General features: G+C 68.0%; 100 protein-coding genes (1 of these 100 only partly in view). 63 read left to right on the forward strand and 37 right to left on the reverse strand.

Annotated features, from left to right (window positions below):
- Positions 1-9: 9 nt before the first annotated feature.
- A complete protein-coding gene (locus ABL838_RS15340) occupies positions 10-1,194 on the reverse strand; it encodes a glycoside hydrolase 100 family protein (RefSeq protein ID WP_418125868.1) in 1,185 nt (394 codons plus the stop codon).
- 255 nt (positions 1,195-1,449) lie between these two features.
- Here ABL838_RS15340 and glgB point away from each other — a divergent pair, with 255 nt between their 5' ends.
- The 7 genes from glgB to ABL838_RS15375 are packed head-to-tail and all read left to right on the forward strand — an operon-like array spanning position 1,450 to position 18,752.
- Positions 1,450-3,345, forward strand: coding sequence for a 1,4-alpha-glucan branching protein GlgB (gene glgB / locus ABL838_RS15345; RefSeq protein ID WP_184637933.1), 1,896 nt, complete (start codon positions 1,450-1,452; stop codon positions 3,343-3,345).
- Positions 3,342-5,399, forward strand: a complete 2,058-nt coding sequence (locus ABL838_RS15350; RefSeq protein WP_418120422.1) for an alpha-1,4-glucan--maltose-1-phosphate maltosyltransferase — start codon at positions 3,342-3,344, stop codon at positions 5,397-5,399. The genes glgB and ABL838_RS15350 overlap by 4 nt, the downstream gene beginning before the upstream one ends.
- 12 nt (positions 5,400-5,411) lie before the next feature.
- Entirely contained in the window at positions 5,412-8,714 is a 3,303-nt protein-coding gene (treS, locus tag ABL838_RS15355; protein ID WP_418121055.1) for a maltose alpha-D-glucosyltransferase, read from the forward strand.
- A 37-nt stretch (positions 8,715-8,751) separates the two neighbouring features.
- Positions 8,752-9,534: a mechanosensitive ion channel family protein gene (locus ABL838_RS15360; protein WP_418120424.1), complete on the forward strand. Its 783-nt coding sequence runs from the start codon at positions 8,752-8,754 to the stop codon at positions 9,532-9,534.
- A gap of 33 nt (positions 9,535-9,567) precedes the next feature.
- The gene (glgX, locus tag ABL838_RS15365) at positions 9,568-11,736 is read left to right on the forward strand and encodes a glycogen debranching protein GlgX (protein WP_418121057.1); all 2,169 of its coding nucleotides are present in this window, start codon (positions 9,568-9,570) and stop codon (positions 11,734-11,736) included.
- A 37-nt stretch (positions 11,737-11,773) separates the two neighbouring features.
- Positions 11,774-13,624, forward strand: a complete 1,851-nt coding sequence (gene treZ, locus ABL838_RS15370) for a malto-oligosyltrehalose trehalohydrolase (RefSeq protein WP_418121059.1) — start codon at positions 11,774-11,776, stop codon at positions 13,622-13,624.
- The gene (locus ABL838_RS15375; RefSeq protein WP_418121060.1) at positions 13,614-18,752 is read left to right on the forward strand and encodes a malto-oligosyltrehalose synthase; all 5,139 of its coding nucleotides are present in this window, start codon (positions 13,614-13,616) and stop codon (positions 18,750-18,752) included. The genes treZ and ABL838_RS15375 overlap by 11 nt, the downstream gene beginning before the upstream one ends.
- Positions 18,753-18,769: 17 nt before the next feature.
- Here the strand turns inward: ABL838_RS15375 and ABL838_RS15380 are convergent, their stop codons facing one another.
- The gene (locus tag ABL838_RS15380; protein WP_418121061.1) at positions 18,770-19,714 is read right to left on the reverse strand and encodes a LysR family transcriptional regulator; all 945 of its coding nucleotides are present in this window, start codon (positions 19,712-19,714) and stop codon (positions 18,770-18,772) included.
- A gap of 103 nt (positions 19,715-19,817) precedes the next feature.
- On the opposite strand from ABL838_RS15380, the gene ABL838_RS15385 reads away from it, so the two are divergent.
- The 8 genes from ABL838_RS15385 (at position 19,818) to ABL838_RS15420 (ending at position 28,299) form a co-directional block, all read left to right on the forward strand.
- Positions 19,818-20,747: a ketopantoate reductase family protein gene (locus tag ABL838_RS15385; RefSeq protein ID WP_418121062.1), complete on the forward strand. Its 930-nt coding sequence runs from the start codon at positions 19,818-19,820 to the stop codon at positions 20,745-20,747.
- Positions 20,744-21,136 carry a VOC family protein gene (locus tag ABL838_RS15390; RefSeq protein ID WP_418121063.1) on the forward strand — a complete coding sequence of 131 codons (393 nt, stop codon included), beginning with the start codon at positions 20,744-20,746 and terminating at the stop codon, positions 21,134-21,136. The genes ABL838_RS15385 and ABL838_RS15390 overlap by 4 nt, the downstream gene beginning before the upstream one ends.
- Positions 21,137-21,162: 26 nt before the next feature.
- On the forward strand, positions 21,163-21,624 hold the full coding sequence (locus ABL838_RS15395) for a MaoC family dehydratase (protein WP_019657422.1): 462 nt from the start codon (positions 21,163-21,165) through the stop codon (positions 21,622-21,624).
- Positions 21,621-22,850 carry a CaiB/BaiF CoA transferase family protein gene (locus ABL838_RS15400; protein WP_418121064.1) on the forward strand — a complete coding sequence of 410 codons (1,230 nt, stop codon included), beginning with the start codon at positions 21,621-21,623 and terminating at the stop codon, positions 22,848-22,850. The genes ABL838_RS15395 and ABL838_RS15400 overlap by 4 nt, the downstream gene beginning before the upstream one ends.
- A gap of 13 nt (positions 22,851-22,863) precedes the next feature.
- Complete coding sequence (gene aroE / locus ABL838_RS15405; RefSeq protein ID WP_418121065.1) at positions 22,864-23,685, forward strand: shikimate dehydrogenase; 822 nt, start codon at positions 22,864-22,866, stop codon at positions 23,683-23,685.
- A 26-nt stretch (positions 23,686-23,711) separates the two neighbouring features.
- Positions 23,712-24,155 carry a type II 3-dehydroquinate dehydratase gene (gene aroQ / locus ABL838_RS15410; protein WP_184637911.1) on the forward strand — a complete coding sequence of 148 codons (444 nt, stop codon included), beginning with the start codon at positions 23,712-23,714 and terminating at the stop codon, positions 24,153-24,155.
- Positions 24,156-24,682: 527 nt separating this feature from the next.
- Positions 24,683-26,908: a LamG-like jellyroll fold domain-containing protein gene (locus ABL838_RS15415; RefSeq protein ID WP_418121066.1), complete on the forward strand. Its 2,226-nt coding sequence runs from the start codon at positions 24,683-24,685 to the stop codon at positions 26,906-26,908.
- 104 nt (positions 26,909-27,012) lie between these two features.
- On the forward strand, positions 27,013-28,299 hold the full coding sequence (locus ABL838_RS15420; protein WP_418121067.1) for a hypothetical protein: 1,287 nt from the start codon (positions 27,013-27,015) through the stop codon (positions 28,297-28,299).
- A gap of 18 nt (positions 28,300-28,317) precedes the next feature.
- Here ABL838_RS15420 and ABL838_RS15425 read toward each other — a convergent pair whose 3' ends face one another.
- Positions 28,318-28,761, reverse strand: coding sequence for a universal stress protein (locus ABL838_RS15425; protein ID WP_369662327.1), 444 nt, complete (start codon positions 28,759-28,761; stop codon positions 28,318-28,320).
- A gap of 101 nt (positions 28,762-28,862) precedes the next feature.
- Here ABL838_RS15425 and ABL838_RS15430 point away from each other — a divergent pair, with 101 nt between their 5' ends.
- The 11 genes from ABL838_RS15430 to ABL838_RS15480 all read left to right on the forward strand — a co-directional run bounded on the left by ABL838_RS15430 (position 28,863) and on the right by ABL838_RS15480 (position 38,708).
- On the forward strand, positions 28,863-31,184 hold the full coding sequence (locus tag ABL838_RS15430) for a heavy metal translocating P-type ATPase (protein WP_418121068.1): 2,322 nt from the start codon (positions 28,863-28,865) through the stop codon (positions 31,182-31,184).
- Positions 31,184-31,321: a cbb3-type cytochrome oxidase assembly protein CcoS gene (gene ccoS, locus ABL838_RS15435; RefSeq protein ID WP_093196545.1), complete on the forward strand. Its 138-nt coding sequence runs from the start codon at positions 31,184-31,186 to the stop codon at positions 31,319-31,321. The genes ABL838_RS15430 and ccoS overlap by 1 nt, the downstream gene beginning before the upstream one ends.
- Positions 31,322-31,386: 65 nt before the next feature.
- Positions 31,387-32,826, forward strand: coding sequence for a cytochrome-c oxidase, cbb3-type subunit I (gene ccoN, locus ABL838_RS15440; RefSeq protein ID WP_184637903.1), 1,440 nt, complete (start codon positions 31,387-31,389; stop codon positions 32,824-32,826).
- A gap of 9 nt (positions 32,827-32,835) precedes the next feature.
- A complete protein-coding gene (ccoO, locus tag ABL838_RS15445; RefSeq protein WP_418121070.1) occupies positions 32,836-33,477 on the forward strand; it encodes a cytochrome-c oxidase, cbb3-type subunit II in 642 nt (213 codons plus the stop codon).
- 24 nt (positions 33,478-33,501) lie between these two features.
- Positions 33,502-33,642 (forward strand): cbb3-type cytochrome oxidase subunit 3, encoded by a 141-nt coding sequence (locus ABL838_RS15450; RefSeq protein WP_184637899.1) that lies wholly within the window; start codon positions 33,502-33,504, stop codon positions 33,640-33,642.
- A 13-nt stretch (positions 33,643-33,655) separates the two neighbouring features.
- A complete protein-coding gene (ccoP, locus tag ABL838_RS15455) occupies positions 33,656-34,573 on the forward strand; it encodes a cytochrome-c oxidase, cbb3-type subunit III (protein WP_418121071.1) in 918 nt (305 codons plus the stop codon).
- Between the two features lie 15 nt (positions 34,574-34,588).
- The gene (gene ccoG, locus ABL838_RS15460) at positions 34,589-36,022 is read left to right on the forward strand and encodes a cytochrome c oxidase accessory protein CcoG (RefSeq protein ID WP_418121072.1); all 1,434 of its coding nucleotides are present in this window, start codon (positions 34,589-34,591) and stop codon (positions 36,020-36,022) included.
- Between the two features lie 10 nt (positions 36,023-36,032).
- On the forward strand, positions 36,033-36,338 hold the full coding sequence (locus ABL838_RS15465; protein ID WP_240650491.1) for a FixH family protein: 306 nt from the start codon (positions 36,033-36,035) through the stop codon (positions 36,336-36,338).
- On the forward strand, positions 36,335-36,601 hold the full coding sequence (locus tag ABL838_RS15470) for a hypothetical protein (protein ID WP_126019816.1): 267 nt from the start codon (positions 36,335-36,337) through the stop codon (positions 36,599-36,601). The genes ABL838_RS15465 and ABL838_RS15470 overlap by 4 nt, the downstream gene beginning before the upstream one ends.
- A complete protein-coding gene (hemN, locus tag ABL838_RS15475) occupies positions 36,598-38,004 on the forward strand; it encodes an oxygen-independent coproporphyrinogen III oxidase (protein WP_418121075.1) in 1,407 nt (468 codons plus the stop codon). The genes ABL838_RS15470 and hemN overlap by 4 nt, the downstream gene beginning before the upstream one ends.
- 2 nt (positions 38,005-38,006) lie before the next feature.
- Positions 38,007-38,708 carry a sulfite exporter TauE/SafE family protein gene (locus ABL838_RS15480; protein WP_418121076.1) on the forward strand — a complete coding sequence of 234 codons (702 nt, stop codon included), beginning with the start codon at positions 38,007-38,009 and terminating at the stop codon, positions 38,706-38,708.
- 21 nt (positions 38,709-38,729) lie between these two features.
- Here ABL838_RS15480 and ABL838_RS15485 read toward each other — a convergent pair whose 3' ends face one another.
- Positions 38,730-39,233 carry an ornithine carbamoyltransferase gene (locus tag ABL838_RS15485; protein ID WP_184637888.1) on the reverse strand — a complete coding sequence of 168 codons (504 nt, stop codon included), beginning with the start codon at positions 39,231-39,233 and terminating at the stop codon, positions 38,730-38,732.
- 234 nt (positions 39,234-39,467) lie between these two features.
- Between ABL838_RS15485 and ABL838_RS15490 the strand changes: the two genes are divergently transcribed.
- Positions 39,468-40,232: a Crp/Fnr family transcriptional regulator gene (locus ABL838_RS15490; protein ID WP_184637887.1), complete on the forward strand. Its 765-nt coding sequence runs from the start codon at positions 39,468-39,470 to the stop codon at positions 40,230-40,232.
- Positions 40,233-40,253: 21 nt separating this feature from the next.
- Here ABL838_RS15490 and ABL838_RS15495 read toward each other — a convergent pair whose 3' ends face one another.
- Entirely contained in the window at positions 40,254-42,395 is a 2,142-nt protein-coding gene (locus tag ABL838_RS15495; RefSeq protein ID WP_418121079.1) for a PAS domain S-box protein, read from the reverse strand.
- Positions 42,388-43,116 (reverse strand): response regulator, encoded by a 729-nt coding sequence (locus ABL838_RS15500; protein ID WP_184637883.1) that lies wholly within the window; start codon positions 43,114-43,116, stop codon positions 42,388-42,390. Before ABL838_RS15500 ends, ABL838_RS15495 begins: the two co-directional genes overlap by 8 nt.
- A 201-nt stretch (positions 43,117-43,317) precedes the next feature.
- Between ABL838_RS15500 and ABL838_RS15505 the strand changes: the two genes are divergently transcribed.
- From ABL838_RS15505 to ABL838_RS15515, 3 genes are all read left to right on the forward strand, one after another.
- Positions 43,318-44,502, forward strand: a complete 1,185-nt coding sequence (locus ABL838_RS15505; protein ID WP_418121080.1) for a fatty acid desaturase — start codon at positions 43,318-43,320, stop codon at positions 44,500-44,502.
- Positions 44,503-44,607: 105 nt separating this feature from the next.
- Positions 44,608-44,841, forward strand: coding sequence for a hypothetical protein (locus tag ABL838_RS15510; protein ID WP_184637879.1), 234 nt, complete (start codon positions 44,608-44,610; stop codon positions 44,839-44,841).
- A gap of 73 nt (positions 44,842-44,914) precedes the next feature.
- Positions 44,915-45,760: a universal stress protein gene (locus tag ABL838_RS15515; protein ID WP_184637877.1), complete on the forward strand. Its 846-nt coding sequence runs from the start codon at positions 44,915-44,917 to the stop codon at positions 45,758-45,760.
- Between the two features lie 27 nt (positions 45,761-45,787).
- Here ABL838_RS15515 and ABL838_RS15520 read toward each other — a convergent pair whose 3' ends face one another.
- Entirely contained in the window at positions 45,788-46,294 is a 507-nt protein-coding gene (locus ABL838_RS15520) for a universal stress protein (protein ID WP_184637875.1), read from the reverse strand.
- Positions 46,295-46,460: 166 nt separating this feature from the next.
- Here ABL838_RS15520 and ABL838_RS15525 point away from each other — a divergent pair, with 166 nt between their 5' ends.
- On the forward strand, positions 46,461-47,045 hold the full coding sequence (locus tag ABL838_RS15525; RefSeq protein WP_418121082.1) for a hemerythrin domain-containing protein: 585 nt from the start codon (positions 46,461-46,463) through the stop codon (positions 47,043-47,045).
- Between the two features lie 36 nt (positions 47,046-47,081).
- On the opposite strand, the gene ABL838_RS15530 is transcribed toward ABL838_RS15525, so the two are convergent.
- Positions 47,082-47,609, reverse strand: coding sequence for a flavodoxin family protein (locus tag ABL838_RS15530; RefSeq protein ID WP_418121083.1), 528 nt, complete (start codon positions 47,607-47,609; stop codon positions 47,082-47,084).
- A gap of 137 nt (positions 47,610-47,746) precedes the next feature.
- On the opposite strand from ABL838_RS15530, the gene ABL838_RS15535 reads away from it, so the two are divergent.
- The 5 genes from ABL838_RS15535 to ABL838_RS15555 are packed head-to-tail and all read left to right on the forward strand — an operon-like array spanning position 47,747 to position 50,652.
- Positions 47,747-48,169 (forward strand): universal stress protein, encoded by a 423-nt coding sequence (locus ABL838_RS15535; protein WP_126019946.1) that lies wholly within the window; start codon positions 47,747-47,749, stop codon positions 48,167-48,169.
- Complete coding sequence (locus ABL838_RS15540; protein ID WP_418121084.1) at positions 48,169-49,611, forward strand: trypsin-like peptidase domain-containing protein; 1,443 nt, start codon at positions 48,169-48,171, stop codon at positions 49,609-49,611. Before ABL838_RS15535 ends, ABL838_RS15540 begins: the two co-directional genes overlap by 1 nt.
- A gap of 10 nt (positions 49,612-49,621) precedes the next feature.
- A complete protein-coding gene (locus ABL838_RS15545; protein WP_418121085.1) occupies positions 49,622-50,155 on the forward strand; it encodes an NUDIX domain-containing protein in 534 nt (177 codons plus the stop codon).
- 39 nt (positions 50,156-50,194) lie between these two features.
- Positions 50,195-50,350, forward strand: a complete 156-nt coding sequence (locus tag ABL838_RS15550; RefSeq protein WP_418121086.1) for a hypothetical protein — start codon at positions 50,195-50,197, stop codon at positions 50,348-50,350.
- A complete protein-coding gene (locus tag ABL838_RS15555) occupies positions 50,347-50,652 on the forward strand; it encodes a high-potential iron-sulfur protein (protein WP_184637863.1) in 306 nt (101 codons plus the stop codon). Before ABL838_RS15550 ends, ABL838_RS15555 begins: the two co-directional genes overlap by 4 nt.
- A gap of 65 nt (positions 50,653-50,717) precedes the next feature.
- Here the strand turns inward: ABL838_RS15555 and ABL838_RS15560 are convergent, their stop codons facing one another.
- Positions 50,718-52,175 carry an efflux transporter outer membrane subunit gene (locus tag ABL838_RS15560; protein ID WP_418121087.1) on the reverse strand — a complete coding sequence of 486 codons (1,458 nt, stop codon included), beginning with the start codon at positions 52,173-52,175 and terminating at the stop codon, positions 50,718-50,720.
- A 103-nt stretch (positions 52,176-52,278) separates the two neighbouring features.
- Here ABL838_RS15560 and ABL838_RS15565 point away from each other — a divergent pair, with 103 nt between their 5' ends.
- The 5 genes from ABL838_RS15565 to ABL838_RS15585 all read left to right on the forward strand — a co-directional run bounded on the left by ABL838_RS15565 (position 52,279) and on the right by ABL838_RS15585 (position 58,979).
- A complete protein-coding gene (locus tag ABL838_RS15565; RefSeq protein WP_418121088.1) occupies positions 52,279-52,896 on the forward strand; it encodes a TetR/AcrR family transcriptional regulator in 618 nt (205 codons plus the stop codon).
- An 82-nt stretch (positions 52,897-52,978) separates the two neighbouring features.
- The gene (locus ABL838_RS15570; protein ID WP_418121089.1) at positions 52,979-54,094 is read left to right on the forward strand and encodes an efflux RND transporter periplasmic adaptor subunit; all 1,116 of its coding nucleotides are present in this window, start codon (positions 52,979-52,981) and stop codon (positions 54,092-54,094) included.
- A complete protein-coding gene (locus ABL838_RS15575) occupies positions 54,091-57,168 on the forward strand; it encodes an efflux RND transporter permease subunit (RefSeq protein WP_418121090.1) in 3,078 nt (1,025 codons plus the stop codon). Before ABL838_RS15570 ends, ABL838_RS15575 begins: the two co-directional genes overlap by 4 nt.
- A gap of 40 nt (positions 57,169-57,208) precedes the next feature.
- The gene (locus tag ABL838_RS15580; protein ID WP_418121092.1) at positions 57,209-58,015 is read left to right on the forward strand and encodes an oxidoreductase; all 807 of its coding nucleotides are present in this window, start codon (positions 57,209-57,211) and stop codon (positions 58,013-58,015) included.
- 64 nt (positions 58,016-58,079) lie between these two features.
- The gene (locus tag ABL838_RS15585) at positions 58,080-58,979 is read left to right on the forward strand and encodes a LysR substrate-binding domain-containing protein (protein WP_418121093.1); all 900 of its coding nucleotides are present in this window, start codon (positions 58,080-58,082) and stop codon (positions 58,977-58,979) included.
- A gap of 80 nt (positions 58,980-59,059) precedes the next feature.
- Here the strand turns inward: ABL838_RS15585 and ABL838_RS15590 are convergent, their stop codons facing one another.
- Positions 59,060-59,953 (reverse strand): NAD(P)/FAD-dependent oxidoreductase, encoded by an 894-nt coding sequence (locus ABL838_RS15590; RefSeq protein ID WP_418121095.1) that lies wholly within the window; start codon positions 59,951-59,953, stop codon positions 59,060-59,062.
- 95 nt (positions 59,954-60,048) lie between these two features.
- On the opposite strand from ABL838_RS15590, the gene ABL838_RS15595 reads away from it, so the two are divergent.
- Complete coding sequence (locus ABL838_RS15595; protein WP_418121096.1) at positions 60,049-60,687, forward strand: TetR/AcrR family transcriptional regulator; 639 nt, start codon at positions 60,049-60,051, stop codon at positions 60,685-60,687.
- Between the two features lie 160 nt (positions 60,688-60,847).
- On the opposite strand, the gene ABL838_RS15600 is transcribed toward ABL838_RS15595, so the two are convergent.
- The 6 genes from ABL838_RS15600 to mltG all read right to left on the reverse strand — a co-directional run bounded on the left by ABL838_RS15600 (position 60,848) and on the right by mltG (position 65,515).
- Complete coding sequence (locus ABL838_RS15600) at positions 60,848-61,528, reverse strand: ankyrin repeat domain-containing protein (protein WP_418121097.1); 681 nt, start codon at positions 61,526-61,528, stop codon at positions 60,848-60,850.
- Positions 61,525-62,331 carry a TatD family hydrolase gene (locus ABL838_RS15605; RefSeq protein ID WP_184637845.1) on the reverse strand — a complete coding sequence of 269 codons (807 nt, stop codon included), beginning with the start codon at positions 62,329-62,331 and terminating at the stop codon, positions 61,525-61,527. The genes ABL838_RS15600 and ABL838_RS15605 overlap by 4 nt, the downstream gene beginning before the upstream one ends.
- 112 nt (positions 62,332-62,443) lie before the next feature.
- A complete protein-coding gene (locus ABL838_RS15610) occupies positions 62,444-62,830 on the reverse strand; it encodes a PilZ domain-containing protein (RefSeq protein ID WP_126019960.1) in 387 nt (128 codons plus the stop codon).
- Positions 62,827-63,843 (reverse strand): DNA polymerase III subunit delta', encoded by a 1,017-nt coding sequence (locus tag ABL838_RS15615; protein ID WP_126019963.1) that lies wholly within the window; start codon positions 63,841-63,843, stop codon positions 62,827-62,829. The genes ABL838_RS15610 and ABL838_RS15615 overlap by 4 nt, the downstream gene beginning before the upstream one ends.
- Positions 63,840-64,496 (reverse strand): dTMP kinase, encoded by a 657-nt coding sequence (tmk, locus tag ABL838_RS15620; protein WP_418121098.1) that lies wholly within the window; start codon positions 64,494-64,496, stop codon positions 63,840-63,842. Before tmk ends, ABL838_RS15615 begins: the two co-directional genes overlap by 4 nt.
- The gene (gene mltG / locus ABL838_RS15625; protein ID WP_184637839.1) at positions 64,493-65,515 is read right to left on the reverse strand and encodes an endolytic transglycosylase MltG; all 1,023 of its coding nucleotides are present in this window, start codon (positions 65,513-65,515) and stop codon (positions 64,493-64,495) included. Before mltG ends, tmk begins: the two co-directional genes overlap by 4 nt.
- A 122-nt stretch (positions 65,516-65,637) precedes the next feature.
- Here mltG and ABL838_RS15630 point away from each other — a divergent pair, with 122 nt between their 5' ends.
- Together ABL838_RS15630 and ABL838_RS15635 are read left to right on the forward strand one after the other, a co-directional pair.
- Positions 65,638-66,564, forward strand: a complete 927-nt coding sequence (locus ABL838_RS15630) for a YgfZ/GcvT domain-containing protein (RefSeq protein ID WP_418121099.1) — start codon at positions 65,638-65,640, stop codon at positions 66,562-66,564.
- Positions 66,565-66,719: 155 nt separating this feature from the next.
- Positions 66,720-67,652: a hypothetical protein gene (locus tag ABL838_RS15635; RefSeq protein WP_418121100.1), complete on the forward strand. Its 933-nt coding sequence runs from the start codon at positions 66,720-66,722 to the stop codon at positions 67,650-67,652.
- Here ABL838_RS15635 and ABL838_RS15640 read toward each other — a convergent pair.
- The gene (locus ABL838_RS15640; RefSeq protein WP_418121101.1) at positions 67,646-68,545 is read right to left on the reverse strand and encodes a YbgC/FadM family acyl-CoA thioesterase; all 900 of its coding nucleotides are present in this window, start codon (positions 68,543-68,545) and stop codon (positions 67,646-67,648) included. The genes ABL838_RS15635 and ABL838_RS15640 overlap by 7 nt on opposite strands.
- Positions 68,542-69,459, reverse strand: coding sequence for an alpha/beta hydrolase (locus tag ABL838_RS15645; protein ID WP_260319304.1), 918 nt, complete (start codon positions 69,457-69,459; stop codon positions 68,542-68,544). The genes ABL838_RS15640 and ABL838_RS15645 overlap by 4 nt, the downstream gene beginning before the upstream one ends.
- 143 nt (positions 69,460-69,602) lie before the next feature.
- On the opposite strand from ABL838_RS15645, the gene ABL838_RS15650 reads away from it, so the two are divergent.
- The 7 genes from ABL838_RS15650 (at position 69,603) to ABL838_RS15680 (ending at position 78,615) form a co-directional block, all read left to right on the forward strand.
- Positions 69,603-70,739 carry an iron-containing alcohol dehydrogenase gene (locus ABL838_RS15650; protein WP_418121102.1) on the forward strand — a complete coding sequence of 379 codons (1,137 nt, stop codon included), beginning with the start codon at positions 69,603-69,605 and terminating at the stop codon, positions 70,737-70,739.
- Positions 70,740-70,922: 183 nt separating this feature from the next.
- Positions 70,923-73,265, forward strand: coding sequence for a type VI secretion system Vgr family protein (locus ABL838_RS15655; RefSeq protein ID WP_418121103.1), 2,343 nt, complete (start codon positions 70,923-70,925; stop codon positions 73,263-73,265).
- A gap of 12 nt (positions 73,266-73,277) precedes the next feature.
- Positions 73,278-73,712 carry a hypothetical protein gene (locus tag ABL838_RS15660; RefSeq protein WP_418121104.1) on the forward strand — a complete coding sequence of 145 codons (435 nt, stop codon included), beginning with the start codon at positions 73,278-73,280 and terminating at the stop codon, positions 73,710-73,712.
- A gap of 7 nt (positions 73,713-73,719) precedes the next feature.
- Positions 73,720-76,365 carry a DUF2169 family type VI secretion system accessory protein gene (locus ABL838_RS15665; protein ID WP_418121105.1) on the forward strand — a complete coding sequence of 882 codons (2,646 nt, stop codon included), beginning with the start codon at positions 73,720-73,722 and terminating at the stop codon, positions 76,363-76,365.
- Positions 76,362-77,474 carry a pentapeptide repeat-containing protein gene (locus tag ABL838_RS15670; protein ID WP_418121106.1) on the forward strand — a complete coding sequence of 371 codons (1,113 nt, stop codon included), beginning with the start codon at positions 76,362-76,364 and terminating at the stop codon, positions 77,472-77,474. Before ABL838_RS15665 ends, ABL838_RS15670 begins: the two co-directional genes overlap by 4 nt.
- A complete protein-coding gene (locus ABL838_RS15675) occupies positions 77,471-78,205 on the forward strand; it encodes a DUF3540 domain-containing protein (RefSeq protein WP_418121107.1) in 735 nt (244 codons plus the stop codon). Before ABL838_RS15670 ends, ABL838_RS15675 begins: the two co-directional genes overlap by 4 nt.
- A gap of 23 nt (positions 78,206-78,228) precedes the next feature.
- Positions 78,229-78,615 (forward strand): DUF4150 domain-containing protein, encoded by a 387-nt coding sequence (locus tag ABL838_RS15680; protein WP_126019990.1) that lies wholly within the window; start codon positions 78,229-78,231, stop codon positions 78,613-78,615.
- Positions 78,616-78,643: 28 nt separating this feature from the next.
- On the opposite strand, the gene ABL838_RS15685 is transcribed toward ABL838_RS15680, so the two are convergent.
- The 4 genes from ABL838_RS15685 to ABL838_RS15700 all read right to left on the reverse strand — a co-directional run bounded on the left by ABL838_RS15685 (position 78,644) and on the right by ABL838_RS15700 (position 83,535).
- Positions 78,644-80,134 carry a tannase/feruloyl esterase family alpha/beta hydrolase gene (locus tag ABL838_RS15685; protein ID WP_418121108.1) on the reverse strand — a complete coding sequence of 497 codons (1,491 nt, stop codon included), beginning with the start codon at positions 80,132-80,134 and terminating at the stop codon, positions 78,644-78,646.
- 220 nt (positions 80,135-80,354) lie between these two features.
- Positions 80,355-81,335: a tripartite tricarboxylate transporter substrate binding protein gene (locus ABL838_RS15690; protein WP_369662288.1), complete on the reverse strand. Its 981-nt coding sequence runs from the start codon at positions 81,333-81,335 to the stop codon at positions 80,355-80,357.
- Positions 81,336-81,410: 75 nt separating this feature from the next.
- On the reverse strand, positions 81,411-82,832 hold the full coding sequence (locus ABL838_RS15695; RefSeq protein ID WP_418121109.1) for a sensor histidine kinase: 1,422 nt from the start codon (positions 82,830-82,832) through the stop codon (positions 81,411-81,413).
- Positions 82,825-83,535 (reverse strand): response regulator transcription factor, encoded by a 711-nt coding sequence (locus tag ABL838_RS15700; RefSeq protein WP_418121110.1) that lies wholly within the window; start codon positions 83,533-83,535, stop codon positions 82,825-82,827. The genes ABL838_RS15695 and ABL838_RS15700 overlap by 8 nt, the downstream gene beginning before the upstream one ends.
- Positions 83,536-83,722: 187 nt before the next feature.
- On the opposite strand from ABL838_RS15700, the gene ABL838_RS15705 reads away from it, so the two are divergent.
- Genes ABL838_RS15705 through ABL838_RS15725 form a run of 5 tightly spaced genes read left to right on the forward strand, consistent with a single transcriptional unit; the run spans position 83,723 to position 90,232 of the window.
- Complete coding sequence (locus ABL838_RS15705) at positions 83,723-84,889, forward strand: efflux RND transporter periplasmic adaptor subunit (protein WP_418121111.1); 1,167 nt, start codon at positions 83,723-83,725, stop codon at positions 84,887-84,889.
- Positions 84,882-87,977, forward strand: a complete 3,096-nt coding sequence (locus tag ABL838_RS15710) for an efflux RND transporter permease subunit (RefSeq protein WP_418121112.1) — start codon at positions 84,882-84,884, stop codon at positions 87,975-87,977. The genes ABL838_RS15705 and ABL838_RS15710 overlap by 8 nt, the downstream gene beginning before the upstream one ends.
- 16 nt (positions 87,978-87,993) lie before the next feature.
- On the forward strand, positions 87,994-89,499 hold the full coding sequence (locus ABL838_RS15715; RefSeq protein WP_418121113.1) for an efflux transporter outer membrane subunit: 1,506 nt from the start codon (positions 87,994-87,996) through the stop codon (positions 89,497-89,499).
- A complete protein-coding gene (locus ABL838_RS15720) occupies positions 89,496-89,876 on the forward strand; it encodes a RidA family protein (protein WP_369662282.1) in 381 nt (126 codons plus the stop codon). Before ABL838_RS15715 ends, ABL838_RS15720 begins: the two co-directional genes overlap by 4 nt.
- Positions 89,876-90,232, forward strand: a complete 357-nt coding sequence (locus tag ABL838_RS15725) for a hypothetical protein (RefSeq protein ID WP_418116448.1) — start codon at positions 89,876-89,878, stop codon at positions 90,230-90,232. The genes ABL838_RS15720 and ABL838_RS15725 overlap by 1 nt, the downstream gene beginning before the upstream one ends.
- Here the strand turns inward: ABL838_RS15725 and ABL838_RS15730 are convergent.
- From ABL838_RS15730 to ABL838_RS15745, 4 genes are all read right to left on the reverse strand, one after another.
- Positions 90,196-91,269 carry a phospholipase gene (locus tag ABL838_RS15730; protein ID WP_418125869.1) on the reverse strand — a complete coding sequence of 358 codons (1,074 nt, stop codon included), beginning with the start codon at positions 91,267-91,269 and terminating at the stop codon, positions 90,196-90,198. The two genes, ABL838_RS15725 and ABL838_RS15730, sit on opposite strands and share 37 nt — an antisense overlap.
- Positions 91,270-91,316: 47 nt before the next feature.
- On the reverse strand, positions 91,317-93,692 hold the full coding sequence (locus tag ABL838_RS15735) for a Tex family protein (RefSeq protein WP_418116450.1): 2,376 nt from the start codon (positions 93,690-93,692) through the stop codon (positions 91,317-91,319).
- Positions 93,693-93,773: 81 nt separating this feature from the next.
- Entirely contained in the window at positions 93,774-94,754 is a 981-nt protein-coding gene (locus ABL838_RS15740) for a sensor histidine kinase (protein WP_418121114.1), read from the reverse strand.
- Between the two features lie 8 nt (positions 94,755-94,762).
- Positions 94,763-95,557: a LuxR C-terminal-related transcriptional regulator gene (locus ABL838_RS15745; protein WP_126020026.1), complete on the reverse strand. Its 795-nt coding sequence runs from the start codon at positions 95,555-95,557 to the stop codon at positions 94,763-94,765.
- Between the two features lie 370 nt (positions 95,558-95,927).
- Between ABL838_RS15745 and ABL838_RS15750 the strand changes: the two genes are divergently transcribed.
- The 4 genes from ABL838_RS15750 to ABL838_RS15765 all read left to right on the forward strand — a co-directional run bounded on the left by ABL838_RS15750 (position 95,928) and on the right by ABL838_RS15765 (position 98,981).
- Positions 95,928-96,443 (forward strand): hypothetical protein, encoded by a 516-nt coding sequence (locus ABL838_RS15750; RefSeq protein WP_369662275.1) that lies wholly within the window; start codon positions 95,928-95,930, stop codon positions 96,441-96,443.
- 58 nt (positions 96,444-96,501) lie between these two features.
- Entirely contained in the window at positions 96,502-96,864 is a 363-nt protein-coding gene (locus ABL838_RS15755; RefSeq protein WP_418116453.1) for a GIY-YIG nuclease family protein, read from the forward strand.
- Between the two features lie 108 nt (positions 96,865-96,972).
- Positions 96,973-97,545: a DUF2239 family protein gene (locus ABL838_RS15760; protein WP_184637798.1), complete on the forward strand. Its 573-nt coding sequence runs from the start codon at positions 96,973-96,975 to the stop codon at positions 97,543-97,545.
- On the forward strand, positions 97,542-98,981 hold the full coding sequence (locus tag ABL838_RS15765) for an MATE family efflux transporter (RefSeq protein WP_418121115.1): 1,440 nt from the start codon (positions 97,542-97,544) through the stop codon (positions 98,979-98,981). The genes ABL838_RS15760 and ABL838_RS15765 overlap by 4 nt, the downstream gene beginning before the upstream one ends.
- A gap of 12 nt (positions 98,982-98,993) precedes the next feature.
- On the opposite strand, the gene ABL838_RS15770 is transcribed toward ABL838_RS15765, so the two are convergent.
- Together ABL838_RS15770 and ABL838_RS15775 are read right to left on the reverse strand one after the other, a co-directional pair.
- Entirely contained in the window at positions 98,994-99,470 is a 477-nt protein-coding gene (locus ABL838_RS15770) for a VOC family protein (protein WP_126020037.1), read from the reverse strand.
- Between the two features lie 82 nt (positions 99,471-99,552).
- Positions 99,553-100,584, reverse strand: a complete 1,032-nt coding sequence (locus tag ABL838_RS15775) for a hydroxyacid dehydrogenase (RefSeq protein ID WP_418121116.1) — start codon at positions 100,582-100,584, stop codon at positions 99,553-99,555.
- A gap of 112 nt (positions 100,585-100,696) precedes the next feature.
- On the opposite strand from ABL838_RS15775, the gene ABL838_RS15780 reads away from it, so the two are divergent.
- Entirely contained in the window at positions 100,697-101,227 is a 531-nt protein-coding gene (locus ABL838_RS15780) for an HD domain-containing protein (protein WP_418121117.1), read from the forward strand.
- 287 nt (positions 101,228-101,514) lie between these two features.
- Positions 101,515-101,961, forward strand: a complete 447-nt coding sequence (locus ABL838_RS15785; RefSeq protein ID WP_126020044.1) for a hypothetical protein — start codon at positions 101,515-101,517, stop codon at positions 101,959-101,961.
- A gap of 105 nt (positions 101,962-102,066) precedes the next feature.
- Here the strand turns inward: ABL838_RS15785 and ABL838_RS15790 are convergent, their stop codons facing one another.
- From ABL838_RS15790 to ABL838_RS15830, 9 genes are all read right to left on the reverse strand, one after another.
- The gene (locus tag ABL838_RS15790) at positions 102,067-103,548 is read right to left on the reverse strand and encodes a flavin-containing monooxygenase (protein WP_418121118.1); all 1,482 of its coding nucleotides are present in this window, start codon (positions 103,546-103,548) and stop codon (positions 102,067-102,069) included.
- Positions 103,549-103,561: 13 nt separating this feature from the next.
- Positions 103,562-105,187 (reverse strand): MFS transporter, encoded by a 1,626-nt coding sequence (locus ABL838_RS15795; protein WP_418121119.1) that lies wholly within the window; start codon positions 105,185-105,187, stop codon positions 103,562-103,564.
- Between the two features lie 61 nt (positions 105,188-105,248).
- Entirely contained in the window at positions 105,249-105,887 is a 639-nt protein-coding gene (locus ABL838_RS15800; RefSeq protein WP_418121121.1) for a PqiC family protein, read from the reverse strand.
- Positions 105,884-107,536 (reverse strand): intermembrane transport protein PqiB, encoded by a 1,653-nt coding sequence (locus tag ABL838_RS15805; RefSeq protein WP_418121123.1) that lies wholly within the window; start codon positions 107,534-107,536, stop codon positions 105,884-105,886. Before ABL838_RS15805 ends, ABL838_RS15800 begins: the two co-directional genes overlap by 4 nt.
- On the reverse strand, positions 107,533-108,315 hold the full coding sequence (locus tag ABL838_RS15810) for a paraquat-inducible protein A (RefSeq protein WP_126020054.1): 783 nt from the start codon (positions 108,313-108,315) through the stop codon (positions 107,533-107,535). Before ABL838_RS15810 ends, ABL838_RS15805 begins: the two co-directional genes overlap by 4 nt.
- A complete protein-coding gene (locus ABL838_RS15815) occupies positions 108,312-108,962 on the reverse strand; it encodes a paraquat-inducible protein A (protein ID WP_184637782.1) in 651 nt (216 codons plus the stop codon). The genes ABL838_RS15810 and ABL838_RS15815 overlap by 4 nt, the downstream gene beginning before the upstream one ends.
- 20 nt (positions 108,963-108,982) lie before the next feature.
- Positions 108,983-110,452, reverse strand: a complete 1,470-nt coding sequence (locus tag ABL838_RS15820) for an MFS transporter (RefSeq protein WP_418116458.1) — start codon at positions 110,450-110,452, stop codon at positions 108,983-108,985.
- A complete protein-coding gene (locus tag ABL838_RS15825; protein ID WP_418121124.1) occupies positions 110,452-111,684 on the reverse strand; it encodes a multidrug effflux MFS transporter in 1,233 nt (410 codons plus the stop codon). Before ABL838_RS15825 ends, ABL838_RS15820 begins: the two co-directional genes overlap by 1 nt.
- 144 nt (positions 111,685-111,828) lie before the next feature.
- Complete coding sequence (locus tag ABL838_RS15830; RefSeq protein ID WP_418121125.1) at positions 111,829-112,704, reverse strand: CmcJ/NvfI family oxidoreductase; 876 nt, start codon at positions 112,702-112,704, stop codon at positions 111,829-111,831.
- A gap of 229 nt (positions 112,705-112,933) precedes the next feature.
- Between ABL838_RS15830 and ABL838_RS15835 the strand changes: the two genes are divergently transcribed.
- Positions 112,934-113,019: the beginning of a M48 family metallopeptidase gene (locus ABL838_RS15835; RefSeq protein WP_418121126.1), read on the forward strand. 1,774 nt of this gene lie beyond the right edge of the window; only the first 86 of its 1,860 coding nucleotides appear in the window; its start codon is at positions 112,934-112,936; the stop codon falls past the right edge of the window.

Below are 113,019 nucleotides of genomic sequence, written 5' to 3' on the forward strand. Positions count from 1 at the left end.
CGGGCCTGTTCACCAGACCGCTTCGCCGTTCAGCAACGCCCGCCGCGCAAGCAGGAAGGTCGCCGCGTTCCAGCTCTGCCCGGCCATGCCCATGGGCGCCAGCGTGCGGCCGTGAAACCACTCGGTGAAGCGCCAGTCGTCCAGCGCATTGGCCCGCGCCAGCTTCGCGAGTTCGGCCCAGGCCATGCCGTGCTCTCCCAGCTTCGCGAGCGCCATCACCCAGAAGCCGCCGACGAAGGGCCAGATGCCGCCGTTGTGGTACTGGTGCACGATGTTCTGCCGGTGGCGGCCCATGTAGGCCCTCCACAGCGGGTGCTGCCGCGGCAGCGGGTGCAACACCACGCGCACCGGCCAGGGCTCGCCGGCATGCGCCCGGTCGATGGTGTCGACGATGCGGCGCGCCATGGCTGAATCGGCCAGTCCGCACTGCATGGCGAGCACGTTGCCGAACACGTCGCCCTCGTCGCCGACCACCGCCAGGTTGACGAAGCTCAGGTACAGCCCCGGGTCGCGCCGGCCGCGGCGCGCGTAGTGCTGCAGCAGCCGCGCCCGGTGGTATTCGGGCAGATCGCGCTGGAACGGATTGAACAGGTGGTTGAAGTGGTAGTGCGTCGCCTCCGCATGGTCCAGCACGAAGCGGCGCTTGACCTCGTACCACAGCGCGTTGGTGTAGAGCACATAGCCCGAGCGCGGCATGATGTCCGCCCAGTCGCTGGCCTCGTTCTGCTGCAGCAGTCGGAAGTGCTGGTGCTCCTGCGCCAGCAGCCAGCCGAGCGCGCGGGCAACTTCCTCCGTCCAACGAGAAGGGCCGACCTGCCCGTGGCGGCGCACGTGGTCCACGGCAATCAGCCACCACAGCGTGGCGTCGATGCAGCCCAGGTACCAGAAATCGGCATCGCGGCCCTCCGGGTCCACGTACTTGGGGATCTGCCCGTTGGCCGCCTGCTGCGCCGCGAGCGCCTCGAGGCTCGCCACCGCGCCCTGTTCCAGCGCGGGCACGCCGCTGCCGCACATCGCCATCACGCAGATTGCGGCGTCGCGCCCGAAGATGCGCGTGTAGCGCCGCGCAACGGCGGCCTCGGTGCGGGCGGCCGCCAGGATGCCGTGAGAAGTGAGATTGCGTTCCAGAAGTGCCAGCGAGGCTTGCGAGCAGTTGTCGATCAGCGCGAGCGCGGAGGCATCGAGGTCGGTCATGGCTTCCATGGTGGCTTGGGGCACTCCTTTTTAACAACCGTCGTCTTTCGCGGATGTAGGCCTGGTCCTGCCTGCCCGACTTTGGTTCCGGCTTCCGCCGATACGGGCAGCTCTCCGACAAGGCGAGTCGGCGCAGGCCGTAACCACGATCCTGCCGGCGCTCGCAAATTGAGCCGGGTCAGGCGTGAACGGGCAACAACAACCGAGGTCGGTCCTCGATGCACCGTTCCGCTGGTCTTCAACGAAGGAGCGCCGGTGCCGTCGAACGAACAACGCCAGAGCGGGCAAGACGCCTACCTTTTCCGCGAGGGAACCCATTCCCGGCTGTACGACCTGCTGGGGTGCCACCCCGACGAGAAGGGCGGCGGCGCAAGGTTCGCGGTCTGGGCGCCGAACGCGGAGGCCGTGTCGGTGGTCGGCGACTGGAACTACTGGTCCGGCGACGCCGATCTTTTGCGGCCCGACCCGGACGGCACGGGCATCTGGAGCGGGCACGTCCCGAATGCCGCGATCGGCCAGACCTACAAGTACCGCATCCGCTCGCGCCACGGCGGCTACACGGTCGACAAGGCCGACCCGGTCGCCTTCGCCGCCGAACTGCCGCCCGCCACGGCCTCGCGCATCTGCGAGCTTTCGTACCAGTGGGGCGATGCCGGGTGGATGGCCGACCGCGGCCGGCGCAACGCGCTCGATGCGCCGATGTCGGTCTACGAGGTGCACCTGGGCTCCTGGCGCCGCGAAGACGGCCACTTTCTCGGCTACCGCGAGATCGCGCACCGGCTCGCGGCCTATGCGCTCGAGATGGGCTTCACGCACGTCGAGCTGATGCCGGTGACCGAGCATCCGTTCTACGGCTCCTGGGGCTACCAGACCACCGGCTATTTCGCGCCCACCGCGCGCTTCGGCTCGCCGCAGGACTTCATGTACCTCGTGGACCACCTGCACCAGCAGGGCATCGGCGTGCTGCTCGACTGGGTGCCTTCGCATTTCCCCACCGACGAGCACGGGCTCGCGTATTTCGACGGCACGCACCTGTACGAGCATGCCGATCCGCGCCAGGGCTTCCACCCGGAGTGGAACTCGAGCATCTTCAACTACGGCCGGCCGGAGGTACGCAGCTTTCTCGTGTCGTCCGGCCTTTTCTGGCTCGATCTGTATCACATCGACGGCCTGCGGGTGGATGCGGTGGCGTCGATGCTCTACCTCGACTACGCGCGCGGCCACGGCGGCTGGGTGCCCAACCGCCACGGCGGGCGCGAGAACCTGGAGGCCATCGATTTCCTGCAGACATTGAACCGCGCCGTCTACCGCGAGCACCCCGACACGCTCACCGTGGCCGAGGAGTCGACCGCCTGGCCGCGCGTTTCGCGTCCCACCGACATGGACGGCCTGGGCTTCGGCGAGAAATGGAACATGGGCTGGATGCACGACACGCTCGCCTACATGAAGGAAGAGCCGGTGCACCGCAAGTACCACCACCACAAGCTGACCTTCTCGCTGGTGTATGCCTTCCACGAGAACTTCGTGCTGCCGTTCTCGCACGACGAGGTGGTGCACGGCAAGGGCTCGCTGCTGGGCAAGATGCCCGGCGACAACTGGCAGCAGTTCGCCAACCTGCGCGCGCTGTACGGCTTCATGTGGGCGCACCCGGGCAAGAAGCTGCTGTTCATGGGCGGCGAATTCGGCCAGCGCCGCGAATGGACGCACGACGGCGAGCTCGAATGGTGGGTGAGCGGGCTCGAGGGCCACGCGGGCCTGCAGCGCCTCGTGTCGCAGCTCAACCGCGTCTACCGCGCCTCGCCTGCGCTGCACCGGCTCGATTTCTCGTCCGCCGGCTTCGAATGGCTGGCCGCCGACGAGGCCGACCTGAGCATCTTCGCCTTCCTGCGCAAGGCCGGCGACGGCAGCCCGCCGCTGCTCGCGGTGAGCAACATGACCCCGGTGCCGCGCACCAACTACATGCTCGGCGTGCCACTGGGCGGGCGCTGGTGCGAGGTGATCAACACCGACGCCACCGAGTTCGGCGGCTCGGGCTGGGGCAATTTCGGGGGCGTCGAGGCGGCGCCCGTGGGTTCCCACGGACGCAGGCAGTCGGTGTGCCTCACCTTGCCGCCACTGTCCACGCTGATCCTGGAGCACCGGCCCTCATGAAGAACATTTTCTCGACCAGGCATGCCGCGGCGGGCAACGCCCCCGAGGCGGACGCGGCACACGGCGACATCCGCGCGGTCATCGACGCGGTGCTTCCCTCCATCGACAACGGCCGCTTCGCCACCAAGTGCGTGGCCGGGGAGCGCGTGACGGTGCGCGCCCATTGCTTCACCGACGGCCACGACGTGCTGCGCGTGCAGCTGTGCTGGCGCGCGCAGGAGCAGGCCGAATTCCGCGAGGTGCCGATGAAGCCGCTGGGCAACGACGTGTGGGAGGCCAGCTTCTCGCCGCCGTCGGCGGGCCGCTATGTCTACACCGCCGTGGCCTGGGTCGATCCCTTCGATTCGTGGCGCCACGAGATGACGCGACGCGTGGACCTGGCCGACGTGCGCGTTGCAGCGCAGGTCGGCGCGCTGGAAATCGCCGCGGCCGCCGCCCGGGCCCATGGAGAGGATCGCACCGCGCTGCAGCGCTGGGCCACGGAACTCGACGCGACGGCAGCCAACCCCGGCGCGGACATCGCCGCCTTGAAGGCGCTGGCGCTCGACGAGGAATACGCCGTGCTGGCGCGGCGCCACCCCGATCGCCGCCACGCGGTGCGCCACGCGGCGGAACTGCCGCTGGTGGCGGAGCGGGAGCGGGCGCGCTTCAGCACCTGGTACGAGCTCTTTCCGCGCTCGGCCGGCACCGAGCCCGGCGTGCATGGCACTTTCAGGGACGTGGAGGCGCGCCTGCCGGCCATCGCCGAGATGGGCTTCGACGTGCTGTACTTCCCTCCGATCCATCCCATCGGCCGCATCCAGCGCAAGGGGCCCAACAACTCCCTGGAAGCCGGTCCCGGCGACGTGGGCAGCCCATGGGCCATCGGCGCGGAGGAGGGCGGGCACAAGTCGATCCTGCCGGCGCTCGGCACCGAGGAAGACTTCCGGCGCCTGCTGGCGCGCGCGGCGGAGCACGGGCTGGAGATCGCACTCGACATCGCCTTCCAGTGCGCGCCCGACCACCCCTACGTCAAGGCGCACCCCGACTGGTTCCGCTGGCGGCCCGACGGCACGGTGCAGTACGCCGAGAACCCGCCGAAGAAGTACCAGGACATCTATCCCTTCAACTTCGAGTGCGAGGGCTGGCGCGCGCTGTGGGCCGAGCTCAAGAGCGTGATCGATCACTGGACGGGGCAGGGCGTGCGCATCTTCCGCGTGGACAACCCGCACACCAAGGCCTTCCCGTTCTGGGAATGGGCCATCGGCGAGGTCAAGCGCGAGCACCCCGATGCGATCTTCCTGGCCGAGGCCTTCACGCGGCCGAAGGTGATGCACAGGCTCGCGAAGCTGGGCTTCTCGCAGTCGTACACCTACTTCACCTGGCGCACCACGAAGCAGGAGCTGCAGGAGTACTTCACGGAGCTCTCGACCGAGCCGGGCATCGACTACTTCCGGCCCAACGTGTGGCCCAACACGCCCGACATCCTGCACGAGCAGCTGCAGACCGGCGAGCCGGCCGTGTTCATGTCGCGGCTGGTGCTGGCCGCCACGCTGGCGGCCAACTACGGCATCTACGGGCCGGCCTACGAGCTTCGCGAGCACCTGCCGCGCAGCCCGGGCAGCGAGGAATACCTGGATTCCGAGAAGTACCAGCTGCGCCACTGGAATCACGACGACCCCGCGAGCCTGGCGCCCTTCATCGCGCGGGTGAACCGCATCCGCCGAGAGAACCCGGCGCTGCAGTGGGACCGCACGCTGCGCTTCCTGCATATCGACAACCCGCAGCTGATGGCCTATGCCAAGAGCTCGGCCGACGGCGCCAACGTGGTGGTGACCGTGGTCAACCTCGATCCGCACAACGTGCAGGAAGGCTGGGTGGGCCTGGAGCCAGCCAGCGTGGGCGTGAACCCGCCCTCGCGCGCCTTCCAGATGCACGACCTGCTCAGCGGGCAGCGATTTCTCTGGCAGGGCGACTGGCACTACGTGCGGCTCGATCCGCGCAGCGTGCCCGCCCACATCTTCGTGGTCCGCAGGCGCCATGGCGACGAGCGCGACTTCGACTACTTCCTGTGAGGCCGCCCGCACATGAACGCACCCGTCTCCCACATCGCGCTCGAGACCGTCGAGATCGACAACAGCGACGACCCGCTGTGGTACCGCGACGCGGTGATCTACCAACTCAACGTCAAGGCCTTCTTCGACTCCAACAACGACGGCATGGGCGACTTCAAGGGCGTCACCGCCAAGCTCGACTACGTGAAGGAGCTGGGCGTCAACACCATCTGGCTGATGCCCTTCTATCCCTCGCCGCTGCGCGACGACGGCTACGACATCTCCGAGTACGAGGACGTGCACCCGCAGTACGGCACGCTGGACGACTTCCGCGAGATGCTGGCCGAGGCCCACAAGCGCGGCCTGCGGGTGATCACGGAGCTGGTCATCAACCACACCTCCAGCGACCACCCGTGGTTCAAGGCCGCGCGGCTCGCGCCGCCCGGCTCGCCCGAGCGCAATTTCTACGTGTGGAGCGACACCGACCAGATCTACCAGGGCACGCGGATCATCTTCACCGACACCGAGACCTCCAACTGGACCTGGGATCCGGTCGCCAAGCAGTACTACTGGCACCGCTTCTTCAGCCACCAGCCCGACCTGAACTTCGACAACCCGGCGGTGATGGAGGCCATCTTCAGGACCATGCGCTTCTGGCTCGACATGGGCGTGGACGGCTTCCGGCTCGACGCGATTCCCTACCTAGTAGAGCGCGACGGCACCAGCAACGAGAACCTGCCCGAGACGCACGCGGTGATCAAGCGGCTGCGCGCGGCCATCGACGCGCAGTACAAGAACCGCTTCCTGCTGGCCGAGGCCAACATGTGGCCCGAGGACGTGCGCGAGTACTTCGGTGACGGCGACGAGTGCCACATGGCCTACCACTTCCCGCTGATGCCGCGCATGTACATGGCCATCGCGCAGGAAGACCGCCACCCGATCGTCGAGATCATGGCGCAGACGCCCGATATTCCCGAGGGCTGCCAGTGGGCCATCTTCCTGCGCAACCACGACGAGCTCACGCTGGAGATGGTCACCAGCAAGGAGCGCGACTACATGTACACCATGTACGCGGCCGACATGCGCGCGCGCATCAACCTGGGCATCCGCCGGCGCCTCGCGCCGCTGATGGAGAACGACCTGGACCGCGTGAAGCTCATGAACGGCATGCTGCTGTCGATGCCGGGCTCGCCCATCATCTACTACGGCGACGAGATCGGCATGGGCGACAACGTGTTCGTGGGCGACCGCAACGGCGTGCGCACGCCGATGCAGTGGAACCCCGACCGCAACGCCGGCTTCTCGCGCGCCGACCCGCAGCGCCTGTACCTGCAGCCGATCATGGACCCGCTGTACGGCTACGAGGCGCTGAACGTGGAAACGCAGGCGCGCGACAGCAGTTCGCTCCTGAACTGGACCAAGCGCATGCTGGCCGTGCGAAAGACCAGCCACGCCTTCGGCCGCGGCAAGCGGCGCTTCCTCAAGCCGGGCAACCGCAAGATCCTGGCCTACCTGAGCGAGTACGACGGCGACGTGATCCTGTCGGTGTTCAATCTTTCGCGTGCCGCGCAGCCGGTGGAGCTGGACCTGTCGGAGTTCAAGGGCTTCGTGCCCATCGAGATGCTCGGGCGCGCGCCGTTCCCGCCCATCGGCGAGCTGCCGTACCTGCTCACGCTGGCCTCGTACGGCTTCTACTGGTTCAAGCTCACGGCCGAGGCCGATGCGCCGAGCTGGCACCAGGAGGGCGTGGCGCTGCAGGAATGGCCCACCCTGGTGCTGTTCGACGGCTGGACCAGCTTCTTCCGCGACCGCGTGATGCCGTGGCGCATCGGCATGTCGGAGCGCATGCGCAACCAGTTGGAGCTGGAGACGCTGCCGCGCCACATCGAGATCCAGCGCTGGTACGCCTCCAAGGGCACGACCATCCAGCGCGCGCGGCTGGCCGACCATGCGGTGTGGGAGGCGAACGGCCTGAGCTGGCTGCTGCCGCTGCTCGAGCTCGACGGCCCGCCCGGCGGCGCCACCTATTTCATGCCGCTGGCGCTCGCCTGGGAGGAGCGCGACGAAGAGCGCATGGCCGGCGTGGCGCAGGCCGCGCTCGCCAAGGTGCGGCAGCAGGCGCAGGTCGGGCTGATGGGCGACGCCTTCTATGACGAGGCCTTCTGCCGCGAACTGGTGCGCATCATCCGCAGCGGCGGCGAACTGCCGACCGCGAACGGCCGGCTGGTCTTCAAGCCCACGGCCGCCTTCGCCGAAACCGCGGCGGACATCGATGCGCTGCCCTTCGGCAGGCCCAGCGGCGTGAGCAGCAACACGGTGGTGACGCTGGGCGAGACGCTCTTCCTCAAGGGCTACCGCCACGTGCGCGAGGGCATCAATCCCGAGCTGGAGATGGGCCGCTTCCTCACCGAGGTGGCGCGCTACCCCAACTGCGTGCCGGTGCTGGGCGCACTCGAATACATGGCCGCCGACGGTCGCACGATGACGCTCGCGATGGTGCAGCGCTACGTGGCGAACCAGGGCGACGGCTGGGACTACACGCTCGGCTACCTGGAGCGCTTCCTGCGCGACGTGGCCACGTCGGACGGCGACGCGCCCGAGGTGGCAGCGGTGCACGGCGGCTTCCTCGCGCTGATGGCCACCCTGGGCCGGCGCACCGCCGAGCTGCACGAGGCGCTGGCCGCCCGCACCGGCGCGGCGGCCTTCGACCCCGAGCCGCTCACGGCCGCCGATGCCACCGGCTTCAAGACACGGGCCACGGCCGACGCGGCCGCCACGCTGGACCTGCTGCGCGAGCGCTTCGAACTGCTGCCACCGGCCGCGCAGGCCGATGCGCGCACGCTGCTGGACGCCGGCGCGGCGCTGCGCGCCAGCATCGAGGCGAAGCGCCCCGCGGAAGGCGGCGGCATCAGCAGCCGCTACCACGGCGACTACCACCTCGGCCAGGTGCTGGTGAAGGACAACGACTTCGTCATCATCGACTTCGAGGGCGAGCCCGCGCGCAGCTTCGACGAGCGCCGCATGAAGGGTTCGCCGCTGCGCGACGTGGCGGGCATGCTGCGTTCCTTCAACTACGCGCGCTGGTCGGCGCTGCGCCGCGTGGCCCAGAGCCCGCAGGAGGCCGAGCGCCTCGCCGGCCCGGCCATCGCCTGGGAGCAGGCCACGCGCGACGCCTTCCTTGCCGGCTACGGCCTCGCGCTCGATGGCGAGCTTCTTGCTCTCTTCGAGCTGGAGAAGGCGCTCTACGAGCTGCGCTACGAACTCGGCAACCGCATCGACTGGGTACAGGTACCGCTGCACGGCGTGCTCGCGCTGGTGCGGCCGGGGCGCGGCTGAATCCGGGCCAACCTGGCGAAATCAAGGGAACTCCACCATGGAAAACTTCGGCATTCACCTGGAGCCGCTGCGCGCCATTCTTTACCAGGTCGGCGCCTTCATTCCCCGGCTGCTGGTCGCGCTGGTGGTCGTGCTCGTCGGCTGGCTCGTGGCCAAGGCGGTGCGCTTCGCGGTGACGAAGGCGCTGCGCGCCATCAACTTCAACGTGCTGACCGAGCGCGCCGGCCTCGACAACTTCCTGCGCCAGGGCGGCCTGGCGGGCGACACGAGCAGCCTGTTCGGCGTGCTCGCGTACTGGCTGGTGATCCTCGCCTCGCTGCTCATCGCCTTCAACGGCATGGGGCTGAGCTACATCGCGGACCTGCTGGGGCGCATCGTCTGGTTCGTGCCGAACGTGTTCGTGGCGCTGCTGGTGCTGGCCTTCGGCTCGTACTTCGCGCGCTTCGTGGGCGACGCGGTGGCCAGCTACTTCCGCGGCGTGAAGATGCAGGACGCCGCGCTCTTCGCCAAGGCCGCGCAGTACGCGGTGATGGCTTTCGTGATCCTGATCGCGCTCGACCAGGTCAAGGTGGGCGGCGACATCGTGCGCGAGAGCTTCCTGGTGATCCTCGCGGGCGCGGTCTTCGCGCTGGCCCTGGCCTTCGGGCTCGCGGGCAAGGACTGGGCGAAATCCTGCATCGAGCGCTGGTGGCCGAGGGAAGCCAGGGACGGCAGGGTGCCGCCGGCCATGCCCGCGCCACCGCCGCCTCCGCCACCTCCGACCGTCGTCGGCGGCACAGGTCTGTACCCGCGCCACGACAACGACCGCCCGCCGCGCTGAACGCGGCACAGCCCTTCAACCTACTGCCATCGGATGACATCCAGGAACGCCGCTACCCCCTCCATCACCGCCGTCTGGCCCGGGCGGCCTTACCCGCGCGGCGCCACCTGGGACGGGGAGGGCGTCAACTTCGCTCTCTTCTCGCAGCACGCCGAGAAGGTCGAGCTGTGCCTTTTCGACGATCGCGGCCGCCAGGAGCTGCAGCGCATTCCGCTGCGCGACCGCACCGATGGCGTGTGGCACTGCTACCTGCCCGAGGCGCGCCCCGGCCAGGCCTACGGCTACCGGGTGCACGGCCCCTACAAGCCGGAGGAGGGCCACCGCTTCAACGCCCACAAGCTGGTGCTCGACCCCTATGCGAAGGACCTGGTGGGCGAGCTGCGCTGGGGCGACGCGCTCTACGGCTACACGGTAGGCAGCAAGCGCGAAGACCTGTCGTTCGACCGCCGCGACAGCGCGCCGCTCATGCCCAAGGGCCGCGTGCTCGAAACGGCCTTCACCTGGGGTGACGACCGCCGCCCCATGATCCCGTGGCAGGACATGGTGATCTGCGAGATGCACGTGCGCGGCTTCACCATGACCCACCCCGACGTGCCGCCCGCGCTGCGCGGCACCTACGCGGCACTGGGCTGCGCGCCGGTGGTCGACTACCTCAAGCGGCTGGGGGTGACCACCGTCGAGCTGCTGCCGGTGCACGGCTTCCTCAACGACCGCCACCTGTCCGAGCGCGGCCTGCGCAACTACTGGGGCTACAACACGCTGGCCTTCTTCGCGCCCGAGATGCGCTACAGCGCCTCGGGCAAGGTGAAGGAGTTCAAGACCATGGTGAAGACGCTGCACTCGGCGGGCATCGAGGTGATCCTCGACGTGGTCTACAACCACACCTGCGAAGGCAACCAGCTCGGGCCCACGCTCTCGATGCGCGGCGTGGACAACGCCTCGTACTACATCGTCAACGGCGACAACCGCCGTTACTACGACGACTTCACCGGCTGCGGCAACACCGTCAACCTGGAGCATCCGCACGCGCTGCAGCTGGTGATGGATTCGCTGCGCTACTGGGCGGAGGAAATGCACGTCGACGGCTTCCGCTTCGACCTGGCCTCGGCGCTGGCGCGCGAGTCGGGCAAGGTGGAGAACCTCGGGGGCTTCTTCGATGCCATCGGGCAAGACCCGACGCTCAACCGCGTGAAGCTCATCGCCGAGCCTTGGGACCTGGGGCACGGCGGCTACCAGGTGGGCAACTTCCCGCCCGGCTGGGCCGAATGGAACGATCGCTACCGCGACGGCCTGCGCGGCTTCTGGAAAGGCGATGGCGGCCTGCTCGGCGAGCTGGCCCGGCGCATCACCGGCTCGGAAGATCTCTATGGCTGGTCGGGCAAGCAGCCCACCGCCAGCATCAACTTCGTGACCGCGCACGACGGCTTCACGCTGCACGACCTGGTCTCGTACAACGACAAGCACAACGAGGCCAACGGCGAGGACAACCGCGACGGCAGCAGCAACAACGTCTCGTGGAACTGCGGCGCCGAGGGGCCGACCGACGATGCGGAAGTGCTGACCCTGCGCGAGCGCCAGAAGCGCAACCTGCTGGCCACGCTGCTGCTGTCGCAGGGTGTGCCGATGCTGCTGGCGGGCGACGAACGCGGCCACACGCAGCAGGGCAACAACAACGTCTATTGCCAGGACAACGAACTCGGTTGGCTCGACTGGACGCCCACGCCCGAGCGGCTCGCGCTCGTAACCTTCGTCGAACGGATGGTCGCGCTGCGCCGCGCGCACCCCTCGTTCCGGCGCCGCACCTTCTTCGCGGGCCGGCCGGCGGAGGTGGAGACAGTGACAGACGTGCACTGGCTCAGGCCCGACGGCGCCGAGATGCGCCCCGAGGACTGGAACGACGCCAACGCGCGCTGCATCGCGATGTACATCCCCGGCGGCGGCATCGTCGACCGGGGCCCGCGCGGCGAGGCGCAGCTCGACGACGACTTCATCGTGCTGTTCAACGCCCACCACGACGAGATCGCCTTCACGCTGCCGGCGGCGCCGCATGGCGCATGGCGTTTGCTGGTCGACACCGCGAACACCGCGCCGCCGCTGACCACCGAGGACGCGGCCGCGCACGCGCCGGCGTGGAGCGAGCCCGCCTATCCGCTGCAATGCCGCTCGCTCGTGGTGCTGAGCCGGCCCGACGTGCGGCCATGACCACGAAACAGCACCGCACCAGGGCAAAGAGGATCCGATGAGCACCCACGCACACACCATGCCCTTCGGCGCCACCGCGCAGGCGCAGGGCGTGGATTTCGCCCTCTGGGCACCCTCGGCGCAGGCCGTGGTGCTGGAGCACCGCGCCGCGGCAAGCGGTTGCGCCGCCGTCACGCTGCCCATGGAACGCGACGCCCACGGCTGGCACCGGCTGACGGTGCCCAAGGCAGGCCAGGGCGACAGCTACGGCTTCCGCCTGCCCGACGGCACCCGCGTGCCCGACCCGGCCTCGCGCTTCAACCCCGAGGACGTGCACGGCCCGAGCGTGGTGATCGATCCGCGCCGCTTCGAGTGGACCGACGATGCGTGGCGCGGCCGCCCGTGGGAGGAAGCGGTTGTCTACGAGCTGCACGTGGGCACCTTCACCGACGAAGGCACGTTCCGGGCCGCGCGGCAGCGGCTGGAGGAGCTCGCCGAGCTCGGCATCACCGCCATCGAGCTGATGCCGCTCGCCGACTTTCCGGGGCGCCGCAACTGGGGCTACGACGGCGTGCTGCCGTTCGCGCCCGATGCCTCGTACGGCACGCCCGACGATCTCAAGGCACTGATCGACGCGGCGCACTCGATGGGCCTGATGGTGCTGCTCGATGTGGTCTACAACCACTTCGGACCGGAAGGCAACTACCTGCACGCGTGCTGCCCCGAGTTCTTCAACCAGGGGCACCAGACGCCCTGGGGCCCGGCCATCAACTTCGACGGGCCGGCATCGCGCACGGTGCGCGACTTCTTCATCCACAACGCCTGCTACTGGATCGAGGAATTCCGCTTCGACGGCCTGCGCATGGATGCGATCCACGCCATCCACGACGAGACGCGGCCGCACATCGTGCAGGAGATCCGCCAGGCGCTCGACGACGGGCCGGCCCGGGGCCGCCACGTGCACCTGGTGCTGGAGAACGACGCCAACCAGGCCTCGATGCTGATGCGCGACGGCCGGGGCATTCCGGTGGCGGGCACCGCGCAGTGGAACGACGACCTCCACCATGCCGCGCACGTGCTGGCCACCGGCGAACGCGACGGCTACTACGCCGACTATGCAGGCGACCCGGTCTCCAGCTTCGCCTGCGCGCTGGCGGAAGGCTTCGTCTACCAGGGGCAGCCCTCGGCCTTCCGGCACGGCGAGCGCCGGGGCGAACCGAGCACGCGGCTGCCGCCGCAGGCCTTCGTCTCGTTCCTGCAGACGCACGACCAGGTCGGCAACCGCGCCTTTGGCGAGCGCATCCACGCGCTCGGCGATCCGGTGCTGGTGCGCGCCGCGATGGCCTGCCTGCTGCTGTCGCCGCATGTGCCGATGTTCTTCATGGGCGACGAATTCGCGGCTTCGACGCCGTTCCTGTACTTCTGCGACTTCGGTCCGGAGCTTGCGAGCGCCGTTGCCGAGGGGCGGCGCTCCGAGTTCGGCGGCTTCGCGGCATTCGCCGACGAAGCGGCGCGAGCGCGCATTCCCGATCCGAACGCCGAATCCACTTTTCTCGCCTCGAAGCTGCGCTGGCGGGAGCGCGGCACGCGCGCGCACTTCGAGCGGCTGTGCGAGGTGCGGCAACTGCTGGAGATTCGGCATCGGCTGATCGTGCCCCGGCTTGCGGGCATGAGCGCCGCAGGCGTCTACCGCTGCGAGAACGGTACGCTGCAGGTGGCGTGGGATCTCGGAGCGCCCGGCACTCGGCTGCACCTGCTGGCGCACTTCGGCGATGGGTCCGTGGCGGGCTTGGCTGCGCCGCCCGGCAAGGCGATCCACAGCGAAGGCGCTGCCGTCCAAGAGAACGCGATGCGCCTGGAGCGCGGCGCCGTGCACGTGACGCTGGAGGATCCGCCGGGTGTCGTATGAAGCAAGCCCGCCGCCGATCGCCGTCACCGATGAACTCGCGCGCCTGTGCGGGCACCACGGCATCGCCACCGGCTATTTCGACGCATTCGGACGGCGCCGAGAAGTTGGCGCGCGCAGCCTGATCGCGCTGCTGGCCGAGTTCGGCGTGCGGCTCGGCGATGTGGCGGAAGCCGGCCCCGCGCTCGAAGCAGCACGGCAAGCGGATCGGGCCGGGTCGCTGCCGCCGGTTGTGGTCGTACAGGTACCGGCGACCGGATGGCCCGTGCGGCTGCGGATTGCGCCTTCGATGAGGCGCGTGCGCTGGCAGATCAGCGACGGGTGCGGGACCGTGCTGGAAGGCGAAGGCGACGTGGGTGCCGAAGAAGCGACGCCTGGCGAGCGCATCCTGCAGATGCCTGTCGCGCTCGAAGCCGGCTACTACCGGCTGCGCGTCGAAGGCCTGCCCGGCGAGACGCTGGTGCTGGCCACGCCGGGCCATTGCTACCGCCCGCCGGCCGTGCAGGACGCAGGCCGCGTGTGGGGCGTGGCCGTGCAGCTCTACGGCCTGCGCTCGCCGCGCAACTGGGGCATCGGCGATTTCGGCGATCTGGAGGACCTGGCCGTGCGGGTGGCGGGGCAGGGCGCCGATCTCATCGGACTCAGTCCGCTGCATGCGCTGTTCGCGGGCACGCCGGAACATGCCAGCCCGTACAGCCCGTCGTCGCGGCAGCAACTCAACGTGCTCTGCATCGACGTCGAGGCGGTCGATGGCTTCCCGGACTGCGCGGCCGCGCGGGAAAAGGTCGGCTCGCCGGATTTCCAGCAGCGCCTGGCCATGCTGCGCGCCGCGCCGCTGGTCGACTACGCCGGCGTGGCCGCGGTGAAGTTCGAGGTGCTGGAGCTTCTGTTCGCGCATTTCTGCGAGCGCCACCTGCCGCCGGAAGGCGAGCCCGATGAAGCGGGCAGGGCCTTCCTTGACTTCGTCGCCCGGCGCGGCGAGGCCTTGCGGCGGCATGCCGTGTTCGAGACCTTGCGCGCTCACTTCCTTTCCACCGACAACGGTTCGGGAGACTGGCATTCATGGCCGGCCGCATGGCGCGACCCGGAATCCGCCGAAGTCGCTGCGTTCGCACGGGTGCATGCGGGGCGGGTGCGCTTTCACCAGTACCTGCAATGGGTGGCCGACCGGCAGCTCTCGCACGTCGCGGCGCGCTGCCGCGTGCTCGGCATGGGCGTGGGCCTCTACACGGACCTGGCGGTATCCGTCGATCGCGCGGGCTCCGATGCCTGGTCCTTCCAGCACGGCTTTGCCGAGAACGCCAGCATCGGCGCGCCACCGGACGAGTTCAACCCGGCCGGCCAGCGCTGGGGGCTGCCGCCGCTGAGGCCCGGCGGCCTGCGCGCCGACGGCTATCGCTTCTTCATCGAGACGCTGCGCGCCAGCATGCGCGGCGCGGGCGCCCTGCGCATCGACCATGCGATGGGACTGATGCGGCTGTTCTGGATTCCACCGGGGTGCGGCGCGGCCGAGGGCGCGTACGTCTACTACCCGCTGGAGGAGATGCTCGCCATCGTTGCGATCGAAAGCCACCGGCAGCGCTGCATGGTGGTGGGCGAGGATCTCGGCACCGTCGAGGACGCGGTGCGCGAAGGACTCTCGCGCGCGGATGTGCTCTCGTACCGGCTGCTCTATTTCGAACGGCGGCAGGGCGGCGGCTTCAAGGCCCCTGCCGATTACCCGCCGGCCGCGCTGGTCGCGATCAGCACGCACGACCTGGCAACCTTCGCGGGCTGGTGGACGGCCGCCGATCTGCGCGAGCGGCTGGCGCTGAGCCTGTTTCCCGATCCGGCGATCTTCGACAAGCAGTTGGCGGACCGCATGCGCGAGCGCGTCGAGCTGATGCAGTCGCTGCAGCATGCGGGCCTGCTGTCGCGCGAGGAAATGGCGGAGGCGGCCGGCCTTGCGATGCCTTCGGAGCGCCTGGTGGAGGCGGCGCATGCCTTCCTGGCCCGCACGCCGTCGGCGCTGATGATGGTGCAGCTGGAAGACGTGGCCGGCACTGTCGAGCAGGCCAACATGCCGGGCACCGTCGACGAACACCCCAACTGGCGCCGCAAGCTGGCGCAGCCGGTCGCGGCGCTGGCGCAGAGCGATCGGATGCACGGCCTGGCGCGCCTGCTGCGCGAGGAACGGCCACGACAGCCTCGGAATGAAGCGCCAGCCGGCCTGCGGGCGCGCATTCCACGCGCCACCTACAGATTGCAGTTCCACAAGGACTTCGGCTTCGACGACGCGATCCGCGTGCTGCCGTACCTCGCGAAGCTGGGCGTGAGCCATGTCTATTGCTCGCCGATACAGCGCGCCCGCCCGGGCAGCACGCACGGCTACGACGTGGTCGCGCATGCGGAGATCAACCCCGAACTGGGCGGCGCCGAAGGCTTCGCGCGCTTCGTCGACGCGCTGAAGGCCAACGGCCTCGGGCAGCTTCTGGACATGGTGCCCAACCACATGGGCGTGTTCGGCGCCGACAACGCATGGTGGATGGACGTGCTGGAAAACGGCCCGGCCTCGCTTTTCGCCCAGCACTTCGACATCGACTGGCAGCCGCTGAACCCCGAGCTGGCCGGCAAGGTGCTGCTGCCGGTGCTGGGCGGGCACTACGGCGAGACGCTGGACGGTGGCGAGCTGGTCTTGCGCTTCGAGGAAGCGGCGGGCGGCTTCGCCGTCCGCTATTTCGAGCATCGCTTCCCGCTGGCGCCCGAGACTTATCCGGTGGTGCTGGAACGCGCGCTCGAGCGGCTGGGCGATGCGGATGCGGCGCACCGGCTGGCGAGCCTTTCCACGGCCTTCGGTCGCCTTCCCGGGCGCGACCTGGCATCGCCGCACGAGCAGGCCGAGCGAGTTCGCGACAAGGAGCTCTTCAAGGCGCGACTCGCGGAGCTGGCGCGCAGCGAGCCCACGGTGGCCCATGCGCTCGCTGCAGCAGTGGCGGGTTTCAATCTGGCCTCGGCGCAAGCCCGCGATGCGCTGCACCGGCTGATCGAGGCGCAGGCGTATCGGCTCGCGCACTGGCGGGTGGCGGCCGACGAGATCAACTACCGGCGCTTCTTCGACATCAACGATCTTGCCGGCGTGCGCATGGAACGCGACGAGGTGTTCGAGGCCACGCAGTCGTTCGCGCTGGATCTCGCGGCTTCGGGCGTGGTGGACGGGCTGCGCATCGACCATCCGGACGGGCTCTACGACCCCGCGGACTACTTCCGCAAGCTCCAGGAAGGCTATGCGCGCCGCGCCGGACTGGCGCTGCCGACGTACGACACGCAGGGCCGGCCCGCGCGGCCGCTCTACGTGGTTGCCGAGAAGATTGCCGCGGCCCACGAGGACGTTCCCCACAGCTGGCATGTGCATGGCACCACCGGCTACCGGTTCGCGAACGTGGCCAACGGCGTGCTGGTCGACACGGCCGGCAGGGATCGCATGCTGCACGCCTGGCAGCGCTTCACAGGCGTGGCGGAAGACTTCGCCTCGATCTGCCGCGAAGGCCGGCGCGAGGTGATGCGCAATGCGTTGTCGTCGGAGCTCAATGTGCTGTCCGGCGAACTGCTTCGCATCGCCCGGGCGGACCGAGGCACGCGCGACTACACGCTCAATGCGCTGCGCCGGGCCTTGTCTGGCGTGTGCGCCTGCATGACCGTCTATCGCACCTACATCGTCGGCGAGCCGTCCGGGCAGGACGGACGCTTCATCGACGAGGCCGTGGCCGAAGCCGCTCGGCGCAGCGGCGAGGCCGATCTGTCGGTGTTCGAGTTCGTGCGTGGAGCACTGAGTGGGGCGCTGAGTGGGGCGCTGCGTGGCGAGCCATCCACTGCAGCCCACCCCGCGCTCGCCGAACGGGTGCGCCGCTTCGCGATGCGTTTCCAGCAGTTCAGTGCGCCGGTGGCGGCCAAGGGCGTGGAAGACACGGCGTTCTATCGCTACTTTCCGCTGAGCTCGCTCAACGAGGTGGGCGGCGAGCCGGATCTTTTCGGTATCGAGGTCGGGCAGTTCCACGCGCTTTCCGCCGATCGCGCACTTCACTGGCCGCACACCATGCTCGCGACATCGACGCACGACAACAAGCGCGCGGAGGACGTCCGCAACCGGATCGACGTGCTCTCGGAAATTCCCGACGAGTGGATGCGCGCGCTGGCACGCTGGCACGGCAAGTGCCGCGGCACGCGCGCGAATCTGCCGGGCGGCGAGTCGCCGTCGCGTGCCGATGAATACCTGCTCTACCAGACGCTGCTGGGCACGCTGCCACCGGGCGGGCTCGACGCGGATGCACTGCCGGACTACACCCAGCGCATCTGCCAGTACATGCGAAAGGCCGCGCGCGAAGCCAAGCTGCGCACGCGCTGGACGCAGCCCGACGAGGACTACGAATCGGCGCTGGAACATTTCGTGCACGAGATATTGGCGCCGGCCGGCAACGGGGAGGAGGGCGAGTGCCTGCGGGACATCCGGCAGCTGTCGGACCGGCTGGCGACGATCGGTGCGTGGAACAGTCTCACGCTGATGCTGCTGAAGTACGCCTCGCCGGGCGTGCCCGATCTCTATCAGGGCGGCGAGCTGATTGCGCTGAGCCTCGTGGATCCGGACAACCGGCGGCCGGTGGACTATGCGCTGCGCCAGCGGCTGCTCGACGAACTGGACGGAATGGCTGGCGAGGACGGCCTTGCCCGCCGGGTCCGCGCGATGGCCGCGTCGCCGCACGATGGACGGGCGAAGCTCTGGTTCATCTGGCGGCTTCTGACCCTGCGACGGGCGCAGCCGCTGCTGTTTGGAGAAGGCAGCTACGAGCCGCTGACTGTCGAGGGGCCGCTGGCGCGGCATGTAGTCGCATTCGCGCGGCGGCATGGCGAGCAGGCGGTGCTGGTCCTGGCTGGCCGGCTGTTCGCGTCATTTTCAGGCGATGCCGCAAGACCGACGCTGCCGGAATCGGCGAAATGGAACGGCACGACGATCCGCCTGCCGGACGGCCTCGACGCGGGGCCCATGCGAAACCTGCTGACAGGAGAGGTCGTTTCCGCCACGGACCGGCTGCAACTGACCGAGACATTCAGCGCAATGCCCTGGGCGGCACTGGTTCCCGAGGGCGCATTCCGTTGACTCGGGACCTCCAGGAACTAGGGCCTCAAGGGCTTGTGCGAGAACAGCTCCTCGCACAACGCGCGCAGCCAGCGGCTGGCAGGATCCTGGTGGTAGCGGACGTGCCAGTGCTGTTTGACAGTGAACGGCGGCACTCGCACCGGACAACCGTGGACCTTCAAGGCGCTCCCACTTGAACTGGCGAGCGTCTCGCCGATATGACGCGGCACGGTTGCGATCAGGTCGGTCGTGGACACGACAGCCGCAAGGCCAAGGAACCCCGGCAACTCCAGCAGGACGCGCCGCCCGATCTTTTGTCGCTGCAGTGCAGCCTCCAGCAGCAAGGCGCCGGTGCCCCCAACGATGCCGATATGGGCCTCGGCCTTGTATTCGCGCAGGCCCAATCCCTTGAGGCCGATGCGAGGGTGACGCGCGTTCACGAGGCACACCCAGTCCTGAGGGTAGAGAACCTGCTGGTAGAACCCCGACTCGAGCTGGGGCACCAGGCCGATCGCGAGGTCCGCCTCGCCGGATTGCAGCGCCTGTCCGGTTTGCTCGTCGATTCGCGCGGCCTCCAGGCGAACGCCGGGCGCGACCGCGCGCACATGCGCGAGCAGGCGCGGCAGCAGGGTGATGTGGCTGGCATCCGTCATGCAGATGCGAAAGCGCCGTGTCGCAACCGACGGATCGAAGGCTTCGGCGGGCGCGGCCACTCGACGCAGTGCGGCCAAGGCTTCCCGCACCGGCACGATCAGCTCCTGCGCGCGCGGGGTCGGCTGCATGCCGGTGGTGGTGCGAACGAAAAGCTCGTCGCCCAGCTGCCGGCGCAGTCGTCCGAGCCAGTTGCTCACGGTCGGCTGGCTCTGGCCCATCGCCTCGCCGGCCCGCGTCACGCTGTTCGTGCTGTAGAGCAGCTCGAACAGGCGCAGCAGCTTGATGCTGGGAAGGGATGCATCGCCTTCGATGTCGTCGTCAGTATCCAAACCGGATCTCCATTTCAAATTGGAATGTAGATCATTGCAGCCATGCCATGGGCAACATGATCCTTGGAACCTATCTTCGGGGTCATTCCGAACGAAGGCTCACATGAAGATCTACTTTCTCGGTGCCGGCGCATTGGGTTGCGCCATCGGCGGGACCCTCGCCGCAGCGGGGTCCGATGTCACACTGATCGACCCCTTCCAGGCCCACGTCGACGCGATCAATCGCGACGGGCTGCGCATGAAGGTCGGCGATTCGGAGCGCACCGTCCGGGTCCGCGCGGCGCTCGACAGCACGAGGCTCGAGGCCCCGGACCTCATCGTCGTGCTGGTCAAGTCCTTCCACACGCGTGCGGCCATCGAAGGGGCACGAAACATCGTGGGGCCCGACACGGCCGTGATGTCGCTGCAGAACGGCATGGGGCATGAGGAAATCCTCTCGGAAGTGGTGGGCGCCGGGCATGTGCTTGCCGGCAAGACCTACGTCGGCGGCGTGATGCTCGCTCCCGGTCATGTCATTGCCGGCACGCAGGGCAAGCGCACGGTGATCGGCGAGATCGACGGCCGCGTCAGCGAACGCGCCAAGGCGATCGCCGCGGAGTTCGAGCGCGCCGAGCTGCCTTGCGAGGTCAGCGGCAACATCCTCGGCGCGATGTGGGACAAGCTCCTGATCAACGTCGCGACCGGTGCACTGAGCGGCATCACCGGCCAGGTCTACGGAAGCCTCTACGCGGTGCCGGAGATCGAAGCCACGGCCATCGCCGCGGTGGCCGAAGCGATGGCGGTTGCCGAGGCCAGCGGCGTGAAGCTGTCGATCAAGGCGCCGCGCGACGCCTGGCTGATGGCTGCCGAGGGCCTGCCCTACGAATTCAAGACCTCGATGCTGCAGAGCCTGGAGAAGGGCTCGGTCACCGAGATCGACTTCATCAACGGCGCCGTGGTGCGCGTGGGACGCAAATGCGGCATGCCGACGCCCGTCAACCAGACGCTGGTCGCAGCGATCAAGGGCATCGAACGCCGCATGGAGGCGAAATGAACACCCGGGCCATACCGAAAGCCTACGTCGAGCACGTCGCCATCTGGGTGCGCGACATCCATTGGCACATCAAGTTCTTCCACGATGTCTGCGGCATGACGATGCGGGAAGTGCAGGGCACCATCGAGGAGCCCATCCAGTACTGGACGCTCGGAGGCATGCAGTTCATGGCCAGGTCCGATTACGACGGCCCCGAAGGTCGGCTGGGCCACCTGGGCGTGATGTGCGAAGACCTCGAGGCCGCACTGGCCGCCGCAAAGGCCTTCGGCGTCACCGAGATGCCCCAGGGCCGCAACTGGCTGCGCCTGCCCGATGGCCTGGCCGTCGAATTCATCCAGGCCAGCCCCGGCGCCGTGGCCAAGGCGCTGGCGATCGATCCCCGCGCCTGAACCCTGTCCGTACCCGAGACCCCGACATGAACACACTCACCATCGAAGACAAGTACTGGGACGACGCCGTCGTCGGCGAGGAATGCATCAGCCCGCCGTACGAAGTGACGGAAGCCCGCGTGATGGCCTACGCCGACCTCACGGGCGACCACACGCCCGTGCACACCGACGAGGCCTACGCCCGCACCACGCCTTTCGGCACCCGTGTGGCCCACGGCCTGTTCGGCCTCTCGATCGCAGACGGCCTGAAGACGAAGAGCGACATGCGCTTCATGCCCGGCATGTCGCTGGGCTGGGAATGGAGCTTCGTCGCGCCCATCAAGCTCGGCGACACGGTGCGGGTGAGGTTCCGCGTCGAGTCCAAGCGCGAATCGAAGAGCAAGCCTGGCTGGGGCATCCTGGTGCTGCCGTCCGAACTGATCAACCAGCGCGACGAGGTCGTGCAGAAGGGCGAGCATCGTGTGATGGTGCCCAGGAGGCCGGCATGAACGCGGCGGCACGGCAGGCATTGCCCCTGGCGGGAATCCGCGTCATCGACTACAGCCATTTTCTTGCCGGTCCCTATGTGGGCCGCTGCCTGGCCGCGCTGGGCGCCGAAGTCATCAAGGTGGAGCGCCCCGGCTCCGGCGATGCCGGCCGGCAGCACGCCTGGTTCGTCGGCGACCACAGCGGCTACTTCCTGCAGCAGAACATGGGCAAGAAGGGCCTGTCGGTCAACACTAAGGACCCGCGCGGCCGCGCGCTGATGAAGAAGCTGGTCGACAGCGCCGACGTGTTCGTCGAGAACTACCGCCCCGGTGCACTCGAAAAGCTGGGCCTGGGCTACGCGGAACTGGCCGAGACCAATCCGGGCCTCGTCTACTGCTCGATCTCCGCATACGGCCATACCGGACCGGACTCGCACCGCGCCGGCTTCGGCCTGATTGCTGAAGCCAAGAGCGGCATCATGCAGATGGTGGGCAATCCCGGCGAGGCGCCGCCTCTGCTGCGTATATCGCTCGGCGACATGTACACCGGCATCCACGCCGTGGCGGCGATCAACGCCGCGCTGCTGGGCCGCGTGAAGTCGGGCCGCGGACAGCACATCGACATGGCGCTGTACGACACGCTGGTGTCGATGCACGAATACGCGGTGCAGTGCTACACGCTCTCGGGCGGCAAGGAGGTACCGGTGCAGACCGGCCACGACATGCCCAATTCGACCCTGTACGGCGTGTTCCGCGCACAGGACGGCGATCTGGTCATCGCCGCGCAGGTCGACGACGCATGGAAGCGCTTCGCCGCGCTCGTCGAGCAGAACGGCGGACCCGCGGGCTTCGGAGGCGACACGCGCCTGCACGGCGCGGCCGGGCGCAACGCAAACCGCCTGGAAATTCTCGAGGTGGTCCGCCCTTGGGTGGCACAGCGACCCGTGGCCGGGATACTGAAGATGCTGGACGGCATCGACGTGCCCTGTGCCAAGGTGCAGCGCATCGACGAAGTGCTGGCCGACCCGCAGATCCAGGCGCGCGGCATGGTGGTGGAGCAGGAGCACCCGGTGCTGGGCAACATCCGCTTGCCCAATCTGCCCTTCCGCATGTCGGGCTGCGACACCTCGATCACGCAGGTGGCGCCGGAGCTCGGCGAGCACAACGCCGAGATCGCCGCGAGCCTGGGTTACGACGCCGCCCAGATCGCCGAGATGCAGGCCGACGGCGTGCTCTACAGCGCATGAAGAGGAGGGCAGCATGACCGACCGCTACGCCGTCATCGGCAATCCCATCGGCCACACCAAGTCGCCGCTGATCCACGGCAGCTTTGCCCGCGCGACCGGCCAGGACATCGAATACGGCGCCATCGAAGGCTCGCTCGAGCGCTTCGCGGACGACGTGCACGCGTTTCGCAAGGCGGGCGGGCTCGGCTTGAACGTGACGGCGCCATTCAAGCTGCAGGCGCTGGCCCTGGCGACCGAACGCCTGGAGCGTGCCGAGCTGGCCGGTGCCACCAACGCGCTCAAGTTCGAAGGCGACCGCATCCTTGCCGACAATTTCGACGGCGTGGGTTTGACCAGGGACATCCGGAGCAACCTGGGTTTCTCCCTCAAGGGCGCGCGCATGCTGGTGCTCGGTTCGGGCGGCGCGGTGCGCGGAGCCCTGTTGCCCTTCCTCGCGCAAGAGCCGGCCGAACTGGTGGTCGCGAACAGGACCTTGCCGAAGGCGGTCGACCTCGCCGAGCAGTTCGCGGTGCATGGCCCCGTGCGCGCCTGCGCCTATGCAGACCTGGCCGGGGAGCGCTTCGACATCGTCGTCAACGGCACCTCGGCCAGTCTCAAGGCCGAGCTGCCACCTGTGCCGGCACAGACCTTCCAGAACGCCAGGCTTGCCTACGAACTGGCCTACGGCAAGGGCCTGACGCCCTTCCTGCGGCTGGCCCGGAACGCGGGCGTGCCCCAGCTCGCCGACGGCGTGGGCATGCTGGTCGAGCAGGCGGCCGAAGCCTTCCTGTGGTGGCGCGGCGTGCGGCCCGACACCCGTGCGGTCATCGAGCGCATGACCATCCCGCTGGTCTGAGACCGCGACAACAAGGAGAGACCCCGATGAAGATCCTCATGCTCCACGGCATCAACCACAACATGTTCGGCAAGCGCGATCCGAAGCAATACGGCAACACGACGCTCGCCGAGATCGACGCGAAGCTGCAGGCGCTGGGCAAGGAGCTGGGCGCGGAGGTCGAGAGCTTCCAGACCAACAGCGAAAGCGCCATGTGCGAGCGCATCCACCAGGGCTTCGTCGATGGCGTCGATGCGGTCCTGATCAACGCCGGCGCATGGACGCATTACAGCTACGGCATCAGGGACGCGCTGGCAATCCTCACGGTGCCGGTGGTCGAACTGCACATGTCGAACATCCATGCGCGCGAGGAGTTCCGGCATCACTCGGTGTTCGCGGACATCGTGAAGGGCCAGATCTGCGGCTTCGGCCTGGACAGCTACCTGCTCGCCTTGCGTGCTGCAGTGTCGGCGGTGCGAGGCGCCGGCTAGCGAGAAGCAAGCTGCGCGAGCCCGCCCCGGGGATGCCCGGCGACGACGAGGCGGGGTCGCAGCGAGATAGCCGTGCCGCCTGCGAAACATGAGGCGGTCGGCGGCGGAAAACCGGGCTCGACAGCGACCCGGACGAAGACCATTTCGCATCCAGCGAAAGCATCGGCATCACTGCGTCTTCGAGATGGAATGAACGCAAGCAAGTTGCGGCGCTTCCGGTCATTCCGAAAATGAAATTCAGTCGCTCATTTTCAGAGGCAATTCAACGCTCGTTGCCGCCTCTGTACAGGTCACACTGATCGGGCTTGCCGTGTCGCGCAGTCGATGCGGTGCGGGCATGGCCGGAGGCAGTGACATTCAATGTCGTTTCGCCGGCGTCTCATGTGACAACGAATGTCACTTCTTGCCGCTGCGCGTCCCTCGCAACGCGCTCAATGCATCCATCGGTTTTACCGATTTCATTTCGTCTACCCATCGAAGCGAATGGCATGCACTTTGCAGAAGCATTTATTTACACATTCCGATAAATGACCCATCCCACGAACGACGACAAAGACGCCGGCCTGCTGGATCGCCGCACCTTCTTCATCGGCACCGCGAGTGCAATCGCCCTGGGCACGACGGCTTGCGGTGGGGGCAGCAGCGGTAGTTTTTCGCCCATAGGGGGAGCGGCCGCGCAGCAGCCATCACAGCAATCAGCGGATGCGAGCCCCGGCGCTGTCACAGGTGTCGATACCCCCGCCACTCCCGCGCCCGAGCCAGCCGCCCCTGAGCCCGCAGTACGCAAGATCGTGCACCCCGGCCTGCTGGTCACGGAAGACGCTCTGCAGCGCATCCGCGACAAGCTGGCCGCCAAGGCGGAGCCATGGGTGGGCGGCTTGAACATGATGCTCAGGGCGAACACCACCGGCCTCGATGCGAAGCCGCGCCCCCTGGCGCTGGTGACGCGCGGCGTCGATGGCGAGAACTATGGGCAGATGGTCGGCGACATGGTGCGCGCCCTTCATTACGCACTGCGCTGGAAGATTTCGAACGACGAGAGCTACGCGAAGAAGGCGGTGGAGTTCCTCAATGCATGGTCGTCGACCTTGACCGAGCTGGGCGGCAATTCGAACGTCTACCTGGCCTCGGGCCTTTACGGCAACCAGTGGGCCAACGCCGCGGAACTGATGCGGACCTACTCCGGCTGGGCGAAGGAAGACGTTGCCCGCTTCCAGACCATGCTGATGAACGTGTTCTACCCGAAGGCCCATGACTTTCTTGTCAACCACAACGGCACGGAGACTAGAAAGGTCACCCACTACTGGGCCAACTGGGACCTGGCCAACATCTGCGCCGTCTACGCGATCGGCGTGTTCTGCGACCGGCCCGACCTGAGGGCCGAGGCAAGCAACTACTACAAGGCCGGCCGCGGCAACGGCACGAGCGCCGGCAGCGTCTACTACGTGCACCCCGGTTACCTCGGGCAATGGCAGGAAAGCCATCGCGACCAGGGCCACTCCACCCTCGGCATCTCGCTGGCCGGGATGCTGTGCGAAATGGCCTGGAACCAGGGCGAGGACCTCTACGGCTACTGGAACAACCGGCTGCTGGCCGGTGCGGAGTACGTGGCCAGGACGAACCTGACCGATGCCAATGGCAATGCCCTGTTCACGATGCCGTTCGCGCCTTACAACGGCGTCTTCGGACCCGCTACCGCCGTGGCGGGCACCGGCAGCGGCCGGCCCTGCTGGGAACTGATCTACAACCACTACGTGAACCGCAAGGGTCTCTCCGCCCCCTGGACCAAGGCGATGGTCGACAGATTTCGTCCGGAGCGCGTCGACGGCGGCGACCAGCCGGGCATCGGCACGCTGCTTTATGCGCGCGATCCGGTCGCTGCCGCAAACCCCAGCGGCCTTAGCGCATTCCTGAACAACGCAAAGGTGCAGCTGTCCTGGTGGGGCACGGCGGGCGCTTCCCAATACCTCGTGCAGAGGGCGGCTTCACCGAACGGTCCGTTCACGACCCTTGCGCCCGTCACCGATCCACGCACCTACACCGACGATGCCGACCAGGGCACCTGGTACTACCGCATCGATGCGGTGACCGACGCCGGCGAGATCACCGGTGCGGATACCTTGCGCGTGGCGGTTCCCGGCGAGCTGTGGCTGCACCTGCCGCTCAACGGCGATGCCGACGACGCCAGCGGCCGCGGCCTGAACGCGCAGTTGAAGGGCGGTACGAGCTGGGGCGAAGGGCGCAACGGCGGAAGCGCCGTGCAACTCGACGGTCGCAGCGGCCACGTCCAGTTGCCCGACGGGGCCGTGTCGGCCCTGGGCGACTTCACGGCGGCGGTGTGGGTCTACTGGGATGCCTCCGTGGTCAATACGCGCATCTTCGACTTCGGCTCCAACGACGTGGCCTACATCTCGCTGATTCCTCGCGACGGCAACGGCAAGCTGCGGTTTTCGGGCTCGCGCAACCAGTTCTGGAACGAGGAGTCCGTGACGACCGACGTGCTGCCCACGCAGCGCTGGGTGCATGTGGCGGTCACGCTTTCAGGCACCGTGGGCACGCTCTACGTGGACGGCACGCAGGTCGCCACCGCGGACGGCATCTGGATCAATCCCTTCCAGCTGGGCCGCACGACGCAAACCTGGCTGGGCCGCTCCCAATACGGCGGCGACCCGTACTTCAAGGGCCGCATGCAGGACTTCCGCATCTACAGCGGCGCGCAGGACGCGGCCTTCATCGCGAACCTCGCCCGCTGAGCGCCATCGGGCAGCCGCGCTGCCCGGACAACCCTGAACCCGAACCGGTGTGTGCCTGCACGGGCGCGCCGGTATTTGTTTCCTCTCACCTTTCGGACTTTTCCATGGGCATTCTTTCTCGACGATCCGTTTCCGCGCTGCTGGCCTCGCTGCTGCTCTTCGGCTGTGGCGGAGGAGGTGGCAGCGGTAGCGGTGGCGGGGCCGGCATTCCGTTGTTCGGCAGCCCGACGGGCCAGGCCGGCACCGGCGGGCAGAACAACGGTGGACAGGTGGCCGGCAACACCTCCGGCGGCGGCACCCAGGGCGGCACTGGCGGCACGAGCGGTGGCACCGCGCCAGTGCCGGCCACCGTCGCCCTGGCCAACAAGCTGGGCAAACCCTCGCGAGTGCTGGTTGGGCTGGGAGCGACCTCCATCGACGACATGAAGAGCCAGGACATCCACCCCGACATCGTGGAGCGCTACCTGGTGGGAGTCGGCTCGGGCGCCTGGCCGACGTGGAACAGCCCCGACGGGGCCTACGTCACCTTCACTGCGCAGGCTGCCGATGCCTATGGTGCGGTGCCCATGTTCACGCTCTACCAGATGACGGCGAACGGCGAAGGCAATCTCAGCGGCATCAGCGACGCGACCTTCATGAACAAGTACTGGGGCCAGGTCCGCCTGATGTACCAGCGCATCGCGGAATGGGGCAAGCCTGCCCTCGTCAACGTGGAGCCGGACTTCTGGGGCTTCGCCGCGTCGCAGGCGCTCGGCCGCGACCTGACGAAGATGGCCGCTTCCGTAAAGGGGCAGCCCGAATGCAGCACGCTGCCCGATACCGTGGCTGGCCTGGGCCAGTGCTTCGTGCAAATGGGCCGCAAGGTCGCACCCAAGGCACTGATCGGGTTCCCGCCCGCCTTCTGGAATGGCACGCCCGCCGAGATCGCCGCGATGATGCGGACCGTCGGTGCGAACCAGGCGGACTTCATCGTCGCCCAGACCAGCGATCGCGACGCGGGCTGCCGCGAAGCTGCATCGCCGCCTCCGGAATGCCAGAACGGAAGCGCTCCGTTCTACTGGGACGCAAGCAACAAGACCAGCCCCAGCTTCCATGATTCGCAGAAGCAGTATTCGGATTACCGCGCGGCCCTGGGCAACGATCTGCCCATCCTGTGGTGGCAGACGCCAATGGGCGTGCCTTCCGACACGCCCGGCGGCACCGACCAGCACTATCGCGACAACCACGTCGACTACATGCTGACCAACACCCAGGAGTACGGCGACATGCACACCGTCGGGATCGTCTTCAGCGCGGGTGCGGGCAGCCAGACCTCGATCGGTACGGACGGCGGCCAGTTCGCGCGCTTTTCGGCGCAATACCTTGCGCGAGGCGGCGCGGTGCTGAAGTAGCGGGTTCGGTCGAGCCCACTACCGCAGCACCAGAACCGGCAGCGACGATCGAACCAGGACCTGCTGCGTCTCGCTTCCCAGCAAGAGGCGCTTGAGGCCCTTGCGTCCGTGCGAGGCCATCACGATCAGGTCGCTCCTGTGCTTCTTCGCCGCGGCGATGATCGATTCGGCGACCAGGTCCGAGCTGGCCTGCGCCGTCCTGATCCGCACGCCGCGCTCCCGCGCGCGGTCGCGCACCTTGTCGAGCATGGCCTGCGCCTTCTCCGCCCACTGCTTCTCGATGCGGCCGACGTCTTCTGCCGAGAAGGTCATCGAGCCTTCGAAATAGCTCTTCGGGTAACGGGGGACGACGGTCAGGGCGACCAGGTCCGAGTCGTTCTGCACCGCCAACGCGATGGCGCTGTCGACGGCCTTCTTCGAAAGGGCGGTGCCGTCGGTGGCGACGAGGATGCGTTTGAACATGAAGGGCTCCGCGTGATTTGCGGCAGAGCTTAGGCGCGCCCGCAACCTACGGCTTGATCCATATCAAACGGCTCGCGCGGCCCGCCTCTTAGGCTCGCCCGATGAATGCCACGCTCGCCCCCGATCGCGCCGCGATCCCCGTCTTTCCCGCCGCGGACGGCGACCAGGCCTGGCAGCTGTTGGACGATCCGGCCGAATGGCCCGCCTTCGGCCGCGAGCTGGGTGCTGCCGGCGCCGGCTGCTGGGAGTCGCAGGTCGTGGTCGAGGGCATGCACTGCGCGGCCTGCGCCTTCACGGTCGAGGCCGCGCTGCGCCAGGTGCCGGGCGTGATGGAGGTGCAGGTCAACGCGGCCAGCCGGCGTGCGCGCGTGGTCTGGTCGCCCGCGCAGGCCCGGCCTTCGCACTGGTTCGAGGCCAGCGCGAAAGCCGGCTACCGGCTGCTGCCGGGCAGCGACCGCTCCGTCAGGGAATTGCGCCGGCGCGAATCGCGGCTGGCCCTGTGGCGCTGGCTCGTGTCGGGCTTCTGCATGATGCAGGTGATGATGTACGCCTACCCGGCCTACGTCGCGCGGCCCGGCGACATGAACGCCGATTCCGCGCAGCTGCTGCGCTGGGCTTCCTGGGTGCTGACGCTGCCCGTCGTGCTCTTCTCCTGCGGGCCCTTCTTCCGCAGCGCCTGGCGCGACCTGCGCATGGGGCGCATCGGCATGGATCTTCCCGTGGCCTTCGGCGTGCTCGCGACCTTCGCGGTCAGCACCGCGGCCACCTTCGATGCCACGGGACCGCTCGGCCACGAGGTGTACTTCGACTCGCTGACGATGTTCGTCTTCTTCCTGCTCACGGGCCGCTGGCTCGAGGCGCGCCTGCGCGAACGCACCGCCGGCTCGCTCGACGCGCTGATGAACCGGCTGCCCGACGGTGTCGACCGGCTCGCCGCTGATGGCAGCTGGAAGCGGGTGGCCGTGCGCCGGCTCGCCGTGGGAGACGTGGTGCGGGTGCGGCCGGGCGAGGCCTTTGCGGCCGACGGCGTGGTGATCGAAGGCGACACCAGTGCCGACGAGGCCTTGCTGACCGGCGAATCCCGACCCGTGCCTCGCCCCTGCGGCGACCGCGTGCTCGCCGGCAGCCACAACCTGTCGGCGCCGGTGCGGGTGCGCATCGAATCGGTGGGCGAGGGCACGCGCTTCGCGCAGATCGTCCGGCTGATGGAAAGCGCCGCCTCACGCAAGCCGCGCCTGGCACTGCTGGCGGACCGCGTGGCGCGCCCCTTCCTCGCCGCGGTGCTGGTGTCGGCGGCCGTGGCCGCAGCGCTCTGGTGGCCCACGGACCCGGGCAGGGCGCTGATGGTGGCGGTCGCGGTGCTCATCGTGACCTGCCCGTGCGCGCTCTCGCTCGCGACGCCGGCCGCCATGCTCGCCAGTGCCGGCGCGCTGGCACGCGGCGGGGTGATGACATCCAACCTCCAGGCCCTGGAAGCGCTCGCGTCGGTCGATACCGTCGTGTTCGACAAGACCGGAACCCTGACCGGCGACATACCGCGCCTGGAGCGCATCTACTGCCGTCAGGGCATGCGGCCCGGCGATGCGCTGGAGATGGCCGCCGCGCTCGGCGCGCAGTCGCTGCATCCCGTGTCGCAGGCGCTGGTGAATGCGTGGAATGCGCAATTCCGTTGTGCGCCCGGCTGGGCAGCGGACAAGGTGGCTGAGACTGCGGGCCAGGGCATCGAGGGCCGGATGCGGCGCGTGCGCGCGGCCGCCGGAACGAGCCGTCGCGTGCGCCTCGGCTCACCAGCCTTCTGCAGCGTGGCGCCGCTGGAAGTCGATGCGGCGCAGGTCCATCTCGCGGACGAGCAGGGGTGGCTCGCCAGCTTCGTGCTGGTCGAGGAATTGCGCGCCGATGCCGCGGCTGCCGTGGCGTCGCTGCGCGAGCAGGGCCTCACGGTGCGGCTGCTGTCGGGCGACAGGGATTCGGCCGCGAGGGAGATCGGCGCGCGTTGCGGCATCGACTTCTCGCAGGGCGGCTGTACGCCCGAGGACAAGCTCGAGGTGCTTTGGCGGCTGCAGGCCGAGGGCCGGCAGATCGCGATGGTGGGCGACGGCCTCAACGACGGCCCGTCGCTGGCGCGCGCGAACGCCTCGTTCGCCTTCGGCCGCAGCGTGCCGCTGTCGCGCGCGCATGCCGACTTCGTCGTGCTGGGCAACAGGCTCGCAACCATCCCCCGGGCCATCGCGCAGGCGCGCAAGACGCTGCGCGTGGTGCGCCAGAACCTCCTGTGGGCGGCGGGCTACAACGCGCTGTGCGTGCCGCTGGCCATCGCCGGCTGGCTGCCTGCATGGCTTGCCGGCCTCGGCATGGCCGCGAGTTCGCTCGTGGTGGTTCTGAATGCGACGCGGCTCGCGTCCGGCGCGAAAGAGGTGCGCTGATGGACATCCTCTTCCTTCTCGTTCCGTTGTCCGTGGCGCTGGTCCTCGCGATCCTCGGCGGCCTGTGGTGGGCCATCGAGCGCGGCCAGTTCGACGACGTCGACGCCGAGGGCGAGCGCATCCTGCACGGCGATTGATCTGCATCAACCCGCAGGGCAGCGTGCCCACGGAAACTGCCCGCAACTCAATCAAGGGCACCACGATGCAACCACCGAATCCACCCGCCGCGGAATACGACGACACGGTCGTGCGGCAATTCGCGCTCATGTCCGTGGTCTGGGGCGTGGTCGGCATGCTGGTCGGCGTGGTCATCGCCTCCCAGCTGACGTGGCCCGAACTCAACCTCGGCATTCCGTGGCTCAGCTATGGGCGCCTGCGGCCGCTGCACACCAACGCGGTCATCTTCGCGTTCGGCGGCTGCGCGCTGATGGCGACCAGCTTCCACGTGGTCCAGCGCACCTGCCAGGTGCGCCTGTTCGCACCCAGGCTCGCGTCTTTCGTGTTCTGGGGCTGGCAGGCGGTGATCGTGGCGGCTGCCATCAGCCTGCCGATGGGCTACACCAGCGGCAAGGAATACGCCGAGCTGGAGTGGCCCATCGACCTGCTGATCGCCGTGGTCTGGGTGGCCTACGCCGTCGTGTTCTTCGGCACCATCGGGATGCGCAAGGTGCGCCACATCTACGTGGCGAACTGGTTCTTCGGCGCCTTCATCATCGCGGTGGCGCTGCTGCACATCGTCAACAGCGCCGAGATCCCGGCGGGCTGGATGAAGAGCTACTCGGCCTACGCCGGCGTGCAGGACGCGATGGTGCAGTGGTGGTACGGCCACAACGCCGTCGGCTTCTTCCTCACGGCCGGCTTCCTCGGGATGATGTACTACTACATCCCCAAGCAGGCGGGCCGGCCGGTGTACTCGTACCGGCTGTCGATCGTGCACTTCTGGGCGCTGATCTTCACCTACATGTGGGCGGGCCCGCACCACCTGCACTACACCGCGCTGCCCGACTGGACGCAGTCGCTGGGCATGGTGTTCTCGCTGATCCTGCTGGCGCCGAGCTGGGGCGGCATGATCAACGGCGTGATGACGCTCTCGGGCGCCTGGCACAAGCTGCGCACCGACCCGATCCTGCGCTTCCTGATCGTGGCGCTGTCGTTCTACGGCATGTCGACCTTCGAGGGGCCGATGATGTCCATCAAGACCGTCAACGCCCTGAGCCACTACACCGACTGGACCGTGGGCCACGTGCATTCCGGCGCGCTCGGCTGGGTGGGCTTCATCACCATGGGCTCGCTCTACTACCTGATCCCGCGCATGTACGGCCGCACCGCCATGTACAGCACCAAGGCCATCGAGGCGCACTTCTGGATCGCCACCATCGGCATCGTGCTTTACATCGCGGCCATGTGGATCGCCGGCGTGATGCAGGGCCTGATGTGGCGCGCCATCAACTCCGACGGCACGCTCACCTACACCTTCGTGGAGAGCGTGAAGGCCACCTTCCCGTTCTACCTGGTGCGCGTGATCGGCGGCGTGCTCTACCTCAGCGGGATGCTGCTGATGGCATGGAACGTCTGGATGACCGTCATCTCCGGGCGCGCGGTGCGCGCCGAGATCCCGCCCCCTGCCATGGCCCATGCCTGAGGACGCACGATGAACCAGAACAACTCCAGCCCGGCTTCCAGCTCCGGCGGCTTCACGCACGAGAAGATCGAGACCAACAACCTGCTGATGATCGTGCTGATCCTCGTGGTGGTGGCCGTCGGCGGCCTCGTCGAGATCGTGCCGCTGTTCTTCCAGAAGTCGACCACCGAGGCGGTGCAGGGCGTCAAGCCGCTCACGCCGCTGCAGCTGGCCGGGCGCGACGTCTACCTGCGCGAGGGTTGCTACAACTGCCACTCGCAGATGATCCGGCCCTTCCGTTCGGAGACGCTGCGCTACGGCCACTACTCGGTGGCGGGCGAGTTCGTCTACGACCACCCCTTCCAGTGGGGCAGCAAGCGCACCGGCCCCGACCTGCACCGCGTTGGCGGCAAGTACAGCGACGAGTGGCACCGCATCCACCTCAACAACCCGCGCGACGTCGTGCCCGAGTCGAACATGCCGGCCTACACCTGGCTGGAGAAGACGCCGGTCGACGCCGAGGCGCTGCCGGCCCACATGCGCGCGCTGCGCCGCGTGGGCGTGCCCTACACGGACGCCGAGATCGCCGGTGCCACGGACGAAGTCCGCGGCAAGACCGAGATGGAGGCCACGGTGGCCTACCTGCAGTCGCTGGGCCTGGCGCTGAAGTAGGCACGGCGGCAAAGGACACAAAACATGATCGACCTCACCACCTTGCGCATCGGCGCCACCGTCGTGTGCTTCGCGCTCTTCATCGGCATCGTGATCTGGGCGTATTCGCGCCGCAACGCGCCCGGTTTCCAGGAAGCCGCACGCCTGCCCTTCGAGCAGGACTGAAGGGAGAAGCACGATGAGCGATTTCATCCACCGTTTCTGGTCCGACTACGTTGCAGTCGTCTCGCTGCTGAGCATCCTCGGCTGCGTGATCCTGCTGTGGCTCACCGCCCGCAAGCGCGTCGCGTCCAGTGCCGACAACACCACCGGCCACGTCTGGGACGAGGACCTGCGCGAGGCCAACAATCCGCTGCCCATGTGGTGGGTGGGTCTCTTCGTGCTGACCATCGTCTTCGGGCTGGGCTACCTGGCGGTCTTTCCGGGGCTGGGGAGCTTTCGCGGCCAATACGACTGGACCTCGCGCGGCGAGTACGACGCGGAAGTCGCCAGGGCCACGCAGGAGCTCGCGCCCGTCTACGCGAAGTACGCCGCCATGCCGGTCGAGGACGTCTCCAGGGACCCGCAAGCCCGAGCCATCGGCGAGCGGCTCTTCATGGGCAACTGCGCGCAGTGCCACGGTTCCGACGCGCGCGGCAGCAAGGGCTTTCCCAACCTCACGGACAAGGACTGGCTGCATGGCGGCACGCCCGAGAAGATCATCGAGACCATCACCAAGGGCCGCGTGGGCGTGATGCCGCCCATGGCCGCCGCCGTCGGCACGCCCGACGACGTGAAGAACGTCGCCAACTACGTGCTGAGCCTGTCGGGAGAGCCGCACGACTCGGTGCGCGCCGGCCTCGGGAAGTCGAAGTTCACGGCCTGCGCCGCCTGCCACGGCATCGGCGGCGTCGGCAACCAGGCGCTGGGCGCGCCCAATCTCAGCGACAGGATCTGGCTGCACGGCTACGGCGAGGAAGCCATCGTCCAGATGATCAATTCGGGCAAGCACAACGAGATGCCCGCGCAGGAAGGCCGCCTCACCGAGGCGCAGATCCGGATGGTGGCGTCGTATGTCTGGGGCCTCTCCAACAGCACGGCCGCGGCCACGCCCTGACGTCGGCAGCCCGCCATGACCCGGAAGATCATTCCCATAGCGAACGCGAGCAGCAGCGCAAACCTGGGCAGCGGCGAGGAGGTCGGCCTCTACGAGGCCACGAAGAAAATCTACCCCCGCACCGTGCGCGGCATGTTCGCGCGCTGGCGCTGGGCCATGGTCTTTCTCACCCAGCTGGTGTTCTATGGCATGCCATGGGTGGAGTGGGGCGGGCGGCAGATGGTGCTGTTCGACCTCGCGGCGCGGCGCTTCTACATCTTCGGGCTGGTGCTGTACCCGCAGGACCTGATCTACCTCTCTGGCCTGCTGGTCATCAGCGCGCTCTCGCTCTTCCTCTTCACCGCGGTGGCGGGTCGGCTGTGGTGCGGCTATGCCTGTCCGCAGACGGTCTACACCGAGATCTTCATGTGGGTGGAGCAGAAGATCGAAGGCAACCGCGTCGCGCGCATGCGGCTGGACGCCGAACCGATGTCGCTCGAGAAGCTGGTGAAGAAGTGGTTCAAGCACATCGTGTGGATCGGCATCGCGATGTGGACCGGCTTCACCTTCGTGGGCTACTTCACGCCCATCCGCGAGCTCGGCCTGGCCTTCCTGCAGACGCAGATGGGCTCCTGGGAAGTCTTCTGGGTGTTCTTCTACGGCTTCGCGACCTATGGCAACGCCGGCTTCATGCGCGAGCAGGTCTGCAAGTACATGTGCCCCTACGCGCGCTTCCAGAGCGCGATGTTCGACCGCGACACCCTGATCGTCACCTACGACCCCGGGCGCGGCGAGCCGCGCGCGCCGCGCCGCAAGGGGCCGGACCCGCGCACGATGGCGCTGGGCGACTGCATCGACTGCGGCCTGTGCGTGCAGGTGTGCCCCACCGGCATCGACATCCGCAAGGGCCTGCAGTACGAGTGCATCGGCTGCGGCCTTTGCGTGGATGCCTGCGACACGGTCATGCAGAAGATGGCCTACGCGCCGGGGCTGATCCGCTACGACACGCAAAACGGCATGGAGGCCGGCTGGTCTCGCCGGCAGCTGCTGCGGCGGGTGCTGCGTCCGCGCGTGCTGGTCTACACGGCGATCCTGGCGCTGCTGGTGGCCGGCCTGCTGGCCAGCCTGGTGGTGCGCACGCCGCTGAAGGTCGACGTGGTGCGCGACCGCGCTTCGCTGGCGCGCATCGCCGAGGGCGGAAAGCTCGAGAACGTCTACCGGCTGCAGATCATGAACGCCACCGAGCAGCCGCGGCACTACCTCATCTCGGCCAGCGGGCTGGAGGGCCTGAGCGTGTCGCCCGAGCAGCCGGTGAGCGTCGAGGCCGCCCAGTCGCGCTGGGTCGCCGTGCGGCTGCAGGTGCCCTACGGCTCCGCGACGCCCGGCTCGCATACGGTGCACTTCAGCATCCGCGAGGAGGGCGGTGGGGCGCAGGTTTCCGAGAAAGCGGCCTTCCTGGTGCCGCGCTGAAAGGTCTGGAATGAACGCAGCAACCGATTCGACGATGAACGCGCTCGCCGCCGGGGCGGACAAGCCCTGGTGGCGCCATCCGTTGCTCTGGATGGTGATCGGTGGCCCGGTGGCCGTGATGATCGCGAGCTTCGTGACCTTCTGGCTGGCCTGGCGAAGCCCCGATGCGCTGGTGTCGCCGGACTACTACCGCGAAGGCGTCGAGATCAACAAGGCCCTGGCCGCGAAGAAGCACCTTCCCGCGCTGACCGGCCGCAACCACGCGATGACGCCCGCGGAAGACGTGCCCTCCGTGGGCCGGAAGGCCGCGCCATGAACGCGATGCGGCTGGTCGCCGGCATCCTGTGGCCGTCCTTCCTCGTGGCCTGCGGCATGGAGGTGCTGGTGTTCGCGCTGGTCGATCCCATCAACACCTTCTGCGGCGCCGACGCGCTGCGCATGTCGCGCCAGGGCATCTATACCGGTGCTTTCTTCGTCTTCTGGCTGATGGCGGCGGCGTCCAGCGCCTGCACGGTGCTGCTCGCCGGACCGGCCATGCCTGGACAACCCGATGCGCCTGCAGGCACTACCTCCCCATGACTTCCATCGCTCTCGCCCCCGAGCCCGTGCACGCACCACTGCCCCTCGACCTGCTGCGGCAGTTCGACGTGCCCGGGCCGCGCTACACCTCGTACCCCACTGCAGATCGCTTCGTCGAGGCCTTCGGTGCCGACGACTACGTGCAGGCGCTGCGGCATCGCCGCGAGGCCGGCTCCGGGGCGTCGCCGCTGTCGCTGTACGTCCACATCCCGTTCTGCGAGTCGCTGTGCTACTACTGCGCCTGCAACAAGATCGTCACCCGGCACCACGAATGGGGCCGGCAGTATCTGTCGTACCTGGCGCGCGAAGTCGAGTTGCAGGTCGCGCAGCTCGGCCGCAATGCCACCGTGGCCCAGCTGCACCTGGGCGGCGGTTCCCCGACATTCCTAGATGACGCGGAGCTCGGCGAGCTCGTGGAACTGCTGCACCGGTCCTCCGCCTTCGTGCCCGGTGGCGAGCGCTCCATCGAGATCGATCCGCGCACGGTCGACAGGCAAAGGCTCGCCAACCTCGCGACGCTGAGCTTCAACCGCCTGAGCTTCGGCGTGCAGGACTTCGACCCGGCCGTGCAGCAGGCGGTGCACCGCATCCAGCCCGCATCGCAGGTCTTCGCGCTGATGGACGACGCGCGCTCGCTGGGCTTCGAATCGATCAACGTGGATCTGATCTACGGCCTGCCGCGCCAGAACGACGCCTCCTTCGGGCGCACGCTCGCGCAGGTCTGCGATTTGCGGCCCGACCGCATCGCGCTATACGCCTATGCGCATCTGCCGGAGCGCTTCAAGCCGCAGCGGCGCATTTGCGCCGACGAGTTGCCGGACGCCTCGGCGCGCGTGCGCATGCTGGCGGACGCCATCACGAAGCTCACCGATGCGGGCTATGTCTACATCGGCATGGACCACTTCGCGCTGCCCGACGATCCGCTCGCCGTCGCGAAGCGGGAAGGGCGGCTGCATCGCGACTTCCAGGGCTACGGCACCCGGCCCGAGGGCGACCTGGTCGCCCTCGGCGTATCGGGCATCGGGCGCGTGGGCGCCACCTACAGCCAGAACGCCAAGAGCCTGGACGAGTACCGCGACCTGCTCGACCAGGGACGCCTGCCGGTGGTGCGCGGCCTTGCGCTGTCACGCGACGATCAACTGCGCCGCGAGGTGATCATGGCGCTGATGTGCCGGGGGCGGGTCGATTTCGATGCCATGGGCGAAGCCTTCGCGGTCGACTTCCGCCGCTACTTCGCCACCGAGTTCGCCGCGCTCGGGACACTGGTCGCCAGCGGCCTGGTGCGCCTGAGCGACCACGACCTCGTGGTGACCGAGCAGGGCTGGTTCCTCGTGCGCGCGGTCGCGATGGTGTTCGACCGGTACTGTCGTTCCAACCGCACGTGTTTCTCCCGCGTGGTCTGAACATGCAACTCGCGCTCGCCGGTGCCGCACTGCTCATGGGCCTTGCCGGCGGGCCGCACTGCGTGGCGATGTGCGGCGCCGCCTCTTCGGCGGTGATACGGATCGTGCCGCTCCCGGCCGCAGGGCAGGGCACCATGCCGGCGCTCGCCGCGCCCGGTGCCTTCCATCTGGGCCGCATCGCGAGCTACGCGGCGGCTGGTGCCGTCGCTGCCGCCAGCGTCGACAGCCTGGCGCTGGCCAGCGCGCAGGTCGCCGCACTGCGGCCGCTGTGGGTGTTGCTGCACGTTTTCGTGTTCGCCTGGGGCGCGATGCTGGCCGTCACTGGGCGGCAGCCGCTGTGGGCGCGGCGCATCGGTCGTTCGCTGGAATCGCGCCTTCGTCCGCATGCGGGCGGCACGGGGCTGGGCGTGCTTGCCGCCGGGCTGCTCTGGGTGGCGCTGCCCTGCGGGTTGCTCTATTCGGCGCTGATGCTGGCCGGGCTCGGCAGCAGCCCATTGCAAGGCGCAGCGCTCATGATGCTGTTCGCGCTCGGCGGCGGACTTTCGCTGTTGCTCGCGCCGTGGCTCTGGCAGCGGTTGCGATGGACTGGCGGGGAGGCGCGCCAAGCCTGGGGTGCGCGGCTGGCCGGCGTCCTGCTGGCGGCGGTGGCGGTGCACGCGCTCTGGTCGGACCTTCTTCAGCAGATCGACGTCTGGTGCCGCTGAGGCGGTGGCTGCGGAGTCGGCTCAGCCGATGCTTTCCAGCAGCAGGGCCTGGAGGATGAAGCGCCGGTTGTCGGCCCGCGAGGTCGCTTCGCCGAGTAGTTCCGAAAGCTGGTCGGCCGCGTGGGCTTTCATTGCCGCGCCGTCGAAAACCGGAACGCCGGCGTGCTCGGCGATGCGTTGCACCAGCCCCGGGTCCAGCCCTTGGCATTCCACGGCTTCGTAGAGTTTGCCGAGCATGCGGGCAGTGTGCTGCACCTCCTGCAAGGGGCTGGAGGCAGACAGGCTCGAGCGCATCACGGCCACGTGCGCGCCCAGTTCCTCCGCGGCAAGACGGAACAGCGCCTGCGCCTCGTCGGGCTGCGCCTCGCAGAGCAATCCCAGGTTCTTGCCGCGCAGCAGGGGGCGCGTGGTTCCGCCGAGCGCCGCGCGTTGCAGGATGCGCGCCCGTGAGAGCAGGCTGGCCGCTCCCAACGGGGAAAGTTGGCGCTCGGCCTCGGGGCTGCGGACGGTGTTGGAAGGATGCATGGCAACGGTCAATGTATGACTTGCCAAGGTTAGGGATGCCGGCGGGCGGGTCTTTGATGCAGGTCAAGGCGCGGGGGCGATTGCGGCGCCGTGCGCGGGGCGCCCGCGGTTGATACAAACCGGACACACTGCATTGACCCAGTGTCACATTGGGATTCAAGCCATTGGTATTGCATTTTCGATGGCTCCCTAGCATCGATTCATCGAAACGCGACAGACCACCAAGGAGTCTCGATGCTCAACACCAATCCCACGAACACCGCGCAGTTTTCCCCGAGCCTGACCCTGCCCGCCGGCAGCCGGGAATGCGCGGGCCGCAACACCATGGACACGCTGAAACTGCTGGGCGAGCAGCTCAAGCCGCAGCGGCGCGTGGTGCACACGGGCGACACGATCTACCAGGCGGGCGAGCGCTTCGGCAATCTCTACATCCTGAATTCGGGCTTCTTCAAGATCGTGAACCTCTCGGCCGACGGGCGCGAGCAGGTGGTGGGCCTGAAGTTCCGCGGCGACTGGCTGGGCTTCGACGGCATCGCCGGCGGACGCTATGCCTGTGACGCGGTGGCCATGGACACCGGCGAGATCTGGGTCGTTTCCTACGAGGCGCTGCTTGCGACCTGCGCCGTGCAGCCCGAGCTCCTCCAATTGCTGCACGCCGCGATGAGCCGCGAGATCGCCCATGACCGCGATTCGCTGATGTCCGTGTGCACGCTGCCGGCCGATGCCCGCGTGGCCGATTTCCTGCGCTACTGGGCGCAGACCCTGGCCGAGCGCGGAATGCGCGGCGACGAGATCACGCTGCGCATGACGCGCGCCGAGATAGGAAACTACCTGGGCATGACGCTCGAGAGCGTGAGCCGCGCGCTGTCGCGGCTGGCGAGGGACAACGTGATCGGCTTCGCGACGAAGGGGCGCCGCGACGTGCAGATCCCCGACGTGGGCGCACTCAGCGCTTTCGTGCAGCGCTGCCTCGCGCCCGCGCCGACCATGCTGCAGTAGGAAGAGCGCCGCGACCGGGCGTCAGATGTGCCCGGCCAGCACCTTCGCCATGGCGCGCGCCAGTTCGGCGCGCGAATAGGGCTTGCGCAGCAGCTCCCAGCTTTGCGGAACCTCGCGATCGGCGTCCAGCAGCTCCGAGGAGAACCCCGACATCAGCAGCACCGCCATCTGTGGAAAGCGCTGCTGCACTTCCGCCGCCAGCCGCGTGCCGCGCATGCCCGCGCCCAGCGCGATGTCGCTCAGCAACAGGTCGAAGGGGCCCGCTCCCGCATCGAGGGCGGACAGGGCCTGGTCGGCGGTGGTGGCCGAGACCACTTCGCAGCCCAGCGCGGCCAGGAAGGCTTCGACCACCTTGCGGACTTCAGCGTCGTCCTCGACCAGCATCACCCGCAGTCCGGCGGGGAGCGCTTCGCTGCCCGGAAGCTCTTCCATGGCGACGGGTGCGTCCGACTCTTCTTCCTCCGGCTCCTGCTGCCGCGGCAGGTAGAGCATGACCGTGGTGCCCAGGCCCACCTTGCTGTCGATCGACACGGCGCCGCGCGACTGGTTGACGAAGCCGTACACCGTGCTCAGGCCCAGGCCCGTGCCGCGCCCGGCTTCCTTCGTGGTGAAGAAAGGCTCGAAGGCGCGCTCCTTCACGTCGTCGGGCATGCCTGTGCCGCTGTCGGTGATGGAGATCGCGACGAAATGCGTGGTGCCGTCGCTGCCGGGATTGTTTTGCTCGTTGCGCAGGTCCGTCGGCAGCGCGTCGCAGATGCCGGTGCGAAAGCGCAGCGTGCCGCCCTCGGGCATGGCGTCGCGCGCATTGATCGCGATGTTGAGCAGCGCCGACTCCAGCTGGCCCGGATCGGCCATGACCAGCGGATGGCCGGGTGCCGTGTCGATCTCGATGCGGATGCGCTGGTCCAGCGTCCGGCGCAGCATGTCGGCCAGCGAGTGCAGAAGCGCATGCGTGTCCACGGCGGCGGGCTGCAGCACCTGCCGCCGCGAGAAAGCCAGCAGCTTGCCGGTGAGTTCCGCACCGCGCCGCGATGCCCGGGCGGCGGCAGCCAGCAGCCGCTGTCCGTGGCTGCTGTGCGCCAGCTCCGGCAGTTCCTCGAGGACCTGCAGGTTGCCCTGGATGACGGTCAGCAGGTTGTTGAAGTCGTGCGCGATGCCGCCCGTGAGCTGGCCGACGCTCTCGAGCCGCTGCGCATGGTTGAGCGCCTCTTCCGTCTGCACCCGCTGCAGGCTGGTGGCGAGCAGGCTGGACAGCGACTCGAGAAAGCGCACCTCCTCGTCGCCGAAGCGCCTGGATTCCCTGGAGCGTACCGACAGCATGCCGATCACGCGCCCCCGGTCCGACAGCGGCACGGCGAGCGCGCTGACCAGGCCGGCGTCGATGTAGGCCGCGGGCACGCGAAAGCGCGCTTCGTCGGCATAGTCGGGCACCACGACGGGCCGGCCCTGCGAGAAGACGAAGCCCGGCGGAGTGTCGGGGCGGTTGGCGACGTGCGCGCCGATCTCCTCGCCCGGTACCAGCCCGACACCGCTGGCCACGCGGAACTCGAGGCGGTTGCTGTCGAGCAGCCAGACCATCGCCACCTCGACCTCCAGTGCCCGGGTGATGATCTCCGGCACGTGCTGCAGCACCGCCTGCAGGTCTCGCGTATCGACCGCCAGCCGCCCGAGCTGGGCCAGATGCTCGCTGTAGCGGGCGCGCTGCAGCGCCTGCTTCACGCGCGGATAGGCGCCGATGTCGCGGATGGCGGCAACGACGAAGGGCAGGCCATGGCTCTGCAGGGGACTGAGGGCGATCTCCACCATCACTTCGCTGCCGTCCTTGCGCTTGGCCGCCAGTTCCATGTGCGTGCCCATGGGGCGAGGGCGCGGAGCACGACCGTAGGCCTCGCGGTACGAGGCATGGCGCGGGCGGATGCTGTCCGGTACCAGTTCCTCGACGTTCAGCCCGAGCAGTTCGCCCTCCGGGTAGCCCAGCAGCGCGGCCGCCGAGGGGTTGGCGAGCATGATGCTGCCGGACTGATCCACGAGCAGCAGCGAATCGGGATAGGCCACGAAGAGCGAACGGAAGACGCTGCTTTCGTCGATGCCCGAGGGCAGGCGCCGGATGGGCGCGCCGGCCGCCTCGGGCAGCGCAGGGGGGCTGTCCGAAGGGTCAGCCATGGGACACCGGCGGCACCAGCATGTAGCCCGCGCCTCGCACCGACCTGATGAGCTGCGGATCGTCCGCGTCCGACTCGATCTTCTTGCGCAGCCGGCCGACCTGCACGTCGATCGTGCGGTCGAAGGGCGTGGCTTCGCGTCCGCGTGTCTGCTCCAGCAGGAAGTCGCGCGAAAGCACGCGACCTGGATGCAGGGTGAAGACGTGCAGCAGGTCGAACTCGCCGCCGGTCAGCACGACGCTCTCGCCTTGCGGGTTGCGAAGGCTGCGCGAGCCTGTGTCCAGTTGCCAGCCTGCAAAGCGCAGCTTGCCGGCAGACGCCGGCTGATTCGCTACAGGTGCCGGCGTGGCAGGCGCCAGCCGCCTGAGCACGGCCTTCACGCGGGCCACCAGCTCGCGCAGGTCGAAAGGCTTGGTGACGTAGTCGTCCGCTCCCACCTCCAGGCCCACCACCTTGTCGACCGCGTCGCCGCGCCCGGTGACGATGATGAGGCCGCAGCGCCAGCTCTCGCGCATGCGGCGGGCGATGGTGAATCCGTCTTCGCCGGGCAGTCCGAGGTCGAGCAGCACGAGGTCGGCGGGGTCGGTTTCCATCAGCGCCGTGAGAGCCCGCCCCTCATGCACCTGGCTGACGCGGAAGCCATGCCCCTGCAGGTAGCCGGCCAGCAGCTCGGTGATGTCGGGTTCGTCGTCGAGAACCGCGATGTGGGGTGTGTTTTTCATGCGCTGGCGAGGAAATACAGCACGAATTTCCTGGGTGTTCCGGTCTCGCTTGAGCGTAGCACGCACCGTGCGCCGAAGCACCTGCAACAAGCCATCCGCCGCCCGCCATGCTGCCCGGCAACGGCGAGACCGCATTGACCTGCATCAAAGTCCGCGACCCGTGCCGTCCGCAGAATCGCCGGCACTGTTCAAGAGGTATGAATGCAATCCCTGCTTTACTCCGGCGTCCTGGATCTTCCGTGGTGGGGCGTGCTGCTGGCCGCTCTCGCGCTCACGCACGTCACCATCGCGTCCGTCACCATCTTCCTGCACCGCCACCAGGCGCACCGCGCGCTCGAGTTGCACCCCGCGGCGAGCCACTTCTTCCGCTTCTGGCTCTGGCTGACCACCGGCATGGTGACCCGGGAGTGGGCCGCGGTGCACCGCAAGCATCACGCGAAGTGCGAGACCCCCGAAGACCCGCACAGCCCACAGGTGCACGGGCTCAACCGCGTGCTGTGGGGCGGGGTGTTCTATTACATGCGCGAGGCGCGGCGCGCCGAGACCCTGGAACGCTACGGCCACGGCACGCCCGACGACTGGCTGGAGCGGCATCTCTACTCGAAGCACAAGATCCTGGGCATCGTGCTCATGGGCCTCGTGGACATGGCGCTCTTCGGCGCCGTGCCGGGCGCGCTGGTGCTGCTCGTGCAGATCGCGTGGATCCCGTTCTGGGCGGCCGGCGTGGTCAACGGCATCGGCCACTACTGGGGCTACCGCAACTGGCCGGCCCGCGACGCCAGCACGAACATCTTTCCGGTCGGCATCCTGATCGGCGGGGAGGAACTGCACAACAACCACCATGCCTTTCCGGCCTCGGCGAAGCTGTCGAGCAAGTGGTTCGAGTTCGACATCGGCTGGCTCTACATCCGCACGCTGCAGGCGCTGGGCCTGGCGCGCGTGAAGCACGTGGCGCCCACGCCGCGCCTGGTCGCGCCCAAGGCGAACGTCGACCTGGCCACGGTGCAGGCGATCATCCGCAGCCACTACGACGTGCTGTCGAACTACACGCGCTCGCTGAAGAAAGCCTGCGTGGCCGAACTCGGCCGACTGCGCGCCATTTCGCCGGAGGCCGCGCGCGCCCTGAAGGCCGTCAAACCCTGGCTCGGCAAAGACCAGGGCCTGCTCGGGCCCTCGCGGCAGCGGCAGGTGATGCAGGCGCTGAAGGCCTCGCAGCCGCTGGCTACGATGTATTCGATGCGCGGCGAGCTGACCGCACTGTGGAGCCGTTCCACCGCCACGGGCGAGCAACTCGCCAGGCAGTTGCAGGACTGGTGCCAGCGCGCGGAGGCGAGCGGCATCGCGCCGCTGGCGGATTTTTCGCGCCGGCTGCGCTCCTATGCCTGACTGGCCCTTGGGGAAGGCGACACGCGCATTCCTTGTGCCATATCAAGGGAGGTGCGCCCCACGGCGCATAAGGTATTCATGTCACCCTTTTCCGAGGTAGCCCATATGTCCAAGGACAGCTTCTCTACAACCACATCCACGGCCCCGGTCTGCGTCGCTGGCGGCAGCCTCCAGGCCCTGCTGGACTGGGAGGTTGCCGTCGCCAGGAGCATGCTCCTGGTGCAGCGCCAGCAGCTGGAAATGATGTTCGCCTGGCAGCGCTCGGCCACCGCCGTACTGTGCGAATTCCGGGACCAGTGGGTCTGCCGCTTCGGCGGCGGCGTGCCGCTGGACGGCTAGGCGCCGAGGCAATCCGCCCGCAATTCCTTTCCGGCGCCGGGACGCGGCGCGCCAGTTCGCGAGGAGTCCATTCATGAACTACAGAACCATCCTTGTGCACCTGGACCATTCGGACCGCAGCCCCGTGCGCGGCGCGGTGGCGGCCCGGTGGGCGCGGGCGCAAGAGGCCCATCTGGTCGGCCTTGTTCCCACGGGCCTGCATGACGGCGTGATTCCCGCCGATGCCATCGCCACCGGCATGAGCGACTACATCGCCGAGTCGGCCGACTACCTGCGCCGTCGCGCCGAGGCCATCGCGCGCGAGTTCCGGGCGAGCATCGCGGCGTCGGGCCCCCTGTCGTACGAGGTGCGGCTGGCCGACGGCGCCACGGTGGATGCGGTCGCAAGGCACGGCCGCGCGAGCGATCTCGTCGTGCTCGGGCAGGACGACGATTCGACCCGGAAGGACACCACGGTTCGCGCGCTCGCCGAGCAGGTGCTGATGGAAGCAGGGCGCCCGGTGCTGGTCGTGCCCTCGGCCGGCGATGCGTTCGAGCGGGTGCCGAAGGACGCCATCGTGGCCTGGGACGGTTCGCGCGAGGCGGCCGTGGCCCTGCGGGCTGCGCTGCCGGCGCTGCGCAACGGCGTGCGCGTGACGCTCGTGTCGCTGCGCCATCCCCGCGACGAAGACGACGCGCGGCGGCTGCTGGTGCCGGACATGATCCAGTACCTGCTGCGGCATGGCGTGAATGCGCGCGCCGAGTCCGGCGTGACCGAGGCCAGCTTCGCGGACGCGCTGTTGTCACGGGTGTCGGAACTGGGCGCGGATCTTCTGGTGATGGGCGGCTACGGCCATTCGCGATTGCGCGAGCGGATCATGGGCGGCGTCACCCGGCAGATCTTCTCGCAGATGACGGTGCCGGTCCTGATGGCGCATTGACGCGCGGCCGGCTCCCGTCAAAGGGCCTCACTGGCTCGCAAGCTCCCCGCTGGGCAGCGCGAAGCGCTCGTGCTCGGTCTTCGCGCTCTCGGGCGCGCGCACCAAGAGCACCGGCACGGGTGACATGCGCAGGATGTGTTCGGCGCTGCTGCCCATCACCCAGCGGCCGATTCCACGGCGGCCGTGCGTGCCGATCACGATCAGGTCGGCCTTCCAGGACTGCGCCTCGGCGATGACCTGGTCGTGGACGGTGCCCCTGAAGCTGTCGAGCAGCACGACGTCGGTTTCGACGCCCTCCTGGGCCGCCATGGCACGGCCGTCCTCGAGCAGCTTGCGCGCATTGCCGCGCAGTTCTTCCAGCCAGCTGCCGGCATAGCCAGCGTAGGCGTCCATCGACAGCGCGAACGACAGTTCGTCGATGACGTGCGCCAGCCGCAGGCGTGCGCCCGTGAGCTTCGCGAGATGAGTGGCTTCCACCAGGCCGCGGCTGGCAGTGGAACTGCCGTCGACGGGAACAAGAATTCGCTGGTACATGGCAAGACTCCGGAGGGTTGAAAGAGTCGGTCCAGTATCCGGACGGGCGCCTCGCACGGCTTGATATCGATCAAACGCGCAGCTCCCCGGCAGGAGCGGCCTTGATCTGGAACAAGCCCGCGAGCGAAGAAAGCGCGACCCTAGGGGCATGCACAGGAAGACTCTCATGCCCCACGCCTCTGTCCGCATCATCCGCCAGGAGCACGCCGCGCTCGCCGCCATGCTCCGGTCCATCGTCATGCTGCTCGAGCAGCACCGCAAGAAGGGCACGCTGCCCGACTTCGCGACGCTCAGGGCCATGCTCTTCTACGTGGACGAGTTTCCCGAGAAGCGCCACCACCGCAAGGAGACGGAGCTGCTGTTTCCCAAGCTGCGCGCCCGCACGCCAATCTCGCGCGAGCTGCTGGACAGGCTCGACAGCGACCATGCCAAGGGCGAACGCCGGATCCGCAACGTGGAGCACGCGCTGCTGGCCTTCGAGATGCTCGGCGAGCCACGGCGCGAGGAGTTCGAAAGAACCGTCGGCGAGTACGTCGATTTCTATCTCGACCACATGGCGCTGGAGGAGCGAGAGATCCTGCCCCTGGCCGAGCGGGTGCTGACCGAGGACGACTGGCGCGACCTGGACGACGCCTTCTCGCAGAACCGCGACCCGATGACAGGGCACGTGCCCGATCTCGAATACAACGCGCTCTTCACACGCATCGTCAACATCGTTCCAGCTCCCATCGGGCTGGGGCCGGCGCTCTGAGTTGCCGGCAGCGTGCGCCGCCCGGCCAAGAGGGCTTCAGCTCGATTGCGGCGACAGCGTCACGGGGCGCACCACGGCCTGTGGGCCCTCCGCTTCGCGCACGGCGTTGCCGAAGGCCTGCAGCCGCGCCGCGCAGCTGCCGTCGTCCACCTCGCGCATCGTGACCGAGGAACTCAGGATCGGCGCGCGGCCGACAATCCTTGCGACCTCGGCGGCCGCGTTCGGCGCTCCCTGTCCACCCATCACCGAGAGAACGGCGACATCGGGAAGCCGGGCGCGCTGGCGTGCCACGAAGCTGCGCATGGGGCCGGCGAGCTGCAGCATCCAGATCGGCGACACCAGCACCACTGCGTCGAAGTCGCCCGGCGGCGGCCCGTCGTAGCGGATGGCGGGCTCGCGGCGCAGCAGGGAGTCGATCACGCAGCGCAGGCTGCCCAGGCCGCCCGCGCGAGGCCGCGTCTCGGTGATGCGCGCGAGCTGCCAGTTCTGCTGGCTGCACAGCAACTCCGCGACGCGGCGGGAAGTGCCCGTGTAGGAATAGACGATCACCAGGACGTTGTTCATGCTTGCCTCTGCTGCGTTCATGGAAACCCAATGTAGGCAGCGGGCGGGCCCGATGCCTTGCGCTGCATCAAGGGCCGGTGCGGTGCGCGCGGCGACCATCCTTGCATCGGGGGAGCTCCCCGGCTGAAGGAACCATCATGAAAATCCTGCTTGCCGTCGACGGCAGCGACTACACGGACCGCATGCTGTCCTACCTGGCCGCGCACAAGGAATGGTCGGGCGCGGGCCACGACTTCACCGTCTTCCACGTGGTACTGCCCGTGCCGCATCGCGCCGCGGCTTTCGCGGGGCCGGAGATCGTGCACGGCTACTACGAGGACGATGCGCGGATGGTGCTCGAACCTGTGCGCGGCCTGCTTGCCAGGAACGGCATCGAGGCGCGCTTCGAACACCGCATCGGACATCCTGCCGAGGAGATCGCCGCGTTTGCGCAGAAGGGGAAGTTCGACCTGGTGATCATGGGCTCGAGGGGCCACGGTGCCCTGACGAACCTGGTGCTGGGCTCGGTGGCCAACAAGGTCCTGGCCGCGTGCACGGTGCCGGTACTGCTGGTGCGCTGATGAAAACCACCGCCTTCGCGCAAGGCGTGGCCGCACTGGCCCTCGGCGCATTCGCGCTCGCGGGCGGAACGAACGCCTGGCCGCAGGCGCGCTCCTGCATGGAACGTAGTCAGCCGGCATCGCAGGCCGTCGACTTCGCGGCCGCCGCCGCGCGGCAGTCGCCCGCGGTGGTGAGCATCATGGTCACGGAAGGCAGCGGCGACCGGCCCGCCATCGGCGACGTGCGGCCCTCCATGCCATGGGATCGGGCGTGGGCGCGCGGCTTCGCCTCGGGTTTCATCATCGGCAGCGACGGATACATCCTGACCAGCGCCCATGCGGTGACCGGCGCCCGGGCGATCTCCATCGTCACCGCCGACCAGCGCCGCTTCGATGCCGAGGTGGCAGGAGTGGACCGCCTCAGCGATGTCGCGCTGCTGAAGGTCGCGGCTTCAGGCCTGCCGGTCATCGTTCCGCGCCGCGACAGCGAGCTGTGCCCCGGCGAGCGCGTTGCCGCCATGGGCGCGCCGTTCGGCTTCGAGCGCAGCGTGACCGCCGGCGTGGTGAGCGCCAATCCGCGCTACATGCCTGGAGGAAGCGGCGTGCCGCTGATCCAGAGCGACGTGGCGCTCAACCCGGGCAACTCGGGCGGGCCGCTGTTCGACGAACGGGGCGAGGTGGTGGGAATGAACTCGATGATCTATTCGCCCGGCGGCGGATATTTCGGCATGTCGTTCAGCCTGCCCATCGATACCGCGATGCGTGTCGCGGATGAACTCCGCGCGACCGGGCACGTGAGGCGAGGGCACATCGGCGCCCGCACCCAGCCCCTGACGGCCGAGCTGGCGCCGGCCTTCGGCCTTGCCTCCACTCAGGGAGCGCTGATCGTGCGGGTCGACCCGGACAGCCCGGCCGCAGAGGCGGGACTTCGCAGCGGCGACGTGGTGCTGGCCGCCGGAGGCGACACCGCGATGAGCTACGCCGACATACAGAATCGCGTGGCCGCTGCCCGCGCGGGCGGCCGGATCGCGCTGAAGATCTGGCGCCACAAGACGCCGTTGACGGTGCAGGTGGGCGTGGTCGAGAACCCGCCCGATGCCTCGCCCCGTACGGCCACGCGCGCCGCCGCGCAGCAGGAAACGCGCTTCGGGCTCGAACTCATCGAGCGCAAGGGCGTGCTGGGCATCAGCCTGCCGTCCCCGGGGCTGTATGTGCAATCGGTCTCCGGTTCGGCCCAGATGGCGGGGCTGCGATACGGCGACATGCTGATCGCGGTCAACGACGTGGAGGTGGCCAGCCTGGCGGACTTCGACACGGTGATCCGCTCCATCGCGGAGAGCGACACGGTTGCGCTGCTCGTCGTGCGTGGCTCGGCTCGAAGCTACGTGCCGATCCTCCCGCGCAGTGCCGCGCGCGCTCCGGTGGCGCGGCACGCAGGCGAGGCGGTCGCGCCTGTGCCCTGAGGCTTTCGCGATGGAAAAGACGAGCAGCTGCGGCGTTCTGGTGTTTGACATGGCAGGGCAGTTGCTGCTGTGCCACGCGAGCGACAGCCGCTACTGGGACATTCCCAAGGGCGCCGCCGAAGGGCAGGAGGAGGGCGCGCAAGCGGCTGCGCGCGAGGCGGCCGAGGAGTGCGGTCTCCGCCTGTCACCGGGGCAACTGCGGGAACTGGGGCTCTTCCCCTATCGCAAGGGCAAGGATCTCCGGCTCTTCGCGGCGCTGGCGCGGCCCTTCGAGGCGAAGAGCTGCGTGTGTTCCAGCTTCTACACCGACCGCCATGGACGGCGGCGTCCCGAGATGGACGCGTTCCGCTGGGCCACCTTCGAGCAGTTGCCACGGCTCTGTGCGCCCAGCCTTGCCGCGGTGCTGACGCAGGCGTTGTCACTGGCAGCCATCCACGGGCAATTGCTCTACGAAGTGGGGCCGGCCGATGTTGCACCCGGGCCGCACGGCTTTCGCGCAGTTGATCCTGCGCAAAGCCGCGCGCAGCCGGCCGCTCAAGAATGACCGCAGGCCGTTCCCGAAAAACCATCACGAGGTCGCTCCATGAACATCACCTTGAACGCAGCCCTGCAAATCCTGGGGTTCTGCATCGCAACGCTGCTGGCAACTGGTGTCCTCGTGCTGGCGGGTTTGAATGAACGGAATTCTTCGCCGAACGGCCTGGAAACCATCTCGCACACAACGAAAGGCTCACGATGAAGTCCAACCGCAGAACTTTCATGCTCACGCTTGCCGCAACGGGGGCGGCCGTTACCGCCACCGGCTCTTTCGCACAGGCTCGGCTCGATGAAAAAGACCCGCAGGCCGTGGCCTTGAGCTATGTAGCCGACTCGGCGAAGGCCGACGTGAAGAAGTTCCCGAAGCATGACAACGCGCAGCTGTGCAACGGCTGTGCGCTTTGGCAATCCAAGCCGACGGATGCGCAAGGCAACTGCGCACTGTTTGCCGGCAAGCAAGTCAACGCCAAAGGCTGGTGTAGCGCTTGGGCCAGGAAGGTCTAGCGGACCGATTTCGCCAGCTTCAAGCGCATGGCGCGTGCGAATGAGACGAGGCCGGCCAAGTGCGGCTATCGACTTGCGACCGCGCGGCTCTCACTGGGCTCCCAGCCGCCACCCAGTGCCTTGAAGGCCGTGACCGCGGCGCGTGCCGCTTCGGTCTGCGCCTGGGCTTTCGCATCGGAGGCGCGCAGCAGGCTGTCGTCGGCCTGCAGTACTTCGATCAGGCTCACCACACCGTGCTGGTAGGCCGCAAAGGAAGCGCTGCGCGCGCGGCCCAGGGAGTCCACGCCTTGGGCCAGCGTGCTGGCTTGCTCCTCGCGCTTGGCGAGGGCCGAGAGTGCGTTCTCGACATCCTCCGTGGCGCGCAGCACGGCCAGCCGATATGCGCCGAGAAGTTCGGCGTCCTGGCCCTTGGCAAGATCGATCTGCGCGTCGATGCGGCCGAAATCGAAGAGGCGCCAGCGCAGGCCCAGCACTGCAGCCGCCTGGCTGGCGCCGCCGGTGAAGAGATTGCCGCTCGCCACGGACGTCGCGCTGCCCAGCATGCCGCTCAGGGACAGCTTGGGGTAGTACTCGGCGACAGCCACGCCGATACGGGCGTTCGACGCGGCGAGACGGCGCTCGGCCGCAATCAGGTCGGGGCGTCGTCTGAGCAGGTCGCCCGGTGTGCCCGAGTCATGGAGCTGCGGCGCGACGGGAATGGCGCCGGCCTCGGCCAATTCGGCCCGGTGCGTGCCCGGCGAGGCGCCCAGCATCACATCCAGCGCGTTCATCGCTGTGTCCAGGCCCGCCTCCAGTACCGGGACGGAGGCCTGGACCAGGGCCAGCGCGCCTTCGGCCTGCCGCACCTGGAGTTCGGCGGCCAGCCCCTTGCCGTAGAGAAGATTGACCGTGGACAGCAGCTGCTGCTGCGTCTGCGCCTGCCGGCGCGCCACGCCGAGGCGCGTCTGAAGGCCGCGGATGCTGATGTAGATGTCGGCGGTCTGGGCCGCCACTGCCAACCGCGTGGCGACGGCCGAGGCCTCCGAGGCCTGGTATTCGGCGAGCGCCGCTTCGCGTCCGCGGCGCAAGCCTCCGAACAGGTCCACTTCCCAGCTCGCACCCAGATTGGCTTCGTAGGCGCTGCCGTAGCGGTCGAGGCCAGGCCTCGAGTTCAGCACCTGTCCCAGCGGCGTTTCAACGGACTGGTGGGCCCGGGCTGCCTGTGCGCTGACGTTACCCGAAGGCAGCAGGGCGGCATTCGCCGCGCCCAACGCAGCACGCGTCTGCGCGACGCGCGCGGATGCCTGGGCGAGATCGAGGTTCTGCGCAAGCGCGAGCGTGACGAACCCAACCAGTTGTGGATCGCCGAAGCCGGTCCACCAGGCGCGGAGATCGGCGCTGCCCGCGGCGGTCCGTTGCTCGAGGCCCTGCCGGCCCAGGTACTGCTGCGGCATCGCCATGTCGGGCCGTGCGTAGTCGGGGCCGACCGCGCAACCTGCAAGAAGGCCGGTCGCAATGAGCGGAACAAGGATGCGCTGGAGCATGGTGTTCTTCCTGAGCTGGAGAGGAAACGTCGATTGGGCTGTGACTATATATCAAAATGGTCACTCGTTGTTCAATCATTCGGCGCGCGGTAAGCTGTCAGGCATGAGCAAAGAAATCTCCTCTGCCGGCGTGGCGCGCGGGCCGGTCGACCATGACGTGCGCGACCAGATCGTTGCCGCGGCGACCGAGCACTTCAGCCGGTACGGGTATGAAAAGACGACCGTTTCCGATCTCGCCAAAGCCATCGGGTTTTCCAAGGCGTACATCTACAAGTTCTTCGAGTCCAAGCAGGCCATCGGCGAAATGATCTGCGCAAACTGCCTGAGCGAGATCCACGCCGAGGTACGGGCTGCGGTCGAGGGGGCAGATCGTCCTGCGGAGAAGCTGCGCCGGATGTTCAAGTCGGTGGTCGAGGCGAGCCTTCGTCTGTTCTCCGAGGATCGCAAGCTCTACGAAATCGCGAGCTTCGCCGCCACCGAGCGCTGGCAGGTGGCGTTTGCGCACGAAGCGCACATCCGGCAATTGCTTCAGGACATCCTGCGCGAAGGCCGGGAGACGGGGGAGTTCGAGCGCAAGACGCCGATCGATGAGGCAGTCTCGGCCATCTACCTCGTCATGCACCCCTACATCAATCCGCTGCTGCTGCAGTACAGCTTCGACCACACGGCTGAAGCGCCCGCCCAACTGTCCAGCCTGGTGCTGCGCAGCCTGTCTCCGTGAAGCCGATTTGTCTGTGACTGTTGACTGAATTGGTCACAGGTATCAGAATGTGGGTCCTGATCATTTCGATACCGGGACTCTCATGCCTTGGCGCCGCCTTGCTATCTCCATCGTCACCTGTGCATTGCCGCTCGCGCTGGTCGCCTGCGGCGAGAAGGCGCCGCCCGACCCACGAACCCAGGCGCCGCAGGTTCGCGTCGCGGTCGTCGAAGGCGCCGGCGCCGCGTCGCGTGCGTTCACGGGCACCGTAGCCGCCCGGATCCAGAGCGACCTGGGCTTCCGGGTCTCGGGCAAGGTCCTGCAGCGGCTGGTGGACACAGGGCAGGGCGTCAGGCGCGGCCAGGTGCTCATGCGCATCGACCCCATCGACCTGAAGCTTGCGGCCCATGCGCAGCAGGAGGCAGTCGCCGCGGCACGGGCGCGCTTGCAGCAAGCAGCGCAGGACGAGGCCCGCTACCGCGATCTGCGCGGCACCGGTGCGATCTCGGCATCGGCCTACGACCAGGTCAAGGCGGCCGCGGACACGGCCAAGGCCCAGGTCAGCGCGGCCGAGGCCCAGGCGGATGTCGCGCGCAATGCGAGCGGCTATGCCGAACTCGTGGCCGACGGCGACGGGGTGGTCATGGAAACGCTGGCCGAGCCCGGCCAGGTCGTGAGCGCTGGTCAGACGGTGGTCCGTGTGGCCCGCGCCGGCCCGCGCGAAGCCGTGGTCCAGTTGCCGGAAACCCTGCGCCCCGCGGTCGGGGCCGTGGGGCAGGCCACGCTCTTCGGCAGGGAGGGCGTGAGCGTGGCGACCACGCTGCGGCAGCTCTCGGAGGCCGCGGACCGGCAGACGCGCACCTTCGAGGCGCGCTATGTCCTCAGGGGTGAGCTCGCCGATGCGCCGTTGGGTGCGACGGTCACCATCCGGATTCCTCAGGGCCTTCCCTCCGCGTCGGGAGGACTGCAGGTACCGATCGGCGCGCTCTTCGACGCCGGCAAGGGGCCGGGGGTGTGGCTCGTCAGCGGCGAGCCGGCCAGGGTCAACTGGCGGCCGGTCGTGGTCGAACGCCTGGATGACGATGGCGCGCGCGTTACCGGGTCGCTCCAGCAGGGCGACCGGATCGTCTCGCTCGGGGCGCATCTGCTGCGCGAGGGCGAGCAGGTACGGGTGGCCGACCAGGCGGGCGCCGTCGCGGCGCGCGGAGTCCGCCCGTGAGCGCAGGCCGCTTCAACCTCTCGGCGCTCGCGGTGCGCGAGCGCTCGGTCACCTTGTTCCTGATCTGCCTGATCTCGCTGGCGGGCCTGGTTTCGTTCTTCAAGCTGGGCCGGGCGGAAGACCCGGCCTTCACCATCAAGGTGATGACCATCGTCACCGCGTGGCCCGGCGCGACCGCGCAGGAAATGCAGGACCAGGTTGCCGAGAAGCTCGAGAAGCGGCTGCAGGAACTGCGCTACTACGATCGCGCCGAGACCTACACCCGGCCCGGCCTGGCCTTCACGACGCTGACCCTGCTCGACAGCACACCGCCTTCGCAGGTGCAGGAGCAGTTCTACCAGGCCCGCAAGAAGGTCGGCGACGAGGCGGGCAACCTGCCTGTGGGCGTGATCGGACCGATGCTCAACGACGAGTACGCGGACGTCACCTTCGCGCTGTACGCCCTCAAGGCGAAGGGCGAGGCGCAGCGCCTGCTGGTGCGCGACGCCGAGACGCTGCGCCAGCGCCTGCTGCATGTGCCGGGCGTGAAGAAGGTCAACATCGCCGGTGAGCAGTCCGAGCGCATCTATGTCGAGTTCTCGCACGAGCGCCTGGCGACCCTGGGCGTCAGTGCGCAGGACGTCTTCGCGGCGCTCAACGGCCAGAATGCCCTGACGCCGGCGGGATCCGTGGAAACGAAGGGCCCCCAGGTGTTCATCCGCCTGGACGGGCCGTTCGACGAGCTGCGCAAGATCCGCGACACGCCGGTCACCTCGCAAGGCCGCACCCTGAAGCTGTCGGACATCGCCGAGGTCAAGCGGGGCTATGAAGACCCGGCGAGCTTCATGATCCGCAACGGCGGCGAGCCGGCCCTGCTGCTGGGGGTGGTCATGCGGGAAGGCTGGAACGGGCTCGACCTGGGCAAGGCGCTGGAGCGCGAGGTGGGAGCGATCAATGCCGAGCAGCCGCTGGGCATGAGCCTGACCAAGGTCACGGACCAGGCCGTCAACATCAGCGCCGCGGTCGATGAGTTCATGGTCAAGTTCTTCGCCGCGCTGCTGGTGGTCATGCTCGTGAGCTTCCTGAGCATGGGCTGGCGCGCAGGCCTCGTCGTCGCCGCCGCAGTGCCGCTGACGCTGGCGATCGTCTTCGTGGTGATGGCTGCTACGGGCAAGGACTTCGATCGCATCACGCTCGGCTCCCTGATCCTCGCGCTGGGCCTGCTGGTGGACGACGCGATCATCGCCATCGAGATGATGGTGGTGAAGATGGAGGAGGGCTACAGCCGCGTCGCCGCCTCCGCCTATGCCTGGAGCCACACGGCCGCGCCGATGCTTTCGGGCACGCTGGTCACGGCCGTCGGCTTCATGCCCAACGGCTTCGCGCCATCAAGCGCAGGGGAATACACCAGCAACATGTTCTGGATCGTCGGCATCGCGCTGATCGCGTCCTGGGTGGTCGCGGTGGTCTTCACGCCCTATCTCGGTGTCAAGTTGCTGCCCGATTTCAAGAAGATCGAGGGCGGCCATGCCGCGATCTACGGCACGCCGCGCTACAACCGGCTGCGCGGGATGCTCGGCCGCGTCATCGCACGCAAATGGGCGGTGGCCGGTGCGGTGGTCGGCCTTCTCGTGGCGGCGGTCCTCGGCATGGGCCTTGTCAAGAAACAGTTCTTCCCGATCTCGGACCGGCCCGAAGTCCTGGTGGAGGTGCAGATGCCCTATGGCACCTCGATCACTCGCACCAGCGAGGCCACGGCGAAGGTGGAGGCGTGGTTGGCCGGACAGAAGGAGGCCCACATCGTCACGTCCTATATCGGGCAGGGCGCACCGCGCTTCTTCTTCGCGATGGGCCCCGAGCTGCCCGATCCGTCGTTCTCCAAGATCGTGGTGCGCACCGACAGCCAGGAAGAGCGCGAGGCCTTGAAGCACCGGCTGCGAGAGGCCATCGCCGGCGGCCTGGCCTCCGAAGCGCGCGTGCGCGTCACGCAATTGGTGTTCGGCCCGTATTCGCCGTTTCCCGTCGCCTACCGCGTCACGGGCCCGGACCCCGACAAGCTGCGCGACATCGCGGCGCAGGTACAGCAGGTGATGGATGCGAGTCCGATGATGCGCACGGTCAACACCGACTGGGGTACGCGCACGCCCACGCTGCACTTCACCCTGCACCAGGACCGCCTGCAGGCCGTGGGGCTGAGTTCCAGCGCGGTGGCGCAGCAGTTGCAGTTCTTCCTGAGCGGTGTGCCCGTCACCGCCGTGCGCGAGGACATCCGCACGGTGCAGGTGGTGGCGCGCTCGGCCGGCGCCAGTCGCCTCGACGCGTCGAGGATTGCCGACTTCACGCTGTCGGGTGCCAACGGGCAACGCATTCCGTTGTCGCAGGTGGGCGAAGTTGAGGTGCGCATGGAGGAACCCGTCATGCGCCGGCGCGACCGCGTGCCGACGATCACCGTGCACGGCGACATCGCCGACGGCCTGCAGCCGCCCGATGTGTCGACGGCCATCACCGCTCAGTTGCGCCCGGTCATGGACAAGCTGCCCTCCGGCTACCGTATCGACGAGGCCGGCTCCATCGAGGAATCGGGCAAGGCGACCAGGGCCATGCTGCCGCTGTTCCCCATCATGCTGGCGGCCACGCTGCTGATCATCATCTTCCAGGTGCGTTCGATCTCCGCGATGGTCATGGTCTTCCTGACGAGCCCGTTGGGGCTGATCGGCGTGGTGCCGACGCTGCTTGCATTCCAGCAGCCCTTCGGCATCAATGCGCTGGTCGGCCTCGTGGCGCTCTCGGGCATCCTGATGCGCAACACGCTGATCCTGATCGGCCAGATCCACCACAACCAGCAGGACGGGCTCGATCCGTTCCACGCGGTCGTCGAGGCCACCGTGCAGCGTGCGCGACCGGTGGTCCTGACCGCGCTGGCGGCGATCCTGGCGTTCATCCCGCTGACCCATTCCGTGTTCTGGGGGGCGCTCGCGTACACGCTGATCGGCGGCACCCTCGCGGGCACGGTCCTGACGCTGGTGTTCCTGCCGGCGATGTACTCCATCTGGTTCAGGATCAGGCCCGGCGACGCCGCAGCCGCTGCGCACTGACAACGCTTTTCACCACTTGTTCAGATCGAAGGAAAACATCATGTCGAGTTCATCGGTTGTCGTCGTGACCGGCGCGTCATCGGGCATCGGGCGCGTTGCCGCGGAAATCTTCGTCGCGCGCGGCTGCCGGGTGTTCGGCACCGTGCGCGACCTGCGCAAGGCGCCCGTGGTGCCCGGTGTGGAGTTCGTCGAAATGGATGTCCGGGAGGAGGAATCGGTGCAGGCCGGCATCGACTCCATCATCGAGCAGGGCCTGCGCATCGATGTGCTGGTCAACAACGCGGGAATGATGATGCTCGGCGCGGTCGAAGAGACGGCGACGGCAGAAGCCGCGGCGCTGTTCGACACCAATGTCTTCGGCGTGCTGCGCGTCACGCGCGCCGTGCTCCCCTCCATGCGCAAGCAGCATCGCGGGCGCATCGTCAATGTGAGCTCGCTGTTCGGCGTGATGCCGGCGCCCTACATGGGCATGTATGCGGCCGCCAAGCATGCGCTCGAGGGCCTCTCGGAGTCGCTGGACCACGAGGTGCGCCAGTTCGGCGTTCGCGTGACGCTGGTGCAGCCGGCGTTCACCCGGACCAACCTCGACATCAATGCGCCGCGTGCCAAGGCGCCGATCGCGGACTACGACCGCGAACGCGGCCAGGTCGAGCGCGCGGTGGCCGACAGCGTCAACAACGCGCCGCCGCCGCAGGGCGTGGCCAACACCATCGTGGAAGCGGCGCTCGGCCCCTGGCGCATGCGTTGCACGCCGCCCGGCGAGGCCTCGGTCCTGGCGAAGCTTCGCCGTTTCATGCCCGCGGGCCCGGTCGACGCGAGCTTGAGAAAAAAGCTCGGTCTCGCCTGATACATCGACCCGCCGGAGCCGGCCTGGCCGGTGTCTGGCACCGTCTTGCAAGGAAGGAGAGGCCTTGGACAGCTTGGAACTCTTGCGAACCTTCAACGAAGTCGCAGTGTCGGGCAGCTTCTCGCGCGCCGCGAAGCACCTCGAACTGTCCAGAGCCACCGTGAGCAAGTACGTCGCGAAGCTCGAGGGGCGCTTCGGTGTGCGACTGCTGAACAGGAACAGCCACGCCGTCAGCCTCACGGATGCCGGCGTGCTCTTGCTCGAGCGGAGCAAGCCCATGCTGGAGTTGGTGGAAGCAACCCGTGCGGAACTGCAGGATCGCGCGTTGACTCCGAGCGGCCGTTTGCGCATTTCCGCGCCCCACGGCATCGACCAGACCGAGTTGCCGGCGCTCTTCAACACCTTCCTGGGTCACTACCCCGATGCCAGCATCAGTCTCTTGCTGACCAATCGCCTTGTCGACCTGGCAGAGGAGGGGGTCGACATTGCGTTGCGCTTTGGGCCGATCGCGAACGAAAACCTGATCGTTCGCAAGTTGCTTCTGATGGGGTTGACCGTGTGCGCGGCCCCGATGTACTGGAAAAGCAGAGGAGTCCCCTCCCACCCCAGCGAACTCGCCAACCACGATGCGTTGATCAGTACCCACCTGAATCCATCGTCCAAGTGGCGCTTCCAGGTCGACGGCGAGCCGTTGGAGATCGCGGTGCGTGGCCGGCTGGATGCCACCGAGGCCAGCCCGCTCATCCAGGCCGCACTGCAAGGCGCTGGCGTGCTGTACTTGCCGACGGTCATGCTGAAGCCCTATCTCGACAGCGGCCGGCTGGTTCCCGCGCTGTCGGATTTCGTGCGCAGTGACATGTGGCTTTCAGCCGTCTACCTGCAAAGACGCCACAGCACCGCGGTTCACCGGGCGTTCCTCGATTTCCTCGAAAGTCGGATCAAGGCCGGCAAGACCCTCCGTTGAGCTTGAACGCAGTGCCCGGTGCCGCCTTCATGGCGTTTCATGGGTGAGGTTCACGTTCCGCGGACGAGCGCCTCAAGAGTTCAAGCCAGCATCGATTGCTGGGCGAAGATGCCCGCCATCGCACCCTGCGACGATGCCTGGGTGACCGAGGGCAGGAAGGGCGTGGCGAGGTCGCCGGCGGCGTAGATGCCGGGCACGCTGGTCTGGCGGCGCTCGTCGACCTTCAGCACGATGCCGGTGGGCGTATCGGCCGTGGCGAGGCCCAATGCTTCATGCAGGCTTGCGGACGGCTTGTTGCGCGGGCTGGCGAACAGGACGTCGACCGCGACATTGCGGCCGCTATCGAGATTGACTGTGGCAATGCGGCCCTTGTGATGGGCGATATCGATGATCCGGCCGTCGACGACAGCGATGTTGCGATTCACCAGATCGGCCCGGATATCGGGCGCAATGTCGCGACCGTCAGCGAAGACGGTCAACTTGTCGGTCCAATCGCGGAACAGCCTGGCCTGATTGTGCGACTGCGGGCCGGACCAGACGTGGCCCCAGTGCCGGTCGGCGACTTCGAAGCCGTCGCAATAGGGGCAGGGCACGATGGACGTGCCCCAGCTTTCGGCGAAGCCTGGGACGTCTGGCATCTGGTCGGCGACGCCGTAGCTCAGGATCACGCGGCGCGCTCCGAGGCTTTCGCCATCGTCAGTGAGAACGGAGAAATCGTCGATGACGCCGGAGACGTTGTCGGCCTGTGCATTGACCAGCTTGATCGCGGGATACCGCGCCAGCTGCTGCCGCGCCTCGGCGAGGATGTCCAGCGGTGGCTTGTGATCATGGCCGAGCAGGCCATGCGAATGGCCGGCGAAGCGATTGCGCGGCAGGCCGGTATCGAGAACGGTGACCTTGCGGCGGGCACGGCCGAGCTGCAGGGCCGCGGCGAGGCCGGCAAAGCTGCCGCCAATGATGATGACGTCATTCATGGTGATGGGTTCCGTGTGGGGTGGTTATTACTGGACTTTCAAGTACAGTAATGTGGAACACATATAGTAGACTGTCAAGTCCAATAAATATGCCCATGACCCGATCTCCAATTCCTGCCCCGAAGCCTCAACGCGGGCGGCCGCGCGATCCTGAGCGCAGCCGGCGCATCCTGGAGGCGGCGCAGACGCACTTCGATCGGCATGGTCTGGAGCGCGCCAGCGTGGATGCCATCGCTGCCGACGCGGGCGTCTCCAAGATGACCGTGTACAGCAACTTCGGCTCCAAGGAGGGGCTGTTCGAGGCGGTCGTGCGCGACAGGACGGTAGCCGTGATGGCTGGATTCCCCGGGGCCGGGGCGCTGGACCCGAACCAGCCGGAGAAGGTGCTGCTGGTGATTGGGGAGCGGTTTCTCGCGCTGGCGCGCGGGGACGCCCTGGGCGCGTTGCGCGCCGTCTATGGCGTCGCGGGGGCGCAACCGGAAGTCTGTCGCGCGCTGTACAAGGAGGGTCCGGAGCGTGTGATGGACGAACTGGCTGCATATCTGCTTCTTGCCAGCTCGGCGGGCACGCTGAAGGTGCGGAATCCGCTCCAGGCAGCGGACCTGTTCCTGTCAATGTTCCTGGGCTCCGGCCACATCCGCGGAATGCTGAAGCTCGAGATGCCGGATACCCGGGAAAACAAGGCTCTTCTGCAAGAGGCTGTTCGGGTCTTCATGACGGCCTACGGCGCTTAGGCTCTACAGGGTAGCTTGCCGGCAATGGGGCAGAACTCCTGGTTGCCTCCCGCGCGCCTTATTTAACATAATGCACATTGTGTGAAGATTCTCAGATTCACTAGGAATGTGCTTTGCGAATCCTGTGCACGCGAGCAGCCGCGCCGAAGAAGAACCAAGCTCACCACTTGCCGTCCTTGGGAACGGCCTTGGCCGCGCTGGCTTTCGCATTGGCGGCCGCGGCGATCATCGAGGCGGCTTCCGAGCGGTTCGCCTTGTTGGCGAAGTCGACGGCGGTCATGCCCAGCTGGTTCTTCATGGTCGTGTCGGCGCCTTCTTCAAGCAGCAGCTTCACGGCATCGTTGGAGCCGTACATGGCGGCCATCATCAGCGGCGTGGTGCCGTTGGGCGATTGCGCGTCGATGAAGGCGAAGTTCTCGAGCAGCGTCTTCATGATCGCGATCTGCCCGCTGGTGGCCGCGTAGTGCAGCGGCGTCCATCCGGTCTTGTTGACGGCAGCGTCGCGCTTGAGCAATTGGGCGACCACGTCCTGCTGGCCCTTGATCGCAGCGAGCATCAGCGGGGTCTCGTCCTTCGGACTGGCGATGTCCACGTCGGTCTGCGGCGCTTCGATCAGCACCTTGATCACCTTCGGCGAGGGCTCGCGCAGCGCGATCAGCAGGCCGGTCTGGCCGTGCTCGTCGCGCGTATTGGGGTCGAAGCCGCGCTGGATCAGGTTGCTGACGCCGCTGGCGTTGTCGCCGCGAACGGCGCGGAAGAAGTCTTCGAACGAACCGGCGTTCGCTGTAAAAGATGCAGCAATGACAACAAGATAGATAGATTTCTTGAAGTAGTTTTTCATGATTTGACTTCCCTGAACAATGCTTCGAAATTGTCGCTCGTGGCCTTGGCGATGGCCTCTACGGGCATCTGCCTGAGTTCGGCGATCTGCTGCGCCACATAGGGCACGTAAGACGGGTTGTTGGTCTTGCCGCGGTACGGCACCGGCGCGAGGTACGGGCTGTCGGTCTCGATCAGCATGCGGTCCAGCGGCACGAAGGCGGCCACGTCGCGCAGGTCCTGCGCTTTCTTGAAGGTCAGGATGCCGGAGAACGAGATGTAGAAGCCCAGGTCGAGCGCGGCGCGGGCCACCTCGGCGGTCTCGGTGAAGCAATGGAACACGCCGCCGGCAGCGCCGGGCGAGCCGTCTTCGCCCTCTTCCTTCAGGATCGCCAGCGTGTCCGCCGAGGCTTCGCGGGTGTGGATGATCAGCGGCTTGCGCGTCTGCTGGGCGGCGCGGATGTGCACACGGAAGCGGTCGCGCTGCCATTCCAGGTCGGAAATGCTGCGGCCGCCCTTGCGCTCTTCCATCTGGTAGTAGTCGAGGCCGGTCTCGCCGATGGCGACCACGCGCGGCCGCTGCGAAAGCCGAACCAGATCTTCGATCGAGGGCTCGGCGATGTCCTCGTTGTCGGGGTGCACGCCCACGCTGGCCCAGAAGTTGTCGTAGCTGGCGGCCAAGGCCTGCACTTCGTCGAATTCCTCGAGCTTGGTGCAGATGCAAAGCGCCCGGTCGACCTGCGCCGCGGCCATGGCGGCGCGAATCTGCGGCATCTGGCCCGCGAATTCGGGAAAGGTGAGGTGGCAGTGGGAGTCTGTGAACATCGGAAATGGTGGGATGCGAGGCGCACCCCCTTGTCTGGCCCGGACTGCCGGGTTTCGTATGGGAGGTAGGCGCCGTCGATCGAGTTCCGCGTCACGAGGACGGGCGGAAAACTCAGATGGTTTGCGTGGGGCGGTCGGAGGCCATCGAACCGCCGAGTGCCGCCTCGATGCGCGCCTTCAGCTGGCGCGACTTCTCGTCGGAAGGAAAACGGATACCCACGCCCGGCGCCCGGTTGCCGGCGGCGCGCGGCGGCGTGATCCAGGCGACCTTGCCGGCCACCGGGTAGCGCTGCGGGTCTTCGGGCAGCGTCAGCAGCACGTAGACGTCGTCGCCGAGCCGGTATTCGCGCGTGGTCGGAATGAAGATGCCGCCCTCGGCGAACAGCGGGATGTAGGCCGCGTACAGCGCGCCCTTTTCCTTGATGGCGAGCTGGATGACGCTCGGCCGGGCGGGTGTGGAGGATGCTGCGGGTGCAGCGGATGCGGCAGGTTGGTTCATGGTCGGCGACGAGCGGCAGAGTTTAGGGTGGTTCGCGCTTCGCTCACAAGCGCTTCGAGCATGAGGCCGGCATTGAACGGGTGCTCCGCGGTTCTCGCGGCGCTTGCGAGCGACTTCGACCAGCGCGCGAGCGCCAGCCGGGGCGGCGCAGCGGGCAGATCGGCGGCCTCGAAGAAACGGGGTGCGGCGCCGTTGCCGACGGCCATCAGGTCATGGCAGAGCTTCTGCAGCGCGCCGACAGCCTGCGCGGGCGCGTGATCGGCCAGCGCGCCGACGTCGCCGCGCACCATGGCCTTGGGCAGCAGTGCCCAGGCCTTGGGCGACTGTCCCGAGCGCGCAAGCTTCAGTGCATCGCTGGGCCGGCCACCGGCGGCGCGCAGCAAGGCGGCCGCGTCGGCGGCGGGCACGTCCTGCGCGGCGAGCCAGGCCTCGGCCTCGGCGGTTGCGGGCCATGGCAGCGTGAAACCCAGGCAGCGGCTGCGGATGGTCGGCAGCAGCTGCCACGCGGCCTCGCTGGCGAGCACGAAGCGCACGTCGCCCACGGGCTCCTCCAGCGTCTTCAGCAGCGCATTGGCCGTGATCGTGTTCATGCGCTCGGCCGGATACACCAGCACCACCTTGCCGCGGCCGCGCGCGCTGGTGCGCTGGGCGAAGCCGACCGCGTCGCGCATCGCCTCCACGCGGATCTCGCGGCTGGGCTTGCGCTTCTTGTCATCGATGTCCGCCTGTGCCTTTTCGTCGAGCGGCCAGCCAAGCTCCTGCATCGCCACCTCGGGCATCAGCACGCAGAGGTCGGCATGCGTGCGCACCTCGATGGCGTGGCAGCTCGGGCAATTGCCGCAGGCGGTGCCCTCCTCCGTCGGCTGCTCGCACAGCCAGGCGGACGCCAGTGCCAGTGCCAGCTCGTACTGGCCGATGCCCGACGGGCCCTGCAGCAGCCAGGCGTGGCCGCGCTGGCGCAGCAGTTCGGTCAGCGGCCGGCGCAGCCAGGGAGACAGTGCCTCGGCGCTCATCCGGCGCGACCTCCGGCCAGCACGCCACGCGCCCTCAGCTCGGACTCGATCTGCAGCCAGACCTGCTCGCGCGTCTGGCTGGCGTCGATGCGCACGAAGCGCTGCGCGTCGGTGCTTGCGCGGTCCGCATAGCCCTGGGCAACGCGGCGGAAGAACTCGACCGGTTGCGCCTCGAACTTGTCGGGCACGCGAGCACCGGCCAGCCGCTGTGCGGCGATCTCGGGAGCGAGGTCGAACCACAGCGTGATCCGTGGCTGCAACAGCTTCGTGCCGCCCGCCTGCCCCTGGACCCATTGTTCGAGAGTCGACAACACGGCGTTGTCGAAACCGCGCCCCGCACCCTGATAGGCGAAGGTGGCATCGGTGAACCGGTCGCAAAGCACCACATCGCCACGCGCCAGTGCCGGGCCGATGACCTGGGCGATGTGGTCGCGCCGGGCTGCGAACACCAGCAACGATTCGGTCAGCGGGTCCATCGGCTTCTCGAGGACCAGCCCGCGCAGCGTTTCGGCCAATGGCGTGCCGCCGGGTTCGCGTGTGCGTACGACCGTGCGGCCCTGCGCCTTGAACAGCGCCTCCAGCGCGTCGAGATGGCTCGACTTGCCCGCGCCGTCGATGCCTTCCAGCGTCAGAAACAAGCCTTGGTCACTCATTGGGTCGTCGCCTTCGGTTTGGTGTCGCCGCCGCGCTGGTAGCGGTTGACCGCGCGGTTGTGATCGTCGAGCGAACTGCTGAACTGGCTGGTGCCGTCGCCGCGCGACACGAAATACAGCGATTTGCTTTGCGCAGGCTGCACCGCCGCCAGCAGCGCCGCCTTGCCGGGCATGGAAATCGGCGTGGGCGGCAGGCCGCCGCGCGTGTAGGTGTTCCAGGGCGTGTCGGTCTGGAGGTCTTTCTTGCGCAGGTTGCCGTCGAAGGCGGTGCCCATGCCGTAGATGACGGTTGGGTCGGTCTGCAGCGGCATGCCGATGCGCAGGCGGTTGGAGAACACGGCCGCGATTTCCGCGCGGTCGTTGGCCTTGCCTGTCTCCTTTTCGACAATGCTGGCCAGAATAAGCGCCTCATCGGCCGATTTCAGCGGCAAGTCGGAAGCTCGGGCGGCCCAGGCAGCTTCCAGCTTCTTGTCCATGGCGCGCATCGCGCGCTGCAGCAGGGCGATGTCGGTCGAGCCCTTCGAGTAGGTGTATGTGTCCGGGAAGAAGCGCCCTTCCGGGTGCAAGCCGGGCTTGCCCAGCTTGGCCATGAGCGCCTCGTCGGTCATGCCCACGCTCTCGGGCTTGAGCTGATCGGCCTTGGCCAGCGCGGCGCGCACCTGGCGGATGTTCCAGCCTTCCACCAGCACCACGCTGCGGGTGGCTTCCTCGCCGCGCACCAGGATGTTGAGCAGCAGCTTGGGCGTGACGCCGCGCTCCAGTTCGTAGCTGCCGGCGCGCATCTGGCGGTCCTGTCCCGAGACGCGGAACCACAGGTAGAGCAGTTGCGGCTGGACATCGACACCTGTGTCGGCCACCGCCTGGGCAATGCCGCGCGGCGTGGTGCCGGGCTCGACCGACAGGTCGACGCTGGGCGCAGGCAGCTTGAGTGGCTGATGCACCCACCAAAGGCCGGCGCCGCCGAGCGCAAGCACGGCCAGGGCGGCGAGCAGGAAGAGCGTGAGGAAGAAACTGCGCACGAGTCCGATGTGGGGATGACGGGGAAAAAGCCGGAGGCAATCAAAAAACGGTGCCCTTGCGAACCGAAGGGCTGGAGCCCCTGCCGCCTCGAAGGAACAGGCCCGGCCATGATAATTCAGCGATGACCACTGTCGTTCTCAATGGGGTGACCGCCCTCTCCCATCTCGGCGTGATCCGTGCCGAAGGTCCGGACGCCGCCAGCTTCCTCCACGGCCAGCTCACACAGGACTTCTCCCTGCTCGGAGCCTCCGACGCCCGCCTGGCCGCGCTGTGCACCGCCAAGGGCCGTGTGATCGCGAGTTTCATCGGCATCAAACCGCAACCGGAACTGATCCTGCTGGTGTGCAGCCGCGACATCCTTGCCGCCACGCTCAAGCGCCTGTCGATGTATGTGCTGCGCGCCAAGGCCAAGCTGAGCGACGCCACCGAGCAGTACGCGCTGTACGGCCTGGCCGGCACCGCCCTTACCGCCAACGGGCTCGACGCGGCGGCCCCGCCCGGCAAGCGCACGGCTGTCGGCGACGAAGCCAGCGCCGTGTCGCTCTACCCGGCCGACGGCGTGCCTCGCGCGCTCTGGATCGCGCCGGCCGGGCATGCCGCGCCCACGGGCCCGGCTCTGGACGACAACCTGTGGCAATGGAGCGAGGTGCGCAGCGGCATCGTGACGCTGACCACGCCCGTCATCGACGCCTTCGTGCCACAGATGATCAATTACGAATCCGTGGGCGGCGTGAACTTCAAGAAGGGCTGCTATCCCGGCCAGGAAGTGGTCGCGCGAAGCCAGTTCCGCGGCACGCTGAAGCGGCGCACCTACCTCGTCCAGGCCGATGCGCCGGTGGCCGTGGGGCAGGAAGTGTTCGCCGCCGGCGACGCCGAGCAGCCGGTGGGCACCGTGGCGCAGGCCGCGCCGGCGCCCGATGGCGGCTGGTCCGCGCTGATCTCCATGCAGATCGCCGCGCTCGAGGCCGGTGGCCTGCGCGCCGGCGCGGCCGACGGCCCGGCGCTCACGGTCGAGCCGCTGCCCTACCCGCTGCTCGAAGACATCTGAGCCTGCGCACCCTTTAAACCCCCAACGCCCTCAAAGCGGGTGTTTGTTTGGCGCTGTCGAAAATCGACGGCGCCATTTTTTTGCGCGTCTCCCAACCCCGTTGCCGTTGCCGAGCCGTAGAAGCCGGCACCGATCAACTCCGGCAAGGAAACACCATGAAGCGCAGACTCTTTTCCACCGCCCTGGCCCTGAGCGCCGTGGCCTCGTCGTTCCCGGCCTGCGCGCAGACCTCGGAACGGCCCTACGTTCCCTCCACGCCGTCCAGCCGCATCGGCTCGCTGATGCAGATCAGCGTGGTCGACCGCGGCAGCGGCGCCGAACTGCCGATCTACCGCCATCGGGGCGAATACTGGGTGGCCGGCCGCCCCGGCGCGCGCTACGCCGTCCGGGCGCGCAACGCGATGGGCGAGCGCATCATGGCCGTGATGTCCGTCGACGGCGTCAACGTGGTCACGGGCGAAACCGCTGGCGTCGGGCAGAACGGCTACGTGTTCGGCGCCCGCGAGCGCAGCGACATCACCGGCTGGCGCAAGAGCGATTCGCAGATCGCCGCCTTCGAATTCGCCGCGGCAGGCAATTCGTACGCAAGCCGCACCGGCCGGCCCGACGACGTGGGCGTGATCGGCGTCGCGATGTTCCGCGAGCGCATGCCCGAACCGCCGCCTGCGCCGCTCACGCCGTTCCCGCGCCGCGATGAATACGGCGGATACGGCCCCGAGCGCGAGCGCCGCGGCGAATCGTCGTCGTACCAGGGCGACGCGCGGGCCAAGGCAGGCGCAGCCGACAACGCCGCTCCCGCTGCGGCCACCGAATCTTCCGGCAGCCTGGCCCGCCAATCCGCGCCCAGCCCGAGCCTCGGCACCGCCCACGGCCGCCGCGAAACCTCGTACGTTGGCAGGACGACCTTCGAGCGCGCGCAGTCGTCACCCGACGAGGTGGTCCGCATCCGCTACGACAGCCGCGAGAACCTCGTCGCCGCGGGCGTGATCCCGGTGCCGCCCCCTCCGCGCTGGCCGCGTCCCGCAGGGCCGTCGCCCTTCCCCGGCTCGGATCCGGGCTATGTGCCCGATCCGCCGAGCCGTTACTGAGAAGAAGAAGAGGACCGAAGAGGCCGGCGCATCTCGATGTGCGGAATGCCGGCCTCCTCGAAGCCGTCTCCATGCGGCACATAGCCCAGCCGCGCATAGAAGCGCTCGGCGCTGCGTTGCGCGTTCAGTGCGACCACGCTGGCGCCGCGCTCCCTGGCAGCCTCCTCCAGCGCCTGCATCACCGCGGCGCCATGGCCGCCGCTGCGCAGATTGCGATGCACGGCCACGCGGCCGATGTGCGAGACGCCGTTCTCGGCCGGCAGCAGCCGGGCCGTGGCGATGACCTGCCCGAGCCGGTTGCGCGCGACCGCATGCAGCACCACGGCGTCCTGCTCGTCCCACTCCAGCGATTCGGGAATGTTCTGCTCCTCGATGAACACCGCGCGCCGCAAAGCGCCGGCGCCTTCGCCGAGCGTGGCCCAGTCGCCCGTCTCGATGGTGCGCATGGCTTCGCCGGCCTCGTAGCCCAGCAGCACTTCGCGCAGCGCCGGCGGCACCGGCTTCGACGTCTGCGTCGCCGGGTCGGCGAACACATAGACCAGCTCGCAGCCGACCAGGAACTGGTCCTGCCGGAACAGCCCGCCTTCGAACACGATCGACGAGTTGCCGATGCGCACGCAGCGCATGCCAACGTCGAGCACGTCGTCGATGCGCGCCGAAGCGCGGAAATCGACCGTCGCCTTGCGCACGTACAGGTCGCCACCCATCGCGTGCATCGACTCCTCGTACGGCAGCGCCAGCGCGCGCCAGTAGTCGGCGATGGCGGTGTCGAAGTACATCAGGTAGTGCGCGTTGAAGACGATCTTCTGCATGTCGACTTCGGCCCAGCGTACGCGCAGGCGGTGGAAGAAGCGGAAGTCCTTGCGTTCGGTGGCTGTCGTCGTGTTGCTCATGGTGCCAGTAGTGCCTCTTTGATTGCGCGGGCCGCATCGTCCTGCGCCTGCAGCGCCTCCGGAATCGCCCGGCCCATCTTGATGAATTCGTGGATCACCCCGCGGTAGATCTCCAGGTCGACCGGCACGCCCGCCGCGCGCAGCTTGTCTGCGTAGGCGATGCCTTCGTCCACCACCGGGTCGCATTCGGCAAGGCCGATCCAGGCCGGCGCCACGCCGTCGACGTCGTCGGCCAAGAGCGGCGCGAAGCGCCAGTCGTCGCGGTCGGCCGGGGTGTTGACGTACTGCGCGAAGAAGAAATCGATCATCGCCTTGGTCAGCAGCGGGCCGTCGACGTGCCGCAGGTGCGAGGCCGTGTCCTGGTGCGCGGTGGTGCCGGGGTAGATCAGCATCTGCAGCGACAGCGGCAACCCCGCGTCGCGCGCGAGGATGGCGCACACGGCCGCGAGCGTGCCGCCGGCACTGTCGCCGCCCACGGCCAGTCTGGACGGATCGAGGCCCAGGCCCGTGCCCTCCTTCGCTATGAACTGGAAGGCATCCCAAGCGTCGTTCGACGCGGTCGGGAACTTGTGCGCGGGCGCGAGCCGGTAGTCCACGGAGATCACCGCGCAGCCGCTCTTCGCGCTCAGCACGCGGCACAGCGTGTCGTGCGTGCGGATGTTGCCGACCGTGAAGCCGCCGCCGTGGAAATAGATCAGCACCGGCAGCACCGCTGACGATGGTGCGTACAGCCGCGCGGGAATCGGGTATCCGTCGCGCGCCGTGATGGTGAAGTCTTCGACGCGCGCCAGCTCGGGCTTCGGCACTTCGAGCACGCCGGCGCCCTTTTCGTAGGAGGCCTTGGCCTCCTCGGGCGTCTGCTTGTCGAGTGGCGGGTGGCCTGCGCGGGCCATGCGTTCGACGACGCTGGCCATCTTCGGCGTGAGCCGCGTGCCCGCCGGTGTTCCGGGCGCGACAGCGGCAAGGGTTTCTTTCGTGTGCAAGACGGTTCGCTCTTGTTAGATTTGGCTGGTCGGCAATCGTACTGCCCCGTGCCTACCGGGACATCCCCACATCCATGGCCCTCATCCAATACCTCACCCAGATCCAGTTCGAATTCGGCGCGATCAAGCTGCTGTCCAGCGAATGCGCGCGCATCGGCATCAACCGCCCGTTGATCGTGACCGACGCCGGCGTGCGCGCGGCCGGCGTGCTGCAGAAGGCGCTCGACGCCATCGCCGACCTGGAGGTCTCGGTCTTCGACCAGACGCCCTCCAACCCCACCGAAGCGGCGGTGCGCGCGGCCGTGGAGCTCTACCGCAGCGGCCGCTGCGACGGCTTGATCGCCGTGGGCGGCGGCTCCGCCATCGACTGCGCCAAGGGCGTCGCCATCGCGGCCACGCACGAAGGACCGCTCAAGACCTACGCGACCATCGAAGGCGGCTCGCCACGCATCACCGAGCGCGTGGTGCCGCTGATCGCGGTGCCCACCACCAGCGGCACCGGCAGCGAAGTGGCGCGCGGCGCGATCGTCATCGTCGACGACCACCGCAAGCTCGGTTTCCACAGCTGGTTCCTGATGCCCAAGGCCGCCATCTGCGACCCGGAGCTCACGCTGGGCCTGCCGCCGAAGCTCACGGCCGCCACCGGCATGGACGCGATCGCGCACTGCATGGAAACCTTCATGTCGGCCGCGTTCAATCCGCCGGCCGACGGCATCGGCCTCGACGGCCTCGAGCGCGCATGGGGCCACATCGAGCGCGCGACAAAAGACGGCAGCGACCGCGAGGCGCGCCTGAACCTCATGAGCGCGTCGATGCAGGGCGCGATGGCGTTCCAGAAGGGACTGGGCTGCGTGCACTCGCTGAGCCACAGCCTGGGCGGCGTCGATCCACGACTGCATCACGGCACGCTCAACGCCCTCTTCCTGCCCGCGGTGATCCATTTCAATTCAGGCGCCGAGTCGGTGCGCAAGGAACAGCGCCTGCAGCGCATGGCGCAGGCCATGCACCTCGATTCGGCCGGCGATCTCGGCGATGCCATCCGCGACATGAACGCGCGCCTGGGCCTGCCCAGGGGCCTGGGCGAAGTGGGCGTGACGCCGGCGATGTTCGAGCAGATCATCGATGGCGCCATGGCCGACCATTGCCACAAGACCAACCCCCGGCTGGCCACGCGCGAAGATTACAAGGCGATGCTCGAAGCCTCCATGTAAGGCTCGCGTAAGAGGCCTGTAAGGGCTTCTTCTACACATTGTTTCAGTGACCGTTTTCGAGGCGTTTTCAGAGGGAAAAGACGCTCTCTGCGCCCCTCACGTCATTTATGTGACATAAGGGATTTCTAGACTGTCACCGAAGGTTTCTCAGCCGCAGAAACCCAAGGGTCAGGGAAGTTCCGAATGCAGCGCACAGTCCAAGTCCACACCGTCCTGAGCACCGAACAGCTCAAGTTCCGCTCGATGCGTGGACGGGAGGGCCTCTCTCAACTTTTCGAGTTCGAGGTGGACATGGTCAGCAGCAGCTTCAGCCTCGACCTGAAGCAGCTGCTCGGCACTTCGCTCACGCTGGAGCTGGCCGACGAAGGCGCGCCGCGCTTTCTCAACGGCACCGTGGTGCGCTTCGAGCTCGTGGGCCGCGCCAACGAAACCGGCCGCCACTACATCTACCGCGCGCTGGTGCAGCCATGGCTGTGGTACCTCACGCGCACCACCGACTGCCGCATCTTCCAGAACAAGAGCGTGCCCGAGGTGCTCGACGAAGTGCTGGGCAAGTACGGCTTCCAGTTCGAGAAGCGCCTCACCGGCAGCTATCCCGCCTGGGAATACTGCGTGCAGTACCAGGAGAGCGACTTCGCCTTCGTGAGCCGTCTCATGGAGCACGAAGGCATCGCCTATCACTTCGAGCACAGCAACGGCTCGCACCTCATGGTGCTGGCCGACGATTCGGGCAGCTACCAGCCGCTGCCCGGCCATGCCAGCATCGCCTACCGTCCGCGCGACCGCGTGGTCAATGCGCTGGAGCCCTGCATCGACCAGTGGCGCGTGACGGAGCAGATCACCTCCGGCCGCGTGATGCTCGACGACTTCGACTTCAGGAAGTCGCGTGCGTCGCTGCAGAGCGTGCAGCAAGACCCGAAGCCTCACGAGCATTCGACCTACGAGGTCTACGAATGGCTCGGCGGCTACACGGAGCACCAGCAGGGCGACGCCTACGCCAAGATCCGCCTGCAGGAACTGCAGTGCGCGCACGAGCTGGCCTCGGGCCACACCAACGTGGTGGGCATGGCACCGGGTTACCTGTTCCAGATGACGCATTGCCCGCGCGAGTCGGACAACCGCGAATACCTCGTCACCGAGACACGCTACGACCTGCAGGAGCCCGAGTACTCCACCGGCGGCAGCAGCGAATCGGTGTGCGAGTTCGACTTCACCGTGCTGCCCTCCTCCGTGGCCTACCGCCCCGCGCGCAAGACGCCGCGCCCGCGCACCAACGGCCCGCAGACCGCCACGGTGGTCGGCCCCGAGGAAATCTGGACCGACCGCTTCGGCCGCGTGAAGCTGCAGTTCCGCTGGGACCGCTACGGCCAGTCGAACGAGAACAGCTCCTGCTGGGTGCGCGTGTCCAGCAGTTGGGCCGGCGCCAACTACGGCACCATGCACATGCCGCGCGTGGGACAGGAAGTGATCGTCGATTTCATCGGCGGCGAGCCCGACCGCCCCATCGTCACCGGCCGCGTCTACAACAGCGACCAGATGCCGCCGTGGGAGCTGCCCGCCAACGCCACGGCCAGCGGCATCCTCACGCGCTCCAGCACCGGCGGCGCGGCCAACCAGGCCAACATGCTGCGCTTCGAGGACCGCACGGGGGCCGAGCAGATCCTGCTGCACGCCGAGCGCAACCTCGACGTCGAAGTGGAAGCGGACGAAACCCACACCACCGACGGCACCCGCACCACCCTCATCAAGGGCCACGAATCGGCCACCTACCAGGACGGCGAGACGCGCGACATCACCGCCGGCGCCAAGGAAACCATCACCGGCGGCGACACCCGCAGCGTGACCGGTGGCTTCACCGAGACCGTGACCGGCGGCGTGAACCAGACCATCTCTGGCGGCAAGACGCGCATGCTCAGCGGCGGACTGAACGACACCATCACCGGCGGCGTCGAGCTGGCCATCACCGGCGGCTTCCACGGCACCATCGACGGCAAGGAAATCCGCTTCGTCAGCGACGGCCGCAACGACACCATCAACACGTCGAATGACGTGCTGGTCAACGGGCCGTCGACCACCACAGTTACCGGCCCCACGGTGCACACCTCGCCGGACGTGACCTTCAACACGACCAACCACATCCACAACACGACGCAGCACGTCATCAACACCAACGTCTACAACACGACGTCTAACACGTACAACAACCTGACGGTCAACTACACCAACAACTCCGCCACCTACACCAACAACTACTCCAAGAGCAGCGACTGGAGGTGGTTCCGCCTGGGTGGCACCGGCCTGAACATGGACGTGTCGGGCATTTCGCTGGGCGTGCTGGCCGTGCGTTCGATGGCCATGGGCGTGCAGGCGCAGGCCATCGGCGTGAAGCTGGAGGCCGTGGGCGCGGAGTGGAAGAACAAGGCCATGTCGCTGGGCGACGCCGGTGCGCTCATCCAGCTCGTGGGCACGGAGATCAGGACGGGTGGCCTGCGCGCCGGCATCCAGGCGCTGAAGGTCCTGCTCTGAGGCGTGGGAAGCGTGCTCGAGATCGTTCTGTGGGGTGTGTTCGGCGTCGTCAGCCTGGGCGTGATCGCGCTTGCCGGGGTCGTGCTGGCGGTGTCGCTGATGAGCCATCGTGCCTACGCCGAGGAAGGCCGGCTGTGGCAGCAGCTGCAGGCCGACGGCCGCCCGCTGCAGGGCGTTGCGGTTTCCGTGCTGCGCTCGCCCAGCGGCTACTCCCGGCGCGGCCCGGTCGGACAGCGCCTGACGGCCGTGCAGCTTGGTGTCGCCTACACCGATGCCGCCGGCGTCGAGCAGCAGACCACCTTGCGGACACTCATCGACGAAGATCTGCTGGCCCACTTTTCCGCGGGCCGGCCCGACATTCATCTGCTGCAGGACCCGCAGGACCCGTCACGGCTGGCCATCGACCGCGCGCGCACCCCGCTGGTGATCCGCGGCGCAAGGCGCTGATCCAGCCGTGAAGACCATCAAACCCCTGCGCCTGAGCGTCCTGACGCGGCCCTTCCTGCGCGGGCAAAGCCAGCGTTTGGCGATCACCGTGATCGGCATGCACACCCTCGGCGAAGGGGGCGTGCTGCTGCCGGAGACGGAGCTCTGGAAGACCGTTTCCGCCGAAGTGGGAAACCAGTCCGCGATCGATCTCGGCATTCCCAAGCTGCGGCCCGAGTTCCTGGTGAGCGGCCAGGCCTACACCTGCCACCAGCAGGACAAGACGCGCTGCGCGGTCGAGGTGCGCGTAGGCGCCTTGCGGCGCCAGTTCCTCGTTTCGGGCGACCGCTACTGGCTGGATGGCCGCGCCACCGAGCCGCAGGCTTTCGACACCATGCGCCTGGACTGGCAGCACGCATTCGGCGGCCCAGGCTTCGCCGCCAACCCCGCGGGCATCGGCTACGCCCCCGAGATGGTCAACGGCCTGCTGGTGCAGCGGCTTCCCAACGTCGAACGCCCGGGCCATGGCATGGACCGCCCCGACCGGCGTCCGGCCCCCGCCTGCCCGGGTGCGATGGACGTCGACCTGCCCGAGCGCATGAAGCTGCTCGGAACGGACTACGGCGACCAGTGGCGCGAGACGCTCTACCCCGGCTTCGCGCGCGACATGGACTGGCAGTTCTTCAACGCCGCGGCTGCCGAACAACGCTGGAACGACGAACTGTCCATCCCCGCGGCCGCGCCCTATGAGATCTGGAACATGCACCCGGAGCACGCGGTGCTGCGCGGACGGCTTCCGGACCTGCGCGCACGCGGCTTCGTCGCACGCAAGTCCGCGCAGCCGCTTGCGCTGGAAGAGGTGCCGCTGCGGCTGACCACGGCCTGGTTCTTCCCGCACGTGGAGCAGGTCATGCTGATCTTTCACGGCGAGACGCTCATCGCCGAGGACGATGCCGCGGACATCACGCACGTCATGCCGGCGATGGAGTCGGCGGACAGCCCGCCGCGCCCCCTCTCCCACTACGGGGCGGTCTTCGAGAACCGCTGCAACCTCGAGAAAGGCGCGATCCATGCGTTCCTCGACGAGGAACTGCTTCCGGTCTCGGCCATCGGCCCCTGGCTGGACCAGATCGACGCGCGCGAATCGATCCTGGCAAGGAACATCAAGGACAAGGGCGAGCGCCTGCGCGCCGAACTGACGGCGCGCGGCCTGGAGGCCGGCCACAAGCCGCGCCATTTCCGGGAACGCCCGCTGCCGAAGCCTTTCGACAAGATGCCCACGCTGGCCGAACTGCCCGAGTTCATCGAGAAGACGCGCGCCTACCAGCGCGAGCAGGAACGCAAACTGGAGGAAGCCAGGCAGGAGGTCGCGAAGGCGGCCCTGGAGAACGCATCCGAATCGCGCAAGGCGGGCTTCGACAGCAGCCGGATCATCGAAGAAAGCCGGAACGCGCAGCTCAAGGGCCCGCCGAAATTCGAGGCCGAAACCATCCTCAAGGGGCTGGGCGGCATCGCCGCGGCCACGGGCACCCCGGCCATGAGCGCCGCCGAGCACTCCGAGCTGCAGGCCCTCGGACAGCGGGGCCAGAAGGACATGCTGGCGCTGTACCGCATGGGGGCCCACCACCAGGCGGCCGCCGATCCGATGGCCGTTGAACAGAATGCGCAGGCGCGCGAACGCGTGCTCGCCGCCATGGCTGTGGACCGCGATCTGTCCGCCATGGACCTGACGGGCTGCGACCTCTCGGGCCTCGATCTGCGGGGCGCCCGCATGCACCAGACCCTGCTCGAAGGCGCCAGCCTCCAGGGCACCCGCCTGGACGGCGCCGACCTGAGCCAATCGGTGCTGGTGCGCGCCGACCTGCGCCAGGCCTCATTGACAGGCTGCAACCTCGAGCGCGCCAACCTCAGCCTCGCCCGCTGCGAGAACACCAACTTCGCAAAGGCCCGCTTCGAGCGCACGCAGATGGAAAAGCTGCGCCTCGACCGCTGCTGCCTCGACGAAGCGACTTGGAGCCATCTGCTGCTGCAGGGGATCGAGCTGGCCGATTGCAGCCTGCGGCGCGCCGACCTGAGCTACCTGAGCATGGCCGAACACTGCCGCCTGACGCGCTGCGACTTCGGCGAGGCGCGCCTGGAAAAGGTGCTGTTCGTACAGGCCGAATTCGAGTCGGTGGACTTTTCGGGCGCCACCGTCGAAGCCTGCAGCTGGGCCCACACGCCACTGCACAAGGGCACGCGCTTTCGGCACGCCCTGCTCAAGACCACCAGCTTCGTCGGCACTACAGATCTTCGCGAGGCCGACTTCGAGGACGCCACGCTGGTGCACTGCACCTTGCGCGAGCTGCCACTCGATGGCGCGAACTTCAGGCGGGCCACGCTCGACACCTGCGATTTCTCCTCCGCGTCGCTCAAGGGCGCGGACCTGCGCGCGGCTGCTGCGCCCGACAGCCTCTTCATGCGCGCCGATTTCACGCGTGCTTCCCTGCGGCTCGCCAATCTCATGAATGCCAACCTCCAGAAGGCCTGCCTGGTCGATGCCGATCTTGGCGAGGCCAACCTGTTCCGTGCCGATGTCGCCCAGGTTTTCATCAGCCCTGGCACGCTCACCCTGGGCGCCCACATCGACCAGATGAAGACACTGCCCCGGCGCCCCGAGGCGGGCAGAGCGTGAACGCCGAGACGCTGGCAGCCCAGGTCCGCAACGGTGAGCCGATCCGCGAGAAGGACTTCAGCGACATGGACCTGAGCGGCATCGACCTGCGCGGCGGCGTGTTCAGCGAATGCAGCTTCAGGGGTGTTCGGGCCGATGCCGCGCAGCTGGGCGAATCCATCTTCGAGAAGTGCCGCTTCGACCAGGCGCAGCTGCCGGCTGCGGAACTGACGCGAGCCGCCTTCCACGAGTGCAGCCTGCAGGACGCGGTGCTGGATTCGGCCTCCATGCCGCATTCGGTGTTCAGCGGCTGCACCCTTTCGGGCGTCCGGCTGGAAGAGGCCTTCATGGACCAGGCGAACTTCCACCAGAGCAAGCTGCACGACGCCTGCCTGGACCGTGCCAGCCTCGAAAAGGCCGTGTTCTCCGAGTGCGACTTGACTGGAGCGTCCTTCAACGAGGTGGCCTTCTCGTCGACCATCTTCTTCCGCGCAACGCTGACGGGCACGCGCTATGCCGGAGCCAGCTTCACGAACGCGATCTTCAGCGAGGCGGATCTTGCGGGGCAGGACTTCTCCGGCCAGCAGTTCCACCTCTGCCAGTTCATCGATGCGGTGCTGACGGCGTGCCGCTTTCGCGATGCACGCCTCACGCAGTGCAACTTCAAGGGCGCAGACCTGCGCAACGCGGTGCTGGCAGGGGCGCAGGCCATGCAGTGCCTTTTTCCCGAAGCCGACCTGCGCGGCGCCGATGCACGGCTCGGCCACTTCCAGAACAGCATCTGGATCGACGCCCATCTCGACGGCGCGGACTTCTCGCAGGCGCAGCTCGAGCAAGGCGTCTTCCATCGCGCGCACTGCGGGCAGACCTCGTTCGCCGGCAGCCGGCTGGACTACGCCGACTTCTCCTACGCCCTTCTGGTACAGACCGATTTCCGCGACGCTGCTTTCCTGCGCACCGTATTCCATCGCGCCGATCTGGACGGCGCCAGGTTCAGCACCCGCGTGGGTACGCTGGACCGTGACCCCGCGCTGCACGAAGCCGAGATGGTGGCGTTGGAGCAGCCCGAGCGCGCATCCCGCCTGGACCGCGACATCCATGGCCGGCGCCCCAAGAAAGACAACCCATGAACTCCACCCGGAACACGGCCGGCGACACGGTCGCCGCCGCACACCATGCAACGCAAGGCGTGCTGGATCCGCTGATGCAACGCCCTTCCAACGCGGCCCGCGCGGACTCCGGCACGCGGACCGCCACGGTGATCGCCAGCGATGGCGATCCCTGGTTCGAGGTCGGCCTCGACGACGGCCAGGGATCGCTGCGCTGCCGCCGCGCCGCCAGCTGCCTGCTGCTGCCCGCGCCGGGCGACACGGTGCTGATCACCTCCACCCGCCAGGGCGAGAGCTTCGTCATCGCGGTGGTCGCCCAGGCCGACCCGAGGCAGGCGACGCTGGCCGTGGACGGCGACCTGACGCTGGTCTCGCGCTCCGGGGGCATCCGCGCGCGCAGCGCCGGCCCCATGGCGCTGGAGTCGGACACCTCGATCGCCATGCAGTCGCCCGAGTGGCGCGCGCAGGCCCGGCAGGCCCATTGCGAGATCGGCGAGATGGATTACCAGGGCGCCCGCGTCCGCTTCGACGTGCTGGTGTCGCGCTTCGTCGGGCGCGCCTGCGAGGTGGTGCTGGAGCGCCTCAACCTGCTCACCCGCTCGAGCTTCCGCCTGACCGAGGAAGTGGAACAGGTGCGTGCCGGCCAGCTCGACATCCAGGCCGAGCAGACCCTGCGCCTGCATTCGAACAACACGCTGCTCACCAGCAAGGGGCTGGTCAAGGTCGATGCCGAGCAGATCCACATGGGTTGACCCCGAACGAAGGAGCCGTTGCCATGTTCGCCAATGCACAGATGATGGGCGTCGACCTCGCCTTTCCCGACGTCTGCAAGACGCCGCCGGCGCTGCCGATTCCTTACCCCAACTTCGCGCTGGGGCCGACCGCCATCCCCAACGCCTGGAACATCCTCTACGGCGGCACTCCCGCGCACAACCTGGCGACCGTCACGCCCATCACCAACGGCGACAACGCCGGGGTGCTGATGGGCGTGGTGTCGCAGACGGTGATGGGGCCTTCGCGCCACATCACAGGCGCCTTCACCGTGCTGCTGAAGGGCACGCCGTGCACGCGCATGACGAGCCTGTCGGTGCAGAACCGCTGCAACATCGTCGGCATGCGGATCGTGCCGAGCCAGTTCAAGGTGCTGGTGCTGGCGCCCTGATTCCGGGCGCCCGGAGGCGCTCCCGGCCTCAGGGTGTCGCGATGCACTTCCACGCGCCCAGCGACTGGTTCGCCGGAATCTCGCCCGTCGCATTCCTCGCAAGCGATGGCGCGCCATAGCGGGCCTGGTCGTCATGCACCCAGTTGTCGAGATCCGCAACGGCATTCCAGGCCAGTTGCAGCGGCGTCAGCCCCACCCGCCTGAGCAGCGAGTTGGTGTTGTAGAAGCCGTGGCTGTAGTCCTCGATGAAATAGGCACGCACCGAGCCCTTGATGTCGCTTGCCGTCACCTTGCCGCCCGAGGGCAAGGCCGCCAGCTTGCTGACGAACTCGCCGGCCTGGGTGCAGGGCACCAGGAAGTCCGACGTGCCCTGGTAGATGATGATCTTCTTGCCCTTTCCGCCCGCCTTCTTCTGGCTTGCGGCCGCATCGAAGAACGCAAGCAGTTCGGCGGGCCGCACGTTCCAGACGGGCGCGAGTTCGTCGAGCAGCCTGTTGTAGCCGTCGTAGTCCGCGCCGGACTCGATGGCCACGTCCGCCAGGTGCCGCGAGACCGCGCCCAGCCCGTCGCTCAGGGTCTGCTGCGACACCTGCTGGCCGAAGAGGCTGGTGATCATTGCCGAAGCGCTGGCCCAGTTGACCACCCAGTCGTTGACCACCGCCGGTACCTCGATCGTCTTGAGCAGGTTGGTCTCGTCCACGGGCGGTGCTCCGGCGACGATGCCGTCGTAGGCGTCGGGCCAGTTCGCCATGGCCTTCAACGCCTGCCGGCCGCCGGTGGAAATGCCGACGAAATAGGTGTCGGTCGGCTTGCTGCCCGTGAGCTTCTTCAATAGATAGAGCCCGACGTCCAGCGATTTCTTGATGGAGTCCTGGCCGAAGTTCTTCACCATTTCCTGCTTCGCGACGTCGCTGAGCTTCCTGCCGGCCTGCACGAATTCGGGGTCGAAGGATTTGCCCGAATCGCCGACGCCCGCATCGGCGAGGATCACCGCGTAATTCGACAGCGCAATTCCCTGCAGCGAGGGCGAATACTGCAGATTGGTCTGGATGCCGTTGGCGACCACGTCGGTCTTCCAGGCGAATCCGCCACCGCCGAGCTGCACGAATTTGCCGTTCCATTGCGATGGGACATAGATCTGGAAATTGATATCGGACACGCGGTAGCTCGGGTCCTTCACCGCCGGATCGACACCGCCCGGAGAAGTCGGCTGGATCGTTCCCTTGATGAGGCAATAGGCCGGCAATGCGAGCCAGACCTGCTCGACGGAAGTGACCGTGAAGCCGCCCGTCCTTGGCGAAGGAAAGCGGGTGCCGCGGAAATCGTCCAGCACCGCATCGGCATACCGCGAGCCGTTCAGCTGGTTGGAACAGGTCCTGATGAGCGTGCCGGAAATGTCGTTGGCCGCGTGTGCCGATGAAATGAACGCGCCGCAGGCCATTGCGAGGAGAAATGGCCGAAGCAGCCGCCCCGGCCACCGTGTTGCTCCATGAAAGCCGGAAATCTTCGTCTTGTTCAAGATTTGTCTCCAGGGTATCGATTTGGATTTCACAAACCCACCGCCGCCGCTTCTTCTTCCCGAATCAGCGCGGATGGACCCGTGCCTTCTTTTGAGGCAGTGAAATTCTCGATTGCCCTGCAATGGGCCGCACTATCCGTGCAGCGCCATCCGAATGACCTTCCGGACCTCGGAGCCGGTCTTGAACGACTGAATTACCTTGAAAGCGCTACTGCGCTTGTTATTCGGCTTTCACGCCCGCGGTGCGGATCACCTTTCCCCATTTCGCCGTTTCGGCGGTGATGAACGCATCGAATTCCTCCGGCGTGCTGCCCGCGGGAATGGTGCCCATCGCATCCAGCTTGGCGCGCGTGTCGTCGCTCCTGATGATGTTCGCCACCTCCTGCGACATGCGCCTGACGATGTCGCGCGGCGTGCCCGCCGGCGCCAGCATGCCGGCCCAGGTGCTGCCGGTGAAGCCCGCGAAACCCTGCTCGATGAAGGTCGGCACATCGGGCGCCGCCGCCAGCCGCTTGTCGCCCGCCACGCCGATCAGCCGCACCTTGCCGGCCTTGGCCTGATTGATGAGGCCCGTGGGCGCGTCGAAGAAAAGCTGGATCTGCCCGCCCATCAGGTCCGTCAGCGCCGGCACCGCGCCGCGGTACGGGATGTGGATCATGTAGGTCTGCGTCAGCGACTTCCACAGCTCGGTGGTCAGGTGCGCGGCCGAGCCGTTGCCCGAGGAGCCGAAGCTCACCTTGCCCGGATTGGCGCGCGCATAGTCGATGAGCTCGCGCGCAGTCTTGAACGGCGCATCGACATTCACTGCAGCCAGCAGCGGCGACACGCCCATCAGTGAAACGCCCGTCAGGTCCTTGCGCGGGTCGTAGGGCAGCTTGGGGTACAGCGTGGTGTTGGCCGCATAGGCCGCGATGACCACGCCGAAGGTCGTGCCGTCCGGCGCCGCCTTCGCGATCGCATCGACGCCGATCAGGCTGTTGGCGCCCGGCTTGTTGTCGACCAGCACCGGCTGCCCGAGCTTCGTCTGCAGCCCGATCTGCACCAGCCGCGCCATCTGGTCGGTGAAGCCGCCGGGCGTGTAGGGAACGATCACGCGGATCGGCTTGGTGGGCCATGCGGTCTGCGCGAAGGACGGCAAGGCAAGGCTTGCGGCGGCGGTGGCGAGCGTGAACCGGCGGCGGGACAGCGTGGCTTGGGACATGGCGGCGGAGACCCTTTCGTTGCGTCGTTTCGGGAATGGACCGGGTCATTCTCGAAGCGCCATTCGCGTGCCCGGTCAGGGTTTGCCCGGCACCGCCAGCGGCAACCTCATGTCGAACCGCGCCCCGCCCCCGCTCTCGTTCGCCGCCTCGATCCGCCCGCCATGCGCGTGCACCACCGCCTGCGAAAGCGCCAGCCCGAGGCCCAGGCCCGGCGTCTTCTCGTCCGAGCGCGCCGTGGCGCCGCGGTAGAAGCGCTCGAACAGGTGCGGCATCTCGTCACCGCGAATGCCGGGGCCGCTGTCGGACACGGTGATGACCGCCTCGTTCGCCTCCGTGTCCGCGCGCAGGCTCACGCGCACGGTGGTGCCTGGCGGCGAGAACTTCAGGGCGTTGTCGAGCAGGTTCGCAAGTGCAAGGCTGGCCGCGCCACGGGCGACTCGCGCAGCCACTGGCAGCGCAGGTTCCAGCGACAAGGCAAGGCGGCGCTCACGCGCCAGCGGCTCCAGCCGCCTCAATGTTTCCTCGGCGAGCTGGTTCAGCGACACCGTTTCCACCGCATCGCGTTCCTGGCCGGCGTCGAGCCGGGCCAGCACCAGCAGTTCCTCGACGAGCAGCGTGAGCGACTCGACTTCTTCCAGCGACGAACGCAGCGTCTCCACATACGCGGCCGGTTCGCGCGGCCTGCGCAGAGCCAGTTCCAGCTCCGTGCGCAGGCGCGACAGCGGCGAGCGCAGTTCGTGGGAGGCGTCGGCCGTGAAGCGCCGCTGCGCCTCCATGCCCTGCTCGATGCGCGCCAGCATGTCGTTGAGCGTGTCGACCAGCCGTCCGATCTCGTCGCGCGTTCCGGGGTGGGGCAGCCTTTCGCCGAGGTTCGCGTCGCCGATGCGGTGGGCCTGCCGCACCACGTCGTCGATGGCGCCGAAGGCGCGCCGGGTGATGAGCGCGCCGGCCGCGCCCAGCGCCAGCAGCAGCGCACCGCCGAGGATGATGAACAGCGCGCTGGCCATGGCCACGGTGCGGTTCACGTCGTCCAGCGAGCCCGCCACCTGCACCGCGAGCAGCGAGGCGCGACCGGGCACGGGCACCGAGACCATTCGCGTAGGCTCCTCGCCGTAGCCGTCGAGCGTCTCGAACACGGTCTCGCCCGCCGCGAGCCGCTCGCGCAGCGCGGCCGGAATGGGCAGCTGCGCCTCGCCGAGGTTGCTGCTGCGCGCGAGCACGCGACCATCGGCGTCGACGATCTGCACCAGCCTGTCGAGTCGCACGAAAGAAGGCGCGCCGGGGCCGGGTGGCGCCTCGTGGACGATGACGGTGTCACTCTCGCCGGCCGACAGCAGCATGCCCATCTCGGTCTCGGCCAGCGCCAGCAGCGCGGCGTCGAGCTCGCGGTGCACATTTCGCGAGAACACCAGGTACGAGCCGAGGGCGGCGACCGCCATCACCACCACGATCACGCTGACGTGTGCCAGCGCCAGCCGCTTGCGGAAGCTAAGCATGCGCGACGCTTGCGGCACCACCTGCACCGTCGTCCGCCGGCGCCAGCCTGAAGCCGCGCCCGCGCACGGTCTGGATCAGCGGCGCGGCCGGCGGGGCGTCGACCTTGCGGCGCAGGTTGCTGATGTGCACGTCGATCAGGTTGTCGATGGAAATCAGGTCGTCCTTCCACACCTGCTCGGCCAGGCGCGAGCGGCTGACCACCTCGCCGGCGTGGCGCAGCAGTATCTGCAGGATCGCGAACTCCTTGTGGGTCAGCTCCAGCACCATGCCGCCACGCAGCACGCGCTGGCTCATCGGGTCGAGGCTGAGGTCGGCCAGCGCAAGCACCGTCGGGCGCACGAGTTCGGAGCGGCGCAGCAGCGCGCGCACGCGTGCCAGCAGTTCGTCGAAGGCGAAGGGCTTGGTGAGGTAGTCGTCGGCGCCGGTGTTCAGGCCAGCCACTCGGTCGCTCAGCGCATCGCGAGCGGTGAGCATGAGCACGGGCGTCTTGCAGCCGCGCTGGCGCAGGTCGCGGCACAGGGTGAGGCCGTCCTTTCCGGGCAGCATCCAGTCGAGCACGATCAGGTCGTAGGCGACGACGAAAGCCTCTTCGTCGCCCTCCTCCGCGGTGTGCACCACGTCGACCACGAAGCCCTCTTCCTGCAGCCCCCGGGCCAGCAGCCGGGCGGCCTTGCGGTCGTCTTCGATCAGCAGAATTCTCATGGCGCGGATCATGCCGCGCGTTCCTGACTTCCGGCCACCGGTCCGGATCCTTAAGAGAACTTCAGGATTTCTTGGGAGCTTCTTCAGGCGCCTTTTCTTACGCTCCCCGGCAGGAGACGGGAGCGGATCGAGGGCATGGGAAGGCGTCCCGTGCACGGCGCGCCCGTCCCGCGAGATCCGTATCGCGATGAAGAAGAAATCCCTCTACCAGATCACCCCCGCGCGCATCGTCTTCGGCGTGATGACCTGCGCGGCCCTATACCTCGACTCCTTCGTCGACTCCTTCGACGGCGCCGCCCATGCCGCCACCACGGTGGCCGCCGCTCCCGCGCCGATGCTCGTGCGCCAGGGCAACCGCCTGAGCGTACCTGCCGGTTCGCCGCTGCGCGACCGGCTGCTCGTTGCCACGGTCGGCCAGGACACGCTGCCGCACGAGGTGAGCCTGCCCGCCACGGTGGAGGCCAACCCGGCCAATACCGTCAACATCCTCCCGCCGCTGACCGGCAGGCTGCTCGAACTCAAGGTGCGCCTGGGCGATACCGTCAAGCGCGGCCAGGTACTTGCGACGATGAGTTCGCCCGACCTCGCGCAGGCCGTAGCCGACGCGCAGAAGGCCCGCGACGCACTCGACCTCGCGCAGCGCGCACTGGTGCGTGCACGCGGCGTGAACGAGGCCGGCTCCAACGCCGTGAAGGACGTGGAAGCGGCCCAGAGCGCCGTCGCCCAGCAGAAGGCTGAACTGCAGCGCAGCGAGGCACGTCTGCGCAGCCTCGGCGCGGAAGGCAACGGAGTCCAGGCCGGCCAGGTGCTGAAGATCGTCGCGCCCGCGCCAGGCACGATCACCGCGCTGAACGCGGCCGCCGGCGCGAACCTGAACGACGCCAACGCGGCGCTGATGACGGTGTCGAACCTCGATTCGGTCTGGGTCACGGTCAACGTGCCCGAGAGCGTGGTCGGCACGGTCGCGCCGGGGCAGAACGTGGTGGTTACGCTGGCGGCCTACCCGGGCCGCAACTTCACCGGCAAGGTGGCCTTCGTGAGCGCGGTGCTCGACGCGGACACGCGCCGCGCCCGCGCGCGCATCGCGTTCGCCAACCCCGAAGGCATCTTCAAGCCCAACATGTACGCGACGGCGGTGCTGGGCGTGCCGCAGGGCGCGCAGCCGCAGGTGCCGGCATCGGCGCTGCTGATGAACAACGACAGCGTGAGCGTCTTCGTCGAGGCCGAGCCCTGGACCTTCGTGCGCCGCACGGTGGAGCTGGGCCGGGAAGACGGCGATAAGGTCCGCATCCGCAGCGGCCTGGCCGCGGGCGAGCGCGTGGTGGTCCGTGGTGGTGTGCTGCTGAATGATTAATCTCGTCATCACCCAGTTCTTCCGCCGCAGGCACCTGGCCTGGGCGATGTCGGTGGCGCTCGTGCTCTTCGGCGCGTGGTCATGGACGCAGATGACGGTGGAGGCCTACCCCGATCTCGGCGACGTGAACGTGCAGGTGACCACGCAGGTCAACGGCCTGGCCGCCGAGGAGATCGAGCAGCAGATCACCACGCCGCTGGAGCGCGCACTGAGCAACACGCCGGGGCTGGCCTCGATCCGCTCCAGCAGCACCTTCGGCCTCTCGCTGATCACGCTGACCTTCAAGGACGGCACCGACGACTACTTCGCACGCCAGCGCGTGACCGAGCGCATCGGCCAGGTCAGCCTGCCCTCGGGCGCGCAGCCCGGCCTGGGGCCGGTGGCGGGGCCGGCCGGCGAGATCTACCGCTACACGCTGGAGTCGGACAGCAAGAACCTGATGGAGCTGTCGGAGCTGCAGCGCTGGAAGGTGATTCCCGCGCTCAAGCAGGTGGCCGGCGTGGTGGACATCAACAACTTCGGCGGCTTCACCCGCGAGTTCCAGCTGGAGCTGGACCCGGCGCGGCTGCAGAAGTACGGGCTGGTGTTGAACGACGTGGTCACGGCCATCAACAACAACAGCGCCAACGCCGGCGGCGGGCGCATCGCGCGCGGCGACCAGAGCTACGTGGTGCGCGGCATCGGCCAGATCCGCACGCTGGACGACCTGGGCTCGGTGGTGGTGGCGCAGAGCAGCGGCTCGCCGGTGCTGGTGCGCGACCTCGGACGGCTGCAGTTCGGCCACCAGGAGCGCGGCGGCATCCTGGGCAAGGACACCAACCCGGACACCATCGAGGGCATCGTGCTGATGCTCAAGTACGAGAACCCCTCGCGCGTGCTGGAAGGCGTGCACAGGAAGATCGACGAGCTGCAGGCAGAACTCGCGCCCATGGGCGTGAAGATCGTGCCCTACATCGACCGCGACGACCTGGTGAAGCTCACCGTCGACAAGGTGACGCACACGGTGCTCGAAGGCATGGCGCTGGTGTGCTTCGTGCTCATTCTTTTCCTGGGCAGCCCGCGCAGCGCGGTGGTGGCGGCGGTGGCCATTCCGATGTCGCTGGTGACGGTGTTCATCGTGATGCACTTCACCCGCATGCCGGCCAACCTGTTCTCGCTGGGCGCGATTGACTTCGGCATCATCGTGGACGGCGCCATCGTAGTGATGGAGGCCATCCTGCGGCGGCGCGAAGAGGAGCCGCACGCCACGCTCACCGAGGGCAACATCCTCGAGACGGTGAGTCATGTGTCGGGACCGATCTTCTTCGCGACGCTGATCATCATCACGGCCTACTTCCCGCTCTTCGCCTTCGAGCGGGCCGAGGGCAAGCTGTTCAAGCCGATGGCGTTCACGGTCGGCTATGCGCTGGTGGGCGCGCTGCTCTGCGCGTTGACGCTCATTCCGAGCCTGGCCTATGTGGCGCTGCGCAAGCCGAGCAAGCCCTTCGTCAACAAGCCGCTGGTGTGGCTCACGGGCGCGTACCGGCGGGTGCTGGCGCGGCTGCTGGAGGTGCCGGCCATCGCCTACGGGCTGAGCGTCGCGGCGCTGGCCGCGGTGGTGGTGCTGGGTGCTACGGCCGGCCGCGAGTTCCTGCCCGACATCGACGAAGGCGCCCTGTGGCTGCAGGTGCAGCTGCCCTCTGGCCTGTCGCTGGACAAGGCCAGCGAGATGGCGACCGAGCTGCGGCATGTGCTGCTCGAATACCCCGAGGTCTCGTACGTGGTGACGCAGCTCGGGCGCAACGACGACGGCACCGACCCGTGGACGCCCTCGCACATGGAGGTGCCGGTGGGCCTCAAGCCGTACGGCGAATGGCCGGCCGGGGTGAAGAAGGCCGACTTCGTGCGCACGCTGACCGAGCGCTTCGCGCGCATGCCTGGCTTCGACGTGGGTATCAGCCAGCCCATCATCGACGGCGTGAACGACGCCGTGGGCGGTGCGCACAGCCCGCTGGTGCTGCGCATCTACGGCGACGACCTGAAGGAAAGCCGGCGCATCGGCAACCAGATTGTCGACCTGCTGCAGACCGTGCGCGGCACGGCGTCGGCATCGCTCTTCCAGGAGCCGCCGATCCCGCAGGTGGTGATCCAGCTCAACCGCGAGGCGGCGGCGCGCTTCGGCGTGAACGCGAACGACGTGGTCAGCCTGATCCAGACCGGCATCGGCGGCGCGCCCGTCATCACCGTGTACTCGGGCAACCGCACCTACAACGTGTCGGTGAAGATGCCCAGGAGCGCCAAGGGCAACACCGAGGCCATCGGCTCGCTGCTGCTCAACAGCTCCAGCGGCGCCAAGGTGCCACTCGCGCAGGTGGCCGACATCCGGCTGCAGACCGGCGAAAGCACGATCTCGCACGAGATGAACGAGCGGCAGATCACGGTGCGCGTGGACAACCGCGACCGCGACCTGGCCTCCTACCTCGACGAGGCGCGCGATCGCATCGCGAAGGAAGTGAAGTTCGACCCGGCGAAATTCCGGCTGCAGTGGGCCGGCCAGTTCGAGAACCAGCAGCGCGCGCAGGCGCGGCTGGGCGTGTCGCTGGCGATCGTGGTCAGCATCATGGCGGTGCTGCTGTTCTTCCAGTTCGGAAAGATCCGGCAGGTGGCGCTGATCCTCGGCGTGGTGCCCATGGCCACGCTGGGCGGGCTGATCGCGGTGCACGTGGCGGGTGAAACGCTCAATGTGGCGACGGCCGTGGGCTTCATCGCGCTCTTCGGCGTGTCGATACAGAACGGGATCATCATGGTCGCCAACTTCCGCCGCGTGCGCGGCGAAGGGCTGGCGCTGCAGGCCTCGGTGCTCGAAGGCGCGACCGAGCGGCTGCGGCCGGTGCTGATGACGGCCACGGTGGCGTCGGTCGGCATGCTGCCCGCAGCCCTGGCCACCGGCGTGGGCACCGACGTGCAGCGCGGGCTGGCGACCGTGGTGGTCGGCGGGCTGGTGGTGTCGACGCTGCTGACGCTCTTCATCCTGCCCACGCTGTATTTCGCGATGGAACGCGTGTTCGAACGCAAGGGCTGGGGCACGCGCTCGCGGCGCGATCGCTAGGAAATCGGAACAACCAGTGAAGACAAAGAAGACAAACCTGGCGACGCCCGTGGCGGCCGGCATTGCGGCGATGCTGCTGGCCGGCTGCGCGGCCGGCCCCGACTACGCCCGCCCGCAGCTGAACCTGCCCGAGCGATATACCTCCGCACCACCCGCGAGCAAGGAAGCCGAAGGCGTGCCGCTGGCGCGCCTGTCGCCCGAGCTCGACGTGCCGGCCCAGTGGTGGCAGGCCTTCCGCAGCGAGCCGCTGAACGCACTGGTCACGCAGAGCCTCGCCGGCAACCCGACCATCGAGGCGGCCGATGCCGCCCTGCGCGCGGCGCAGGAGAACGAAGCCGCCGACCGTGCCGCCTTCTGGCCCAGCGTGGCGCTGGGCTACTCGCCCACGCGGCAGCGCGTGGCCAGCGCGGTGGCGAGCCCGGTGTCGTCCAACGCGAGCCTCTACACGCTGCACACGGCGCAGGTGACGGTGTCGTACACGCCCGACGTGTTCGGCGGCACCCGCAGGCAGGTGGAAGGCGCGAAGGCGGAAACCGAGGAGCAGCGCTTCGAGAGCCTGGCCGCGAAGCTCACGCTCAGCAGCAACGTGGTGACCGCCGCGATCACCGAAGCCTCGCTGCGCGCACAGCAAAGCGCCACGCTGACCATCATTGCGGGCCAGAAGGAGGTGCTGCAGGCCTACCGCAAGCAACTGACGCTGGGTCAGGTGGCGCCGGCCGACGTCGACGCTCAGGAAGCCGCACTGGCCGCCACCGAAGCGACGCTGCCGCCGCTCGACCGGCAACTGGCGCAGCAGCGCAACCTGCTGGCCACGCTGGCCGGCCGCTTCCCGAGCCAGGGCGTGGAGGCGCGCTTCGATCTCGATGCCCTGCATCTGCCGACGGAATTGCCGCTGACCTTGCCCTCCAGCCTCGTCGAGCACCGCCCCGACGTTCGCGCGGCCGAGGCGCAGCTGAAGTCGGCGAGCGCCGCCATCGGCGTGGCGGTCGCGGCACGGCTGCCGAGCGTGACGCTGGGCGTGAACTCGTACGGCTCGTCGGCCTACAAGCTGTCGGACCTGTTCAAGGCTTCCTCGCTCTTCTGGACCGTGGCCGGGAGCGTGACGCAGCCCATCTTCGACGGCGGCGCGCTGAAGCATCGCGAGGCCGCCGCGCGCGCATCGTTCGACCAAGCGGCCGCGCAGTACCGCGCGACGGTGCTCGCCGCCTTCCAGGACGTGGCGAACACGCTCGAAGCCATCGACGCCGACACTCGCGCGCTGCAGGCGGCGGTGAAGGCCGAGCGCACGGCCTCGCAGAGCCTGGCGCGCACCCAGGCGCAGGTGCGGCTGGGCGACGCCAGCGCGCTCTCGCTGCGCATCGCGCAACAGGCGCAGCAGCAGGCGCTGCTGAATCTGGTTCAGGCCCGCGCGCTGCGGCTGACCGACGCGGCCGCCCTCTTCCAGGCGCTGGGCGGTGGCTGGTGGAATGCACCCCAAGCTGCCATCGTCTCGTCTTCTTCCATCTCTCCCGCATCGCCATGAACATCATTCGCCACGACATGGGCCCCCGCTTCAGCGAGATGGTGACCGTCGACCTGGGCGCCGCGCGCCTGCTGTACCTCTCGGGCCAGGTGGCCGAGAACCCGTCGCTGGACATCACCGGGCAGATGCGCGAGATCCTGCGCCACATCGACCGCCTGCTCGCCACGCAGGGGGCGACCAAGCAGGACCTGGTAAGCGTGACGATCTACCTGCGCACCGTGGGCGACTACGCCGCGATGAACTCGGTGTGGGACGAATGGGTGCCCGCCGGCCATACCCCCGCGCGCGCCACGGTGGGCGCGAAGCTGATCGACTCCGAGTACCGCGTCGAGATCCAGGCCACGGCGGCGATCGCTGCGACAGGGCCGGTGCCGTGATGCGCTCGGCCCTCCTCTGCGCGCTGATGCTGGGCGGCTGCTCGGCCTTCGATGCGCACTCGTTCGACCGCTCGGCCGGCTGGCGCGCTGCCGAGGTCGTCAGTGTCGGGCGCGCGGGCGAGCTTGCCGCCACGGTCGATCGCGATTGCGGCTCGGACGGCGGTGCCGCGGTGCCCTACGCCGTCGTGCGCTACCGCAACGGCGGCGTACACAGCCGCTCGCTGGGCACCGGGCGATGGCCTGCGGGCGCCCGGCTCAATGTAGGCGATGCGGTGGAAGTGAACGTGCTCGACTGCGCCCTGCCCCTGGCGCTGCCGGGTCAGAGCGGCAGCAGCTCGGGCACGCCGTCGCGCTGAAGCCAGCCCTCGAACTCGTCCGACAGCCGCCGCGCCTCGCGCGTGGCGCGGCCCCATGCCGCGATGCGCGCCTGCGCGTCGTTCGCGAAGTGGATGAAGTCCTTGCGGTCGGGCAGCTTGCCGTTGGGCAGCGTGCGCACCCATTCCGGGTCGGGCGCGAGCACCACCATCCGGTCGAGAAAACCGCTGGCCTTGTGGCGCCAGCGCAGGCCCTTGTCGAGCCAGCCCGGCACCACCGCCTGCTGGAAATGCGGATACAGCACGATGCCCTCGTCGGCCGGCTGGTAGTCCAGGTGCAGGTGGTAGTCGGTGATGCCGCCGTCCCAGTAGGCGCCGCGCGGCGCGCCGGGAATGTCGTGCACCGCCGCCAGCAGGAACGGAATGGAGCACGAGGCCTGCAGCACCATGTTGAAGTTGGCCTCGCTCAGCGCGTGCTGGCGCGTACGGAAGTCGCGCGTGGCGAAAGGCAATGCCGCGCCGGGCGTGGAGAACACGCAGCGCTCCAGCCACGCGCCCAGGCTCTTGCGGTGCAGGCTGTTGGTGGCGAAGGCGCCCAGGTAACCCACCGGCGTGCGCGCCTTGCCCTCGCGCCCGAGGATGTGACGGCCGCGCGATGTCACCACGTGCAGCCGGTAGCGCGGATGGCTCAGCACCTCGGCGATGCGACCGCCGTAGAACGATTCGAGGCTCTCTGCGAAGCGTTCGCTGAGCTGGCGCGGGCTGAGCTTCTTCTGCCCCGGCGGCACCTCGAACTGCTGGTGCACGTAGTCGTGCTCGAAGCGCTCGAATGCCGCGTCGGAACCCGACAGGCAGGCCGTCGACAGCCGCCACGCGCCGATCGACGCACCCACCAGGTGCACCTGCTGGCTGGACTGCGGCAGCCAGCGGCCGAAGATGAAGCGGTCCAGCGGCCCGAGGATCAGCCCCTTCGGCCCGCCCGCCGCGCCGGGGATGGTGCGCACGTCCTGCGGACGCAGGCCGTGCTGCGCGATGTGCTTGCGGGCCGCGGGGCCGGCGTAGATGCGCAGGGCTTTCATCGTCATGCCGGTCGCGTCAGCAAGAAGCGTGCATCGTCGACGCCTGCTTACTTGCGCAGCCCCTGCAGCTTGGCGAAGGCATTGGCCATCTGCCCCGCCGGTTGCGGCGAGCTGTCGCGGCGGCCGTGCTGCTGCTGGCCGCGTCCTGCCCCTTCGAAGCGGTTGTCACGCGGGCCGTCGCGGCGCGCGGGCGCCGCATCCAGCTTCATCGACAGGCCGATGCGCTTGCGCGCCACGTCCACTTCCATCACCTTGACCTTGACGATGTCGCCGGTCTTCACAACCTCGCGCGCGTCGTTCACGAACTTGTGGCTCAGCTGGCTCACGTGGACCAGTCCGTCCTGGTGCACGCCGAGGTCGACGAAGGCGCCGAACTGGGCCACGTTGCTCACGGTGCCTTCGAGCACCATGCCCTCCTTCAGGTCGGCGATGTCTTCCACGCCGTCGTTGAAGCGCGCCACCTTGAAGTCGGGGCGTGGGTCGCGGCCGGGTTTCTCGAGTTCGCCCAGGATGTCCTTGACGGTGATGACGCCGAACTTCTCGTTGGCGAAGAGTTCGGGCTTCAGCGTCTTGAGCATGTCGGCGCGGCCCATCAGCTCGGCGATGGGCTTGCCGGTCTTGACGATGATCTGCTCGACCAGCGGATAGGTTTCAGGGTGCACGCCGGTGATGTCCAGCGGGTCGGCGCCACCGCGGATGCGCAGGAAGCCCGCGCTCTGCTCGAAGGCCTTGGGGCCGAAGCCGGTCACGTCCAGCAGCTGCTTGCGGGTGGAGAAGGCGCCGTTGGCTTCGCGCCAGCGCACCACCGCCTTCGCCACGCTGGCAGACAAGCCCGACACGCGGCTGAGCAGCGGCACGCTGGCGGTGTTCAGGTCGACGCCCACCGAGTTCACGCAGTCTTCGACCACGGCCTGCAGGGTGCGGGCGAGCTCGCTCTGGTTCACGTCGTGCTGGTACTGGCCCACGCCGATGCTCTTGGGGTCGATCTTCACGAGTTCGGCCAGCGGATCCTGCAGGCGGCGCGCGATGGAGGCGGCGCCGCGAAGGCTCACGTCCACGTCGGGCATCTCCTGCGAGGCGAACTCGCTGGCGGAGTACACCGAGGCGCCGGCCTCGCTCACCACCACCTTGTCGACCTTGAGCTCAGGGGCACCGGCCTGCGCGGCCATCTTGGCCAGCAGCTTGATGAGGTCGGCGGCGAGCTTGTCGGTCTCGCGGCTGGCGGTGCCGTTGCCGATGGCGATCAGGTTGACGCCGTGCTTGGCGCACAGCTTGCCCAACGTGTGCAGCGAGCCTTCCCAGTCCTTGCGCGGCTCATGCGGGAACACGGTGGCGGTCTCGACCAGCTTGCCGGTGGAATCGACCACGGCCACCTTCACACCGGTGCGGATGCCGGGGTCCAGGCCCATCACCACGCGAGGGCCGGCGGGCGCAGCCAGCAGCAGGTCGCGCAGGTTGTCGGCGAACACTTTGATGGCGACCTTCTCGGCGTCTTCGCGCAGGCGGGTGAACAGGTCGCGCTCGGTGGAAAGCGCGAGCTTCACGCGCCAGGTCCAGGCCACGCACTTGCGGATCAGGTCGTCGGCCGGGCGGCCCGAATGGCTCCAGCCCAGGTGCAGCGCGATGCGGCCTTCGGCGATGCTGGGCTTGCCCGGCTCGGGCTCCACCGGCAGCACCAGCTTGGCGTCGAGGATCTCGAGCGCGCGGCCGCGGAACACGGCCAGCGCGCGGTGCGAAGGCACGCGGCCTATGGGCTCGTCGTATTCGAAGTAGTCGCGGAACTTGGCGACGTCGGCGTTGTTCTCGTCCTTGCCGGCCATGAGGCTGGAGCGCAGCAGGCCCTCGTTCCAGAGCCATTCGCGCAGGCTCTGCACCAGCGCGGCGTCTTCGGCCCAGCGCTCGGAAAGGATGTCGCGCACGCCGTCGAGCACGAACGGCACGGTGGAGAAATCGGGGCCCGGCTTGCCGTCGTCCAGCGTGGTGGCGGGTTGCAGGAAGGCCTTGGCTTCCACGGCGGGGTCGAGCGTGGGGTCGGCCAGCAGCTTGTCGGCCAGCGGCTCGATGCCGAATTCGCGGGCGATCTGGCCCTTGGTGCGGCGCTTCTGCTTGAACGGCAGGTAGAGGTCTTCGAGCTCCTGCTTGGTGGGCGCCAGCTCGATGGCGGCGCGCAGCTCGGGCGTCAGCTTGCCCTGCTCGTCGATGGCCTTGAGCACGGCCACGCGGCGGTCCTCGAGTTCGCGCAGGTAGGAAAGGCGGGCTTCAATCTCGCGCAGCTGGGTGTCGTCGAGGCCATCGGTGGCTTCCTTGCGGTAGCGGGCGATGAATGGAACCGTGGCGCCTCCGTCGAGCAGTTCGACGGCGGCCTTCACCTGGTTCTCGCCGACCTTGATCTCGACGGCGAGCTGGCGAATGATTTTCTGCATGTCTTGAGCGCGTCCCTGGCAAAGCGCGGGAGTTTGCCATAGGCGGGGACGGCATCCGCCCCGGGCAAGCCGGCGGGCGTGTTACAGCTTGCTTTCAGATTCCGCCCGGGCGACGGCCTCGCACGGCACCACCAGGCGCACGCACAGGCCGTGCGGCGCAATGGGGCCGATGTCGAGTTCGGCACCGATCGCCTCGGCGCGCGAATGCATGCTGCGCAGCCCCTTGCCAAGACTGCCGGAGGGGCCCGCGTCCCCGGCCGGCGCGCTCCCGGCCGGGCTCAGCCCCCTGCCGTTGTCGCTCACCTCGAGCACCATCGCCCGGCCCTGCTCCTGCGGCGCGACGCGCAGCTCGACGCGGGTCGCGCGGGAATGGCGCAAGGCATTCGACAAAGCCTCCTGCGCCACGCGGCAGACCTGCGACGCGGTCTCCGCAGGCATCGGGAAGCTTTCAGTCTCGGCCGAGATGTTCCATACGAAGGCGACGCCCATGCGCTCGAACGCGGGGCGCAGGCGGTAACGCAGGTGGCCCAGCCGCTCGACGACGGTGCTGTCGCCCTGGTCGTCGAGGTCGTCCACCGTCATCTGCAGTTCGAGCAGGCAGGCCTGCAGCGCCATCGAGAGGCTGCCGGGGCCGCCCGATTTCGGGTCCTGGCTGGCCAGCAGCGCCACGAGCCGGGAACCGACGCCGTCGTGCAGGTCGTTGGCGATGCGGCGGCGCTCGGCCATCACCGCCTGCGCCTGGCGAAAGCGCGCGGCCCGACGCTGCGAGACGTACCAGATGCCCAGGATCATTCCCAGCACCAGCACGTTGGCCGCCTGCAGGGCCCAGAAGGCGAACGGCATGTCGCTGGCCATGACGGTGACAGCGGAGCCTGCCCTGATGGCCTGCGCTGCGACCGGCGTCAGGTGCAGCGCGCCCGCGAGCGCGGCCCATGCCAGCAGCCGGCGTCGCGAGACGTGCTGGCGCAGCCAGACGAGCAGTACGCACCACGAGCCGATCGACAACCACACGAACTGGTCTTCCAGAAGATGCGGAAGCTGAAGGACCTGCGGCGCGAGCATGGCATGGCCTAGAGAAGTCCCCGATGGGAGGCGAAGCTCACGGCCTGCGCGCGGGTGTGCGCATGCAGCTTGCGGTAGATGTTCTTGACGTGCGCGTTAACCGTCTGGGCACTGATGGTTAGCTGCAAAGCGATCTCTTCGGTTACGTAGCCCGTCGCTACAAGTCGCAACACTTCGCGCTCCCTGGCGGATAACGTCGCCTTGCTGTCCGGCGGGCGCACCGGGTTCACGTTGGAGCGCTTGTGATCGAGGTGCACGAGCAGCCGGCGGGCCAGCCGCGGGGTGATGGCGGCACCGCCATTGACCACCTGCAGCACGGCCTGCGCATAGCTCTGGAACCACGCGTTCTTGACCAGGTAGCCGGAGGCGCCGAGCTCGAAGGCATGCAGCACCTGAGGCTCGTCCTCGAGGGCGGAAATGACGATGATCTCGGCCGCGCTGCGATGGCGCTTGGCCTCTTCGATCAGCTCGAATCCGCTGCCGTCTCCGAGGCGGATGTCGACCATCAGCACGTCGAACTCGTGCTGCATCAGCAGCCGCCGTCCTTCGCGCAGCGTGCCTGCCTGCCCTTCGAGCTGGATGCGCAGATCGCCCAGCAATTCCTGCGCGATGACGCGGCGCACGAAGGGGTCGTCGTCCACCAGCAGGACGCGCACCGGCTTGGTCTGTTGCCCGGTCAGGAAGTCGGGCCAAGGGAGGGTATCCGCGGACGGTGAAAGTAGTCCGCCGAACTGGCCAGGGTTGGTGTATTTCCTAGCGGAGTTGCTTGAATCTGTCAACGAAACGTCGAGATCGCTTTCCATTTCAGCCCCTTTGTGACAACTAGTCCATCTTGTTCGTTTCCAAAAGTTAATTCATTTCTACTCAGATTTTTATCTTCAGCTTTTTTGATTACTTTGGTTGCATCTTGTTGCGATTGACTACTCGAGTCAAGCAAAAGTAGTAATTCTCCCTTTGGGCGGCGCATGTAATACCAGCCCGCTGCTCTCTTGAAGCGCTGCTCGACATGTCTTTTGCCATAGCCTCGCTCTACCCAGCAGGGCCCTTTCTTCCCCCGTTTCCCGGGCGCCGAAGAAGCATTTCGGCTGACATCTGGCCCTTCCGGACCGCCTCGCTGATCGCCGGCTGATCGCGAAGCGGCCCGCGGCCCCTTGCGTGCCTTACCCTCGCGCAATGACATTCCTTGCGCGCGTGCTGCGCGTACTGCGTGCCCTGCTCCGCGCCATCGGCACCGCGCTCATCGTTGCGCTGCTGCTCTTCGAGGAGTGGGGCTGGGAGCCGCTCGCGGCCCTTGCTGCGCGGCTGTCCCGCCTCCCCCTCTGGGCCGCGCTCGAGGAACGGCTGCGCCGGCTGCCGCCGTGGGGTGCGCTCCTGGCCTTCTTCGTGCCGGTGCTGTTGCTTCTGCCGGTGAAGGTGCTGGCGCTCTTTCTCTTCAGCCGTGGCCATGCGGCGACCGCCCTCACGGTGCTGGTGCTGGCCAAGCTGGTGGGCACCGCCATCGTGGCGCGGATCTTCCAGCTGGTCGAAGGGCCGCTGATGCGCATTCCGTGGTTCGCCCGCTGGTATCCGCGGTGGAAAGCCTGGAAGGACCGCGTGCTCGACCTCGTCCGGCAGAGCCGTCCTTGGCGCCTTGTGCGGGCACTGAACAGGCGCATGGCTCGCGGCTGGCGGCGGTTCAGGGAAAGCTGAACTCCATTTTTACCCGGATGTATTGCCGTTCTAATTTAATCCGGGTAATATTTGGGGCATGAACCTGTCCACGGAAAACCGCCGCGCCCTGATCCGGCAATACAAGGAAAACCCGCGCCCGGCCGGCGTCTACGCGATCCGCAACAAGCTCAGCGGCCGCGTCTACGTGGCCGGCAGCCTCGATGTGGATGGCGCGATGAACCGCGCGCGCTTCGAACTGAACATGCGCTCCCATCGCAGCAAGGCGCTCGGCCAGGACTGGATCGCGCATGGCGCCGAACATTTCAGCTTCGAGGTGGTCGACCGCATCAAGGAGCGCAAGGACCCCGGTTTCGATCGCAAGGCCGAGCTCGAGAAGCTTCTTTCGCTATGGCAGGAAGAGCTTCAATGCTTCGGCGCGAACGGCTACAACACACCCTGAGCGCATGCGCGACACATGGCGACGAGATGGCGCGCATCGAAGCGCGGCAGCGAGTAGATTACGCACCTCGTTTCGCTTGGTACCCCCCAGGAACAAACAAACATCCGAATGTCTTCCGACACCCCGACAACCACTTTGACCGTGTTCTTCGGCTTCCAGCGCGTGGCACACGGCAGCAAGACCGAAGTGCTCGAACAGCTGAGCCGCCGCGACGACCCCGGCCCGTATCTCGTGTTCGATGACCAGACCGGCGCCCAGCTCGACCTCGACATGCGCGAGCTTCCGCCCGAGCTGCGCTACCCCGAGGCCGAGCCGCATCGCGACGATGCCCCGCGCGGCGTGGGCCGCCCCAAGCTCGGCGTGGTCGCTCGCGAAGTCACGCTGCTGCCGCGCCACTGGGACTGGCTCGGCCGCCAGCCCGGCGGCGCCTCGGTCGCGCTGCGCAAGCTGGTCGAAGACGCGCGCCGCGTGAACGCCGAGCGCGACACCGTGCGCGCAGCGCAGGAAGCCGCCTACCGCTTCATGACCGCGATCGCGGGCAACCTGCCCGGCTTCGAGGAAGCCACCCGCGCGCTCTTCGCCGGCGAGGAGCAACGCTTCGCCACCCTGATCGACCCCTGGCCCGCCGACGTGCGCGCCCATCTGCAGAAACTCGCGGCCGCCGGCTGGAACCATCGATGAGAACGACAACCGAGACGACCGGCACCGGCAGCGGCAACAGCCCCGGTGCCGGCCAGAGCGGCCTGCAGGGCGTGCCCGTGTCGCCCGTCAACGCGCCGCGCCCGCTGTGGAAGGTCTTTCTCTTCTTCCTCGCGCCGATGTTGCTCAGCAACATCCTCCAGTCGCTCTCCGGCACGCTCAACAACGTGTACGTGGGGCAGATGCTCGGCGTGGGCGCGCTCGCGGCGGTGTCGAGCTTCTTTCCGGTGATGTTCTTCTTCATCGCCTTCATCATCGGCCTGGGGGCCGGCGCCTCGGTGCTCATCGGCCAGGCATGGGGTGCGCGAGACGTCGCCAAGGCCAAGGCCGTGGCCGGTACCACGCTCACCGTCGGCGTGCTGATGGGGCTGGTGATCGCCGTGTTCGGAGGCGCGTTCACCACGCCGATGCTGGCCGCGCTGGGCACGCCCCCCGACGTGCTGGCCGACTCCACGCGCTATGCCCGCATCATGCTGATCGCGATGCCCGGCGTGTTCATCTTCCTGCTGGCCACCGCGATGCTGCGCGGTGTGGGCGACACCGTCACGCCGCTGCTCACGCTGCTGATTTCCACGCTGATCGGCCTGGTGGTCACGCCCGCGCTCATCCGCGGCTGGGGCGGCCTGCCGCAGCTCGGCGTGGCCAGCGGCGCGTGGGCGTCGGTGCTGTCGTTCGCAGTGGCAACCACCTGGCTGGGCTTTCGCCTGCGCCAGCGCAAGAGCCCGCTCGCGCCAGACGCGGAATTCATGCGCAACCTGCGCATCCAGCCGCACCTGCTGAAGGCCGTGCTGCGCATCGGGGTACCCACGGGGGTGCAGATGATCGTGGTGGCGCTGGCCGAGGTGGTGCTGCTGTCGATGGTCAACGGCTTCGGCTCGAACGCCACGGCCGCCTACGGCGCGGTGAACCAGGTGGTGGCCTACGTGCAGTTCCCGGCGATCTCGATCGCGATCACCGCGTCGATCCTCGGCGCGCAGGCCATCGGCGCGGGCCGGGCCAACCGGCTCGGCGCCATCGCGAAGACGGCGCTGCTCATGAACCTGGTGCTGACCGGCGGCCTGGTGCTGCTGGGCTACCTGTTCTCACGGCCGCTGATGGGCTTCTTCATCACCAGCGCGCCGGTCATCGAGATCGCGCAGACGCTGCTGCATATCATGCTGTGGAGCCTGGTGGTCTTCGGCATGGCTTCGGCGCTGTCGGGGATCATGCGCGCCAGCGGCTCGGTGCTGGTGCCCACGCTGATCTCGATCTTCTGCATTCTCGGCGTGGAGGTGCCGGTGGCCTGGGTCATGAGCCACCGCATCGGGCTCGATGGGGTCTGGGTGGCCTACCCGGTGACCTTCGGGGCGATGCTGCTGCTGCAGACTGCCTACTACCAGCTGGTGTGGCGCAAGAAATCGATCCACCGGCTGGTGTAGCCGGCGCGCCGGCTACTTGCCGTCGAAGGCCCGCTGCACCTGTGCGAGGTCGAGCTTGACCATCTTCATCATGGCCTGCATCGCGCGGTTGGCCTTGGCAGCGTCCTTGTCCTGGAACATGCGGATCATGGCCTTGGGCGCGACCTGCCACGAAACGCCATAGCGGTCGGTGAGCCAGCCGCACTGCACCGGCTGGCCACCGCCTTCGAGCAGCCTGTCCCAGTAGTAGTCGACATCGGCCTGCGTCTCGCACGGCACGAACATCGAGATGGCCGGGTTGAACTTGTACTCCGGGCCGCCGTTGAGAATCATGAATTCCTGCCCGTCGAGCTCGAACGTCGCGGTGAGCAGCGAGCCCTTGCGGCTGGGATTGGCGTCGCCCCACAGCAGCGTGTCGGTCACGCGCGAGTTCGGAAAAATGCTGCTGTAGAACTTCAGCGCCTCTTCTCCGTTGGTGTCGAACCAGAGACAGGGAACGATCTTCTGCATGGGACTCCTTCGCTTCTGACGATGAACCTGATAGTTCAGTATCCAGGCGTCGCAGGCCCCCTGTCAACCCGTGCGACGCCTGTCAGCGGGAAGTTCCCATGGGCCCGGCTCTCGAGGCGCCTGCCCCGAAGGCCTTCCGCCAGCGATAGGCCTCGGCCGCATTGACCGCGCCTTTCGGCGCTCTGCCCTGGAAGATCTCCGCGAGTTGCGACACGGTTTCCATCGCCTGGTGCTCCACCGCCGGCGGCGTGAGCCCGCCGATGTGGGGCGTGGCGATCACGCGCGGATGCGCCGCCACATCCGGCGAAGGCATCTGGTCGGGTGCGCGGCCCACGTCGAGCGCGCATCCAGCGACCACGCCTGCGTCCAGCGCCGCTAGCAACGCACGCTCATCCACCAGGTTTCCGCGCGAGGCATTGATGAAGAAGGCGTGGGGTTGCATCGCGGCGAACGCCCGGGCATTCATCATGTTCTCGGTCGCCTCGGTGGCGGGCGCGAGGCAGACCACGAAGTCCGATTGCGCCAGCAGCGCCTCGAAGCTCACCTGCTCGAACTCCGCCCGATCGGTAGCCGTGTACGGGTCGTGCACGACGATGCGCATGTTCAGCGCCAGCGCGACATCGCAGAGGTACCGGCTGATCTGCCCGTAGCCGATCACGCCCAGCGTGCTGCCGCGCAGTTCGCGCCCCATCGCGGGCGGCGGCAGGCGGCCCGCGTGGTAGCTCGCGGCGGAGGCACTGATGCCCCGGCCCAGATCGATCATCGCGCCTACGATCCATTCCGACACCGAGGTGATGAACCCTGCGCTCGCCTGCGTCACCAGCACGCCATGCCGGCTGGCGGAAGCCACGTCGATGTTGCGGATGTCGATGGCGCAGCGCACGAAGGCCTTGAGCTGTGGCAGCGCCGCGAACAGCGCCTCGTCGCCCACCGTCTGGCGGTAGGAAATGATCGCGTCGCAGTCCTGCGCCAGATCGGCGAGCTCGCGCGAGGAAAGTTCGGCGTCGCTGGGATTGAGGCGAACCTGCGCGATGGCCCGAAGGGCGGCGGTGGCGCGGTCGCCGAAGTAGTTGGCCAGCTTGGCTGGCGGATGGCTGACGAAAACCGTGGTCATGAAAAAACTTCTGTTCGGGAAGAAAGACTGGCCGCGAGCATCATGCCGCCGCAAGCGCCAGGACCGTGCGCCGCCACGAAGGCAGAATGGAAAAATCTACAGGACGCGCCGCATGACCATAACCTCGCAGACACCCGACGCCGCCCGCGCTTACGCCGTCGAAATGCATGGCGACCAGAAATACGGCATCCATCCGTACGTGCACCACCTCGACGCCGTCGCCGCCCTGCTCCAGCCCTACGGCGACAAGGCGCGCGTCGTCGGCTACCTGCACGACGTGGTCGAGGACACGGCAGCGACGGTGGCGGACGTGCGCTCGCGCTTCGGCGACCTAGTCGCTTCCTGCGTCGCGCTGCTGACCGATGCGCCCGGCGCCAACCGCAAGGAGCGCAAGGCCAGGACCTATGCGGCGCTGGCCGAGGTGAAAGGCGACGAGGAACTCGCGCTGCTGGTGAAGGCCGCCGACCGGCTGGCCAACGTGCGCGCCTGCGTGGCCGACGGCCAGCGCGCGCTGTGGGACACGTACCACGGCGAGCACCCGACCTTCAGGGCAGCTGCGTTCAGGGCTGGGCAATGCGATGCGCTGTGGATCGAGCTCGACACGCTGCTCTCGCCCTCTAGCGCCCCAGCAGCGACGCCCTGACAAGGGCCGCGCCCGGTTGGTTCGCCCCTGACAGGCGAGCGATCTTTCGAGGGCAAGGCGCTTGTCGTGGTCCGGACAGACGGGCCACGCGCCCTGCGCCGGCCAGCCCGAGCCTGTAATGGTGCGAAATTGATTGGCGCCCGAATGGACGCCACAGTGCACCGACTTCAGTTCTCCGGAAAGCCAGAAAGGGGTCAGGTTGCTGGCAGCCCCCTATCCGGGCACGCATCCGGAAGAAGTCGGGTACATCCATTTCAGTAACGCAATCAATCGAACTGGAGGGCTAAATGGGCATTGTGTTTGCAGAAAACTGGGACAACATCGATGGACTCAGGGCAAAACATGGCGATTGGTATGAGGACACATACAACACCCTGGGCGATGCCAGCTACCAGCAGATAACCGCCATGCTGAATACATGGGCGGACAGAGAAATTGCCAATGGGCACGCAGTCGAACTGCACGAATTGGCCGTTGCCGTATTGAGCGACAGGCTCAAGGTCACAGTGGAACTGGGCTTCCACCAACGTCAGACTTTCAGGGGGCAGGACTACTTCCACATCACCGTGATTCACCCGGATGGATGGAAAGCCCACCTGTTCAGCCGTGCGGCGATCTATATGGGCAGCGTCGCGCACATCGAGAAAACGATCGAAGGGGGAACCAAAGTTCCCACCGTCTACGAAAAAAGAATCTACGTGCAGCCTCAACAGCCCTACACGCCGTTCGTTTGAGTCTCGCAAGTTCGAGGAAGGGCAGCCCACGGCCGACGGTGTGATGTCAGCTGGCGCATGACGCCATATGAATTCCAGTTCGTTTTCCTCGAACTCCGGCAATAGCTAACCAGCACGCCGATTCGTGAACTCCATCACCCCGTCGTCCACCGAACCGAAGCGCAGGCTCACCAGATCGCGCGCGTAGTTCTGGTACACGCGCCACGGCGCGCGCGAGCCCTGCTTCGGAAACCTGTCCACCGCGCGCTGCACATAGCCCGAAGAGAAGTCGAGCCAGGGCTCGGGCGCCAGCGCCGGGTCCGTGTTGCGCGGCGTGCATTGCCTCCAGCCTCGCTTCTCCATGTGGTTGAGCAGCCGGCAGACATACGCGCAGGTCAGGTCGCTCCTGAGCGTCCACGAGGCGTTGGTGTAGCCGAACGACGAGGCCAGGTTGGGCACGTCGCTGTACATCATTCCCTTGTAGCTGAAGGTCGCGGCCGGTTCCACGCGACGGCCGTCCACCTCGAGCTGCACGCCACCGAGCACCTGCAGTTCCAGCCCGGTGGCGGTGACCACCACGTCGGCCTCCAGCTCCCTGCCCGACTTCAGCCTGATGCCGCCCGGCGTGAAGGTGTCGACGTGGTCGGTGACCATCGAAGCGCGCCCTGCCCTGATGGCCGCGAACAGGTCGCCGTCGGGAACCAGGCAAAGGCGCTGGTCCCACGGGTTGTAGCGCGGCGTGAAATGCGTGGCGATGTCGTAGTCGGGGCCGAGCGCCTGCCGTACGCCGCCGAGGATCATCTTCTTCGCGTAGTCGGGCTTGCGCCGGGCGAGGCGGAAGAAGTACATCGACAGCAGCACGTTCTTCCAGCGCGTGAGGCCGTAGGCCAGCCCGGCCGGGAGGATGCCGCGCAGCCTTCGCGCGATCGGGTCCTGCGCCGGGCGCGCGACGACGTAGGTAGGCGAGCGCTGCAGCAGCGTCACGTGGCCGGCCGTCTTCGCCATCGCGGGCACCAGCGTCATCGCGGTCGCGCCGCTGCCGATGACGACCACGCGCTTTCCGCCGTAGTCCAGGTCCTGGGGCCAGTGCTGCGGATGGACGATGCGGCCCGTGTAGTCGCCGATGCCCGCGAAGTCGGGCGTGTAGCCCGCGTCGTACCTGTAGTAGCCGCTGCACAGGAAGAGAAAGTTGCAGCGCAGGCGCAGCGGAAGCTGCTCGGGGCCGCGCTCCACGTCCACGCTCCAGCAGGCCTCCGGCGTCGACCACGAGGCTCGCACCACGCGGTGGTTGAAGCGGATCCTGCGGTCGATGCCGTGCTGCGCCGCCGTCTCGCGCAGGTAGTTCAGGATCGACGGCCCGTCCGCGATGGACTTCGCCTGCGTCCACGGCCGGAACGAATAGCCCAGCGTGTACATGTCGGAGTCCGAACGCACGCCCGGATAAAGGAACAGGTCCCAGGTGCCGCCGCTGCGCTCACGCCCTTCGAGGATCGCGTAGCTGCGGCCCGGGCAGTGCTTCTGCAGGTGGTAGCCGGCACCGATGCCCGAGAGGCCGGCGCCGACGATCAGCACGTCGAAGTGCTGCTGTTGCTCGCTCTCTTCCCGCATCGGTCGTGCCCTTTCACTTCTTGCCGTCCGTGCCTCCTGCCGCCGGTGGAGTGCTCCGGATCATCAGCCACGCGCTCAATGCGCTGAGCACGGCCAGCGCCGCGCTCGACAACATCACCCAGCGAAAGCCCGCGACGAAGGATTCGGCCACCGCGCGTTTCACGGCTGCCGCAGTGGCCGCGTCCGCGCCCGGAGGGATCGCCGCGCCCGCCAGCTTGCTGCGCTCGCCTTCGAGAAATGCCGTCAGTTGCGCCGTCGCGCCCATCTCGCGCAGATGCCCGGCCAACGCGGTGTCGAAGGCCCAGGCCATGAGCGCGCCGAACACCGCGATCGCCAGCACCGCAGCCGCGCGCGACACCGCGTTGTTCACGCCAGAGGCCACGCCCGCCAGGTCTGCGCCGACCGCGTTCATCACCGTGGTCGTCAGCGGTGCCACCGTCACCGTCATGCCGAAGCCCAGCACCACCACGGCCGGCAGGAAGCCGCTCCAGTAGCTCGCGCCCACGCCCGGCAGCGCGAACAGCGCGAAGCCCACAGCGGCAATCGCCGGCCCGATCACCAGCGGCATGCGCGGCCCGAAGCGGTCGACCAGCTGCCCGGCCCATCCCGAGAGCGCGAACATGATGAAGATGAACGGCAGCAGCGCCGCCCCCGCCACCGTGGCCGAGTAGCCCTGTACCTGGATCAGGTTGAGCGGAAAGAAATACAGCCCGCCGCCCAGCGCCGCGTAGAGCAGCAGCGTCAGCAGGTTGGCGCCGCTGAAGTTGCCGATGCGCAGCAGCTCCAGCGGCAGCATCGGCGTGCGCGCCTTGCGCTCGGCGACGAAGAACGCAACGCTGCCCAGCACGCCGATTGCGAGCGCCGCAAGCACCGCCGCCGAACCCCAGCCCTGCGTCGGCGCCTCGATGAAGGCGTAGACGATGCCGCCGAGCCCGGCCGTCGCCAGCAGCGCGCCCCACAGGTCGAGCCCGCCGCTGGCGGAAGCTCCGCGGCTCTCGGGCACGTGGCGCCACACGATCCACAGCACCAGCAGCGCCATCGGCACATTGATGAGGAAAGCCCAGGTCCACGAGAAATGATCGACCAGGAAGCCGCCCAGCACCGGCCCCACCGCCGCCGTGATGCCGCTGAAGCCCGACCATGTGCCGATGGCCTTGCCGCGCTCCTTCTCCGGATAGGCCGCGCTGATGAGCGCCAGGCTGCCCGGTACCAGCAGCGCGCCGCCCACGCCCTGCACCGCCCGCGCCGCGATGAGTTGCTGCACGTTGCCCGCGAGCGCGCACGCCACCGACGACAGCGCGAAGATGCCGACGCCGATCGCGAAGATGCGCCGCCGGCCATAGTGATCGCCCAGCGCCCCGCCCACCAGCAGCAACGCCGCCAGCAGCAAGGCATACGACTCGACCACCCATTGCGCCTGGAAGGCTGTTGCGCGCAGGTCGGACTGGATGGCCGGCAGCGCCACGTTGACCACCGTGCCGTCGATGAAGGCCATGCTCGAGCCCACGATGGCCGCGGCCAGCACCCATGGCCTGGCAGCTTCAGGACAGTCGCTCCCCTCGCCCTCTCCCGCGCGGGAGCCATGAAGGCCATGAAGAATCAGCGTCTCTTCGCAGGGCGCCTTGCCGATCTGTGCCATGGGGTCTCCTTTTCATGGGATTCCGGTCTCGCACTGCCCCTTCAAGGGGAGAGAAGAAAACTCAGGTCGCGCAGGCGGTCGCCGACGGATTCGCCCGCGCCGCGCTCACGCTGCGCGCCATCGCGGCGGCCGCCGCCGAGGTCACGCGCTGTGCCCCCTGCGCCACCGCGTCCATTCCGCTGCCCACCGCCTCGCCGAGGCTCAGCTGGCAGACCACGGTGCGCGCCTCGTCCGAGCGCCGCAGCGTCCAGCTGAAATTCGCGTCCACGCGGCCGCCCTCGACCGCGTCGAACTGTCGCAGCTGCACCGCGATGCGCCACACCGGCTGCGAACTCTGCCGGCCGCCCTTGGTCACGTCGAGCGCGCCGAGCCGGCCGGCGATGCCGCTGGCCAGCGCGTCTCGCAGCTCGTTCTCGAAGGACGAGGCCCAGCGGTGCTGCTCCAGCACCTCGACCTGCGCGCTGCCGTTGGGCTGGCGCACGACCATCTGCGGCCGTGCGAAGCGCTCGGGCACGGCCACGGGCGCGAGCTCGATGTAGAGCGGCGCGGCGCTGCCGAGCGTCGAAGGCGCGGCATCGGCCGCGGCCACCGGGCTTGCCAGCGTGTAGTAGCTGTCGGGCTTGCTCGCGCAGCCCGCGAGCGCCGCCAGCGCTGCGGCCGCCGCAGCCACCGCCACGAATGAAAAGTGGTTCTTCTTCATTTCTTGTTGTCGTCCGGTTTGCCGCGCAGCAGCGATTCGGGATGGCGCTCGAGGTAGTCGGTCAGCACGCGCACCGAGCCTGCGGCGCGCGTGAGCTCCTGCAGCGTCTGGCGCATGTCCTGCTGCAGCGGCGAGTCGTCGGCCAGCGTGCGTTCGGCCGTGTTCACGGTCTTGCGCACGTCCTTCATGGCCGCGGCCAGCTCGGGCGTGACGTCGTTGTTGATGCGCTTCACCGTCTGCTCGGCGGCCGTGAGCGTCTTGTTGAGCGAAGCGAGCGTGGTGCGCAGGTCGCCCGCGATCTGCTCGTAGGGCACCTTGTTGAGCTTGGTCGCGATCTCCTGAACCTGCGACTGGATCTCGTCGAGGCTGTTGGGCACGGTAGGCAATTCGATCGGGTTCTTCGCCAGGTCGATCTTCGCCGGCGGCGCCTTCGGGAAGAAGTCGAGCGCCACGTAGACCTGCCCGGTCAGCAGGTTGCCGTTGCGCAGCTGGGCGCGCAGGCCCTTCTCCGCCAGGAAGCGCAGCCGCTCCTGCTGGGTGGAGCGCGACTCGGTGCCGCTCTCGCCCGCGCGGCGGCGCAGGCGGTCGGGGTAGACCTGCACCAGCACCGGCATGCGGAACTCGCGCTCGGCGCGGTCGAACTCCACGCCGATCGACTTCACCTCGCCGATCACCACGCCGCGGAAGTCCACCGGCGCACCCGGCGTCAGGCCGCGCAGCGACTGGTTGAAGTACATCAGCAGGGTCTGCGAGGGCCCGTCGGGCTCCTTCATGGCCGTGGTCTCGTCCTGCGCCAGCGTGAACGACGCGTTCTCCTTGGCCACCGGTCCCATCGCGTCTTCGGGCGCCTGGAAGGCGATGCCTCCGAGCAGGATGGTCGCCAGCGACTGCGTGCGCAGCGTGAAGCCGCTGGCGCTGAGCTGCGCGTCGATGCCGCTGGCCTGCCAGAAGCGCGTGTTCATGCCCACGAACTTGTCGTACGGCGCATTGATGAAGACGCGCAGCGTCACGCCGCGCCCGTCGCCGTCGAGCTCGTAGGCCGCCACCTGCCCGACCTTGATGCGGCGGAAGTACACGGGCGAGCCCACGTCGAGCGAGCCCACGTCGTTGGCACGCAGCAGGAACTGCTTGCCCGAGTCGTCGCGCGTGACGGTGGGCGGCGTCTCCAGCCCGGTGAACTCGCCCGCCGTTTCCTGCGACACGCCCGCGTCGGCGCCGATGTAGGCGCCCGACAGCAGCGTGTTGAGCCCCGAGATGCCCGAGGTGTCCAGCCGCGGGCGCACCACCCAGAAACGCGAGTCGGAGGCGGTGAAGCTCTGCGCGTCCTTGTTGAACTGCACCAGCACGCGCACATGAGAGCGGTCGCGCGCCAGGCGCAGGCTGGTGACCAGGCCGATCTGCACGTCCTTGTACTTCACGGCGGTCTTGCCGGCCTCCAGGCCCTCGGCGGTCTTGAAGGTCAGCACCACCTCCGGGCCACGCTCCATGATGATGCGCGCCACCAGCGTGATGCCCACCAGCGCGGCCACGATGGGAATCAGCCAGATCAGCGACGGCAGCCATTCGCGGCGGCGCACCACGCGTGGCTTCGGCAGCGGGGGCTGGCCGGATGGCTCCGGTTTGTCCTGGGGTCGGTCTTCTTCACTCATGCTGGTTTCTCGTCCCTGTTTTCATGTCCCTGCAGACGTTGCTCGCGCTGTGCGCCTTCTTCGTGGTCCTGCAGGATGGCCTGGTCTTCCCTGCTGTCCCAGGTGAGCTTCGGGTCGAAGCTCAGCGAGGCCAGCATGGTCAGCACCACCACCGAGCCGAAGGCCGCGATGCCCACGCCCGCGGTGATCACCGCGAAGCCCTGGATCTGCACCAGCCCCGTCAGCAGCGATACCACGAACACGTCGAGCATCGACCACCGGCCGATGATCTCGATGATGTGATAGAGCTTCGCCCGCTCGCGCCGGCGCCAGGTGCTGCCGCGCTGAGCCAGCACCACGAGCAGCAGCAGCACCGCGAGCTTGAACAGCGGCACCAGGAAGCTCGCGATGAAGACGATGGCGGCCAGCCCGTAGGCGCCGGACACCCAGAAATAGATCACCCCGCTCAGGATGGTGTCGTTCTGCGTGCCGAACAGCGTGCGCGTGATCATCACCGGCAGCAGGTTGGCCGGGATGTACATCATGCAGGCCGCGATCAGGAAGGCCCAGGTGAGCTTCAGGCTCTGCGGCTTGCGCGTATGCAGGTGCGTGCCGCAGCGGCCGCAGGCGTCGCCCTCCTCGGCGTCTTTCCAGACGGCGCCGCAATGGCGGCAGGCCATGTAGCCCATCGAGGCGGCGGTGGGAACCTTCGCATCCGCCTCATGTTCGTGGTGGTAATGCTCGCCGTAAGCCGCGAGGCTGCCGAGGCGCTGCCGGAGGTGGCCCTGCAGCTTCTTCATGCCGATGCTCCACCCTTCTCTTCTTCACCAGGTTCCTCGCCCTTCGGCCTGAACGCCATTCCCCAGAACGCACCCGGGTCGAAGGACAGCACCGCCGTCAGCATCACCGTGAGCGCCATGAAGGCCCACAGCGCCGGCCCCGGCACCACGGTCGCCATGCTCGAAAGCTTGACGATGGCCACGAGAACGCCGAGCAGGAACACTTCGATCATTCCCCAGGGCCGCAGCGACTGCATCGCCCGCACCAGCAGTGCGAAGCCCACGGGCCGGTGCTCGCGGCTCAGCGGAACCAGCAGGTACGCCAGGATGCAAAGCTGCAGGAAGGGAAAGAGGATGGTCGTGGCCAGCACCAGCAGCGCCACCACCGACATGCCTTCGGCGCTCAGTGCGACCACCGCGCCGGCCAGCGTGGTCTGGCTGCGCAGGCCCTGCAGCTCGATCTCGACGATGGGAAACAGGTTCGCGATGGCGAACATGATGAGGCAGGCCACCGTCAGAGGAAGGATCCGGCGCTCCTGCTCGCCCGGGTGCCGGTCGAGCTCGGTGCCGCAGCGCGGGCAGCGCGCCACGTCGCGCGGGCGCAGGGGCGTGCGGCCGTAGACCGCATCGCAACCCGGGCAAACCACGGTTTCAGGTACTTCCGTCATGGGTGAGTACCCTAACTCATTCAGCCGCCGTGGCTTGTCGTCTTGAGCCGCAGGCTGCTGAAAACCGCCGCCACCGCGGCAAAACTGGCGGCCAGCACCAGCGCGACCACCGGCCCGTGGCCCCCGTGCGGGCTCCAGATGCTGAAGACGCCCGCCAGCACCACGGCGCCCAGTGTCTGCCCGGTGAGCCGGGCCGTGCCCAGCATGCCGCTGGCCGCACCACTGCGGTGCGCCGGCGGCGAGGTCACGATGGTGTGGTTGTTCGGCGACTGGAACAGCCCGAAGCCAAGCCCGCACAGCGCCATGCGCCAGGCGATGTCGGCATTGCCCGGATGCGCCGGCAGCGCCGCCAACAGGGCCAGGCCCGTGGCCAGCAGGCCCAGTCCGATGCCGCCCAGCAGCCCGTCGGGGTACCGGCCGATCAGCCGCCCTGCGATGGGCGCCATCACCACGATGGCCAGCGGCCACGCCGTGATGAGCAAGCCCGCCTCGATGTGGCTGCGCCCGTACACCTCCAGCAGCAGGAAAGGCAGCGCGATGTAGGCCAGCATCTGCGCGCAGAAGGCGGCCACCGAGGTACTCATCGACAGCGCGAACACCGGAATGCGCAGCAGGTCGATCGGGAAAAGCGGCACCGCTTCCCTGCGCTGGCGGCGCAGGTAGATGAAGCCCACCACAAGGCCCGCCAGCAGGATGCCCCAGGCCGAGGCCTGCGAGCCGCCGCCCTGAACCGCGCCTTCGCGCACGCCGAGCCGGTCGACGCCCAGGAACACCAGCGAGAACATCAGCACGTTCAACGCCACGTCGACTGGCGAGAAGCGCAGCCCCGCGGCGGGCGGCACGCGGTTGAAAGGCAGCGCCTTCATGCCCAGCGCGAAGGTGACGAGGCCCAGCGGCACGTTGATGGCGAAGAGCCAGGGCCAGGAAGCCACCGACAGGATGGCCGCCGCCACCGAAGGCCCCGCCACAGAAGAAGTAGCCACCACCAGCGAATTGATCGCCATGCCCTTGCCCAGCTGCGACGAAGGGTACGTGAGCCGTACCAGCGCCGCGTTCACGCTCATGATGCCGGCCGCGCCCAGGCCCTGGAACGCGCGCGCCGCGATCAGCGTGCCCAGCGAGTTGGCAAAAGTGGCAGCCAGCGAAGACAGCGTGAACACCGCCATGCCGACCAGGTACACGCGCCGGTAGCCCACGAGATCGCCCAGCGAGGCCAGCGGCAGCAGCATCACCAGCGTGGCGATCTGGTAGGCGTTGACCACCCAGATCGATTGCGAAGGGCTGGCGTTGAGCTCGCGCGCGATGCCCGGCAGCGCCAGGTTGACGATGGTGCCGTCGAGCACCGCCACGATCAGCCCGAGGATGATGACCAGCATCGCCCAGCCGCGCTCCGGCTGGGACAGCCCGTCGACGGGCCTTGGCGCCATGTTGCCGCCGTTGTTGTTGTCTTCGGCGGCCGGGAGCGCGGCGCCTGCGCGTACCGTGTTCATCAGGCTCGCTGCGCCCTTCCTGTCTTTGCTGCCTTGCCCGTGGGCTCCGAGCGCACGCCGCCCAGCGTGAGCCAGGTCAGCACCAGCGCGATGAGCGCGCCGCCGGCCATGCCGGCCACCATCGGCAGCGGCCTGCCGTCGGTGAAGAGGCCCACCACCGCCATGGCCAGCGCACCGGTGAGCATCTGCAGCGTGCCCAGCAGCGCCGAGGCCGTGCCCGCGATGGCGCCGTGCATCTCCAGCGCGAGCACGCCGGTGGTCGGGATCACCAGGCCCATGAAGCCCGAGGCGATGAAGTACAGGACGATGAGCACCCAGATGCTGTCGTCGCCCATCGCGAAGTAGGCGAACATCGCGATCATCGCGGCGCCGCAGCACACCACGCCGAACTTGACGAGATTGACCAGCCCGTAGCGCTCGCCCAGCGTGCCGGTGAACTGCGAGGCGCCGATGAAGGCGGCAGCGTTCACGCCGAAGGCCACGCTGTAGAGCGCGGGCGAAAGACCGTAGTGGTCGATCATCACGAACGAGGAGTTCGCGAGGTAGGTGAAGAAGCCCGCCATCGCGAAGCTGCCGATGAACACCAGCCCGAGGTAGTGCGTGTCGCGCAGCAGCAGCCAGTAGGCCGACAGCGCGCTGCCGAGGCTGCTTTCCACGCGCTGCGAAGCCGGGCGGGTTTCGTCGAGCAGCTTCACCATCATGGCCAGGCCCGCCACGGCCGCGACAGTCACGGCCCAGAACACGCCGCGCCAGCCGGAAAAAGCGATGACCGCGCTGCCTGCCAGCGGCGCGAGGATCGGCGACACGCTGAACACCAGCATCAGCAGCGACATCAGCCGGGCCGCGTCGGTGCCGGTGTGCAGGTCGCGCACCACCGCGCGCGGAATCGCCATGCCGGCCGCGGCGCCCAGCCCTTGGATGAAGCGCAGCACGATCAGCGTCTGGATGTCGGTCGCCAGCGCGCAGCCGATGCTGGCGAGTGCGAACAGCAACAGCCCTGCGTACAGCGGCGGCTTGCGGCCCACCATGTCGGAGATCGGCCCGTAGAGCAGTTGCCCCGCGCCGAGCGAGAGGAAGAAGGCCGTGAGGCTCATCTGCACCGCGCCGATGTCGGCGTGCAGGCTCTGTCCGATGGCGGGCAGCGCCGGCAGGTACATGTCGATGGCGAATGGCCCGATGGCCGAGAGCAGGCCCAGCAGCAGGGCCATCTTGAAGAAGGGGGAAGAACGCATTGCAGCGATTGTCGCGAAGCACGGCAATCGCTGCAGGCGTGGGGTCTGTGCCGGCGTGCGCCCTGCCCTTGCTAATTCCTGGCAAAGAATCGCGCGGGCACAGCGCTGTAGAACACAGCGTGCATGAGTCGTTTCGTCTTACTGCTACTTGCCTTGCGGCGGCTTGCCGGCGGGCCAGAACACCAGCGCGCGCAGTTCGATGCTGCGCCGCGGCGGCGCCTCCTGCGAACCCGTCGGGTCCTCGAAGGCGGTGTGCGCGGTGTAACGCGCCACGCCCTGCTCGAGCGAGTCGTAGATCTTCAGCAGCAGCGCCTCGTCGGGTCGAAGCCTCGGGAACCAGTACCAGCGGTGCTCCGGATTCCAGGTAAAGGACCAGGTCTCGCCCACCTTGTCGGGATAGACGAGGTCGCTGGGCACGAGGTCGTTCGGCGAGATGGAACGCGCGTCGCACAGTGCCAGCGGCAGGCGCTCCACCGTGGCCAGCGGGCGCCACAGGTTGACGATCGCGAAGCGGTTCTTCAGCCGCTCCTCGGCCTCTTCCGGCGGCAGGTGGTCGCGCACGCGGCGCGGCGCGGAGACGAAGGTCTGGTCGTTGTGCACGCGGCGCACCGGCTCGCGCAGGTCGGCCGTGCGGCGCGAGCCCTGTGCGCTGTCGCGCAGCGTGTGGTCGAACACGACGATCTTCTCGGCGCCGGTCACGTCGCGCAGCAGCGCCTCGGCCTCGCGGTAGTAGATGTCGCGGATCGCGGCATCCTGCGAGAAATCGACGAGCACGCTGCGGTGCGAGATCTGCGTGAAGCCGCTGCGGTCGAGCGTCAGCTCGTTCAGCGCCACCAGCGGGCGGCCGTCGCGGATGGTCACGCGGCGCGCTTCCAGTTCGCCGGTCACCCAGGGCGTGCCGGACGGAGGCTCGAATGTGTAGCTCACGGGCCGGCCCTGGCCCGCCTTCAGGTAGTTGAGCTCGGCCTCCACCGAAGGCAGGTTGGCGGCCAGCATCTGTCCATTGGACCCAACGCTCATGCGACGTGACTCCTCGAAACGGTTCCTCTGCAAGCGAACGCAGAGGCTATACCCGCGCCATCGCGCGCGGAACGAAACAAAGGAGATAACCATATTCGGCGGCAGGTGGTGCCCTGTCGCGCTTGACGCAGCACCCGGCTTCACTGCATGCGCCGTGCCCGCTACGCTATCGGCTTCCCGGACAGTCCATAACAACTCGCAGCATTCGTCATCCAGGAGAAGATCGCCCATGGCCCTCGCCCGCACGGTTCACGCCGACCTCTTGCGCGTGTTCGTCCTCACGCTCGTGTCGCTTTTCGCCATTCCGGCGGCGAC

Origin of the sequence: Variovorax sp. 160MFSha2.1, from assembly GCF_048305075.1 — a bacterium.
GTDB classification, from domain to species: Bacteria; Pseudomonadota; Gammaproteobacteria; order Burkholderiales; family Burkholderiaceae_C; genus Variovorax; species Variovorax guangxiensis.

Excerpts from the sequence above, each read along its gene's own strand:
- ABL838_RS15340 (WP_418125868.1), bottom strand. The coding sequence starts at position 1,194 with ATGACCGACCTCGATGCCTCCGCGCTCGCGCTGATCGACAACTGCTCG.
- ABL838_RS15350 (WP_418120422.1), top strand. The coding sequence starts at position 3,342 with ATGAAGAACATTTTCTCGACCAGGCATGCCGCGGCGGGCAACGCCCCC.
- treS (WP_418121055.1), top strand. The coding sequence starts at position 5,412 with ATGAACGCACCCGTCTCCCACATCGCGCTCGAGACCGTCGAGATCGAC.
- ABL838_RS15360 (WP_418120424.1), top strand. The coding sequence starts at position 8,752 with ATGGAAAACTTCGGCATTCACCTGGAGCCGCTGCGCGCCATTCTTTAC.
- glgX (WP_418121057.1), top strand. The coding sequence starts at position 9,568 with ATGACATCCAGGAACGCCGCTACCCCCTCCATCACCGCCGTCTGGCCC.
- treZ (WP_418121059.1), top strand. The coding sequence starts at position 11,774 with ATGAGCACCCACGCACACACCATGCCCTTCGGCGCCACCGCGCAGGCG.
- ABL838_RS15385 (WP_418121062.1), top strand. The coding sequence starts at position 19,818 with ATGAAGATCTACTTTCTCGGTGCCGGCGCATTGGGTTGCGCCATCGGC.
- ABL838_RS15390 (WP_418121063.1), top strand. The coding sequence starts at position 20,744 with ATGAACACCCGGGCCATACCGAAAGCCTACGTCGAGCACGTCGCCATC.
- ABL838_RS15395 (WP_019657422.1), top strand. The coding sequence starts at position 21,163 with ATGAACACACTCACCATCGAAGACAAGTACTGGGACGACGCCGTCGTC.
- ABL838_RS15400 (WP_418121064.1), top strand. The coding sequence starts at position 21,621 with ATGAACGCGGCGGCACGGCAGGCATTGCCCCTGGCGGGAATCCGCGTC.
- aroE (WP_418121065.1), top strand. The coding sequence starts at position 22,864 with ATGACCGACCGCTACGCCGTCATCGGCAATCCCATCGGCCACACCAAG.
- aroQ (WP_184637911.1), top strand. The coding sequence starts at position 23,712 with ATGAAGATCCTCATGCTCCACGGCATCAACCACAACATGTTCGGCAAG.
- ABL838_RS15415 (WP_418121066.1), top strand. The coding sequence starts at position 24,683 with ATGACCCATCCCACGAACGACGACAAAGACGCCGGCCTGCTGGATCGC.
- ABL838_RS15420 (WP_418121067.1), top strand. The coding sequence starts at position 27,013 with ATGGGCATTCTTTCTCGACGATCCGTTTCCGCGCTGCTGGCCTCGCTG.
- ABL838_RS15425 (WP_369662327.1), bottom strand. The coding sequence starts at position 28,761 with ATGTTCAAACGCATCCTCGTCGCCACCGACGGCACCGCCCTTTCGAAG.
- ABL838_RS15430 (WP_418121068.1), top strand. The coding sequence starts at position 28,863 with ATGAATGCCACGCTCGCCCCCGATCGCGCCGCGATCCCCGTCTTTCCC.
- ccoS (WP_093196545.1), top strand. The coding sequence starts at position 31,184 with ATGGACATCCTCTTCCTTCTCGTTCCGTTGTCCGTGGCGCTGGTCCTC.
- ccoN (WP_184637903.1), top strand. The coding sequence starts at position 31,387 with ATGCAACCACCGAATCCACCCGCCGCGGAATACGACGACACGGTCGTG.
- ccoO (WP_418121070.1), top strand. The coding sequence starts at position 32,836 with ATGAACCAGAACAACTCCAGCCCGGCTTCCAGCTCCGGCGGCTTCACG.
- ABL838_RS15450 (WP_184637899.1), top strand. The coding sequence starts at position 33,502 with ATGATCGACCTCACCACCTTGCGCATCGGCGCCACCGTCGTGTGCTTC.
- ccoP (WP_418121071.1), top strand. The coding sequence starts at position 33,656 with ATGAGCGATTTCATCCACCGTTTCTGGTCCGACTACGTTGCAGTCGTC.
- ccoG (WP_418121072.1), top strand. The coding sequence starts at position 34,589 with ATGACCCGGAAGATCATTCCCATAGCGAACGCGAGCAGCAGCGCAAAC.
- ABL838_RS15465 (WP_240650491.1), top strand. The coding sequence starts at position 36,033 with ATGAACGCAGCAACCGATTCGACGATGAACGCGCTCGCCGCCGGGGCG.
- ABL838_RS15470 (WP_126019816.1), top strand. The coding sequence starts at position 36,335 with ATGAACGCGATGCGGCTGGTCGCCGGCATCCTGTGGCCGTCCTTCCTC.
- hemN (WP_418121075.1), top strand. The coding sequence starts at position 36,598 with ATGACTTCCATCGCTCTCGCCCCCGAGCCCGTGCACGCACCACTGCCC.
- ABL838_RS15480 (WP_418121076.1), top strand. The coding sequence starts at position 38,007 with ATGCAACTCGCGCTCGCCGGTGCCGCACTGCTCATGGGCCTTGCCGGC.
- ABL838_RS15485 (WP_184637888.1), bottom strand. The coding sequence starts at position 39,233 with ATGCATCCTTCCAACACCGTCCGCAGCCCCGAGGCCGAGCGCCAACTT.
- ABL838_RS15490 (WP_184637887.1), top strand. The coding sequence starts at position 39,468 with ATGCTCAACACCAATCCCACGAACACCGCGCAGTTTTCCCCGAGCCTG.
- ABL838_RS15495 (WP_418121079.1), bottom strand. The coding sequence starts at position 42,395 with ATGGCTGACCCTTCGGACAGCCCCCCTGCGCTGCCCGAGGCGGCCGGC.
- ABL838_RS15500 (WP_184637883.1), bottom strand. The coding sequence starts at position 43,116 with ATGAAAAACACACCCCACATCGCGGTTCTCGACGACGAACCCGACATC.
- ABL838_RS15505 (WP_418121080.1), top strand. The coding sequence starts at position 43,318 with ATGCAATCCCTGCTTTACTCCGGCGTCCTGGATCTTCCGTGGTGGGGC.
- ABL838_RS15510 (WP_184637879.1), top strand. The coding sequence starts at position 44,608 with ATGTCCAAGGACAGCTTCTCTACAACCACATCCACGGCCCCGGTCTGC.
- ABL838_RS15515 (WP_184637877.1), top strand. The coding sequence starts at position 44,915 with ATGAACTACAGAACCATCCTTGTGCACCTGGACCATTCGGACCGCAGC.
- ABL838_RS15520 (WP_184637875.1), bottom strand. The coding sequence starts at position 46,294 with ATGTACCAGCGAATTCTTGTTCCCGTCGACGGCAGTTCCACTGCCAGC.
- ABL838_RS15525 (WP_418121082.1), top strand. The coding sequence starts at position 46,461 with ATGCCCCACGCCTCTGTCCGCATCATCCGCCAGGAGCACGCCGCGCTC.
- ABL838_RS15530 (WP_418121083.1), bottom strand. The coding sequence starts at position 47,609 with ATGAACAACGTCCTGGTGATCGTCTATTCCTACACGGGCACTTCCCGC.
- ABL838_RS15535 (WP_126019946.1), top strand. The coding sequence starts at position 47,747 with ATGAAAATCCTGCTTGCCGTCGACGGCAGCGACTACACGGACCGCATG.
- ABL838_RS15540 (WP_418121084.1), top strand. The coding sequence starts at position 48,169 with ATGAAAACCACCGCCTTCGCGCAAGGCGTGGCCGCACTGGCCCTCGGC.
- ABL838_RS15545 (WP_418121085.1), top strand. The coding sequence starts at position 49,622 with ATGGAAAAGACGAGCAGCTGCGGCGTTCTGGTGTTTGACATGGCAGGG.
- ABL838_RS15550 (WP_418121086.1), top strand. The coding sequence starts at position 50,195 with ATGAACATCACCTTGAACGCAGCCCTGCAAATCCTGGGGTTCTGCATC.
- ABL838_RS15555 (WP_184637863.1), top strand. The coding sequence starts at position 50,347 with ATGAAGTCCAACCGCAGAACTTTCATGCTCACGCTTGCCGCAACGGGG.
- ABL838_RS15560 (WP_418121087.1), bottom strand. The coding sequence starts at position 52,175 with ATGCTCCAGCGCATCCTTGTTCCGCTCATTGCGACCGGCCTTCTTGCA.
- ABL838_RS15565 (WP_418121088.1), top strand. The coding sequence starts at position 52,279 with ATGAGCAAAGAAATCTCCTCTGCCGGCGTGGCGCGCGGGCCGGTCGAC.
- ABL838_RS15570 (WP_418121089.1), top strand. The coding sequence starts at position 52,979 with ATGCCTTGGCGCCGCCTTGCTATCTCCATCGTCACCTGTGCATTGCCG.
- ABL838_RS15580 (WP_418121092.1), top strand. The coding sequence starts at position 57,209 with ATGTCGAGTTCATCGGTTGTCGTCGTGACCGGCGCGTCATCGGGCATC.
- ABL838_RS15590 (WP_418121095.1), bottom strand. The coding sequence starts at position 59,953 with ATGAATGACGTCATCATCATTGGCGGCAGCTTTGCCGGCCTCGCCGCG.
- ABL838_RS15595 (WP_418121096.1), top strand. The coding sequence starts at position 60,049 with ATGACCCGATCTCCAATTCCTGCCCCGAAGCCTCAACGCGGGCGGCCG.
- ABL838_RS15600 (WP_418121097.1), bottom strand. The coding sequence starts at position 61,528 with ATGAAAAACTACTTCAAGAAATCTATCTATCTTGTTGTCATTGCTGCA.
- ABL838_RS15605 (WP_184637845.1), bottom strand. The coding sequence starts at position 62,331 with ATGTTCACAGACTCCCACTGCCACCTCACCTTTCCCGAATTCGCGGGC.
- ABL838_RS15610 (WP_126019960.1), bottom strand. The coding sequence starts at position 62,830 with ATGAACCAACCTGCCGCATCCGCTGCACCCGCAGCATCCTCCACACCC.
- ABL838_RS15615 (WP_126019963.1), bottom strand. The coding sequence starts at position 63,843 with ATGAGCGCCGAGGCACTGTCTCCCTGGCTGCGCCGGCCGCTGACCGAA.
- tmk (WP_418121098.1), bottom strand. The coding sequence starts at position 64,496 with ATGAGTGACCAAGGCTTGTTTCTGACGCTGGAAGGCATCGACGGCGCG.
- ABL838_RS15630 (WP_418121099.1), top strand. The coding sequence starts at position 65,638 with ATGACCACTGTCGTTCTCAATGGGGTGACCGCCCTCTCCCATCTCGGC.
- ABL838_RS15635 (WP_418121100.1), top strand. The coding sequence starts at position 66,720 with ATGAAGCGCAGACTCTTTTCCACCGCCCTGGCCCTGAGCGCCGTGGCC.
- ABL838_RS15640 (WP_418121101.1), bottom strand. The coding sequence starts at position 68,545 with ATGAGCAACACGACGACAGCCACCGAACGCAAGGACTTCCGCTTCTTC.
- ABL838_RS15645 (WP_260319304.1), bottom strand. The coding sequence starts at position 69,459 with ATGGCCAGCGTCGTCGAACGCATGGCCCGCGCAGGCCACCCGCCACTC.
- ABL838_RS15650 (WP_418121102.1), top strand. The coding sequence starts at position 69,603 with ATGGCCCTCATCCAATACCTCACCCAGATCCAGTTCGAATTCGGCGCG.
- ABL838_RS15655 (WP_418121103.1), top strand. The coding sequence starts at position 70,923 with ATGCAGCGCACAGTCCAAGTCCACACCGTCCTGAGCACCGAACAGCTC.
- ABL838_RS15675 (WP_418121107.1), top strand. The coding sequence starts at position 77,471 with ATGAACTCCACCCGGAACACGGCCGGCGACACGGTCGCCGCCGCACAC.
- ABL838_RS15680 (WP_126019990.1), top strand. The coding sequence starts at position 78,229 with ATGTTCGCCAATGCACAGATGATGGGCGTCGACCTCGCCTTTCCCGAC.
- ABL838_RS15690 (WP_369662288.1), bottom strand. The coding sequence starts at position 81,335 with ATGTCCCAAGCCACGCTGTCCCGCCGCCGGTTCACGCTCGCCACCGCC.
- ABL838_RS15695 (WP_418121109.1), bottom strand. The coding sequence starts at position 82,832 with ATGCTTAGCTTCCGCAAGCGGCTGGCGCTGGCACACGTCAGCGTGATC.
- ABL838_RS15700 (WP_418121110.1), bottom strand. The coding sequence starts at position 83,535 with ATGAGAATTCTGCTGATCGAAGACGACCGCAAGGCCGCCCGGCTGCTG.
- ABL838_RS15705 (WP_418121111.1), top strand. The coding sequence starts at position 83,723 with ATGAAGAAGAAATCCCTCTACCAGATCACCCCCGCGCGCATCGTCTTC.
- ABL838_RS15710 (WP_418121112.1), top strand. The coding sequence starts at position 84,882 with ATGATTAATCTCGTCATCACCCAGTTCTTCCGCCGCAGGCACCTGGCC.
- ABL838_RS15720 (WP_369662282.1), top strand. The coding sequence starts at position 89,496 with ATGAACATCATTCGCCACGACATGGGCCCCCGCTTCAGCGAGATGGTG.
- ABL838_RS15725 (WP_418116448.1), top strand. The coding sequence starts at position 89,876 with ATGCGCTCGGCCCTCCTCTGCGCGCTGATGCTGGGCGGCTGCTCGGCC.
- ABL838_RS15730 (WP_418125869.1), bottom strand. The coding sequence starts at position 91,269 with ATGAAAGCCCTGCGCATCTACGCCGGCCCCGCGGCCCGCAAGCACATC.
- ABL838_RS15735 (WP_418116450.1), bottom strand. The coding sequence starts at position 93,692 with ATGCAGAAAATCATTCGCCAGCTCGCCGTCGAGATCAAGGTCGGCGAG.
- ABL838_RS15740 (WP_418121114.1), bottom strand. The coding sequence starts at position 94,754 with ATGCTCGCGCCGCAGGTCCTTCAGCTTCCGCATCTTCTGGAAGACCAG.
- ABL838_RS15745 (WP_126020026.1), bottom strand. The coding sequence starts at position 95,557 with ATGGAAAGCGATCTCGACGTTTCGTTGACAGATTCAAGCAACTCCGCT.
- ABL838_RS15750 (WP_369662275.1), top strand. The coding sequence starts at position 95,928 with ATGACATTCCTTGCGCGCGTGCTGCGCGTACTGCGTGCCCTGCTCCGC.
- ABL838_RS15755 (WP_418116453.1), top strand. The coding sequence starts at position 96,502 with ATGAACCTGTCCACGGAAAACCGCCGCGCCCTGATCCGGCAATACAAG.
- ABL838_RS15760 (WP_184637798.1), top strand. The coding sequence starts at position 96,973 with ATGTCTTCCGACACCCCGACAACCACTTTGACCGTGTTCTTCGGCTTC.
- ABL838_RS15765 (WP_418121115.1), top strand. The coding sequence starts at position 97,542 with ATGAGAACGACAACCGAGACGACCGGCACCGGCAGCGGCAACAGCCCC.
- ABL838_RS15770 (WP_126020037.1), bottom strand. The coding sequence starts at position 99,470 with ATGCAGAAGATCGTTCCCTGTCTCTGGTTCGACACCAACGGAGAAGAG.
- ABL838_RS15775 (WP_418121116.1), bottom strand. The coding sequence starts at position 100,584 with ATGACCACGGTTTTCGTCAGCCATCCGCCAGCCAAGCTGGCCAACTAC.
- ABL838_RS15780 (WP_418121117.1), top strand. The coding sequence starts at position 100,697 with ATGACCATAACCTCGCAGACACCCGACGCCGCCCGCGCTTACGCCGTC.
- ABL838_RS15785 (WP_126020044.1), top strand. The coding sequence starts at position 101,515 with ATGGGCATTGTGTTTGCAGAAAACTGGGACAACATCGATGGACTCAGG.
- ABL838_RS15790 (WP_418121118.1), bottom strand. The coding sequence starts at position 103,548 with ATGCGGGAAGAGAGCGAGCAACAGCAGCACTTCGACGTGCTGATCGTC.
- ABL838_RS15795 (WP_418121119.1), bottom strand. The coding sequence starts at position 105,187 with ATGGCACAGATCGGCAAGGCGCCCTGCGAAGAGACGCTGATTCTTCAT.
- ABL838_RS15800 (WP_418121121.1), bottom strand. The coding sequence starts at position 105,887 with ATGAAGAAGAACCACTTTTCATTCGTGGCGGTGGCTGCGGCGGCCGCA.
- ABL838_RS15805 (WP_418121123.1), bottom strand. The coding sequence starts at position 107,536 with ATGAGTGAAGAAGACCGACCCCAGGACAAACCGGAGCCATCCGGCCAG.
- ABL838_RS15810 (WP_126020054.1), bottom strand. The coding sequence starts at position 108,315 with ATGAAGAAGCTGCAGGGCCACCTCCGGCAGCGCCTCGGCAGCCTCGCG.
- ABL838_RS15815 (WP_184637782.1), bottom strand. The coding sequence starts at position 108,962 with ATGACGGAAGTACCTGAAACCGTGGTTTGCCCGGGTTGCGATGCGGTC.
- ABL838_RS15820 (WP_418116458.1), bottom strand. The coding sequence starts at position 110,452 with ATGAACACGGTACGCGCAGGCGCCGCGCTCCCGGCCGCCGAAGACAAC.
- ABL838_RS15825 (WP_418121124.1), bottom strand. The coding sequence starts at position 111,684 with ATGCGTTCTTCCCCCTTCTTCAAGATGGCCCTGCTGCTGGGCCTGCTC.
- ABL838_RS15830 (WP_418121125.1), bottom strand. The coding sequence starts at position 112,704 with ATGAGCGTTGGGTCCAATGGACAGATGCTGGCCGCCAACCTGCCTTCG.